This window comes from Terriglobales bacterium (genome assembly GCA_035764005.1).
GTDB lineage: Bacteria > Acidobacteriota > Terriglobia > Terriglobales > Acidobacteriaceae > Gp1-AA112.
The window spans coordinates 1-115,343 of record DASTZZ010000031.1; the positions used below are offsets into that span (position 1 = coordinate 1).

Annotated in this window: 106 protein-coding genes, 4 tRNA genes and 1 riboswitch (1 of these 111 running past the window's edge); of the genes, 47 read left to right on the forward strand and 63 right to left on the reverse strand. The window is 56.1% G+C overall.

What is annotated here, in order from left to right; translation table 11 throughout:
• Positions 1-43 precede the first annotated feature (43 nt).
• A complete protein-coding gene (locus VFU50_05265) occupies positions 44-469 on the forward strand; it encodes a transcriptional regulator (protein HEU5232248.1) in 426 nt (141 codons plus the stop codon).
• 65 nt (positions 470-534) lie between these two features.
• Here the strand turns inward: VFU50_05265 and VFU50_05270 are convergent.
• Positions 535-612, reverse strand: a tRNA-Glu gene (locus VFU50_05270).
• 253 nt (positions 613-865) lie between these two features.
• Here VFU50_05270 and VFU50_05275 point away from each other — a divergent pair.
• Together VFU50_05275 and VFU50_05280 are read left to right on the forward strand one after the other, a co-directional pair.
• The gene (locus tag VFU50_05275; protein ID HEU5232249.1) at positions 866-1,468 is read left to right on the forward strand and encodes a hypothetical protein; all 603 of its coding nucleotides are present in this window, start codon (positions 866-868) and stop codon (positions 1,466-1,468) included.
• Positions 1,469-1,535: 67 nt separating this feature from the next.
• Positions 1,536-1,700, forward strand: a complete 165-nt coding sequence (locus VFU50_05280; protein ID HEU5232250.1) for a hypothetical protein — start codon at positions 1,536-1,538, stop codon at positions 1,698-1,700.
• A 13-nt stretch (positions 1,701-1,713) separates the two neighbouring features.
• Here the strand turns inward: VFU50_05280 and glyS are convergent, their stop codons facing one another.
• The 5 genes from glyS to VFU50_05305 all read right to left on the reverse strand — a co-directional run bounded on the left by glyS (position 1,714) and on the right by VFU50_05305 (position 8,155).
• Positions 1,714-3,840 carry a glycine--tRNA ligase subunit beta gene (gene glyS / locus VFU50_05285; GenBank protein HEU5232251.1) on the reverse strand — a complete coding sequence of 709 codons (2,127 nt, stop codon included), beginning with the start codon at positions 3,838-3,840 and terminating at the stop codon, positions 1,714-1,716.
• Between the two features lie 114 nt (positions 3,841-3,954).
• Positions 3,955-4,932, reverse strand: a complete 978-nt coding sequence (locus tag VFU50_05290) for a glycine--tRNA ligase subunit alpha (protein HEU5232252.1) — start codon at positions 4,930-4,932, stop codon at positions 3,955-3,957.
• Positions 4,933-5,049: 117 nt separating this feature from the next.
• Positions 5,050-5,790 carry a DNA repair protein RecO gene (gene recO / locus VFU50_05295; GenBank protein HEU5232253.1) on the reverse strand — a complete coding sequence of 247 codons (741 nt, stop codon included), beginning with the start codon at positions 5,788-5,790 and terminating at the stop codon, positions 5,050-5,052.
• Between the two features lie 290 nt (positions 5,791-6,080).
• A complete protein-coding gene (locus VFU50_05300; protein ID HEU5232254.1) occupies positions 6,081-6,341 on the reverse strand; it encodes a ferredoxin family protein in 261 nt (86 codons plus the stop codon).
• Between the two features lie 749 nt (positions 6,342-7,090).
• Positions 7,091-8,155: an RDD family protein gene (locus VFU50_05305; protein HEU5232255.1), complete on the reverse strand. Its 1,065-nt coding sequence runs from the start codon at positions 8,153-8,155 to the stop codon at positions 7,091-7,093.
• Positions 8,156-8,190: 35 nt separating this feature from the next.
• Between VFU50_05305 and lptD the strand changes: the two genes are divergently transcribed.
• Positions 8,191-10,602, forward strand: coding sequence for an LPS assembly protein LptD (lptD, locus tag VFU50_05310; protein HEU5232256.1), 2,412 nt, complete (start codon positions 8,191-8,193; stop codon positions 10,600-10,602).
• A gap of 56 nt (positions 10,603-10,658) precedes the next feature.
• On the opposite strand, the gene VFU50_05315 is transcribed toward lptD, so the two are convergent.
• Both VFU50_05315 and VFU50_05320 read right to left on the reverse strand, forming a co-directional pair.
• Positions 10,659-11,762, reverse strand: a complete 1,104-nt coding sequence (locus tag VFU50_05315) for a VWA domain-containing protein (GenBank protein HEU5232257.1) — start codon at positions 11,760-11,762, stop codon at positions 10,659-10,661.
• A 56-nt stretch (positions 11,763-11,818) separates the two neighbouring features.
• Positions 11,819-14,914 carry a hypothetical protein gene (locus VFU50_05320; GenBank protein ID HEU5232258.1) on the reverse strand — a complete coding sequence of 1,032 codons (3,096 nt, stop codon included), beginning with the start codon at positions 14,912-14,914 and terminating at the stop codon, positions 11,819-11,821.
• Between the two features lie 348 nt (positions 14,915-15,262).
• Between VFU50_05320 and VFU50_05325 the strand changes: the two genes are divergently transcribed.
• Complete coding sequence (locus VFU50_05325) at positions 15,263-15,730, forward strand: TrmO family methyltransferase (protein ID HEU5232259.1); 468 nt, start codon at positions 15,263-15,265, stop codon at positions 15,728-15,730.
• 366 nt (positions 15,731-16,096) lie between these two features.
• Here VFU50_05325 and VFU50_05330 read toward each other — a convergent pair whose 3' ends face one another.
• Entirely contained in the window at positions 16,097-16,759 is a 663-nt protein-coding gene (locus VFU50_05330) for a hypothetical protein (GenBank protein HEU5232260.1), read from the reverse strand.
• A gap of 781 nt (positions 16,760-17,540) precedes the next feature.
• Positions 17,541-18,830 (reverse strand): acetylxylan esterase, encoded by a 1,290-nt coding sequence (locus VFU50_05335; GenBank protein HEU5232261.1) that lies wholly within the window; start codon positions 18,828-18,830, stop codon positions 17,541-17,543.
• A gap of 542 nt (positions 18,831-19,372) precedes the next feature.
• On the opposite strand from VFU50_05335, the gene VFU50_05340 reads away from it, so the two are divergent.
• Entirely contained in the window at positions 19,373-20,524 is a 1,152-nt protein-coding gene (locus tag VFU50_05340) for a glycosyltransferase (GenBank protein ID HEU5232262.1), read from the forward strand.
• 79 nt (positions 20,525-20,603) lie between these two features.
• The gene (locus VFU50_05345) at positions 20,604-21,071 is read left to right on the forward strand and encodes a nuclear transport factor 2 family protein (GenBank protein ID HEU5232263.1); all 468 of its coding nucleotides are present in this window, start codon (positions 20,604-20,606) and stop codon (positions 21,069-21,071) included.
• Between the two features lie 53 nt (positions 21,072-21,124).
• On the opposite strand, the gene VFU50_05350 is transcribed toward VFU50_05345, so the two are convergent.
• On the reverse strand, positions 21,125-21,556 hold the full coding sequence (locus VFU50_05350) for a type II toxin-antitoxin system VapC family toxin (protein HEU5232264.1): 432 nt from the start codon (positions 21,554-21,556) through the stop codon (positions 21,125-21,127).
• The gene (locus VFU50_05355) at positions 21,553-21,807 is read right to left on the reverse strand and encodes a hypothetical protein (protein ID HEU5232265.1); all 255 of its coding nucleotides are present in this window, start codon (positions 21,805-21,807) and stop codon (positions 21,553-21,555) included. Before VFU50_05355 ends, VFU50_05350 begins: the two co-directional genes overlap by 4 nt.
• A 268-nt stretch (positions 21,808-22,075) precedes the next feature.
• Between VFU50_05355 and VFU50_05360 the strand changes: the two genes are divergently transcribed.
• Positions 22,076-22,822: a DUF695 domain-containing protein gene (locus VFU50_05360; protein ID HEU5232266.1), complete on the forward strand. Its 747-nt coding sequence runs from the start codon at positions 22,076-22,078 to the stop codon at positions 22,820-22,822.
• Between the two features lie 66 nt (positions 22,823-22,888).
• Here the strand turns inward: VFU50_05360 and VFU50_05365 are convergent, their stop codons facing one another.
• Positions 22,889-23,353, reverse strand: a complete 465-nt coding sequence (locus VFU50_05365; protein HEU5232267.1) for a hypothetical protein — start codon at positions 23,351-23,353, stop codon at positions 22,889-22,891.
• 509 nt (positions 23,354-23,862) lie between these two features.
• Here VFU50_05365 and VFU50_05370 point away from each other — a divergent pair.
• From VFU50_05370 to VFU50_05385, 4 genes are all read left to right on the forward strand, one after another.
• Positions 23,863-24,210, forward strand: coding sequence for a cupin domain-containing protein (locus VFU50_05370; GenBank protein ID HEU5232268.1), 348 nt, complete (start codon positions 23,863-23,865; stop codon positions 24,208-24,210).
• Positions 24,211-24,326: 116 nt separating this feature from the next.
• Complete coding sequence (locus VFU50_05375) at positions 24,327-24,881, forward strand: cupin domain-containing protein (protein HEU5232269.1); 555 nt, start codon at positions 24,327-24,329, stop codon at positions 24,879-24,881.
• Between the two features lie 150 nt (positions 24,882-25,031).
• The gene (gene lepB, locus VFU50_05380; GenBank protein ID HEU5232270.1) at positions 25,032-25,583 is read left to right on the forward strand and encodes a signal peptidase I; all 552 of its coding nucleotides are present in this window, start codon (positions 25,032-25,034) and stop codon (positions 25,581-25,583) included.
• A 177-nt stretch (positions 25,584-25,760) separates the two neighbouring features.
• On the forward strand, positions 25,761-26,033 hold the full coding sequence (locus VFU50_05385; protein ID HEU5232271.1) for a hypothetical protein: 273 nt from the start codon (positions 25,761-25,763) through the stop codon (positions 26,031-26,033).
• Between the two features lie 73 nt (positions 26,034-26,106).
• Here the strand turns inward: VFU50_05385 and VFU50_05390 are convergent, their stop codons facing one another.
• Positions 26,107-26,511, reverse strand: coding sequence for a hypothetical protein (locus VFU50_05390; protein ID HEU5232272.1), 405 nt, complete (start codon positions 26,509-26,511; stop codon positions 26,107-26,109).
• A gap of 122 nt (positions 26,512-26,633) precedes the next feature.
• On the opposite strand from VFU50_05390, the gene VFU50_05395 reads away from it, so the two are divergent.
• Positions 26,634-27,278: a hypothetical protein gene (locus VFU50_05395; GenBank protein ID HEU5232273.1), complete on the forward strand. Its 645-nt coding sequence runs from the start codon at positions 26,634-26,636 to the stop codon at positions 27,276-27,278.
• Between the two features lie 78 nt (positions 27,279-27,356).
• On the forward strand, positions 27,357-27,728 hold the full coding sequence (locus VFU50_05400; GenBank protein ID HEU5232274.1) for a hypothetical protein: 372 nt from the start codon (positions 27,357-27,359) through the stop codon (positions 27,726-27,728).
• Between the two features lie 193 nt (positions 27,729-27,921).
• On the opposite strand, the gene VFU50_05405 is transcribed toward VFU50_05400, so the two are convergent.
• Complete coding sequence (locus VFU50_05405; GenBank protein HEU5232275.1) at positions 27,922-29,838, reverse strand: YCF48-related protein; 1,917 nt, start codon at positions 29,836-29,838, stop codon at positions 27,922-27,924.
• 249 nt (positions 29,839-30,087) lie between these two features.
• On the opposite strand from VFU50_05405, the gene VFU50_05410 reads away from it, so the two are divergent.
• Positions 30,088-30,384 carry a hypothetical protein gene (locus tag VFU50_05410; protein HEU5232276.1) on the forward strand — a complete coding sequence of 99 codons (297 nt, stop codon included), beginning with the start codon at positions 30,088-30,090 and terminating at the stop codon, positions 30,382-30,384.
• A gap of 73 nt (positions 30,385-30,457) precedes the next feature.
• Here the strand turns inward: VFU50_05410 and VFU50_05415 are convergent, their stop codons facing one another.
• From VFU50_05415 to VFU50_05430, 4 genes are all read right to left on the reverse strand, one after another.
• The gene (locus VFU50_05415; protein HEU5232277.1) at positions 30,458-30,673 is read right to left on the reverse strand and encodes a type II toxin-antitoxin system HicA family toxin; all 216 of its coding nucleotides are present in this window, start codon (positions 30,671-30,673) and stop codon (positions 30,458-30,460) included.
• Complete coding sequence (locus VFU50_05420; GenBank protein ID HEU5232278.1) at positions 30,670-30,897, reverse strand: type II toxin-antitoxin system HicB family antitoxin; 228 nt, start codon at positions 30,895-30,897, stop codon at positions 30,670-30,672. The genes VFU50_05415 and VFU50_05420 overlap by 4 nt, the downstream gene beginning before the upstream one ends.
• Positions 30,898-31,144: 247 nt before the next feature.
• A tRNA-Cys gene (locus VFU50_05425) sits at positions 31,145-31,219 on the reverse strand.
• Positions 31,220-31,284: 65 nt separating this feature from the next.
• Positions 31,285-31,359, reverse strand: a tRNA-Gly gene (locus VFU50_05430).
• Positions 31,360-31,504: 145 nt separating this feature from the next.
• Between VFU50_05430 and VFU50_05435 the strand changes: the two genes are divergently transcribed.
• Positions 31,505-33,085: a class I adenylate-forming enzyme family protein gene (locus VFU50_05435; protein HEU5232279.1), complete on the forward strand. Its 1,581-nt coding sequence runs from the start codon at positions 31,505-31,507 to the stop codon at positions 33,083-33,085.
• Positions 33,086-33,449: 364 nt separating this feature from the next.
• Positions 33,450-36,821, forward strand: a complete 3,372-nt coding sequence (locus tag VFU50_05440; GenBank protein HEU5232280.1) for an FG-GAP-like repeat-containing protein — start codon at positions 33,450-33,452, stop codon at positions 36,819-36,821.
• An 82-nt stretch (positions 36,822-36,903) separates the two neighbouring features.
• Here the strand turns inward: VFU50_05440 and VFU50_05445 are convergent, their stop codons facing one another.
• The 4 genes from VFU50_05445 to trpE all read right to left on the reverse strand — a co-directional run bounded on the left by VFU50_05445 (position 36,904) and on the right by trpE (position 41,129).
• On the reverse strand, positions 36,904-37,413 hold the full coding sequence (locus VFU50_05445; protein HEU5232281.1) for a hypothetical protein: 510 nt from the start codon (positions 37,411-37,413) through the stop codon (positions 36,904-36,906).
• An 85-nt stretch (positions 37,414-37,498) separates the two neighbouring features.
• Positions 37,499-38,869: an amidase gene (locus VFU50_05450; GenBank protein ID HEU5232282.1), complete on the reverse strand. Its 1,371-nt coding sequence runs from the start codon at positions 38,867-38,869 to the stop codon at positions 37,499-37,501.
• A 107-nt stretch (positions 38,870-38,976) separates the two neighbouring features.
• Positions 38,977-39,546, reverse strand: a complete 570-nt coding sequence (locus tag VFU50_05455) for an aminodeoxychorismate/anthranilate synthase component II (GenBank protein ID HEU5232283.1) — start codon at positions 39,544-39,546, stop codon at positions 38,977-38,979.
• Between the two features lie 110 nt (positions 39,547-39,656).
• Entirely contained in the window at positions 39,657-41,129 is a 1,473-nt protein-coding gene (gene trpE / locus VFU50_05460; protein ID HEU5232284.1) for an anthranilate synthase component I, read from the reverse strand.
• Between the two features lie 109 nt (positions 41,130-41,238).
• Between trpE and VFU50_05465 the strand changes: the two genes are divergently transcribed.
• The 3 genes from VFU50_05465 (at position 41,239) to VFU50_05475 (ending at position 44,355) form a co-directional block, all read left to right on the forward strand.
• Positions 41,239-41,448 carry a hypothetical protein gene (locus VFU50_05465; GenBank protein HEU5232285.1) on the forward strand — a complete coding sequence of 70 codons (210 nt, stop codon included), beginning with the start codon at positions 41,239-41,241 and terminating at the stop codon, positions 41,446-41,448.
• Between the two features lie 69 nt (positions 41,449-41,517).
• Positions 41,518-42,963 (forward strand): D-aminoacylase, encoded by a 1,446-nt coding sequence (locus tag VFU50_05470; protein ID HEU5232286.1) that lies wholly within the window; start codon positions 41,518-41,520, stop codon positions 42,961-42,963.
• 45 nt (positions 42,964-43,008) lie between these two features.
• Positions 43,009-44,355 carry a gluconate:H+ symporter gene (locus VFU50_05475; protein HEU5232287.1) on the forward strand — a complete coding sequence of 449 codons (1,347 nt, stop codon included), beginning with the start codon at positions 43,009-43,011 and terminating at the stop codon, positions 44,353-44,355.
• 51 nt (positions 44,356-44,406) lie between these two features.
• Here the strand turns inward: VFU50_05475 and VFU50_05480 are convergent, their stop codons facing one another.
• Positions 44,407-44,718 carry a hypothetical protein gene (locus tag VFU50_05480; protein HEU5232288.1) on the reverse strand — a complete coding sequence of 104 codons (312 nt, stop codon included), beginning with the start codon at positions 44,716-44,718 and terminating at the stop codon, positions 44,407-44,409.
• A gap of 415 nt (positions 44,719-45,133) precedes the next feature.
• Here VFU50_05480 and VFU50_05485 point away from each other — a divergent pair, with 415 nt between their 5' ends.
• Positions 45,134-46,684, forward strand: coding sequence for an amidase (locus VFU50_05485; GenBank protein HEU5232289.1), 1,551 nt, complete (start codon positions 45,134-45,136; stop codon positions 46,682-46,684).
• Between the two features lie 25 nt (positions 46,685-46,709).
• Here the strand turns inward: VFU50_05485 and VFU50_05490 are convergent, their stop codons facing one another.
• Entirely contained in the window at positions 46,710-47,423 is a 714-nt protein-coding gene (locus VFU50_05490; protein ID HEU5232290.1) for a S24 family peptidase, read from the reverse strand.
• 60 nt (positions 47,424-47,483) lie between these two features.
• Between VFU50_05490 and mutM the strand changes: the two genes are divergently transcribed.
• The 4 genes from mutM to VFU50_05510 all read left to right on the forward strand — a co-directional run bounded on the left by mutM (position 47,484) and on the right by VFU50_05510 (position 52,726).
• A complete protein-coding gene (gene mutM / locus VFU50_05495) occupies positions 47,484-48,308 on the forward strand; it encodes a bifunctional DNA-formamidopyrimidine glycosylase/DNA-(apurinic or apyrimidinic site) lyase (GenBank protein HEU5232291.1) in 825 nt (274 codons plus the stop codon).
• A 180-nt stretch (positions 48,309-48,488) separates the two neighbouring features.
• The gene (locus VFU50_05500; protein HEU5232292.1) at positions 48,489-49,481 is read left to right on the forward strand and encodes an ROK family protein; all 993 of its coding nucleotides are present in this window, start codon (positions 48,489-48,491) and stop codon (positions 49,479-49,481) included.
• A gap of 66 nt (positions 49,482-49,547) precedes the next feature.
• Positions 49,548-49,889, forward strand: coding sequence for a PadR family transcriptional regulator (locus VFU50_05505; protein ID HEU5232293.1), 342 nt, complete (start codon positions 49,548-49,550; stop codon positions 49,887-49,889).
• Complete coding sequence (locus tag VFU50_05510; protein ID HEU5232294.1) at positions 49,886-52,726, forward strand: ABC transporter permease; 2,841 nt, start codon at positions 49,886-49,888, stop codon at positions 52,724-52,726. Before VFU50_05505 ends, VFU50_05510 begins: the two co-directional genes overlap by 4 nt.
• 24 nt (positions 52,727-52,750) lie before the next feature.
• On the opposite strand, the gene VFU50_05515 is transcribed toward VFU50_05510, so the two are convergent.
• Complete coding sequence (locus tag VFU50_05515; protein ID HEU5232295.1) at positions 52,751-53,539, reverse strand: enoyl-CoA hydratase-related protein; 789 nt, start codon at positions 53,537-53,539, stop codon at positions 52,751-52,753.
• A gap of 185 nt (positions 53,540-53,724) precedes the next feature.
• On the opposite strand from VFU50_05515, the gene VFU50_05520 reads away from it, so the two are divergent.
• Positions 53,725-54,117 carry a response regulator gene (locus VFU50_05520; protein ID HEU5232296.1) on the forward strand — a complete coding sequence of 131 codons (393 nt, stop codon included), beginning with the start codon at positions 53,725-53,727 and terminating at the stop codon, positions 54,115-54,117.
• 409 nt (positions 54,118-54,526) lie between these two features.
• Here VFU50_05520 and VFU50_05525 read toward each other — a convergent pair whose 3' ends face one another.
• The 4 genes from VFU50_05525 to VFU50_05540 all read right to left on the reverse strand — a co-directional run bounded on the left by VFU50_05525 (position 54,527) and on the right by VFU50_05540 (position 60,319).
• Positions 54,527-55,189, reverse strand: a complete 663-nt coding sequence (locus tag VFU50_05525) for a response regulator transcription factor (protein ID HEU5232297.1) — start codon at positions 55,187-55,189, stop codon at positions 54,527-54,529.
• Positions 55,190-55,284: 95 nt separating this feature from the next.
• Positions 55,285-55,605, reverse strand: coding sequence for a PilZ domain-containing protein (locus tag VFU50_05530; GenBank protein HEU5232298.1), 321 nt, complete (start codon positions 55,603-55,605; stop codon positions 55,285-55,287).
• 319 nt (positions 55,606-55,924) lie between these two features.
• Positions 55,925-58,441 (reverse strand): glycoside hydrolase family 3 C-terminal domain-containing protein, encoded by a 2,517-nt coding sequence (locus VFU50_05535; GenBank protein ID HEU5232299.1) that lies wholly within the window; start codon positions 58,439-58,441, stop codon positions 55,925-55,927.
• 120 nt (positions 58,442-58,561) lie between these two features.
• Positions 58,562-60,319: an ATP-binding protein gene (locus tag VFU50_05540; protein ID HEU5232300.1), complete on the reverse strand. Its 1,758-nt coding sequence runs from the start codon at positions 60,317-60,319 to the stop codon at positions 58,562-58,564.
• A 168-nt stretch (positions 60,320-60,487) separates the two neighbouring features.
• Here VFU50_05540 and VFU50_05545 point away from each other — a divergent pair.
• Positions 60,488-60,564: transfer RNA gene (locus VFU50_05545), tRNA-Arg, on the forward strand.
• A gap of 488 nt (positions 60,565-61,052) precedes the next feature.
• On the opposite strand, the gene VFU50_05550 is transcribed toward VFU50_05545, so the two are convergent.
• From VFU50_05550 to VFU50_05575, 6 genes are all read right to left on the reverse strand, one after another.
• Positions 61,053-61,286: a hypothetical protein gene (locus VFU50_05550; protein HEU5232301.1), complete on the reverse strand. Its 234-nt coding sequence runs from the start codon at positions 61,284-61,286 to the stop codon at positions 61,053-61,055.
• 901 nt (positions 61,287-62,187) lie between these two features.
• Positions 62,188-62,463, reverse strand: a complete 276-nt coding sequence (locus VFU50_05555; GenBank protein ID HEU5232302.1) for a DUF2277 domain-containing protein — start codon at positions 62,461-62,463, stop codon at positions 62,188-62,190.
• Between the two features lie 198 nt (positions 62,464-62,661).
• Positions 62,662-62,997 (reverse strand): hypothetical protein, encoded by a 336-nt coding sequence (locus VFU50_05560; GenBank protein HEU5232303.1) that lies wholly within the window; start codon positions 62,995-62,997, stop codon positions 62,662-62,664.
• 80 nt (positions 62,998-63,077) lie between these two features.
• A complete protein-coding gene (gene dnaN, locus VFU50_05565) occupies positions 63,078-64,193 on the reverse strand; it encodes a DNA polymerase III subunit beta (GenBank protein ID HEU5232304.1) in 1,116 nt (371 codons plus the stop codon).
• 453 nt (positions 64,194-64,646) lie between these two features.
• On the reverse strand, positions 64,647-65,648 hold the full coding sequence (locus tag VFU50_05570; GenBank protein ID HEU5232305.1) for a type I phosphomannose isomerase catalytic subunit: 1,002 nt from the start codon (positions 65,646-65,648) through the stop codon (positions 64,647-64,649).
• Between the two features lie 237 nt (positions 65,649-65,885).
• Positions 65,886-66,410 carry a hypothetical protein gene (locus tag VFU50_05575; GenBank protein HEU5232306.1) on the reverse strand — a complete coding sequence of 175 codons (525 nt, stop codon included), beginning with the start codon at positions 66,408-66,410 and terminating at the stop codon, positions 65,886-65,888.
• 121 nt (positions 66,411-66,531) lie between these two features.
• Between VFU50_05575 and VFU50_05580 the strand changes: the two genes are divergently transcribed.
• Together VFU50_05580 and VFU50_05585 are read left to right on the forward strand one after the other, a co-directional pair.
• Positions 66,532-69,411, forward strand: a complete 2,880-nt coding sequence (locus VFU50_05580; GenBank protein ID HEU5232307.1) for a tetratricopeptide repeat protein — start codon at positions 66,532-66,534, stop codon at positions 69,409-69,411.
• Complete coding sequence (locus tag VFU50_05585) at positions 69,411-71,090, forward strand: CRTAC1 family protein (protein ID HEU5232308.1); 1,680 nt, start codon at positions 69,411-69,413, stop codon at positions 71,088-71,090. The genes VFU50_05580 and VFU50_05585 overlap by 1 nt, the downstream gene beginning before the upstream one ends.
• A gap of 43 nt (positions 71,091-71,133) precedes the next feature.
• On the opposite strand, the gene VFU50_05590 is transcribed toward VFU50_05585, so the two are convergent.
• The 3 genes from VFU50_05590 to VFU50_05600 form a co-directional block, all read right to left on the reverse strand.
• Positions 71,134-72,885: an MBL fold metallo-hydrolase gene (locus VFU50_05590; GenBank protein ID HEU5232309.1), complete on the reverse strand. Its 1,752-nt coding sequence runs from the start codon at positions 72,883-72,885 to the stop codon at positions 71,134-71,136.
• A 74-nt stretch (positions 72,886-72,959) separates the two neighbouring features.
• Complete coding sequence (locus VFU50_05595; GenBank protein HEU5232310.1) at positions 72,960-73,172, reverse strand: hypothetical protein; 213 nt, start codon at positions 73,170-73,172, stop codon at positions 72,960-72,962.
• A gap of 84 nt (positions 73,173-73,256) precedes the next feature.
• Positions 73,257-73,757 (reverse strand): hypothetical protein, encoded by a 501-nt coding sequence (locus VFU50_05600; protein ID HEU5232311.1) that lies wholly within the window; start codon positions 73,755-73,757, stop codon positions 73,257-73,259.
• Positions 73,758-74,000: 243 nt separating this feature from the next.
• On the opposite strand from VFU50_05600, the gene VFU50_05605 reads away from it, so the two are divergent.
• Positions 74,001-75,002 carry a hypothetical protein gene (locus VFU50_05605; GenBank protein HEU5232312.1) on the forward strand — a complete coding sequence of 334 codons (1,002 nt, stop codon included), beginning with the start codon at positions 74,001-74,003 and terminating at the stop codon, positions 75,000-75,002.
• A gap of 200 nt (positions 75,003-75,202) precedes the next feature.
• Here the strand turns inward: VFU50_05605 and VFU50_05610 are convergent, their stop codons facing one another.
• The 5 genes from VFU50_05610 to VFU50_05630 all read right to left on the reverse strand — a co-directional run bounded on the left by VFU50_05610 (position 75,203) and on the right by VFU50_05630 (position 78,429).
• On the reverse strand, positions 75,203-76,105 hold the full coding sequence (locus VFU50_05610) for an alpha/beta hydrolase (GenBank protein ID HEU5232313.1): 903 nt from the start codon (positions 76,103-76,105) through the stop codon (positions 75,203-75,205).
• A 218-nt stretch (positions 76,106-76,323) separates the two neighbouring features.
• A complete protein-coding gene (locus VFU50_05615; protein HEU5232314.1) occupies positions 76,324-76,788 on the reverse strand; it encodes an SRPBCC family protein in 465 nt (154 codons plus the stop codon).
• On the reverse strand, positions 76,781-77,116 hold the full coding sequence (locus VFU50_05620; GenBank protein ID HEU5232315.1) for a metalloregulator ArsR/SmtB family transcription factor: 336 nt from the start codon (positions 77,114-77,116) through the stop codon (positions 76,781-76,783). Before VFU50_05620 ends, VFU50_05615 begins: the two co-directional genes overlap by 8 nt.
• A 415-nt stretch (positions 77,117-77,531) precedes the next feature.
• Complete coding sequence (locus tag VFU50_05625) at positions 77,532-77,945, reverse strand: MerR family transcriptional regulator (protein HEU5232316.1); 414 nt, start codon at positions 77,943-77,945, stop codon at positions 77,532-77,534.
• 130 nt (positions 77,946-78,075) lie between these two features.
• The gene (locus tag VFU50_05630) at positions 78,076-78,429 is read right to left on the reverse strand and encodes a hypothetical protein (GenBank protein HEU5232317.1); all 354 of its coding nucleotides are present in this window, start codon (positions 78,427-78,429) and stop codon (positions 78,076-78,078) included.
• 269 nt (positions 78,430-78,698) lie between these two features.
• Between VFU50_05630 and VFU50_05635 the strand changes: the two genes are divergently transcribed.
• Positions 78,699-79,988 (forward strand): Glu/Leu/Phe/Val dehydrogenase, encoded by a 1,290-nt coding sequence (locus VFU50_05635; GenBank protein ID HEU5232318.1) that lies wholly within the window; start codon positions 78,699-78,701, stop codon positions 79,986-79,988.
• 112 nt (positions 79,989-80,100) lie between these two features.
• Here VFU50_05635 and VFU50_05640 read toward each other — a convergent pair whose 3' ends face one another.
• Together VFU50_05640 and greA are read right to left on the reverse strand one after the other, a co-directional pair.
• Complete coding sequence (locus VFU50_05640; GenBank protein ID HEU5232319.1) at positions 80,101-80,802, reverse strand: CDP-alcohol phosphatidyltransferase family protein; 702 nt, start codon at positions 80,800-80,802, stop codon at positions 80,101-80,103.
• A complete protein-coding gene (gene greA, locus VFU50_05645) occupies positions 80,802-81,305 on the reverse strand; it encodes a transcription elongation factor GreA (GenBank protein ID HEU5232320.1) in 504 nt (167 codons plus the stop codon). Before greA ends, VFU50_05640 begins: the two co-directional genes overlap by 1 nt.
• Positions 81,306-81,656: 351 nt before the next feature.
• Between greA and VFU50_05650 the strand changes: the two genes are divergently transcribed.
• Entirely contained in the window at positions 81,657-82,181 is a 525-nt protein-coding gene (locus VFU50_05650; GenBank protein HEU5232321.1) for a CarD family transcriptional regulator, read from the forward strand.
• Positions 82,182-82,625: 444 nt separating this feature from the next.
• Complete coding sequence (locus VFU50_05655; GenBank protein ID HEU5232322.1) at positions 82,626-83,345, forward strand: hypothetical protein; 720 nt, start codon at positions 82,626-82,628, stop codon at positions 83,343-83,345.
• A gap of 61 nt (positions 83,346-83,406) precedes the next feature.
• Here the strand turns inward: VFU50_05655 and VFU50_05660 are convergent, their stop codons facing one another.
• The 9 genes from VFU50_05660 to VFU50_05700 form a co-directional block, all read right to left on the reverse strand.
• Positions 83,407-84,447: an OB-fold nucleic acid binding domain-containing protein gene (locus VFU50_05660; GenBank protein ID HEU5232323.1), complete on the reverse strand. Its 1,041-nt coding sequence runs from the start codon at positions 84,445-84,447 to the stop codon at positions 83,407-83,409.
• Positions 84,448-84,673: 226 nt separating this feature from the next.
• The gene (locus VFU50_05665) at positions 84,674-85,783 is read right to left on the reverse strand and encodes a peptidylprolyl isomerase (protein ID HEU5232324.1); all 1,110 of its coding nucleotides are present in this window, start codon (positions 85,781-85,783) and stop codon (positions 84,674-84,676) included.
• 79 nt (positions 85,784-85,862) lie between these two features.
• Complete coding sequence (locus tag VFU50_05670; protein HEU5232325.1) at positions 85,863-86,840, reverse strand: matrixin family metalloprotease; 978 nt, start codon at positions 86,838-86,840, stop codon at positions 85,863-85,865.
• A gap of 11 nt (positions 86,841-86,851) precedes the next feature.
• Positions 86,852-87,418, reverse strand: coding sequence for a hypothetical protein (locus tag VFU50_05675; protein HEU5232326.1), 567 nt, complete (start codon positions 87,416-87,418; stop codon positions 86,852-86,854).
• Positions 87,415-87,888 carry a hypothetical protein gene (locus tag VFU50_05680; protein ID HEU5232327.1) on the reverse strand — a complete coding sequence of 158 codons (474 nt, stop codon included), beginning with the start codon at positions 87,886-87,888 and terminating at the stop codon, positions 87,415-87,417. Before VFU50_05680 ends, VFU50_05675 begins: the two co-directional genes overlap by 4 nt.
• 223 nt (positions 87,889-88,111) lie before the next feature.
• Complete coding sequence (locus VFU50_05685; GenBank protein HEU5232328.1) at positions 88,112-88,342, reverse strand: hypothetical protein; 231 nt, start codon at positions 88,340-88,342, stop codon at positions 88,112-88,114.
• Positions 88,343-88,430: 88 nt separating this feature from the next.
• Positions 88,431-89,423 (reverse strand): GTP 3',8-cyclase MoaA, encoded by a 993-nt coding sequence (gene moaA / locus VFU50_05690; GenBank protein HEU5232329.1) that lies wholly within the window; start codon positions 89,421-89,423, stop codon positions 88,431-88,433.
• Positions 89,424-89,496: 73 nt separating this feature from the next.
• Positions 89,497-89,638: riboswitch (molybdenum cofactor riboswitch) on the reverse strand.
• A 142-nt stretch (positions 89,639-89,780) separates the two neighbouring features.
• Positions 89,781-90,170, reverse strand: coding sequence for a helix-hairpin-helix domain-containing protein (locus VFU50_05695; GenBank protein ID HEU5232330.1), 390 nt, complete (start codon positions 90,168-90,170; stop codon positions 89,781-89,783).
• 151 nt (positions 90,171-90,321) lie between these two features.
• The gene (locus VFU50_05700; GenBank protein ID HEU5232331.1) at positions 90,322-90,903 is read right to left on the reverse strand and encodes an MXAN_5187 C-terminal domain-containing protein; all 582 of its coding nucleotides are present in this window, start codon (positions 90,901-90,903) and stop codon (positions 90,322-90,324) included.
• Positions 90,904-91,075: 172 nt separating this feature from the next.
• Here VFU50_05700 and VFU50_05705 point away from each other — a divergent pair, with 172 nt between their 5' ends.
• The 5 genes from VFU50_05705 (at position 91,076) to panC (ending at position 96,267) form a co-directional block, all read left to right on the forward strand.
• Complete coding sequence (locus VFU50_05705; GenBank protein ID HEU5232332.1) at positions 91,076-91,750, forward strand: response regulator transcription factor; 675 nt, start codon at positions 91,076-91,078, stop codon at positions 91,748-91,750.
• A gap of 482 nt (positions 91,751-92,232) precedes the next feature.
• Entirely contained in the window at positions 92,233-93,483 is a 1,251-nt protein-coding gene (locus tag VFU50_05710; GenBank protein ID HEU5232333.1) for a 2'-deoxycytidine 5'-triphosphate deaminase, read from the forward strand.
• Positions 93,484-93,631: 148 nt separating this feature from the next.
• The gene (gene panB / locus VFU50_05715; protein ID HEU5232334.1) at positions 93,632-94,525 is read left to right on the forward strand and encodes a 3-methyl-2-oxobutanoate hydroxymethyltransferase; all 894 of its coding nucleotides are present in this window, start codon (positions 93,632-93,634) and stop codon (positions 94,523-94,525) included.
• 81 nt (positions 94,526-94,606) lie between these two features.
• Positions 94,607-95,413, forward strand: coding sequence for a metallophosphoesterase (locus tag VFU50_05720; GenBank protein HEU5232335.1), 807 nt, complete (start codon positions 94,607-94,609; stop codon positions 95,411-95,413).
• Positions 95,410-96,267, forward strand: coding sequence for a pantoate--beta-alanine ligase (gene panC, locus VFU50_05725; protein ID HEU5232336.1), 858 nt, complete (start codon positions 95,410-95,412; stop codon positions 96,265-96,267). Before VFU50_05720 ends, panC begins: the two co-directional genes overlap by 4 nt.
• Before the next feature lie 132 nt (positions 96,268-96,399).
• Here panC and VFU50_05730 read toward each other — a convergent pair whose 3' ends face one another.
• Positions 96,400-97,665: a cupin domain-containing protein gene (locus tag VFU50_05730; protein HEU5232337.1), complete on the reverse strand. Its 1,266-nt coding sequence runs from the start codon at positions 97,663-97,665 to the stop codon at positions 96,400-96,402.
• A gap of 135 nt (positions 97,666-97,800) precedes the next feature.
• Positions 97,801-98,877: a phosphate ABC transporter substrate-binding protein PstS gene (gene pstS, locus VFU50_05735; protein HEU5232338.1), complete on the reverse strand. Its 1,077-nt coding sequence runs from the start codon at positions 98,875-98,877 to the stop codon at positions 97,801-97,803.
• Between the two features lie 234 nt (positions 98,878-99,111).
• On the opposite strand from pstS, the gene VFU50_05740 reads away from it, so the two are divergent.
• The 3 genes from VFU50_05740 (at position 99,112) to VFU50_05750 (ending at position 102,393) form a co-directional block, all read left to right on the forward strand.
• Positions 99,112-99,804 carry a hypothetical protein gene (locus VFU50_05740; protein ID HEU5232339.1) on the forward strand — a complete coding sequence of 231 codons (693 nt, stop codon included), beginning with the start codon at positions 99,112-99,114 and terminating at the stop codon, positions 99,802-99,804.
• 6 nt (positions 99,805-99,810) lie between these two features.
• Positions 99,811-101,091 (forward strand): 23S rRNA (uracil(1939)-C(5))-methyltransferase RlmD, encoded by a 1,281-nt coding sequence (rlmD, locus tag VFU50_05745; protein ID HEU5232340.1) that lies wholly within the window; start codon positions 99,811-99,813, stop codon positions 101,089-101,091.
• A 96-nt stretch (positions 101,092-101,187) separates the two neighbouring features.
• Positions 101,188-102,393, forward strand: a complete 1,206-nt coding sequence (locus tag VFU50_05750) for a cation:proton antiporter (protein HEU5232341.1) — start codon at positions 101,188-101,190, stop codon at positions 102,391-102,393.
• Positions 102,394-102,408: 15 nt separating this feature from the next.
• Here the strand turns inward: VFU50_05750 and VFU50_05755 are convergent, their stop codons facing one another.
• From VFU50_05755 to VFU50_05765, 3 genes are all read right to left on the reverse strand, one after another.
• Positions 102,409-102,825, reverse strand: a complete 417-nt coding sequence (locus VFU50_05755; GenBank protein HEU5232342.1) for a hypothetical protein — start codon at positions 102,823-102,825, stop codon at positions 102,409-102,411.
• Positions 102,826-102,874: 49 nt separating this feature from the next.
• Positions 102,875-104,317, reverse strand: coding sequence for an adenosine deaminase (locus tag VFU50_05760; protein HEU5232343.1), 1,443 nt, complete (start codon positions 104,315-104,317; stop codon positions 102,875-102,877).
• Positions 104,318-104,529: 212 nt separating this feature from the next.
• The gene (locus VFU50_05765) at positions 104,530-104,790 is read right to left on the reverse strand and encodes a hypothetical protein (protein HEU5232344.1); all 261 of its coding nucleotides are present in this window, start codon (positions 104,788-104,790) and stop codon (positions 104,530-104,532) included.
• 491 nt (positions 104,791-105,281) lie between these two features.
• Here VFU50_05765 and VFU50_05770 point away from each other — a divergent pair, with 491 nt between their 5' ends.
• On the forward strand, positions 105,282-105,530 hold the full coding sequence (locus tag VFU50_05770; GenBank protein HEU5232345.1) for a YtxH domain-containing protein: 249 nt from the start codon (positions 105,282-105,284) through the stop codon (positions 105,528-105,530).
• Between the two features lie 182 nt (positions 105,531-105,712).
• Here the strand turns inward: VFU50_05770 and galU are convergent, their stop codons facing one another.
• From galU to nadC, 3 genes are all read right to left on the reverse strand, one after another.
• A complete protein-coding gene (gene galU, locus VFU50_05775; GenBank protein ID HEU5232346.1) occupies positions 105,713-106,588 on the reverse strand; it encodes a UTP--glucose-1-phosphate uridylyltransferase GalU in 876 nt (291 codons plus the stop codon).
• Between the two features lie 134 nt (positions 106,589-106,722).
• Positions 106,723-108,357, reverse strand: a complete 1,635-nt coding sequence (locus tag VFU50_05780; GenBank protein ID HEU5232347.1) for a hydantoinase B/oxoprolinase family protein — start codon at positions 108,355-108,357, stop codon at positions 106,723-106,725.
• Between the two features lie 305 nt (positions 108,358-108,662).
• Positions 108,663-109,547, reverse strand: coding sequence for a carboxylating nicotinate-nucleotide diphosphorylase (gene nadC / locus VFU50_05785; GenBank protein ID HEU5232348.1), 885 nt, complete (start codon positions 109,545-109,547; stop codon positions 108,663-108,665).
• Positions 109,548-109,672: 125 nt separating this feature from the next.
• On the opposite strand from nadC, the gene zwf reads away from it, so the two are divergent.
• The 5 genes from zwf to VFU50_05810 form a co-directional block, all read left to right on the forward strand.
• Positions 109,673-111,205, forward strand: a complete 1,533-nt coding sequence (zwf, locus tag VFU50_05790; protein ID HEU5232349.1) for a glucose-6-phosphate dehydrogenase — start codon at positions 109,673-109,675, stop codon at positions 111,203-111,205.
• The gene (glk, locus tag VFU50_05795; GenBank protein HEU5232350.1) at positions 111,202-112,209 is read left to right on the forward strand and encodes a glucokinase; all 1,008 of its coding nucleotides are present in this window, start codon (positions 111,202-111,204) and stop codon (positions 112,207-112,209) included. Before zwf ends, glk begins: the two co-directional genes overlap by 4 nt.
• A gap of 60 nt (positions 112,210-112,269) precedes the next feature.
• Positions 112,270-113,067: a DUF3037 domain-containing protein gene (locus tag VFU50_05800; GenBank protein HEU5232351.1), complete on the forward strand. Its 798-nt coding sequence runs from the start codon at positions 112,270-112,272 to the stop codon at positions 113,065-113,067.
• A gap of 462 nt (positions 113,068-113,529) precedes the next feature.
• Entirely contained in the window at positions 113,530-114,153 is a 624-nt protein-coding gene (gene rsmG / locus VFU50_05805) for a 16S rRNA (guanine(527)-N(7))-methyltransferase RsmG (protein HEU5232352.1), read from the forward strand.
• Between the two features lie 584 nt (positions 114,154-114,737).
• A protein-coding gene (locus VFU50_05810) for a ParA family protein (GenBank protein ID HEU5232353.1) crosses the window boundary here: on the forward strand, positions 114,738-115,343 show its 5' portion. Its footprint extends 195 nt past the window's final position; the window shows 606 of its 801 coding nt (coding positions 1-606); its start codon is at positions 114,738-114,740; its stop codon lies off the right edge, out of view.

The following is a 115,343-nucleotide window of genomic DNA, read 5'->3' on the forward strand; positions in this document are numbered from 1 at the left end:
CTAGAAGCATCAATCACTACAATTGACGTCAAGACGGTGAAATATGGACATAAAACCGATCAAGAATGAAGAGAATTACAACGATGCTCTCCGCCGCATCGAAGAACTTTGGGGAGCCCCTATCGGCAGCAAAGAAGGCGAGGAACTCAAGATCCTCACAACTCTCATCGAAGCCTACGAACGGGAACTTTACCCTATACATCGCCCCAGCCCGATCGACGCTATCAAGTTTCGGTTGGAGCAGAGTGGAAAGGATTATCGTTCGCTGATTGGGGTCATCGGACAGCGGACGCGCGTTTACGAGGTGATGCGGGGAGATCGCCAGTTATCACTGAACATGATTCGAAAGCTTAACAGCCGTCTGAAGATTCCTGCAGAGGTACTTATCCAGCCAGGCCGAAAACCGACGCCAAAACGTCATCGCAGTGCCTTAAAAGCGAAGCGCGCGCGGAAACAGGCACATTCCTGACAATTGCCTCTGCAGAGCGTGGCGAACTGCTTAGCCCAGAAATGCCCGACGAATGCGGTGAAGTTTGGCGTCCCCGACGGGATTTGAACCCGTGTTACCGCCGTGAAAGGGCGATGTCCTAGGCCGGGCTAGACGACGGGGACGCTGGTGGCGGGGCTTTGGGCGAACGGCAGGCGGGCTGACGTTCGTGCTTTATCAGTATCGCATATGAGGCGGCACTCGGCTTAGGTCAACAGCAGAACGAAGAGCTCGCACGAATTCACAGCGCTATGGATTGGGCGGGTAATCAAAGCTCCGTGTTCTCCGTGGCTCCGTGGTGAAACTCGCAGGTGTTTTGGCCGACTACCGGATGCCGACCGCCGAGTGCCGACTGCCAAACCGCTAAAATAACCGTTCATGGCCGACCGTCTCTACCTCAGTCTCTGGTTTCCTAGTTTTGGCGAAGCAGAGATGATGCCGCGGGCTCTCTCCGTGCTGCGGCAGTTCCCGTTTTCGACCGGGCGGCCCGGTATCGGATATTTAGCCGTGCATGGCATCTCGTGGAACGAGCCTCCAGTGTTCGAGCAGACGTTCGATTATCGCGCTACGCCCGAGCAGGCGGTCGAGCTTGCTTCTGAGCATGTTCACTCCGATCATGCTTATGAATTCGAGGCCATGTGGGATTTGTGGAGTCCCGAAACGGGAGGTGGGCTCGACACCACCTGGCGACTCACGCCGCAGGCGGTGAAGTTCGAGGTCCACGGAACCGACTTCGAGGACGGGATTTATCAGGAGCACGGCCATATTGAGATCGACTTCGGACTCGATACTCCCTTCTTACACGAAGAGCTCGATCTCGATCAGCCGAGCGAAGACCGCGTGAAAGCGAATGTCCAGAAGTTGGTTGCGTTTACGTCAGCCGTCGAGAAGCACTGTGGAATCAGCGGGCGCGTGCTGTGGTCGGACTCGGAGGAGAACCTGGTGCAGAAGCTGATTGCGCGATTGCAGAAGGTGCAGTAAAACTCGGCAGTCGGCACTCGGCTTTCGGCTAAAAACAATAACAAGAATCCATCACTAATCGGGGACTATGCCAGTGCACCAGACTAGGTTCGAGAGCACACCGGGTTTGTGGGTCATCGCAGCCGCAATAGTTGGCTTGAATATCTGGTACGACGTTTATCACCCTCTCGGTCTCATCTTTGATGTGTTCGTGGCTGTTGTCGCGCTTTTTGCCTACCTGAAACGCGCTTAGTTCTGCGAGCCGACTACTTCTCCGCGACAATCTCGGAGAAGTCCGCGATCGTTGAAAAACTTCGTTGCATGGTCGCCAGCAGTGCGAGGCGGTTCGAGCGGAGCTTTTCGTCATCGACCATGACCATCACTTTGTCGAAGAACGTATCCACCACAGGACGCAGTTGAGCAATGTGCGCTAGTGCCTCCCGCTCCTGCTTCGATCGTCGTAAAGACTGAACACGAGTGCGGGCTTCCCCGACGCGGGCTGCCAGTTCTTTTTCTGCCTGATCCATGAGATCGGCGGGCTTGAATTCTTCTGGCCACTTCTTCCCACTCTCCTGCGCCTGGCGAAGGATGTTCTTGATGCGTTTGAATGCCATGGAAATGGCGATGAAGTCTTCGGTAGGACGGATGTTGGTTACTGCCTCCGCGCGCGCGATAGCGTCGACTACATCATCCGAACCGGCGGCGAGAACGGCGTTGACCACGTCGTAGCCAAAGCCGCGCAGATCGCGGAGATAGAACTCCAGGCGCTCGCGGAAGAATTCCGAAATCGTCTTGCCGGCGTTCTCTAAGTGCGAAAGCTTTCCTTTCAGTTCGGCCGAGGCGCGATACTGCTGAAGCGAAGCCGCGAAAATTTCACTGACACGCAGCGGCAGCTTGTGTTCAGCCAGGATGCGGACGATTCCATTTGCCTGTCGGCGTAGCGCGAATGGATCCTTCGACCCAGTGGGCTGCAGACCGAGAGCGAACATTCCCGCAATGCTGTCGGCTTTATCTGCAATCGAAACTAATGCGCCTTCCAGGGAACGCGGCACGGGATCATCCGATGATTCGGGACGATAGTGATCGTAAATGGCATCGCAGACTGCATGGCTGTGATGCTGCGCTTTGGCGTAGAGTCCGCCAACCACTCCTTGGAGTTCGGTGAATTCCTTCACCAGTTCGGTGGTTAGATCGGTTTTCGCGAGTTGGGCAGCTTGATCGGCAGCTTTTCGATCGAGCGAAGCGCCAGAAGCAGCCAGTCGCTCGGCAAGCGCAGCAACCACGGCGCGTATGCGTTCTGTTTTGGACCAGTAGCTGCCCAGGTCTTTTTGAAAGGTGACGCTGCGCAGCATCTCGACCCGCTGCGCGAGGGGAATCTCTTGATCGGCCTGCCAGAAGAATTGCGCGTCGTTAAAGCGGGCGCGCAGTACGCGCTCGTTGCCGTGGCGAATGATGCCGTCGTGATCACCATCGGTGTTGAGCACGGCCAGGAAGTGCGGTGCGAGTTTTCCGTTTGCGCTCTCAATCGCGAAATATTTCTGGTGATCGCGCATTACTGTCACCAGCACTTCTTCGGGAAGCGAAAGAAATGCCTGATCGAAATTTCCGAGGATTACGCCGGGAAATTCTGTGAGGTTGATGACCGTGTTGAGCAAAGCTGCATCTTCTCGCCAGCGCGCTCCGGAGACGGTGCGCGTCGCCGCATCGAGTGCTTTGCGAATCTGCTTCTCGCGCTCGGCGGGATCGACGATTACTTTGCTCGTCTTCAGTTCCCCGTCGTAGGCGGCTGGAGACGATATCGTGACTTCCGAAGCAGCGAGAATCCGATGTCCGCGAGATTTCTTTCCCGCACGCACACCGGCGTATTCGAGCGGCAATACTTCGCTGTCGAGAAGTCCGACGAGCCAGCGGACGGGACGCACGAAGCGCTCCGGCTTGCCGCCTCGCCAATACATATTCTTCGCCCAATAGAGAGCGTTCAGCTCTTTCGGTAACGCTTCGGCGAGAAGCTCGGCGGCACTTCGGCCTTTGCGGATCACCGTTGCGGCAACGTACTCGCCTTTCGGTTTGGTGATGCGCTCGAGCTTGCTGACCTCTACTCCAACTTTGCGAGCAAAGGCCTCAGCCGCGGGAGTGGGATTTCCATCTTTGTATGCGACTTTGGTTGCGGGACCCTCCATCAACTCCTTTACGTCCGCCTGTTTCGATTCGACGTTGCGTGCAACTACGGCAAGGCGACGCGGAGTGGAGAATGCAGTTAGAGCAGCTCGGCCTTGAACAAGGCGCTCGCGCTGCAGCAGATCGGAGACGCGCTTAGCGAGCTCTTCACGCGCCGCATCGATCATGCGCGCCGGAATTTCTTCGCAGCCTATTTCGAGCAATAGATCGGGCATTTTCGTTTCGACGGACCGGGGGTTAACACGGAGGTCACAAAGGTGAACGAAGTACACGAAGCTCCGTGACCTTGATTTTCTACTCCGTGACCTTCGTGTTAACCCAGCGGGCGATTAAACTGCGACTTCGCGTCGCGCTTCACTTCCTCGCACTGCTGCTTGCTGCTGGTCCAAATATGCTTTCGCCACTCCTACAGCAAGGGTTCGAATGCGGGCGATCACGCCGACTCGCTCGGTTACTGAGATCGCGCCTCGCGCATCGAGGATGTTGAACAGATGCGAACACTTGAGGCAAAGGTCAAAGGCTCCCAAAACGGGATAGCGACGAAGTGACTCTGTATCGCCACTATCTTCAGCCCGCTTCTTCGCCGAGGCGTATCCATCGATCAGCGCCTTGCACTCGGCCTCGAAGAGCTGCAGGTGTTGCCAGGCTTTCTGCACGTCGGCCGCTTCAAAGTTGTACACGGAAAGCTGCAGCTCTTCGGCCAGGCGTACATCGCCATAGGTGACTGGCTTGCCGTCTGCGCCGCGTGACCAGACGATGTCGTAAATGCTGTCCACATCCTGTAGAAACGCTGCGAGGCGTTCGAGCCCATAGGTCAGCTCCGCCGAGATCGGATCGAGGTCGATTCCGCCGCATTGCTGGAAATAAGTGAACTGCGTGATCTCAAGTCCGTCGAGCATCACCTGCCAGCCGATTCCCCACGCGCCAAGTGTAGGCGACTCCCAGTTATCTTCCTCGAACTTGATATCGTGCTGGCGCAGATCGATCCCGATGGCTTCGAGCGAGCGCAGATAAAGTTCCTGCACATCATTCGGTGGCGCCTTGAGGATCACCTGAAGCTGCGTGTGCTTATAAAGACGATTGGGATTCTCGCCGTAGCGTCCGTCGGCCGGACGTCGCGAGGGCTGCAGATAGGCAACACGGTACGGCTTCGGCCCAAGCACGCGCAGAAATGTTTCCGGCGACATGGTTCCGGCGCCCACTTCGAGATCGTAGGGCTGCTGCAGCACGCAACCGTACTCAGCCCAGAAGGTCTGGAGCTTGAGGATGAGGTCTTGAAAACTCAGCGCGGGCTTCGATTTCGCCATTGTTGATGGGACGTACAATTTTCGTTTTCAGCGTTTTGAATTTCGTGATTTCCTGATTTCGCGATTTCGCGATTTGCAAATCACGAAATCACACAATCACGAAATAACCCACAGGCTTCAGTCTAACTTGCCCAACGCTACGCTCGTTACCAGCTTACCTTCGATGTGGCGTTCGATGCACTGTGCCAGAAATTTTCTCAGATCGGCGCCGCGCTGACGCTTCCAGGGCTCGTTGGCGAAGACATCGACGGGAGCGCGGAACATCTCGGTGGCCATTTGGCGCGATGCCAGCGACATCTCTGAACTCGCCAAGCGTTTGTGCGTCGCGCACATCAAGCCATCGGCTAGCGCATGAAAGTACACACGTCCCGTCCCGTTCAGCTCGTCGCCGCACACGATGCAGGCTCCCAGATCGGGAAGCAGGCCCATAAGGCGCGTGATCCAGAGATCGAAGTACGTGAGCGGCATCCAGATTTCTCCGGCTTCGATTCGCGGCAGTATGGAAAGCGTAAGTCTGAAAACCGCGTCGTTGGCGTCGTGATCCGGGAGCAAGCCATCAAGCACTTCAGCAACGTAGGCCAGCGCCACGGAACGCTCGTAGTCGATGGCATGCATCAATGGCGACTCGAGCACGTCGCAGGAGTCGAGGCGGACCAGTTCCTGGCCGGCCTTTTGATCGTAGTAAGCGCGAACGCGCGTCAGCGGTTCGAGCGCTCCTCCGAATCTGCGCTTCGACTTCTTCGCCGAGCGGGCTACGCCGCGAATCTTGCCTTCTTCGCGGGTGAAGAGCGTCACCAGCAAGTCAGCTTCCCGCAGCGGATATGTCCGCAGCACGATGGCTTCTGACTGCTTTAGCACGGCGCTGACCTCGAGGGGGATTTTAAATTATCCCTAAGCGCCGACCAGGAACGCAGCAGTTGGCTAAGCCTGCATGGCGCTCTGTCATTCCGAACGCCTGATGTTGGCGGAGGAATCCCTATCGACTTCCAGAATCTCTCCCAAAGCTTGTATAAGTACGTAGGGATTCCTCACTCCTGCTCACGCAAAAAGATGCGTGAGCATCCGTTCGGAATGACAAAAAAGAGCGACCGCAAACACGAAACCCGACCTCACGGCCGGGTTTCTGCGGTGCAAATGCTGGGTAATCGTCAGCGACCGAAATACTGCGCGTTCTTGCCTTCGTATTCCTTCCACTTGTCGGGCAGATCATCGGCAGCGAAGATCGCAGACACCGGACAGACAGGAACGCATGCACCACAGTCGATACACTCGACCGGATCGATGAAAAGCTGTTGCGCTTCAGCGTGGGGACCTTCATCCTTCTTTGGATGGATGCAGTCCACCGGGCATGCATCGACGCACGCTGTGTCCTTGGTGCCTATGCAGGGTTCTGCGATTACGTATGCCATTTCTGTTTCTCTCCAATGAAAAGCGCCGCGATGAACAACAAGGGCGCGATTAGTTCTGACTGGAAATAAATATCTTATCAGCAGCCGCGCCGCTGGGGAAAGAAGCGCAGCGCTGTTCCGGCGAGCGAATGAACACCCAGTTCTTGCTCGAACTCTTGAACGTGAGCCCGGAGATGCCGTTAATTATGTCTTCCTGAAGGCCCGCTTTTGGCCGAAGGATCTCCAGCAATGCTTCAACCTGGAATGCTGTGGCTTGGCTCTCACCAGAAAACCTGCATTGATGGGCCAAGAGCCTGGAAACCGCAATTCAGTCCGCCACACTCCGGGAGATCCTTCGCGCAAAGGAAGCGCTTCAGGGTGACAGTAATTGAAGATGTGGTCGGAGGACTATCATTGCCCAATCCGAATCGCCGGTGTATACCAAGGCGGGAAATGCACGGATCAAAAGCCATCGATTGATCGTGCAGGTGCTGTGAAAATTTTGCGGACTTTTCTCCGCTGGAAGCATCTGTTAAGAGATGCGTCCGAGTCCCTGATGAGTTCCAATCTGGGACGACAGACCTTCGAGCCGCGCGGGCCGGCGGTTACGCTGTTATTACGCTGCTTTTCGCTGTTCCGAATGTAGGCAAAAAATGCAGGGCTCCGATAAGCAATTTCCCGTCAGCGATTTGCGAGAAATTATCCGCAGTTCAGTCCGAATCATCCGAAAATTACGCTGTTTTTTACGCTGTTTTCGCGAGCAGCTTGATTCAAGATTCAAGCGACTGCTTCGGCGTGAGATAGGTGTGGGTGATGCGATCGTGCCAGCAGAGACGGTCTTCATCGATCAGCGCCCAGGCGAATCCCATTCCTAGTGCCGCGAACGACAGCACAGTCGCGATCGCGCGGCAGCGTAGGCGCGCTCGCGACGGCGCTTGCCCGTCAAATGTCCGAAGCTGCAGTCCTGAGGCTTGCATTCCCGGAGTGCTGAGGCTGAAAGAAAGCGAGAGGAAGTAATAGATCCCCAACAGCAAGATAATGCAGATTGCAGCGCTGGCAATCAGCGGCTTGGTCATGGGCAGCGACGCGGCGAAGAACTGGGATGCGACGCCGAAGACGGCGATGGCCGCGAGCATGATTGCGCCGTCGACTGCCGAGGCATAAACGCGCTGCTCCATCGACGCGGTCTGCAAAGGTACTTCGAGTTCTGCGGTTAAGACGTGTACCGGCGCCTCGGGTGCAATCTCGATTGCGCTCAGCGGATTCGGCGGAGGCGGAAGAAGCTCTTCGTCGGCTTCGAAGATGCGCAGCTGATCCGAGACAGGTTCGGCGAGTTCGTGATAGTGCTGCGCTCGCGGAAATTCGATTACGTTCTTGACGCGTTCGTTAATCCGCGGAAATGGCGGTAACGGCGCGGGCTCGTGGAATTCAACTTCTGGTTCGGGAGCATATTCAATCGGATCATCGGCGATGGATTGCGCAAGTGAGTGCTCGAACTCCGCTCGCGTCGAAATTACAGGCTCGGGAAGCGGCTCTGCGATTGGACTCGGGGCCGCAGCGCTCTCTGGCTCCTGGTTCCACCATGAGGTTCGCGTCTTGGCTGGCTCGATCTCCCGTTCGGGTTCTGCCGGCTCTGCATCGAAATCCAGCAGCGGGGCGTCGGGATCGAGTCGGCGACGTTTGCGCGCGTTGTGGGCGCGGACCTGAAGAGAAACTTGCCGACGCCAATCCTGCGCAGGAAGAGGATCGCCAGAACAGGCGCAGGTGCAATCACTGCCACATCGCGGACAAGCCATATCGGTAGGGTCCCAGCGGAGCGGCTGCTGCTTTTGCACGCCTTCCAGCCCACGTGCTAAGTTCAGCGATTCGGATGATTTTCCGCCGCAATCTTGTTGTTAACACGACGCTCGCGGTTTGTCAGGTGCTACTGCTGGTTCCAATCCTCGGTCTCACTACTGCTAGTGCAACTACAGCGTCCGAAATGCAAACTCCGCAGGAGCCGCAGGCCAAAAAGCCGGAACCCAAAGGCCGCGCGTCGGCGATGTTGAAATATCGCGGCGAGCCGGTCTACATCGTCGCAAATCAATTTGAGCAAAAAGGCAACACGTACATGCTGCACGGCGAGGCGCAGATCGATTTTCGCGACTACGTCCTCTATGCCGATGAGATCAGCTACAACCAGGACACCGGTGAATCGACCGCTACTGGCCATGTGAGGCTCGTCGGAGGGGACTACAACATCAATATGCAGGCCACGCACGCGGAGTACAACGTGGTCGAGGGTACGGGCAAGTTTTACGACGTGCACGGCACGACCGGCCTAAAGCTGGGTTCGCGGAAAGCACTGCTCACTACCTCCAACCCATTTACGTTTAGTGGACGCGAAGTCGACAAAGTTGGACCGAACCGGTTCACGATTCAACATGGCAGCATTACCACCTGCGAACTTCCGCATCCGAAGTGGACCTTCAGCGCGGAGCGAGTGAACTTCGAGATCGGGGATCTCGCCAAGCTGCACAACTCCACTTTCCGCCTGATGCGAGTTCCCATTCTGTACTTTCCGTTTGTGGAACACCCGGTTGAGAATGTCGGCCGACAATCAGGCTTTCTGATTCCCAGCTTTGGGCAGTCTTCGGTAAAGGGCACCATCATCGGCGATTCCTATTTCTGGGCGATCAATCGCAGCACCGATGCGACGATTGGACTGGAATATCTCTCCAAGCGCGGATATGCACAGCACGGGAATTTTCGCGAGTTAACCGGTCCAGACTCCTTCATTGCCGCTACGTACTTCGGAGTCGTCGATCGCGGAGCTGGTCCGGCTCACGTGGATCAGGGTGGACAGGATGTCCATCTGCAGGCTGAGCAGAATCTTCCGCACAACATTCGCGGCGTTGCCAATATCGAGTACCTGAGCAGCTACTTATTCCGTCAGGCTTTTGCGGAAAACTTCACCGCCGCCGTCAACTCCGAGGTGAAGTCTGATGTGTTCGTCAACCGCGATTACAACGGTTACTTCATTGGCGCACTGGCGCAGCGCTACCAGAATTTTCAGAGCACGAACAAAGGTGACTTATTCAGCATCCTGCATGTACCCAGCATCGATGTGGATTCTGTCGATCGACAATTGTTCAACACTCCTTTCGTTGCCGGATTCGATGCTGAAGGCACCGGACTCTCTCGTCGCAGTCCGACATTCAGCTCGGCCAATCTCGTCGGGCGACTCGACGCGCACCCGCGTCTGGCTTTGCCCCTGTTCCTGCGTGGTTGGACGTTCCGCCCCTCGGTGGCCGTTCGCGATACTTATTACACCCAGCACAAAACTCCGGAGACTCCGTTCAGTATTGGGACCACGGTTAACGATCCGCTGAACAGGAAAGATTTTGAAGGCGAACTGGAAATCCGTCCGCCGCGTCTGGAAAAAATCTATGAGAAGGGCATTTTCGGCAAAGCGCTGAAACACACCATTGAGCCGCGGATCACGTACGACTACGTAAGCGGCATCAACAATTTCTTGAACGTCATTCGCTTCGACAGCTCCGATATTCTGAGCGACACGAATGAAGTCGAGTACGCGATTACCAATCGCATCTACCTCAAACCGCGAAACGAAAATTGCGATCCGACGAAGGCGGATGGTTCGTGCACACGCAATGCCACGGAGTTGCTCAGTTGGGAAGTCGCGCAGAAATACTTCATCGATCCGTACTTTGGCGGTGCGGTTGTGCCCGGCGTACGCAATGTGCTGCAAACGACGGCAGAATTTTCGGGAATCGCGTTTCTTACCGAACCGCGGGTATTTTCTCCCGTCACGTCACGCTTACGAATTCACACGAGTCAGCGGACGGACCTGCAATGGCTGCTCGATTACGACATCAAGAAAGGCCAGATCAACGCCAGCAATGTTTTCTTCGACTACCATGTTGGGGCTTTTTTTGTGGGGGGCAATCATGCGCTTCTGCACACACCGGGCGAAGTTTTTCTCTCCAGTCCTTTGCCCACAATACTGAAGTTCAATCAGTTCCGCGTGACCAGCGGATTCGGCAATCCGTCGCGCCGTGGATTTTCATTGGCCGGAAACGTCGGATATGACCTGAATCTCAGCTCAGTGCAGTACACGGCTGTTCAAAGTTCGTACAACTGGGATTGCTGCGGTTTGAACTTCGAATACCGGCGCTTCGTGCTGGGACCGGTGCGCAATGAGAGTCAATACAGGTTTGCTTTCAGCCTCGCCAACATCGGCACTTTTGGAAACCTGCGCCGACAGGAGCGCGTCTTTTAGAGACCTCGGGCAGAGATCTCGCGAAACATTTCAGACAGCAGTTCTTCAGGCGCTCGCTATCTGTCGCTCGAACTGTGGCTCGCCGAAACCTCCGCGACCGTTCCACCGTTGTAATGGCTGGGCTGTGGGCGATAGCCGTTTCTTGTGCGAACGTGCAGATTGTGACGCTCGCCGGTCAGCTTTACGGTGATGGTGCGCCATCCGTGATTTGGATTTGCCTTTGGGTAGTAACTCAGCGAATACAGATGTCCAAGATCATCGCGAATTGAATCAAACGCTTTGCGCTCGTCTCTCCAGTTCTTAGAGAAATAAGCCTTGCCGCCGGTTGCAGCGGTCATGCGCTCGAACACTGCCGTCGAGACCGGCTCGAGGCGAGCCTCGCGCGTGCTGATCATGTAAATCGGAATGCCGGCTGATTGTGCGAGTTCGGCGACGTCTTCCGGTGGAACTACACTGGAATTATCTGGGCCATTCGAGAAGACCACGACAACTTTTCTGCCCATCGTCTGCGCTGCATCTTTCACCGTGAGCAAGAGACAGTTGTAAAGTGCGGCGTCGTCGCCGGCGACGGTGGTGCGCACACCGCGAACGACGTCATTGCGGTCGGAGGTCAGCGCAGCCGCGCGGGAGAGGTCGCGGCTGTAGGAGTAGAAGGCGATCTTGTCAGCTTTTTGCAGCGAGCGCACGAAATCGGAGATGGCGTCCTGCGCGAAGACGAAGCCACGATACATGTAGTTGCTGGTATCGAACAGAATGTAAACGTTAGCGCCTGCGATTGCTGCGCTCAGGGCATCCGAGGACTGTCCGTTCCCGGTTTCGGGATGTGGGACATAGGAGGCATTGGCAGGCGGAGCTGGGGAATTCTCGGTTCCAGGCTTCGATGGATCTCCATCCTGCGCCACGTCGACCAGGCTGCGCGTGGGTCCATTTCCTTCACCAAAAAACGCGAGCTTCTCCTGGATGCCGTCTTCAGTAATGACAAAGTCCGACGGCTTGAGTCCGGTCACGTAGTTGCCTTTGTTGTCCGTGACGGCGACATTCAACTGGACCAGATCCACTGAGACCTGAAACTGGGCAGAGGATTGCGCCAGCGTGTGTCTATCCGCGCCGGCCGAGAAGAAGAATGTAAATCCAAGAAGTAATGCAATTCGCCTGTTCATACGGATACCCTTTTAAAACTCGCTTACGATCCACCGACGTACTGTACTCCGCCTGCCTAATTCTGAGCTGCAGCAATGCTCACCGGGGTTGCCCCGTACTTTCCTCGGCGGAATTCTTCGCCTGTTTCGCGGGCCGCACGCAACAACGCCGGCCAGTCTTCCAGATCGGTCGCAAAGATCTTCTCCACCATCCGCCGCGTCAGCTCGGGGACAAGGCGATTGAGCATTACCGGGGAGTAATCCTTCTCGTCCGCCAGCCTCGCCCAATACAAATTGTTCGAATCCCAGGATTCAGCGAGGAAGCGGCTTGAATAGCCCATAAACGCCGGGAAAGGCGGCAGGTTAAGCAATTCGCGACCATAATTCTGCGCCAAAACCGGATGTGGTACGCCGAAATCGTGCGAGATGCGCTGCCAACTGACCTCATCCGCGTGATCCTTCGCCAATGCCTCGAGCTCTTTGCCGGGACGCCCCAGCAGATCCGGCTGCTGAGGATATTCGCGCTGGAACTCCGCTGCTAAATAGAAAGTGTCCGCGGGCGTGAGATAGGTGTTTGGATCTTTCGCCCCGCTTGAGCGCAATGCCTGGCGCACCTCAAACAGCGTACGCGGCGAGACGCGGTCCGCAACCACGTTGAGTACTTTGATCCGCAGGTCGTCATTATCCGCGGACGATGTGAGCAAGTGCTCCCCAATCTCCTGATAGAGCGTGACCGCATGCAGTTCTTCACGGCTGACATCCCACCAGCGCGGAACGACCGAACTGGTAAGAATTCCCGGCACAACTGCTCCCCAAATCAGCGCCTGAACATTTTCCGGCGTGATGAAATCCTGTTCCGCCTGCGCAAGCACATAAGGAAGGTCGGCAAGCGAGCCCACCAGATGTGCGCCACCACCGGCCGGCGAACCTGCGCCAAACAACTGCGGCGCACGCCAGACCGCGCGCTGCATACCTACAACCGTGTCGCCAGAGAAATCGTGCGAGCGCACGAAGAGCGGATTGTGATGAAGAATCTGCGCTCCTGGCGGCTCGTAGTACGCATAGTTCAAACCGACGAGGGTGTCGCGCAAAAATGATGCGAGCTCTCCGCGAGCGTCAGCGACTTGTTGATCGGATGATGGAGACTTGATGACCTTAGAGATGTCGGTTTGCATCTCGAGATCGGTGTGGCGGTTGTTATAGACACCCGCGCCCCATTCCTCGCGCTCGCTCTTCTTGAAGATCGGCTGCGGCATCTGGAACTCGCGCAGATCGCCGGCAAGCATCAGGAGACCGGACGAGCGCTCTTTCACACGAGCGGCTCCGTGCAGGTTATCGCCAAGCTGAATTAGTGTGTCGAGCGAGACCAGGCGCTGGGCGTCGAGCACGGAGCGCATGCGGTTCGCGACTTCCTGATGCATCTGCTGGCCTTCAGGCGTAGTTTGAGGAGGACCAGCGAGGAGCGACACGATTCCGTCCTGTGACGCATCGGGTTTGCCGGTTGAAGCGATCAGTATTTGCTTCAACGATTCGCGTCCTGCATCGAAGACGTTGGTGGAATTCGCTACTTTCCCGAATTGGTAGACCACCTGCTGGAACGACCGGTTGAGATCATTTCTAGGAATCTGGTGTTGGCGAGCAAGGATCTGCCACAGGCCAACACTGGCGTCGAACATGCCGAGCGCATTGCCGCGCACATAGTGATTCGAAATTGAATCCAGATGTTCGGCGACAGAGAGGAATGAATTTATCGAGGCATCATCGAGCGTCGGAAATTCGGAGAAGATCAGATATTGATCGCCGAAGCGGTTGTACTTCGACGCCATCTGCTCAACCGTTGCGGCACCGAGCACGTGTCCGGTTCCTCGGCGCTCATCCAGTTCCGTGAGCATCAGATATGCCTGCAGCGGACCGGCCTCGGTGTCAACGCGCGAGATCGCGACCAAGGCCTCAAGCAATTGCTCCGGGCTATTCCACCCGTGCGCTTTTTTCCCCCAATCCCGCGTAACGTCTGAGTACGTCTTTTCATGGAAGACTGTTTTCCAACTTGCCAGACCACCGGGGATATGGGGCTCGTCATTGGCCTCAAACTCCATTCGCGTCAGCAGAAGAAGGAGCCCTGGAGCAGGACGGAAGACAGAGCGGGCAGCGTCGGCAGGTGGAGAATCCTGCTTGCGCAAGGCCTCGTAGAAAGGCTTGAGACGGCGCTCTTCGGTGAAATGCTTTTGCTGTTCAGGACTGACACGGCACAGAGCATCGAAGTACGCCGCCAGCCAGCCGTTATCTTTTTCCACCAAACGAAGGACGAAATCGCCTGAAGATTGCGGAGCGGCTCCAACCAACTCCTTCCAGAGCGGTTCAGCGGCAGCGCCGCCGGGCACGAGAACGTGTCCCTGCTGAATGCGCAAGCGGCTGCCGTAAAAATCAAGCACAGGAGCATATGCTGTGAGCCGCTTGAGACCCGGATTTTGACGCAGTGCGTTCTGCGTCTCCGGCTCCATCTGCGCAAAGGCCCAGTACATGCGAGAAAGATTGGAATCGCGCAGCAGCGAGTCGAGCAGGTTCTTGCCGCCGGTCCATTCGTTTTCGTCGAAGATCACTGGGACGCGGGTGCCGTGGAAGTCGTAAGCAAACGGAGCGCCGCCTTCGAGAGTCTTTTCCAATTCCGGCAATGGGAATCCGGAATCGACCGTGATGAACGCGCGCTGAGGATCGGAAGTCTCGAGATAGCTGCCCGGTTTGCCGCAGTCGAGGCGTGGACGATATCCGAGCACCTGCAATAAGGGGCGTGCCTGATCGCACGACGACACGCGCAGCACGCCTTCAGCTCCGGCCATCACTGTGAGTTCACGGGCCTGCTGGACGTATCGGCTCAACAGGATTAGGAATTCCGTCGGACGCACGCGGGACGACGGTCCTTCGTATCCCAGCAGAAACACGTTGCGAGAAAGCAGCGGAATTACTTCTTCCTGCGAGGCTTTTTGGCTGATTCCCGCCATACGCAGGAACGAGCGCAGGGGGCCGGGAATGGAGATCGTCGCTTCGGAAGCTTGCGATTTAACCTGCGGCGGAGCGGTAGTAGGCTGATCGCCCCAGGAGTAAGAGGCGAAGCCGAGGCACACGAAAAGAAACACGACTGCCCGAATGCCGGGCAAGCAACGTGGAGACTTCATGACTGGAGCCCTCTCCGAACCTGGAGGCACCTGGCAGCAGCTAAATCGCGCGACGCCAACGACTACCCTCCGCCGCTCGTTGGGGCGCTCCGTCCGGGAAGAGTGTGCGATCCGCTGGTTCGCTTGAATTAGGAGTTGTGGCCCTTACGTCGTTCGTGTCCCCCCGGTCCCTGTACTACAAACTTCAAATCGGCCCACACGATAAACCATCTCGCAGCGTAAGTCCACGCCCCTTTTAACGCCAGAGTTCCTGCTGGGACGAAGTGTCCGCAGCCTCAGAGTTCATTCAGCAAAACCCTGAGTAACTACAGCGAAAACGCTGCCCACGCCTGCGAAGGATAATTGCTCATGCAGCAAATCGTTTTAGGAGCGATTGGGCGAGTCACGTCGCCCATAACCAAGGGCAGAGATGAAAACTGGGGCGAGGTGGTTGCAGAGATTGTTCTGGACCATTCCCGGTTTGAACCTGCGTGTTTATCTGGACTCGAAGAGTTCTCTCATGTGGAGGTGATCTTCGTCTTCGATCAATTGATGGAGAGCGAGATCGAGAACACAGCTCGGCATCCCAGGGAAAATCCACGATGGCCCAGAGTGGGGATCTTCGCGCAGCGCGGCCGAAAACGCCCTAATCGCCTGGGTGCGACCATTTGCGAGCTTGTTGCGGTCGAAGGTCTTTCGCTCCGAGTCCGCGGACTCGATGCTTTTGACGGGTCTCCTGTCTTGGATCTCAAACCTGTAATGAAGGAATTTCTTCCCGCCTCAGGAAGCATCCAGCAACCACAATGGTCGCGCGAGTTGATGAGTACCTATTTCTAGACGATCTTCCAGTTGATGGAACCCGCCGTTCGCGGCGGAACACGACCTTAACTCTGGTTACTCTGGTTGTTGCGTAGGCATGCACTCGATGAATTGTCATCCTGAAGGCCTGCTTTTGGGCCGAAGGATCTCCCGCAATGTTTCAGCCGGAAATGCCTTTTCCCTGGCTCTCATCCAAACACCCAACGTCGTGCGCCAAGAGCCTGGAGAGTGCAATTCAACTGGAGCCATTCCGGGAGAACCCTTCGCGCAATGAGGCGCTTCAGGACGACAAAGCCTGAAGATCGTTCACTTCTGCTGTCGCGGTTGCATCCGAAAAAATCGCGGACTATGGCAGCCCGCGATTTGAAATTACGACATCAAACGTTACTTGCCTCGTTTGTCTCTCCGCAGGTCCCGACGATCATGCCTGACATCGCGCTTGTCGGAGCGGATGTCCTTGCGATCGTTGTGGACGTCGCGCCAGTCATGGCGTAGGTCTTTCCTGTCGCTGTGGATATCGGCACGATCGTGGTTGATGTCCGCTCGATCGTGGCGGATATCGGTCTTGTCTGCGCCGATAGTTTTGTTGTCGCCCCGGATGTCCGTGCGGTCGGATTTGATCGTCGCCCGGTCAGCCGCCAGATCATCCGTGTCGTGGTTCTTGAGGTCGTTGCGGTACTTGGCCTGAGCCTTGTCGAGTTGCCGCTCATCCTGATTGCGATCGCGGCGCTCGGTGTTCAGGTTCTTATAGTCCTGGCGTACATCGGTTTTATCGTTGGCCAGGTCTTTGTCGTCCTTGCGGACGTCGCGGCGATCCTGGCGGATATCTTGTTTGTCGTTGCCGACATCACGGCGATCCTGGCGCAGATCGCGGCGGTCATGCCGGATGTCGCGACGGTCGCTGTTGATGTCTGATTGATTTGCGGTTGGGGTGGTGGTGGTCGCAGTCGCGCTACCGCTAGTCGATTGCGCGCTCGCGCCGCTGCTGAATACGAGCAGGCCGACCAGCAAGCCCATGGCTGCCGCCTCTAATTTGTACTTACGCATGTCTCTCCTCGTGCGAGCTCAACGTCCGTTGAACTCTACGCTTCTCTGAAACGCAAAGGACTAACGAAAGTTTCGGAGTTCCTGAACGAATGTGCATGGCCTGCCGGAGCAAGACCTTGGGGCGGTTCCAGAATTGCTGTGTTCCCCTCCGGAAATCAGCGTCCTGAGCGGAGGAGGGTTCCCGCGCGCTTTCTCCAGCGCGGGAGACCGGAGTCGAAGGACCTTTTGTTTAGCCTTCTTCGCTGGGTCTGAAGGACGCAGAAATAGACATAAATTTCCGATGAAAGCAAAACACAGGATGTTTCGACTCCGGTCTCCCGCGCCCGACCCATCGATCGCAAACCCCGCGCTCGATGGGTACCCGGAAACGCGCGGGAAACCTCCTTCGCTCAACATGCAATCTTTCAAAGGACCGGATACATCAACTGTGAAACTGCAACAGCTCAATTTTCGGTTGCCTACTAGGCGGGCTTGGAAATTCTCACTCTAGGACGTTGTGCTAAGAATGACAGGCCTGAAAGGCCGCAAGATGCGCAGCCCAGCGGCGTAAGCCCTGGGGAATGCAATAAGAACGGGATCGAGCCCCGAAGGGGCGGCATTACGGCTATTTCCCATTCTGGGCACTTAGCGACCTCTGCTGCGGATGTTGTGCTGACGAATTCCTGTTTTCACAACAGGAGCTATGCCGCCCTTTCAGGGCTCATGCCACGCGTTCACTACTACCCAGGGCTTACGCCGCTGGGCTGCGCTTCTTGCGGCCCTTCGGGTCTCTTATTCTCTTTTACCGCCTCAAATGCACATCGGCAAATTTCAAAAACTGCTCCCAATCGAAATCCGTGACCTCATGCTTGCCAGTGCGGTAGTGAAAGGCGAGCGGGTGCTGAATGGGCTGATTGAGCCCCGGCATCTGGTCGGTTCCGAGTCCTTGCGCGCCTAAAAGTTTGTACACGGGTCCGGCAGCAACAAGCGCAAGAAACTCGCCTTTGGGATCGGCCCATTTGTCGTCTTCCGCTCCCGTTACGTACACCGGACGCGGGGCGCTGAGTGCGATCAGTTCGTGCATGTCCACGGGAAGCTGGTTGGGATCGTCCGCGTACTTCTTTAAATTCGCAGCGAACCAGAATGGGAACCGATCTACGAGATTGCGGATAGTCTCGCCATAATTGCGGCGCGCCAGCGATGCTCCGCCTTCTCCCGGACAACTGGCCAGCACCATGGCAAAGCGCTGATCTTGCGCGCCGGTCCAGAGCACGGTTTTGCCAAGACGCGAGTGGCCCATGACGGCTACTCTCCTGGAATCTACGTCCTTATCTCTTTCGAGATAGTCCATCGCGCGGCTGAGTCCATAGGACCAGGTGCCGATTGCACCCCAGTCGTCCGGCGCAGGTTCTGTCTGTGCAGATTTGTAGAACAGCGGCCGGATGCCATACGAGATTCCGCCGTCGAAGTCGGGCTCAATGTCCTGGTAATTGATCGTCGCGAAACCATAGCCACGATCAAGGACTTTCTCGACTTCGAAGTTCTTGTCCTTACCGCGAGAGCCTTCTTTCGCGGTTTTCGGCTGATGGGTCGTGCGATTCCACACGGTCGCGAGCTTCACTCCCGGATCGTCGATCACCGCTTGGTTGCCGGAGAAATTCAGACTAAGAATCAGCGGCACCGGCTTCTTTGCCGAATTGGGAATGTAGATGAGTACATCTTCCTTTGGGCCATCTTTCTTCGGCGAAAAGTAAATCGTGACTTGCTTGCGCGTTGCCTTTCCATTTAATGCATTCTTGTCGTTGTCGAATACGTTGTAGTTGATCGACGACGGCGCTTTCGGGCTGCGACCGAAGACGTTCTCTTCAAACAATCCGAGGAGTTCCGTCCGTCGTCGCTGCCAATCTTTGGCGCTGCGGACCTTGGTTCCGTTCTGAAAGGTGAGCGGATCGGGAAGCGAGTAGGAGCCGACTTTGGATTCGTCGTAGTTGGTGTTTGCAGGCGTCTGCGCGTGTGTGAGCAAACTCGAGGCCGAGATGAAGATCGGCACCAACGCCATCAGCCAACTAGCTTTTCGATTTCGTCCAGCCATTCTCAGTTCTCTCCTCTACAAGTTGGGTAGACGCAATGTGCGTCGCCGTACTACTAGAGCAGCTAAGTATTACCGCAGTTCGTTTTTGGGTGGAAGCCCCCGATGGGTGGAAGCCCCCGACTTCAGTCGGGGGCGCACGGCGAAGCCGTGCGTCTAGTGGGACGCGAACAAGAGCCGCGCTTTAGCGCTGGCTCACGCGCGAAGCGCGCTTCTCATGGATTGTTCCAGATGTAACCCGTGTACAACATAGCGGTTCTGTGTCTTAAATGCGAGGCTCTATGAATGATTTTTTGTGCCCAATTTCAAACCTCATACGAATTCTATTTGCCAAACATGAGAACAGGTTATGGGGCCGATTCTCATGAGCGCGCTTCGCGCGTGAACCGGCGCTAAAGCGCGGGTTTCCCTGCTCTCCATAGACGCACGGCTTCGCGGCGTGCGCCCCCGACTGAAGTCGGAGGCTTCCACCCAACCACATCCGCCGAACTACCTCACAGTGACCAAAAACCGATCTGGTTTCCACCAGACGATATGATTTCCGCTTGCTCTCTCTTTCCATCGTCGTCCTGATCATCTGGCTCTATCTGACGTTCTTCCACGGAAACTTCTGGCGAGTGGGTTCGTTCCAACTTCCGAATCAATCTCCCACTACGCGTCCTCTCGTGGCGGCAATCATTCCAGCGCGGAACGAAGCCGATGTAGTGGGTCGCGCGATCACATCGCTGCTCACACAACAATTCGAAGGCGACCTGCGCTTATTTGTAGTGGATGACAACAGCACTGACGGGACCGCCAATGCCGCGCGAGCCTCCGCCGGCATGATGGGTGCGAGCAATCGAGTTACGGTGGTTAACGGAGCTCCACTGCCTACTGGTTGGACAGGGAAACTTTGGGCGATGCAGCAAGGCTGGGAAGCAGCCACGCAAATTAAGCCCGATTATTTCCTCCTGACCGATGCCGACATCGAGCACGCGCCCGACAGCCTCGCGCGGATGTTGGCTCAAGCCGAGCACGGGAACTTTGATCTTGTTTCGCTCATGGTCAAGCTGTGCTCCGAGACGCTCGACGAGAAGTTCTTAATCCCGGCTTTCATTTATTTCTTTTTCCTGTTGTATCCACCTGCCCGCATCAGCAATCCGCGATCCCGCGTCGCCGGTGCCGCGGGAGGATGCATCCTCATTCGCTCTGACGCTCTCGATCGTGCAGGCGGATTCGCTGCGATTCTAAGTAACGTCATTGACGATTGCGCGTTGGCTGCGCGCGTGAAGCAAGCCGGTGGACGAATCTGGCTGGGAGTTTCGAACTCAACCCGCAGCATCCGTGGCTACAGGACCTTCGCAAACATTCGCAACATGATCGCGCGCAGCGCCTTTCATCAATTGCGACATTCGGCGCTGTTGCTCGTCCTCTGTTTCGCGGGAATGATGCTCACCTTTGTTGCGCCGCTGGTTTGCGTCTTCGCCGGGGAACGCGCAGCTGGGTGGATCGGTGTAGCCGCCTGCGTATTGATGTTCGGAACATACGTGCCGACGTTGCGTCTCTATCGTGTCAATCCATTGTCGGCATTGTCTTTGCCGTTGGCAGTGATCTTCTATTTGGAAGCGACCAGTATTTCCGCAATTCGGTTTTGGCGTGGGCGTGGAGGCGAGTGGAAGGGGAGATTTGCGGATCTGGAGCACGATGGGCCTCGGTGAGACTGCACATACAATGACCATGTCGTGTGTAAACGCCTGGTTTCAGCGGCCACCGTTCTGGCCACTATACTCAACTGCTATGATTCCCCGCTTTGCCGTAGCTTTCGCACTTCTTGTGCCCGTAGCCTTGGCTCAATCACAACCTACACCTGCGAATACGGATGTCAGAAAGGCGCTCGGCGATTTCATTCGGGCCTTCGATGACTTAGATTGGGAATCATTCCGGCTCGCGTTCGATGACAATGCCACTGTGTTCTATCCGCGTGCGGTGCCGCAACGTGCCAATGGCCGTGCCGAATTTGAGAAGGCTTTCAAGACAGTGTTCCAACACATACGCGGCGGCAAAACTACGCCTCCATACATGGACATTCAGCCAAAGGACTTGAGAATACAGTTGTTCGGAGACATAGCGATTACGACATTTCATCTCGACGATAGACCAGGATTCCTCAACCGGCGAACTATCGTCCTGGAGAAAACGGACAAAGGTTGGAAGATCGTGCATTTGCACGCGTCGGAAGTATCCCTAGTAGGTGTTGGACCCTAGCTAGGGAAAAATCGCCATTTCACTCACGATGCGATTTGGAGTGCTAGTACCAGCTACGGGATAACGTTCTTGCCTGCAATGTCGAATTGCTTTGCCGCTGCAAGCAAGTGCGTGTCGTTCGAATATATAACGTTGAATCCTGCTTCAGCTGCGGTCGCGAGGTGAATGGCGTCAGCCGCGCGGAGATACACAGTCGAGGGCAGCTTCGCATAAACCCCTGCGATCCGCGCATACATCTCGGGGCCCTGCGCCAGCCACTGAAAAGCTCCAGCCTCATCGTGAGCGCGGAGCTGGCCCAGCAGCGCGGCGTACGCGGCGGGCTTGATAGCTCCTTCGCGCAACTTGCGATGAAAGGCTGCAATCATCTCCACCTGGCCATGCGCAGCGCAGGCGATATTGTCGGTAGCCGCGAGTGCGCGAACGGCATCCGCTCCAGGATCTGCATAATAAAGACGAACGAGGTAGCTTGTGTCGAAGTAGATCACTTTACTTGACTGTCCCGCTCCTCGCCGATGATTCGAGTGGAGTCGGTCCCGCCCTGCAGATTCTTTCGTTGAGCGAGATAGGCGCGCGTGTATTTGGGATTGGCAAAAAAGACTTTTGCCGGCGCAGCCTTTGCGGGGAGAATCTTAGCAATCAGTCTCCCACGCTCTGTTACGTGAATCTCTCCTTCCGCCGCCCTACGAACCCAGCGTCCAGTGGCTTCGTGAAGCTGCCTAATGGTAATCGTTCTCATGTGACACATAGTGTCACATTTGCGCGCACGAGTCAATTCAAGGCTAACGTTCTTCCGTGCTTTTCCCGCATTGGGGCCCAGCCCGGTTTGGCTGATCGTCTCTGGGGCAACTACTGATCTGGAGCAGAATGGGTCTCGATGAGACTGCTCACGACACTGAGAGAAAGGTAACATCTTTGAAAAACTGTCACCCCTGTCAAGCGCATCACTGACTTGGCCTATCGGGAGTGTAAACGCCTGATTTCGACAGTTATGATATTCAACCGAGATGGCGGACAACTGGAAGTCCTACCTTTGCAATGTAAACAGCAAACTAGCGTCCATCCTCGTTAACCTCGGTCTTCGAGAATCCGCCCCGATGTCTTCCAAGCCTTGGCTCCTCTGGGTGTGGGTTTACTTTGAATCGCCCCGACCCGATGGCTTGTCCGACAGCAATGAAGCCCCCACACTTTACAAAATTGAAGACGCTCTAGCCCCTTCTCTCTCCCGCGAGTGCCAAGCCATCCTAACCGGAAGGATCACAACCGAGGGCCGCCGTGAGTTTTACTTCTATGCTGAAACCAAAGATGGATTCGGTAATGCGGTGAGGGAGGCAATGAAGGGTTTTGAAGGTTACGAGTTCGACTTGGGAGAGCAGGAAGACCCGCAGTGGGACCAGTTCTTCGACGTTTTGCATCCCTCTGAGGAAGACCTTCAACGCATTGCGAATATGGACTTACTCGATGTGTTGGAGAAAAAGGGAGACGTGCTGACTGTGGCGAGAGAAGTCCAGCATTGGATGTACTTTCGTACTGTGTCCTCTCGCGATCTATTTCGAGATGCTGCGGCGGCAGTCGGTTACACGATTGTTTCTGTATCGACCACGGAAGGAAATTTACCGTTCGGCATTGTTGTTGCTCGCACACAATCCATTGAGAAAGCGTCCATCGACAGTACAGTCGTTGAGCTTCTTCACCTGTCCAAGCAGTTTGAGGGTGAATATGACGGTTGGGAAACGCCAGTAGTGACGCAGTGACGCTCGGGCTGGCGAAAAATCGCCATAGCACTCACGACCGGTTTTGAGCGCTAATGCCTGATCTCATCAGTTAGTTTCGGCTCGGTTCGCCTGCCCAGATTTCTCAGCTACACAGTAGCTCGAAAGACCGAACAGGCCAGCGCTGAGCAAAGCGAATGAAAGCAACCAAAGGAAGTATCCTATGCTCAGAGCTTTATCGCTATGGAAAAGAACGTACCAGTACGAGTTAAAGATGAATGCAGATGCTGCAACGAAAGCACACGCGGTTTGCAGTCGCCGCGATCCGAACCACGCAACCCACGGCGACCCAAGCACAAACAGGAGGGTCGTCACTGCGCTGAGGGTTGAAAAGACAACGTGATACCACGTATCGACGTGAAGGTCTCCATACGGCAAAACTGGCGATAGGGCCGCACGAAAAGCGATCCAACCGCGAAGAGGTTCGTAAGCCGCGCCATGTTTGCCATCAAGCTTGATAACGGGCAGGAACCACGAAATAGAGTGGACGAGCCATGCGCAGACGACGATCAAATAGGCTCTTCGCGAATGGGCTAATCGCATCGGGGAAAAGCGTATCAATGCGGAAATAATGACGCAAGGAGTTGTCGTAACATCGCAATAGCACTCATTGATATATCGAAATTCCAAAGCAGCACCATCTGCAATCAGATCAACCAATGACGATCGTCCAGACCATTGAGAACTGGTACAGAGCAAATCTCGAACGCCTCAGACCTAATTGGCAGGAGATTTCGATCAGATCACACGAAGCTGCGGACCTGTTGATGGGAAAGTAGATTCGTGCAAACTCTAAGTGCCTTGCTGCAAGCGTCGCGTTCTGGAACAAGGGCGACGTGTGTGTTCTTTGCCTTGACCTGCCTTCAAAAACAGATTCAGTGATTGACGACAGAGTGATCTCAGCTTCTGAAAATCTCGATCTTCTTCTTGAGTCATATTTTGAACAGCTTGCTAAACGCAGCAGATGATTGGCGAAACATCGCCATTACGCTCATTGACGCTGAGACGATTAAAATCTGCTGATGAAAGCAAAGGCTTTCTCCGCTTCTGGGAATTCGTTCAGCGTCCATGAATGGCAGGGCAGTGGTCCTGCAACCCTGCACGTCCACTATTCCGATGACGAAGCTTGGCATGTACTCGAGGGCGAACTGACGTTCCGCTATACCGACCACACCGAAACCGTCGGCCCAGGAGAGACCGTCTTCGTACCAGCCGGCATGCCACACACCTACAGCGCCGCAGCAGGTGCCCGCTACCTAATTATTCTCACACCACGGATTGCGGGTCTGATTTCCGCTCTTCAGGCCGATCACGATCCAGCTCATCAGCACGACATCTACCGGCAATTCGATTCCGAATTGCTTGAGTAAAGGCGTGGGTAGACCTCAGTTCGCGCAAAGTTTTCCTGAGTATTTGAAATGCAACGCATCGAATTGTGCGCGGTACGTGCGTGCAGGTCTTGCGAGCAGGGAGTACCATTTCGGCCATGAGCAGCGTCGAACGCCGGAATTTCCTAAAGGTAGCGATGGCGCTGCCTTTTTTCGCGCCGAGGTCGTTTGCTGAAATTGCAAGCCCGTTGGGAAAGCCAGTGTTTGTCGCCGCGGGCGCGGACGCTACTGGGACAGAGCATCATGGCCCGCGCGCAGGCACGCACCTGGATTTTAAGGTCCTTACCAAAGACACGCAAGCCGGTTTCTTTCTGGTAGAGCATCGCAATATTCCGCAAGGCGGGCCGGTGCGCCATCTGCACTATGCACAAGAAGAATGGTTCTACCTCATTGAGGGCAACAAGTTCGTGATCGAAGTAGGCGACGAGCGCTTCACGCTTCGGCCCGGCGATTCCATACTCGCGCCACGAAATGTCCCGCATGTGTGGGCCTACGTCGGTGAGACGCCGGGACGGATGCTGATGGGGTTCACGCCGGCTGGCCAAATGGAAGACTTCTTTACGCTCTCCAGCAAGCAGCCAGTGGATGCGAAAACTGCAGAGGCCCACGGCATGAAGTGGTTGGGGCCACCTCTCGACGTAGCGAAGCTGTGAGCGAGCGGAGAAGTGCTGCGACGGCGGACCGCAACCAGAGGACCTGGGCCACTTGGTGATAGCTCGCCATATCACTCAAAATCCCACACGAGCGAAATCACCTCTTAGCAGCAGTTATGGCGTAAGCAGTCTCACAATGAGTGAAAACGCATGTTCTCGACGGTTACGATGGCATATACGGCTCAAATGAAACATTGCGTTTGCTTTATCCTTGTGATGCTTGTACTCAGCGAAGTCTCCTGTTCTAGCCAGACTGGGAGTTTCACCATTCCAAATAGCGCGATGGAGCCAACCATCCTCCAGGGAGAGAAAGTTGCTGCCGAGATGCGGCCCTTTCAGGTGTCACGCGGAGACTTAGTCATTTTTGCGCAGGAAGGTCAGCTATTCATTAAGCGTGTCATTGGAATCGGCGGCGACACCCTTGAGGGCCGTAATCTTCAGGTATTTGTCAATGGCAAGCTTCTGGACGAACCCTATATTGAGCACATCGGAAAACGGCCACTCGGCCTCAAGTCACTTGAAACGTTTGGTCCTGTCACGGTCCCGGCTGGAAAGTTGTTTGTCGCAGGTGATAACCGAGATTATTCGTTTGATAGTCGTGATACACGCTTCGGTCTTATCTCGACAGCCGATGTCAAAGGCAAACCACTCGAGATTGTCCAATCAGCGAGCCCCGACCGTGTGCATAAGCCAGTCAGGTAATGGTCCGGATAGTTGACGAAAAATCGCGATTGCACTCACCACTGAGAATGCCTGTTCTCGTCGGTTTAAGCCTTAGTCTGGACGTGAATGACAGAACTCTCGACTTTGTACCGACCTGTTGGGCTGGCCGAATTTGAGCTTGTTCGTGGTTCAGATTTTCGAAGCTTTCCGCCTCGTTTGTCGCACCAACCGATTTTCTATCCCGTGCTCGATGAGCAGTACGCAACCCAGATTGCCCGCGACTGGAACACAAAAGACGAAACATCGGGCTTCGTAGGATATGTTTTGCGGTTCAGCGTACGAACTGAGTTCCTGAGTCATTACGAGATTCACATCGTCGGGAGTTCAGAGCACCAGGAATACTGGATTCCCGCGGACGACTTACAGAAACTGAATGAAAACATCGTGGGACCCATCGAAGTCGTTTCAGAGTTCCACCTGCGAATGTGAGCGCCGACGAAAACGGGAACAGCTGAAGGATTCGTCAATGTCGTCAATGAGTGTAATCGCCTGTTGTAGCCGTTTATTCCAATTTGTCCACCACACGATCACGATAATCACGCCACGCATAAAAACTATCTAGTGCTGGTGGGCCAGCCTCGAAAAATTTTCCCGTCTGCGCATCCAATGCCCGAAGTCGTAGACATTGAAGAATAGCTGCAACCACGCCCACCGCAGTATCGCCGCCGCGCACATGGAAGGCGAAACCTTTACATTCTTCTTCTGGGATGCTTACTTCGATACTCCATCCTATTCCGTCGATAACACCATAGGCGGGATTAGAAAAGTCCGCGGACGGAACAATATCCTTGATCTTTTCGATGATTATTGTTCGGTTTCCAATAGAGGCGGGCTTGAAGTCACTCGGAATCTCGGCCACTGTCTTGGCGTTTGCAGGAAAGTCTTGCACAAAAATGTCCCAACTCATTCGGGTATTATGCAAGGCCGGAACGGAAATATTGAATAAGGAGTTGTTACATCGCCATAGCGCTCACAATGAGTGAGAACGCTTGTTATCTTTATCCATGTTGACAGTGACATCGAAATCCTATGGGTCTTGACCTAATTGTTGAAGGGTGTGCCAAGCCGGGGTACGAACAAGAATGGCGGCAGCTTTTGGAACGCTCTTTTTCGGAGGAGGAGCTATCGTCAGCCGATACCTCGCGATTCCAACAGATTTCAATTCCCGGTTATGAACGCATCGGAGCACCACGAGTCGGACACGACAGCGTAGCCAACGAATGGATATTGGAAGCACGCAAGCCAACATCGTCCGAGGAACGCGCCGCTGTCTTGAAGGAGTTCGAGGGCTATTACGTCGTGCGCCTCGTGAAATGCGATGGAGTTCCGGAATACTCAAATGGAGGGGCATACGATGGAGCGGATGAAACGAGTTTCCGAGGCTCATTTTTAAATGACTGCGAGGACGTACTTGGTAAGGCTTTGCTAGCAGATGCATGGAACCACAAGTTCCCGAACGAAGCAGTCGAGTACGGGAAGGCGCTGCTCGCGGCGGCGGACGCTGCCGAACGAGGAGATAGGAGGCCGAGACCCGTCTCTTTCTTATCGCGCTTCGGCTTGCGCAAGAAGCGTGAACCAGTCGTGCTCGCCGACCAGCTTGCCATAGTCCGAGCAGCCGGACGCTGGTACATGTTCTGGGGCGAGCGGGGACACGCTATTCGCGCGTGGTTCTGACGTAGGTCCGGATCTGTGTCGCAAATCGGGGTCGTCGGTGATGAAAAGACCTGTCGTGTTCGAGTAGAGTGCCTTGGCGTGGATCAACCCTTGCCGCCGAACAGTTTCCCCTCGGGATTCCCCTCTGAACTGGCGTCAGCCGCCTTTGTGTCCTGCAACGAAGCGGCATGGTCGCCTGCACTCGCCGCACGATCCGTCGAATGGCTCAGCGCACACGGCTATGCGGTCCTCGGAACCGAGGTTTGGCGTGCGAAGGGTAGCTCGATACAGAGCTTGCCTTACTTTCAGAACGTAGATCGGAAGGTCAATGAGGCATGGGATTCGTTTGTGACCCGAGCAGCGACGGAGACTTTGGCATATCTTCGAGCGTTTACCCCAAAGTTCATCGAGGAAGGCGATGTCTACGTTAACGTGATTTGGGTCAGCGAGAAGGAATTCAAAGGCACCTAAACGCTTGAGGCACTCGCCGTCAGCAGTTGCGAGTTTGGGGATGGTGTTGTAAGTGTTGCAGGCAGCCGCCCACTAGGTTCCGGAACCTCATCCGGGGCCGTGCGAAGTTCGCCGAACGCGGTTTGCACCAAAAAATTGGGCGGAACCCACAATGGGAATTCCGCCCTCTCCGGTCAGGGGTGAAGATCGAAACTTATTGGTTGCCTGTGGGCTGCTCCATGCGGGCGCTCATGCGGCTGCCGTTATCGAAGCTCACGATGCCTTCGTACTGGCTCAGCGCCAGGATGCCGCCGCGCATCGGGATTGCACGATGCAGAGCTAAACCGGCGTCTTCCATGCGGTGCCACTTGGCGCCATCGCTGCTGCCGAAGACTTCGCTTGAGCCATCGACGATCGCCAGCAGATGATGGCTGCGCTGGTCAAAGTCCAGCGACGTAATCTTGGCCTTGGGCAGGTCGGTCATCATCGGCTCCCAGCTTCCGCCTTTTTCCTGGCGGAAGAGGCCTTGTGCCGACGAGATCCAGATGTTCTGGCTGTCGTCGATCGCGATGCCTGTGATCAGCGTTACCGGCAGGCTCTGCTCCACATTGAAGTGCTTGCCGCCGTCAGACGAGACCAGCAGCGTGGTGTAGGTGGAAGCTACAACCATGCCGTTGCCGGCACGAACTCTCTGGAAGGGCTCTTTCTTGGCTGCGTGCTGCAGGTTCCAGGTTTTGCCCATGTCGCGCGAAACCAGCAGCGCGCCAGACGATGTGGGAACGAAGAGGCTGTTGCCCTCGATTGCCAAATCGGGAATGTTGGGCATCATGCCTGGCAGGCTTACGCGCATCCACTCGCGCGCGCCTGTCGCCAGCTTGAAGAGGCCGGCATTGGTTCCGGCGAACAGGTTGCCGCGCTCATCCTGCGCGAGCGTGAAAACGTCGCGTCCGTTCAGACCGCTGCTGAGCTGCGACCAGCGCTGTCCCGCATCGCGCGAGACGAAGACGCCGCCGAATTCTTTGTCATTGACCATGCCCGCATAGAGCACGTTCGGATTCTTGTTGTCGGCGAGCAGCGCGCGCACCTGACGATGAGCAAAGCCTTCGTTCGAGGCGCTGAACGACGCCGAGTTGTTGGTGCTCAGCAGAACGCCGCTGCGGTCGGTCGCGAGCAGAACGCGCGTCGAATCGCGCGGATCGATCATCACGTCGTTGACGATGATGTTCGGCGCAGTCACGCGATGCCACGTGGCACCGGCGTCTTCCGTCTTCCACAAGCCTTCTGTGGTTCCCGCGAAGACGACGTTGTCATGCTGCGGATCTTGCTTCAGAACGCGAGTGCGGCGAGCCGAAAAGGGAATCCCTTGTGCCTTCTTGAAGAGATCGGCCGCGTCGGTGCTCTTATAAATTCCTGAGCACGCGCTCAGATACACCGTCTGCGGCTGCTGCGGATCGACGATGATCGAGAACACATCGGAGTCGTCGATGACGCCATTCTTAATCTGACGCCAGTTCTGGCCGGCGTCTTCGGTCTTCCACGCGAGGTGCCAGGTTCCGGCGTAGATCACGTCAGGATTCTTCGGATCGATCGCCAGCGACTCGATGTTCTTGATGTCCTTGTGGCCTTCGGGCGAAATGCGGGTCCAGTGATCGCCGCCATCTTGCGAGCGGTACACGCCATCGAGCGCACCCGCGACCAGAATCTTGGAGTTGGATGGAGCCATCGCGAACGAGCGGATCGATTTGCCGCGCATGCCGCTCAACGACTCAAACGACTTGCCGCCATTATTGGAGCGGAACAGTTCGCCGGTTTCATGCTCGATGCTCCACGCGGCTACATAGAGCCGGCGGGAATTAGCGGGATCGAAAACGATGTGATCGAGAACGTAGTCAGGCCCGTCGCCGAGGTGAGCGTAGCGCGTCCATGAGGCGCCGCGATCGCGAGATTCGAAAATTTGCCCTGAGCTCGTGCCAAGCAAAATGCGGTCAGGATTCTGCGGGTCGTACGAGAGCGAACGAACGTCTCCCCCATCGGGGCCGATCATGCGTGGCTGCGCACCGTGCGCATATCCGACGCAGAACGAAAGAGCGCCGGCCAGCGCCGCAAGGTACAGCCATCGTTTGCGCAACATGGACACTTCCTCCGGTGACTTTGGTAACTCGTACTCTTCGGGGGCGTCTCAACAATGCCACCTGCGCCGGAAGCGTGGTAGATGACCAAAGTGCGGAAGGGCGCGGAGGGACCTTGGTCACTGGAGGAAGTCTTTGGATGAAAGAGGCTGGCTTTACAACGACTTACAAATAGCCAAACTTGAGATGATCTCAGCGCATTCCGTCGGGCGCAAAGTCGAACCGGCGGTATGGTATTTTGGGCGTGCTAAATGCGCTCCAGATTGAGTTCCGCCTATTCTCTTGTGTTTTTCGTCGTGTGCACGCTTAGTACGTCTCTATGGGCACAAACATACAGCACGCCAGAGGTTCAAATTCAGAACACGGGAATCTCAGGAATGTGGGTGCTTGCCAATATTAGTTTTGCTGGAATGCGCGCTCAGAATCATCAGAGCATCCTTTGGCGGAGCCTGGCATTCATCTTCGGCCTGCCGGGTACTATCGTGAGCTTCTTTGCGGTTGAGGAAGGTAGTAACCGAGCTTACGGAATCAACCTGCCTCGACGCTGACCGAACTCCCGATCAGGAGCGAGGTGCAAACGCCCAAATCACAGCAATCAGGAAAATAGAAGGAAGCGATGGCTCAGAGATCGTTCGGCGTGAGCCCGGTATGCTTTGCGATTCTGCTGAGCATCTTCGGCCCGATTTCGTCTTTGTCGTGAAATGCCCAAGTGAAATCTGGCCATCCTTCCCGTTCGAGCTGGACGTGAGAGCCGCCCTTTCTGTTCTTAACAGTCCACCCAATGCGCAAGAGAGCACTGAAGACCCGACTAGCTTTTCTGCTGGGCCACGAACTCACAGGAAGCGGATCGATTTGGGAGGCTTTTTTACCTGCTCGGTGCGATCGGCGAGAACGCGCAAGGCCAGCGCTGTAACCTTGACCTCTGCATCTTGCTTTGTTTCTCCATACGCCATCACTCCGGGGAGGTCGGGAATCTCCGCGATCCAGCGACCATCCTCCTCCTGGTCAAACTCAATTTTGAAGGATTCGCCGCCTTCGGGTATCCGGGGAACTGTTGCCACGGTCGTCACCGTTGTTTCCCAATTCTGGGAGATGGGATGCCCAAACTCGGTAGGAGTTGAATTTGGGAGCCGCAGAGATTGTGCTGGCCAGAGCAGGCCCAGGTCAATTGTATTTTTCTGAACGCTTTTCACACAAGTGTTATTGCAGCGTCATCGGCATAGACCGTTTCTGACCGTTTGGTCCATCAAGCAGGGACGAACAGATCAGTGGAAGCGTTTTATGGATTCAGCTGACTGCTAAGAGATATGGAGGCGCGGGTCGGAATCGAACCGACGCATAAAGGTTTTGCAGACCTCTCCCTTACCACTTGGGTACCGCGCCCCTGGGAAGGCAAACATCGAAAACCCCCGCCGACAGCGAGGGTGAATGGAGCCTTGGGCGAACACTGGAGCGGGAGACGGGATTTGAACCCGCGACTTCGACCTTGGCAAGGTCGCACTCTACCGCTGAGTTACTCCCGCTCAGAAACTTGTCTGATTATAACAAAAGGAGCAGCGGGAAAAGAGCGGGCGAAAGCGGCTCCAATCTTCCGATCAGGCGTTCGATCGCGCTTTTGCTATCCCGGATGAGACCCTGGACAAAATCGCATACAATCTGCAACGGCCCATGGAGAGCGCATCGATAACGAAATCGCGCCGCACGCAGCTGCACCGCGATCCATCTGGTCTATTTGTTCACACGCTCGTTCTTGAAGCGTGTGCGAAGTTCGGCCGCAAAGAAGCTGTTGTCGATTACTCGTGCGATCCGCCGCGGCGCATTTCCTACGCTGAGTACAGAGAACTCGTTGAGCGGCTCGCGGCTTCGTTCGCCCGGCTTTTTCATCCGGGCGATGTGATCGCCATTTTTCTCTACAACTGCTGGGAGTTTTGCGTTGCGTATCACGCAGCGACGTTTGCCGGTTGCGTCCCGACGTTGCTCAATCCGTCTTACCGCGAACGAGAGGTTCGGTATCAGCTCGAAAACTCTGAAGCGGTTGCACTGATCACCGATGGACCGCAGATTCGTGGAATGAATCTCAGCGGATCGCCACGACTGCGTGAAGTCATCGCAACGCGGACCTCGGCTGCAGGCGCGAGCGAGTTTTCTGAGCTACTGCAGCCCGCAACTGCCGGAATTCCGGCACTCAACGAAGGCCCACACGAAGTCCTTGCCGCGCTGCCTTACTCCAGCGGAACTACTGGATTGCCGAAAGGCGTGATGCTCTCTCACTCCAATCTCGTCACGAACATCTTTCAATTGCTTGCGCCCGGAGAAGAGGCGACGTACACGCAGAGCGACATCACACTGTGTTGTCTCCCGCTCTACCACATCTACGGCTTGAACGTAGTACTGAATCCCATTTTTGCCCTAGGCGGCACGTTGGTTCTGTTGCCGCGCTTCGATGAAGCAAGATTTTTGCGTCTGCTGATCGAGGAACACCCAACGTTCCTGCCGCTTGTGCCTCCACTGGTTAATTGCTTCTGTCAGGCCGCCGAAGAGGGCAGATTTCCTCGCGAACACCACGTCCGCTACGTGAAGTCCGGCGCGGCGCCGCTCGCGCCTGAGCTGGCGTCGCGCTTCACGAATCTGACCGGAATCAGAATTCGTCAGGGATACGGAATGACCGAGGCCTCTCCAGTCACGCATCTTGGCTACGTGGAGCCCGACTTGTACATGCCCGATTCGATCGGCCAGGCGGTCGCGCAAACTGAATGCCGTCTCGTGAACGGTCACGATCCGTGCCATGGCGAGCTGGTGATGCGCGGACCGCAGTTCATGCTCGGCTACTGGAAGGCTCCGGAGGCGACCGCATCAGCATTGCGCGATGGATGGTACTGGTCGGGAGATATTGCCAGCGTCGATGCGAATGGCTTCTATCGCATCGTCGATCGCGTGAAGGAGATGATCAAGTACAAAGGGTTCTCCATAGCGCCGGCCGAAGTCGAAGCCGTTCTGCTGGAACATCCTCTGGTTCGCGACTGCGGCATCGTAGGTCATGCCGACACGACGTCCGGCGAGATTCCGTGTGCATTTGTGGTATTGCGCGAAGGACACAACGGCAATGGCAAAATCGCTGACGAATTGTGCGGCTACGTCGGCGAGCGGCTCACGCATTACAAGCAGCCGCGCGAAGTGCGCTTCGTGAACTCAATTCCGAGAAATCCTTCAGGGAAGATCTTGCGACGGATCTTGCGTGATGAGCTTTGACTTGCCTTTGTCATTCCGAACCACCGGTGTTTGGTGGTGAGGAATCCCTACGAACTGTGATAATCGTCAGGTACCGACAGAGCCGGACTTCGCTCCCGCGAAGCCGGAATTCCCGAATTGCACTATCGCAATGGTAGGGATTCCTCAACGCCAAAATCGGGCGGTTCGGAATGACACGAGGACGGAAGGTACTCCGTGTCTCCGTGGTGAAAACGCCTTTCGGCCCTAGCTATACTGAGCTCACACCACGAGGTCTCGTTTGCGCCGAACTGTCCCTGCACTCGCTCTTCTTCTTATTACGGTCCTTTTATTAAGCGCATTCTTTTTCGAAACACAGCAAAAGCAATCGACACGGCAGCAGTTGATGCGCGCCAACAATCTCGGCGTCGCGTACCTGAACCAGCAGAAGCTCGATCAGGGCTTGAAGGAGTTTCAGGAAGCCGCCGCGCTCGACAAAAACAATGCTACCGTCCAACTCAATCTCGGCATTGCCCTGCTGAATCTTTCGCGCGTGGCCGCTGCGGAGGAAGCGCTACAACGGGCGGCGCAACTTGAGCCCAAGAATCCGGCTGTCTGGTTCAATTTCGGATTGCTGCATCGCAACAATGGCGAAGCAGAACGCGCACTCGCAGATTTTGCAAAAGCTGCCGAGTTCGCGCCCAACGATCCGAACACACATTACTTTCTCGGCGATCTTTACGCACAGCAGCAGAAGTACGCAGAGGCCGAGCGCGAGTTTCGCCGTGCAGTTGAGCTCGATCCATTCAGCGTCTCATCAGAGTTCGGACTCGCGCGCGCCTTGCAGCGCGAGGGCAAAACCGCGGAGGCAAAACCCCATTACGAACGCTTCCAGAAATTGACGCGCGAAAAGCTGGGCGCGCCTATCAGCCAGATTTATGGAGAGCAGGGTCCGCTGTCTCTGGCTCAAGTGATTCCTGGCGAGCCGGCCGTTCCTCCGGCAATTCCGGTCCGGTTTGTAGAACTCGGCAGTGACTCGGGGCTGCCGGTGCCTTCTCCGAAGGCACGTGCGAAAGCCCCGAGTTTTCCCCCTCCGGGAATTTGTGTTTATGACATCGACCAGGATGGGAAGCCGGACATTCTTCTAGCGAACGGAGTGCACCCCGTGGCTTTGTTTCTGAATCGTGAGAATGGGAAGTTCGAGGATGCGACGAAAGCTGCCGGGCTGGATGATATCGGCGGCATGCGGGGCGCCATCGGGTGCGCTGTTGGCGATTACGACAACGACGGCAAGCCGGATATCGCGCTAACTACATTAGAGAAAGGCGTTGTGTTGCTGCACAACGATGGCGGCAAATTTAGCGACAAGACCAAAATTGCGCACGTCGATGCGGCGCAAGAGACAACCCGAAAGACTCTCCTCTGGTCGCCAATGGCGGTTACCTTCGTCGACTACGATCACGACGGCGATCTTGATCTATATGTCACGCGGACACAGCTGGACAGCTCAAAGGGTTTGATAGTCACGGGTGCGACTTTGGGACCGCCGATTGATGAGAACATTTTGCTTCGCAATAACGGTGATGGCACTTTTACTGATGTGACAAAAGAAACAGCAATGCAGGGCGATGGTTTGGGTATGGCGCTGGCCAGCGATGTAAACAACGATCGTGCGATCGATCTGGTTCTTACCTCGTTGCGAAATTCTCCCAGCCTCCATCTAAACCAGCGCGAAGGTGCTTTCAAAAAGGAAACTCCATGGCCCTCAACCATGCCGCAAAATTCCTTAGGGGTTACTGCCCTCGACTTCAACAAAGATGGATGGATGGATCTTGCCTTCACCCATGACCACCCTCCGGGGCTGACGCTTTGGCGCAACGTTAGCGGCAGGGGGTTTGAGCAAGCTCAACTTCCTGATGTGAACTGGAAGGGAGCTACCGGACTCGCTGCGTTCGACTACGACAACGACGGCTGGATCGATTTAGCTGCCATTGGACGAACAGATCAGGGCTACGAGATTCGGCTTTTTCGCAACATTGGGCCCAAGGGATTCGAGGACGTTACTTCCGCCGTCGGTCTCGACAAAATCAAGCTCGATCAGCCGGGTGCGCTGGCAGCGGCCGACATAGATGGCGATGGAGCTACCGACCTGCTCATCACACAAGCTGAGGGATCCGTGATTGCGCTGCACAACGAAGGCGGAAACAAGAACCACTCCTTTCGCATCGATCTCAAAGGTCTGAACGACAATAAAAGCGCCTTCGGCACTAAGGTGACGGTTTTCGCCGGAGAGATGCAGCAGAAGTGGGAGCTTGCCGGCAGTAGCGGATATCTCGCGCAAGGACCGTCAGAGATCATCGCTGGACTCGGGCGAGAGACTCGCGCGGATGTCGTTCGCCTGTTGTGGCCATCCGGCGTTTATCAAGATGAAATCGATCTCGCAGCGAACGAGCCGCATGAATTGCTCGAAATTGATCGGCGCGGCAGTTCGTGTCCGGTGCTCTTTGCCTGGACTGGGAAAACTTACGAAATGATTAGCGACGTGATCGGGGCCGCGGTCTTCGGACATTGGGTTGCGCCGCACGAGCGCGATCTTCCCGATCCAGACGAATACATCAAGGTAGATGGCGATCGCGTGCAGCCACGCGACGGACGGTTGAGCTTTACTTTTGCTGAGCCGATGGAGGAGGTCAATTATCTGGATCAGGCGCGGCTCTTAGCTGTCGATCATCCTGCCGATGTTGACATCTATCCCAATGAGCGCTTCGTCGCGAATCCTCCCTTTCCTGATTTCAAGATCATCACAGCGCGACATCCGCATCTGCCCGTGGGCGCCTGGGACGATGGTGGACACGATGTTCTCCCTGCGCTGCTTACCCACGATCACCACTACGTGACCGGATTCAAGTTGCTGCATTTTGCCGGCTTCGCCGAGCCGCATGGACTCGTGCTCGACATCGGCGACTGGGATCCCGCGCATCCGTTGCATCTGCTGCTTGATGGATTCACCGAGTACTTCACCGCGAATTCAATGTATGCGGCGAGCCAGGCCAACATCAGCGTGCAGCCTCCGTATCTGGAAGCTCAACTGCCAGGCGGAAAGTGGCAGCGCGTCATCGACGACATGGGATTTCCCGCAGGTCTACCACGCACCATCACTGTCGACCTGACCGGAAAACTAAAGCCGGGCACGCGCAGGATTCGTATCGTCACCAATCTTCAGATTTACTGGGATCAGGTCCTGATCGATAATAGTGTTCCCGAAACGAACCTGCAGATTCACGAAGCTTCTCTCGCAGCGGCACGCCTGCATTTTCACGGTTATCCCCGCGCAGACGAAAGCCGGTTTCCCGGTGATCTGAACTACACGTATGACAACGTGAGTCTCACTGGGCCCTACGCGCGTCACATCGGCTCATACACGAAGTACGGGGATGTGCTGCCGCTGCTCAAAGCAGCCGACGACAAGTTCGTAATCTTTGGCTCGGGCGAGGAGGTCATGATGGACTTCGACGTCGCGAGCTTGCCGCCAGTACCCGCAGGCTGGAAACGCGATTATCTGTTCTATGCGAACGGGTTCGTGAAAGACATGGATTTCTACGCAGCCGATGCGTTCACCGTGGCTCCGCTGCCATTCCACAGCATGGGCACGTATCCGGCTCCGCCGCGATCGGAGTATCCATTGAACAAAGCTTCGCTTGACTATTTACTCGAATACAACTCGCGGTACCAATCTGGGAATGGCGTGAGCGAGTACAAGTACAGCTATCCGAGGTGAACGATGACGATTCCGCGATCCTGACGCGCAGAGCACATCGGCGAAATCGTCAACCGCGAGATCTATCGAAGGATTTGCTTTTCTACATGGCCATGCGCTGCGGCTGAGTACCGCGCCGACCAGACAAGCGCTCCAGCTCTTCCTGATGCACTTCGTGCACGCGCACGTCGCAGTCGCGCACTCCGCGCGTCTTCTGCAGGCGCTCACGAATTCTATGGGCTTCTCCTCGCAGGGCTGGGCCTTCGACCACTACACAGCCGTCCTCAACCCGAAAATCGAGCATGCGCAGGTGTCGGACATCGCGTCCCAGTTGCGCGCGAACACGGTCGAGGAGAATGTCGTCTGAGACTTCATGCGAACGATCGCGAATGGATGAACGCAGCTCGTAGAGGCGTCCAATCACATGATTGCCGGCGTTGCGAATTTGCTTGTTCCCTTCGCGGCGAAGCAGATGGAATGCTCGGACGGCTTTGTCGCGCAGGCGCACTCGGCGAGAGCGGCCGCGGTCTGGATCAAAGAGGTACATCAGTCTGGCGCCTACGATAGCGCCGCCCGCGAATAACCCTATGCTGCTCAGTTTTGGTGCACGCATTTCTTCTTCCTCCCATGCTTGGGTAGTGGGACGCGTGCGAGAGGTTGCCTTCAATTCTTGTAGTCAGGTATGAACACGTACAGAGTCATTCCAGGAGAGCGGGCGCCATTCGCGACGGCCCGACAGCTTTCTCCAGAGCACGCGCGACCTTCAGAATTAACTCCTCGCTGTTCGGCTGCCCGACAACTTGCACGCCGATAGGCAGTCCTTCGGGAGAGACTCCAACGGGCACCACCACTGCCGGATTGCCAAGCAGATTGAACCACTGCGTGTAGCTCATTGCGTCCATGTAAGAGACACTCCGGCCGCCGATCCGCCACTCGCGCTCTCCATGACGGAACGCCGGAACCGAACACACCGGGCAAATCAGAACAGGAATGTCATTCATCTCACGCATCAGACGGAGCCGCAGTTCGTCGCGTCGGAACCATGCTGATAGCAAATCTTCTTTCGTCGGCGGACGATCAGAGTAGGTGAGGATGGTGCTGATTTCGTCTTCGCGACCTTTGAACTGCGGGGTGAGCAGCTCGGCAGCGAGTCGAACGAACAGTGTCCACCAATGCTCGCGAGCGTCGTCGAGGATATCGGGCAAAAAGGGCTTCACCCGAAATCCTGAGTTCTGCAGGAACGCGATGGCGGTGTGAACAGCGGCCTTGGTTTCCGGCGTAACAGGAGCGGATGGATGCTCCTCGAAATATCCAATCGTGATTCGCGGCAGTTCCTCCTGGGAAACTTCAGCTAAAGGGACGGGGGAAGCCATAGGATCGCCGGCGTCAAATCCGGCGATCACGCGAAAGATGATTTCCAGATCTTCGACCCTGCGTGCCATCGGACCTACGACGCCGAGCAAAGCAAATGGCCCGCGGCTCTCGGGCCAGTGTCCCGTAATGGGAATGCGGCCCGGAGTAGGTTTCAGTCCGCAGATTCCGCTGAAATGCGCTGGGACGCGGATGGAGCCGCCACCATCGCTACCAATGCCCGCAGCTGATAATCCTGCAGAAATCGCTGCGGCTTCCCCACCGCTGGACCCGCCGGGAGTGCGCGAGAGCTCCCACGCGCTGTTCGTTCGTCCATACAGCGGATTATTCGTTTCATAAGCCATGAGCATTTCAGGAACATTCGTATTTCCCAAAATGATGGCTCCGGCCTGCTTGAGCCGCTGCACCAGAACAGCGTCTTCGCTCGCAATGATGCGGGTGCGCGTTGGGCTGCCGCATTCGAATTTCAATCCGGCAACAGCAATCGAACTCTTAATGCTGATTGGGATTCCGTGCAATGGACGTAATTTCGCGTTACGCGCCACCGCCTTTTCCGCAGCCCGCGCCTCGGCGAGAGCAGCTTCTTGCCGGAGTTCAATGAATGCATTCAGCTTCGGGTTCAGCCGCTCAATTCGCGCATAATGCGCGCGCAGAAGTTCAACGGGCGAGAGCTTCTGCTCGCCTATGAACTGACTCATTTGCGTAATCGACAGTTGATGGAGCGAGGAAGTATCTAAAGAAGGAGAGCTCATGAAACTTGAAGGCTGAGTAGCTTTCATCTGATCGGGAGCTGCGCCAGATCGCGTCACTGGAGAAAGTTTCGGATAAGCTGCGGCCCATGCGGCGTCAGCACGCTTTCCGGGTGGAACTGCACCCCTTCGACAGCTAGCTTTCGGTGGCGCAAACCCATGATCACCGTCCTGCCGTTCTCTTCACTGCGCGCCGAAATCTCGAGTTCATCGGGAAGGCTCTTCTCTTCCACGATCAGTGAGTGATAGCGATTCGCGACCATCGGAGAGTCCAGCCCTTTGAATATCGTGCGCCCATCGTGCTCCACCAAGCTAGTTTTGCCGTGCATGATGCGCTCGGAGCGAATCACGCGTCCGCCAAACGCTGCGCCGATGGCCTGATGCCCGAGACATACTCCCAAAATAGGAACTTGTCCGGCGAGTTTCTGAATCAGTTCAACCGTGATGCCCGCCTCGTTCGGCGTGCAGGGGCCAGGAGAGATGACGATCTTGCGAGGCTGCAGTTCCCGTATTTCCTCGACCGTAACCTGATCGTTTCGGCGAACCTGCACCTCTTCTCCCGTCTCACCGATGTACTGCACGAGATTGAAGGTGAAGGAATCGTAATTGTCGAGAACGAAAATCATAAAGAGGCTGCTAAGCTCCTCAGCTTCTAAGCTGCTGAGCCATATCGTCCCAGGACCGGAGCGTTGTTTTTTAGCTTAGCAGCTCAGAAGCTCAGGAGCTTAGAAGCTAGTTATTCGTAATTCCTGGCCATCCCGACTGCGCGCAGCAGCGCTTTGGCTTTGTTCAGGCATTCCTGGTATTCCGTTTCGGGAATGGAATCGGCGACGATGCCAGCGCCTGCCTGGAGATAGGCCCGCCTGCCTTGCACCCACATCGTGCGGATGGCGATGCAGGAATCGAGATTGCCGGCGAAATCGGCGTACAGCACGGCTCCGCCATATATGCCTCGTCGCACTGGCTCGAGTTCCTCGATGATCTCCATCGCGCGAACTTTTGGAGCGCCACTCAGCGTTCCAGCCGGAAAGGCGGCTGCAAAAGCGTCGATCGCGTGATAATCGGGTCGCAGCTTCCCTTCAATGGCTGAGACCAGATGCATCACGTGCGAATAGCGCTCCACGAACATGAAATCCTTCACCTGCACGCTGCCGTATTCGCTCACGCGCCCCAGGTCATTGCGTCCGAGATCGACCAGCATTACGTGTTCTGCACGCTCTTTCTCGTCTTCGCGCAGCTCCTGCTGCCAACGACGATCCTCTTCCGGATCGGAACTGCGAGGACGCGTTCCCGCAATGGGACGATATTCCAACTTGCGTCCGGTGACACGTACCAGCATCTCCGGCGACGACCCGAGCACCTGGAACTTTCGACTCTGCAGAAAATAGAGATATGGGGATGGGTTGATCATGCGCAGCGCGCGATAGATCTCGAACGGAGGTACTCCAGGCTCGAGCTCCATGCGCTGTGAAAGTACGATCTGAAAAGCGTCGCCGGCGCGAATGTAGTCCTTGGCTTTGAGAATGCTTTTCAGAAACGCGCTACGACCGGTGGTTTCCTTGAGCTTGTAATCTTCCTTGCGCGGCCGAGCACGGTTTGCCGCACTAATCCCGCGCACAAGCTTTCGTTCGAGCGCTGCAATATCGCGCTGCGCCCTCTCGTATGCCTGCTTCGGTGATCCGCTTCGAACTTCGGCAACCGCGATGATGTGAATCTGTTTCCGGAGATGATCGAACGCCAGTACGCGATCGAAAAACATCAGGAAGCAGTCTGGAGCCTTCAGATCATCACGCGCTTTTTCCGGCAACTTCTCGAGCTGTCGAACGGCGTCATAGGCGATGAACCCGACGGCTCCGCAGCTAAATGGAGGCAAATCCGGAAGCGTAGCGACACGGTGTTCCTGCAGAAGTCTCGAAATGGTTTCGAAGACCTTGCCTCTGCTGCGTTCGACGTTTCGACCCTTGCGGATACTGATCTGCTCCCCGCGCGCCTCAAGCACCATATAAGGACGCACTCCAAGAAACGTGTAGCGTCCGATGCGCTCGCCTCCCTCCACCGATTCCAAAAGGAAAGCCTCTGGCTCACCCCGCGCGATGCTCAGGAAAGCGGAAACCGGCGTGAGCAGATCGGCCATGATCGTCTTGACGACGGGAACCAGGGTCGAAGTGCGTGAGAGCTCTTCAAATTCTTTGAGTTGGGGACGAAGCATGAAGATGGGGAAAAGAGCAGATTATACGCGGTGGGTCGAAGATGTGACCGAGGTAATCTTGCGTGCCATGCCGCAGCGCATAGAATCCTGTCGGTCGGTTTTTAACCCCATGAAAGCCTATCTTGAAGAACAAGTTGGTCCTTTGATCTCCGCCGCAGGCGTCGGCTGGGCCGTGTATCACGGGACCTACGTCGCCCACGATATTGCTCAAGGATTCACGGCGGTATACCTGAAATCTGGTCCACTCGAGGTGGCTGCGATAGGCATTCTCATCTGGCTGCACGGAAAATATCGCCGCGCAACCAACATGAATCGCTGACTTCTAACCGCCCGCTTCCCAGAAGTTCTCCTCTCTTCACCACAGTGATATCGTTGCAGTTCAACACTCATGAACTGCGATCTGCTGATCGAAAACGTCAGCATTGTTGGCGGTACTGGCTCAGAGCCGTACCGCGGCAGTGTTGCCGTCTGCGGTGACAGGATCGGAGCAGTCGGCCGGAATTCATGCACAGCAACAAAAGTCATCGACGGTCGGGGGCACGCGCTGGCACCGGGCTTTATCGACGTGCACACGCACGATGATCTCTATCTCCTCCGCAGCCCGCAGATGTTTCCGAAACTGTCGCAAGGCGTGACTACCGTCGTAACCGGCAACTGCGGAATCAGTGCCGGACCAGCCACGCTCAAGCATGGTTTTCCGGACCCAATGAACCTGCTCGGGCAGGCAAGTGAGTTTCGGTATCACAAATTCTCCGACTACGTGAGAGCGCTTGAATTGGCGAGACCGGCTCTGAACGTCGCCTCGCTGGTCGGTCACACCACGCTTCGCAACAACCATCTTGACCGTCTCGATCGAGTCGCCAGTGCTCACGAAATCGAGAAGATGAAGCAGGAATTGCGCGACGCTCTCGAAAACGGAGCTCTTGGTCTGAGCACTGGATTGGCTTATCTCTCGGCAAATTCGGCTTCCACGGAGGAAGTAATAGGTCTCGCGCAGACTCTCACCGCCGCAGCCGCCATCTACGCCACGCATCTGCGCAGCGAAACTGACGCGGTGCTCTCGGCATTTGATGAAGCTTGCCGCATTGGCAAAAAAGTCGGAGCACCCGTCGTGGTCTCTCATCTCAAATGCGCGGGCGTCGATAACTGGAACCGCAGCCCGGAACTGCTTGCTGCACTTGATCGTGCGCGATCGGAGCAGCCGATCGGCTGCGATTGTTATCCCTATGCGGCCAGTTCGAGCACGCTCGATCTTCGCCAGGTCGATGAACGCGTGAAGATCACAATCACATGGTCCGATCCGCATCCCGAGATGGCTGGAAGGAATCTCGACGCGATTGCGCAGGAGTGGAAAATCGCTCAACTGGACGCGGCGCGTCGTCTGCAGCCCGCTGGAGCGGTGTATCACTGTATTGCAGAAAGCGATATGCGCAGCATCCTGCGACACCCCGCAACCATGATCGGCTCAGATGGCCTGCCCAGCGACCCGCGTCCGCATCCGCGATTGTGGGGAACCTTCCCTCGCGTGTTGGGAAAGTATGCCCGCGAAGAGAAGCTGTTCGCGCTGAGCGAAGCGGTCCGCAAAATGACCAGCCTGCCTGCTGAGCGCTTCGGATTCAATGACCGCGGGCGCATTCGCGAGGGCTTCTGCGCTGACCTTGTATTGTTCGATCCTGACACGGTGCGGGATACTGCGACCTTTTCCGATCCCGTGAGGGCTGCCGTTGGCATAGAAGCCGTCTGGGTCAACGGCATCTTGTCGTACCAGAATGGGAATGCCACAGGGAGCCGCGCAGGTCGATTCTTAAAGCGCAGTAGCCCAGGCAAGAGCTGAACCGCCAGTAAGACTTGAGCGAAACATGAAGCTTCGCCATTTTCTATGACCGACCATCACGGTGCCTATCTGCTAGTTTTGGCGCTCGCCGCGATCATCGCGCTCATAGTTCTGATCGCGCGGTTCAAAATTAATCCCTTCATCGCGCTCATGACGATCTCGCTGGTGCTCGCAGGTGCGAGCGGAATGCCGCTGCAGACGATTGTGAAGTCATTCGAGAACGGGGTGGGGGGAATTCTCGGACACATCGCCATCATCGTCGCTCTGGGAACAATGATTGGAAAGATGATGGCAGAATCTGGTGGCGCGGACCAAATCGCGCAAACCATGATTCGCGTCTTTGGCGAGAAACGCGTGCCATGGGCGATGGTCATCATTGGATTGATCGTCGGCTTGCCTGTGTTTTTCGAAGTGGGATTCGTGCTGCTCGTTCCCATCGCATTCAACGTGGCTCGTCGGACCGGAACTTCGCTCATCATGATCGGCCTGCCGATGGTCACCGGGCTCTCCGTTGTACATGGCCTTGTTCCACCGCATCCGGCAGCAATGCTCGCCGTTACAACGTACAACGCCGACATCGGTCGCACGATCTTCTATGCGATGTTGATCGGTATTCCCACCGCAATAATCGCTGGCCCACTGTACGCAAAGGTGATCGCTCCGCGCATTCACCTAGACGAGTACAACCCGATCGCCGAGCAGTTCCTGGAGGAGAATCCCAGAACGGATCTTCCCAGTTTCGGAATTACCGTCGGGACGATTTTGCTTCCGATAGTGCTGATGCTCATCGGAAGCTGGGCAGATATCCTGTCCACTCCGCGTACCAAATTCAATGAAGTTCTGCACATGCTCGGCGGAGCCGACATGGCTCTGCTCATCGCCACCGTCGTGAGCTTCGTCACCTTGGGAACAATGCGTGGTTTCTCGCGGCAAGCAATTTTGAAATTTACCGATCAGTGCCTGGCGCCGACTGCCACGATCACTCTTCTGGTTGGTGCGGGCGGAGGCCTCGGGCGCATACTTCAGGACAGCGGAACCTCGCAGGCGATCGTCGAGCTCGCTCTGCGCGCACATATCTCAATCCTCTTCTCTGCATGGCTGGTGGCTGCGTTAGTGCGGCTCGCAACCGGATCGGCAACGGTTGCAATGTCGATGGCCGCCGCGATCATTGCACCGATCGCCGTCCACACTGGAGTGCGGCCCGAACTGCTCACCATCGCCACCGGAGCAGGCTCGCTGATCTTCTCTCACGTAAATGACGGCGGCTTCTGGCTGGTGAAGGAGTACTTCAACATGAGCGTCGCGCAGACGATCAAGAGCTGGTCCGTATGCGAGACCATCATCTCCGTGGTCGCTCTTATATTGACGTTAGGACTCGCGTCTGTGATTTAGCTGAAAGGGAAGAACATGATCAAGCCCGAAGGGTTGAGCGTTTACTTCTGATTAGTCCAGACGATGTAGAGAAGCGAGTGATCGACCGGCTTTACTCTCAAACCGTTCCTGCAGGGAGGGAATTTCGCCGTTTCTTGCATCGCTCTCGATGCGTTCGATACGGTGCATCGGGAAGAACACAAGATTAGCGTGCACTTCGTCGCCTGCACGAATTTGCCGGGCGAAATCGTCGAGTGAGTTCAGATCGATCCCGCGCAGGCTTGCGCCCGCAGGAGTAAGGGCGAGAATACTCCCCCAGAATTTTTCCCGCGGCATATTCAGGGTGACAATCACGACATTTCCGGGGCTGAACGGATCGAGCATGGCTGTCCTGCGCAGGCGATTATCTCACGGTCCGGCAGCTATGAAATGCTCCTTCAAAGCTCGCGACATTCCCGTAAAAATACCAACCTTTGGTCTATGTCCTGAGGGAAAACAGCTCTGCTGCCACATTCGTCCCGATGTGCTACAAACGTGCGTTCGAGAAAAAGGAGCGCGCGTGGATCGAAGACGATTTATATCGCGAACGTCACTTGGCATTTTGGCTGCGACCGTGGGAGCGCAGGCGCAATCGCAGCAAACAGCCGATCAGCCGCCGGGAGCGCCGCCGGCCTTCGGTACCGCGCCAGCGGTAGGACCGGAGGTCACGCCGGAGACATTCGCAGAAGCCGAAAAGCTGGTACAAGTGCAGATGACTTCTGCCGAGCGCGCCGAAGCAGCAGGCAATTGGCGCAGCGCGATGGCGCCGATCTATGAACGTAGGACCGGACCGCGCAAGGTCGAACTGGAACCGACGCTCGCTCCATACTCAAATTGGAATCCGGTGCTGCCGGGAGAGCACCACGGACCGGAGCAGAACCGGTTCACATGGAGTCGTCCCGATCCGGGACCGCTGCCGGCAAACGATGAAGACATTGCATTCTCGCCAGTCACGCATCTGGCGCGGTGGATTGAAACGCGTCGCCTCACGTCGGAGCGGCTAACCCAGCTCTACCTCGATCGGCTGAAGAAATTTGACCCTAAGCTGCGCTGCGTAATCACGCTCACTCCCGATCTGGCACTTGAGCAGGCGCGCAAAGCCGACGCGGAAATCGCCGGCGGCAAATATCGAGGGCCGCTGCATGGAATTCCATGGGGAGCGAAGGACCTGGTCGATACCGCAGGTATCCGCACTACCTACGGGGCAGAACCATTTCGGGACCGCGTTCCGCAAGCCAATGCGGCGGTCGTAAAACGACTCAACGATGCGGGAGCGGTGCTGGTTGCAAAGCTGAGCCTCGGCGCACTTGCGCTGAACGACATCTGGTTCGGCGGCCAGACGATGAATCCGTGGTTGCTCGAAGAAGGCTCCTCCGGATCGAGCGCGGGTCCTGGAGCTGCTACCTCAGCGGGGCTGGTGGCATTCGCCATTGGCAGTGAGACTGGCGGCAGCATTGTCTCGCCCAGCATGCGCTGCGGAATTACGGGACTGCGTCCTACTTACGGCCGCGTGCCGAGGACGGGCGCAATGACGCTCTGCTGGTCGCTCGACAAACTCGGTCCCATGGCCCGATATGTGGAAGATACGATGCTGGTGCTGCACGCGATCTCGGGTCCCGACCCGGGAGACCTCTCCAGCGTTCCCAGCAAGCTCGATTTCGAGGCCGGTGCGCCGGTGAAAGGCCTGCGCGTCGGCTACTTCCCAAAATGGATGAGTGAGACGCCTGCGACTGAAGTAGACCGCGCAGCCCTGGAAACGGTAAAGAAAGTCGGAATGGTACCTGTCGAAGTCTCGATTCCCGACTGGCCCTACGATTCGCTCGATCTCGTCTTATTCGCCGAAGCAGCTGCCTCGTTCGAAGACCTTACGTTGAGCCATAAGGTCGACGAACTCAAAATGCAGGTGCCCGATGCCTGGCCGAATCTCTTCCGCCAGTCACGCTTCTTGTCTGCCGTCGATTTCGTTCAGACCGACCGCTTTCGCCGCAAGGTTGCGCGCGAGATGGAGCGGGTGATGGCGCAAGTCGATCTGCTTCTCGTGCCATCACTGCGGGATGAGATGCTCACGATCACGAACTTCACTGGACACCCTTCGCTTACATTCCGCGCAGGATTCGTCGAGGTGTCGGAAGCACGCAGCGATTGGGCTCCCGATCCCGCGCATCCGCTGCCAAAGTTCTCGCCTCCACGACGCGTGCCTCATGGTGTCACGCTCATCGGGCGCCTGTTTGATGAGGGCACGATGGTGCGCGCAGGTATGGCGCTTGAACGCAGCTTTGGCGTGGCCGCAGAGAAGCCGCCGGGATTCTGAGGGCCAGGACAGTGATCCCTCTCGGTCACGTCTCGATGGCTACATGGCACACGCGCCCGACGATCATTTCCGCAGGATCGTGTCCTTCGAGCGGCAGAACGCTTACCGGATGTAGCTGGTTGTGCGGCCGCAGCACGAGATGATCGCCGTCGCGCTCGACATACTTGATCGTGCAGCCTCGATTTTTCCGCACGGCGTAGATGTTCGCCTCGTTACGCCGGTACGGCTGCAGCAGGTTGTAATGACGGTCGATGAGCACAGTCGCTCCGGGCAGAAGACGCGGATACATGCTGCTGGCTTCATGCGCGTCGATTTTCGTCAGCACGAAACGCTGCCAGCTCTCACGGCCTTTGGACGGCGCAGGACGTAACCGCTTCAGGAACGATTTCTTGAATTTAAGGATGTCGCGGATGACGTCGCGTTGGATCGTCGGCTGACTTGCCGCGACAGCCGCATCCGTCAGCACCACGTTTTCAAAATTACCCTCACCGGCAGGAATGCTGCTCGCCCGACGATTCAGTTCATCGCGACTCAGAAGATCAAAGACTGAAAGATTCTGGGCTGCAAGTATTCGGTCCATTCCCTCCAAGCTAAGTGAGCGTTTGCGATTCAGAAAGTTCGAGATGTATGCCTGTTCAAACGCAGTCTGTTTCGCGAGCCCCAATCCGGTCAGCTTCTTCTCGCGAATTCTTTCCCACAAGACGCGGCGAAGCTCGTCTTGTAGGGCAGTGGCATTCACACGCAGAGTATATCATTTGGATATACGTACTGAAGTATTTATATCCAGTAAACTTGGATTATGCCGGAACTCCCTGAGGTCGAAACCATTGCGCGCGGACTTGATAGACGAGTTCGCGGAGATGTGATCGAGTCGGTGTGGTTGGGTACACATCCAGAGCCCTTGAAGTCGACGGCGAAAGAGATTGCATCGGTGCTGACTCGTTCCCGCATCGCGCACGTGCGACGCGTGGGCAAGCACATCGTGTTCGATCTCGAATCAGCGCAATCCCATAATGGGAATGCGAAGCGGCAGTGGATCGTGCATCTCGGGATGACCGGACGAATGCTGGTGGCTTCTCCCGAAGAAGCCACACCGAAGCACACGCATGCCATCGCATCGCTCGCCTCCGGGCGCGAACTGCGCTTCGTCGATCCCCGCCGCTTCGGACGGCTGAGCGTCGTATCGGAATCGGGATTCACGGGACCGGGAACCGAACCACTAACCATCAGCGCAGAAGAATTCGCAAAGCTATTTCGCGGACGCAAGACTCCCATCAAAGCAGCGCTGCTAAATCAGAAACTGCTGCACGGCGTCGGCAACATCTATGCGGACGAGTCGCTCTTTCGCGCCCGCATTCGTCCGCGCCGCCAGGCTGGACGGCTCACACGCGCGGATCTGGCCCGCCTCCATGTCGCTGTCAAGGCAGTGTTGAAAGAAGCCATCAAGCTCGGCGGATCGTCGGTGTCTGATTATGTAAATGCCGAGGGAGAAGAGGGCTTCTTCCAGCTTCGGCACAGGGTGTACATGCGCACCGGCCAGCCGTGTTTCGTGTGCCGCACGCCCATAAAGCGCATCGTCCTCGGCGGACGCGGCACGCACTACTGTCCCAAGTGTCAAGGCTGATCAGCTCTGTTCACCACGGAGTCACGGAGAACACGGAGGTCAGTACCGTCCGCGGTAGCGGATGGGTTTGCCTCAACTGCTACTCTCACCCATTCGCTACCGCGAACGGTACTGACTTGCACACCTCGGTGGTGAAAAACCGCTTTCCCTTACAATTGCAGTTCGTCCCCAAGGCCAAAGATGACCGATAACTCACAAGGCTTTGCCATTGGAGTCGATCTGGGCGGCACCAACATGCGGATCGCTGCGCTCGACGCCAACGGTAAGCAACTCGAACTCATCACCACCAGCACCGAAGTGAAGCGCGGACGCGATCTGGTAGTCGGCGACATTTGTGACGCGATCCGCGCGCTGCGCAAGAAGTTCGATGGGCAGCTCCACTTCGCCGGCACAGGCATCGGCGTGCCTGGAATTATCGATATGGCAACGGGCACGGTGATGCAATCTCCTAATCTGCCCGACTGGACGAACTATCCGGTACGCGATGAAATCCAACGCCGCGTGGAAGGCAGTGTCACGCTGGAAAACGATGCCAACGTCGCCGCACTCGGCGAAAAGTGGATGGGTGCGGGACGCGATGTCGATTCCATGTGCATGTTCACGCTTGGCACCGGCGTCGGCGCGGGCATCGTCCTCGAAGGCAAGATCTGGCACGGTCTGATGGGCATGGCCGGCGAGTGCGGCCATATCACCGTCGTTCCCGACGGCGTGCAGTGCGGCTGCGGCAATCGCGGATGCGTCGAGCAGTACGCCTCGGCGACTGCTGTCAAGCGCATGGCAATAGAAGCAATCGCGACAGGCCGAGCTCCCGAACTGGCGCGCGCGATGAGCGAGAACCCGGAGTTCAGTTCCAAAGTGGTATTTCAATATGCAATGCAGGGCGACGAAGCAGCAAAGCAAATCTTCGAAGTAGTCGGTCGTACCATGGGCATGGTTTTAGGCGCAATGGTCAACGCGTTGAATTTGCCTATGTACGTCCTCGGAGGTGGATTAGCGAGCGGCTGGGAAGCGTTTGCACCAACAATGTTCGCCGACCTGCGCAAGCGCTCTTATGTCTATGCTGCGACCGAGCCCGACCCGCGCCTGCCCGCGCGCAAACACACGCTCATCACGCGCGCGCTACTAGGAAGCGACGCAGGTTTGGTTGGGGCCGCGCGTCTCGCGCTAATGTGACAAGATCCGCTCTCCTTGACAACCTAGGAGTCGCGGCGTACATTCCTAGAACATCTAGGAGAGTTCGTGGACAGGCAACCAGAACTCCTGCAAGGCACGCTCGACATGCTGATCCTTAAGGCCATCTCTCTTGGCCCACTGCACGGATACGGAATTCTGCTTCGTATCCAGCAAATCTCAAAAGATCGGCTCGAGATTCAGCAGGGCTCTCTCTATCCCGCGCTCTACCGGCTTGAACATCAAGGCTGGATCACAAGCGAGTGGGGCACGTCGGACAACAATCGCAAAGCCAAGTATTACCGCCTAACGGCACAGGGTAGGCGCGGGCTGGAGTCTGAAACCGCAAAGTGGAATCAGATGACCGAGATCATTGCGGGAATTCTCAAAGCGTCATCGGAGCGCGCATGACCATCTGGCCGCGGTTACGATCGTCGTCGCGAGCAATCTTTCAGCGTTCACGTATCGAGTCAGAGATGGAAGACGAACTGCGCTTCCATATCGAGAGCTATGCCGAAGACCTTTACCGCACTGGAGTGCCAAAGCAGGAAGCCCTTCGTCGCGCTCGAGCCGAATTCGGCGGAATGGATCGCACGAAAGAGCAGTGTCGCGAAGCGCGCGGTGTCGGCATTCTCGAATCGTTCATCTGGGACGCACGTTATGGCTTGCGCATGCTGCGCAAAAGTCCCGGATTCACCACTGTCGCAATCATCACGCTTGCCGTTGGCATTGGCGCAAACACTGCAATCTTCAGTCTGATCAATGCAGTCCTGTTTCGACCGCTACCAGTGCGCGACCCAAGCGGCCTCGTGGTCTTGCGATGGAGCGCACATAAATCACCGAAGTATCACAGCTATTCAAGCTACGGCGATACCGCGCCCAGCCGAGATCGCTCGAACCCTGAAGGCGATTCTTTTCCGCATGCCTTCTTTGAGCAAGTCGAAAACGCTCACATCTTCAGCAGTCTTGGAGGTTTCGCCGGCGTTGGCCCGATGGCTCTGAGCGGGAATGGCCCAGCCACGAGTGCGCGCGGTCAGGCGGTTTCTGGGGACTTCTTCTCCACGTTGGGAGTTCAACCTGCCCTCGGCCGCTTGTTACAACCCAGCGATGATCGCCCGTCATCAGCGCCAGCCGCAGTGCTGAATTATGCGTACTGGCAGAAGGAATTTGGAGCTTCGCCCGCCGTCGTCGGAAGAGTTGTGCAGCTGAATGGAGTGCCGTTCACGATTGTCGGCGTGGCCGAACCGAAGTTTCTCAGCCTGAGTTTTGGCGCGAGTTACGACGTGTGGGTTCCGATCAGCTTTCGACCTGCTCTTAATCGGAACTTCAAGCGCGAGTACGAAGATTCAACTTCATGGTGGCTCTTGATGGTGGCGCGTCTCAAGCGAGGTGTTCCGGCTTCGCAGGCCCAGGCTGCTGTCGATCTGCTCTTCCGTGATCAGGTTTTACATGGCGCGAAGCCGCTGCTTGAGCAAAAAGACGCCCCTAAAATCACGCTCGTATCGGCGCAGGATGCTTTGGTGGGGCAGAGCGGACAATTCAAAGATCCACTTCGCGTGCTGATGGTTGGCGTAGCCATCGTGTTGCTGATCGCGTGCGCAAATGTCGCGGGACTCGTACTCGGGCGCGCAACCGCGCGGCGGCACGAGATTGCTGTGCGCCTCGCCCTCGGTGCGACGCGCCGCCGGCTGCTACGGCAGTTGGTAACCGAAAGCGTGATTCTTGCGCTTGCCGGCGGCTTGCTGGGCATTTTGCTGGCATGGTGGGGAGCTCATGCGATAGCCGCCCAGATCGCCAGCGGACAGGATCGCCCGGTGTGGTTCACGTCTGCACTCAACATTCGCGTGCTGATGTTCACGATCGCAGTTTCTCTTCTGACTGGAATTCTGTCGGGACTAGCTCCGGCGTTGCGTTCCCTGCGGCTTGACCTCACGCCGGCGCTGAAGCAGGATTCACGGTCGTCGCGGTCGGCTCAGCAGGGACGCAGCCGGCTGTTGCATATCGGGAATCTGCTGGTCGCGCTTCAAGCAGCTCTTGCAATCGTGGTGCTCATGGGCGCTGGCTTGCTCGTGAACACATTGCGCAATTTGAAGAATCTCGATCCTGGCTTCGACACGCGCAACGTGCTGACGTTCGAATTGAATCCGCGTCTCGCAGGATACAAGCCCGACCAGATTGACCAGCTCTATCGCGATCTTCACGATCAGATCTCCGGATTGCCGGGAGTGCAATCCGTGAGCTACAGCCAGGCGCCGCTGCTGGCCGGCAGTTGGATGCGGACTGATTTCAACTTCATTCCGCCGGGAGAATCAAAGCCGGTTCGAAAAGAAGCAGATTGGATGCCGGTAAGCACGGATTTCTTCAACACCATGAAGATTCCTTTGCTCGCAGGCCGAATATTCACGCCGGGCGAATATGCAGATGCCGAGCGCAACAGCAATCTCGAGATGGCCATGATTCCCGGTCAGAAAGGCGGACCTCCGGATACACGTGTGCCATACGCGGCGGTGGTGAATGAGGAATTCGCGAAACGGTACTATCCGGGGCTGAACCCATTAGGCCAGCACTTCGGCGCGGACGATGGCCGCGGAGATCCCGATCGTCCGAACGTAGAACCAGGGTGGATCATTGTCGGCATCGCAGGCAATGCGAAGTACAACAGCCTTCGGCGCGACATCTTTCCGACGATTTATGTTCCGCTCACGCATTCCCAGGCTGCTTTCGAGGTGCGGACAGCCAACAATCCGACAGCGCTGATTGTGCCAATTCGGGAATTGATCTACAAGCGTGACGCGAACCTGCCAATGATGCGCGTTAAGACACAGTCCGAACACATTGACATGCTGCTCGGACAGGAGCGCATGGTGGCGCAGCTCTCCAGCTACTTCGGAGCTGTCGCGCTGCTTCTCGCGTGCATCGGCCTGTACGGTCTGATGTCTTATGAGGTAACGCGGCGCACGCGAGAGATCGGTATTCGCATGGCTCTTGGCGCGCGCCGCGCAAACCTCATTCGTCTGGTGGTCGTGCAGGGCATCGCGGTTGCGCTCCTTGGGGTGGCCGTGGGAGTAGGGGCGGCGCTAGCAGTCAACCGATTGCTTACAAAGCTTTTGTTTGGCGTTAAGCCTGGCGATCCTGCAACGCTGATTGCAGTCATGCTTCTGCTGGTAGCAGTGGCTCTCCTGGCAGCGTTCTTGCCAGCACGACGTGCCACGCGAGTTGATCCTATAGTTGCGTTGCGTTGCGAATAGAGCAGAGAAGATTGTTCTAGGCTCTTACTTGTTCTTCCAGACCGGCTTTCGTTTCTCCAGCACTGCGCGTAGACCTTCCTGCACGTCTTGTAGGTTCATCAGCTCGTTCAGGTAGATGTTCTGCGACTTCTTCATGGCTTCATCGAGCGGCAGGCCGATGGAGCTGCCGATCACTTTCTTTGTGACTTCAAGGACCGGGCCGCTGAATTCGGCGATTTTGGCGAGAATGGCCTTGACTGCGCTGTCAAGTTCCGATTCGGGAACTACTTTGTTTACGAATCCCAGGCGTAGCGCCTCTTCTGCGCTAAGAGCTTCACCGGTCAGGATCAGTTCGTAGGTTTTCTTTGGGCCGATTAGTTGGGGCAGCATGACTGCCGCGAATGGCGGGAAGACTCCGAGCTTCACTTCCGGCTGAGCAAACTTCGCGCTGGAAGTGGCTATAACCATGTCGCCGAACGCTACCAGTTCCGAGCCGGCTCCGATGGCGGGGCCATTCACAACCATAATCAGCGGCTTCGAGATCTCTCGAATGGCGGAGAAGACGCGGTTGAAAGCTTCGAGCGTCTGGAAGACACGATCGGGCTTGGAGTCTTCGAGCGAGATCCCGGCGGAAAACGTCTTTTGCGAGGAGCCTACGACGATGGCTTTGATGTCATTGCGGCCGTTCAGGCTCTCGATGCACTGCGCCATCTCCGTCATCATGGGGACGGTGAGGACGTTGTATGGCGCATGATTCAGCGTGATGCGGGCGATTGTGTCGGAGATATCGAATTGGATGAACTTAAGCTGTTCGCTTACCAGAGCGATGGACATTTACACCTCGGGGATATGGGCGAATTATGGCACATGCCGGAGGTTACCTGGAGCACCGAATGGAGGTGTCCGGCTGGGTTCCTGCGGCCCGAATTGACACATTCGTTACGGTGCCTGAGAATAGCTGCAGTCGGCGCTATACGGCGCTTTTTGCCTCCTGGCCGATACGCGGATTAAGGACCCGTATGGCAAACATCCTCTGCGTGGATGATGAGCCCCACGTTGTAACTCTGAAGTGCGCCATCCTCGAATCGGCAGGACACTCCGTGACCGCCTGCACCTCGGCGCGCGATGCCATCGATAAGCTCCGCCACAACGCCTACGACGCCGTCGTGACCGATTGGCGGCTTGGTGATGCCAATGGACGGGCGGTTGTCCAGGCGGCGAAAGACCATTCCAGCATGCCGGTTGTTGTTGTTTCCGGATACGTGGCCGAGGCGTTTCAAGCTGCTGAGCCTCTCGCCGATCTCTACCTCGAAAAGCCAGTCAATCCCGAAGAGTTGGTCACCATCGTTAACGAGCTGCTGAAGAACCAGGAGCGCGATGGGGAGGCGAAGAAGACCAGTAGTAAGCAGTAGAAAGGCAGTCGGCATTCGGCACTCGGCATTCGGCAAAACATCCTCACAGCAATTATTAGGACTTTCTTTGGACCAAGGCCGGTCGCATTCATGGTCTACATCCCTTATTTACTGTCATCCCTCGTGCCGCCAAGAGCCTGATCCGAACTTAGACACGTTGCTTTGCGGCACGGGGGGCCTGCTGTTGAGAAGTCGAAAAGCAGGTCCCCCGCGCCGCAAAACGAAGTATGAGGTGCCGAAAACAGCTCGGCGGCGGCGCGAGGGAAGACAGTGATTATTTGCTGTTATTAGTTTGTCCGGATGGACAGCAGTGGATTCGTAGAGAGCAGAACAAAACCCAGCCAAAGGCTGGGTTTTTGATTTTGGGTTTAGCCGACTGCTGAATGCCGAGTGCCGACTGCCGGCTTTCTCAATTGCTCATCTGATTCGTTGCACTGCCCACCAACGCGGCAGCAGCTTCGTTCAGGATGCGGTGATGAATCGTGAAGAGCGCGAGCTCAAGGCGGTCGGAAACACCGATCTTGTCATAGACGTTTCGAAGATAGTTCTTAATCACCTGTTCGGTGGTACCGAGCTGCGTGGCGATCTCTTTGTTCTTGAATCCCTGAACGATCAACGCAACGATGCGCAGCTCTTTAGGCGTGAGGCGGTCGCGAACGCGCGCTCCGACGATGTCGTTCTCCGTCGCTTCGGCGGCGGCTCCGGCGTCCTGAACCCAGGTTTCGCCGCGAGAGACTTTGCGCACACACTCGACCAGCGATGCTCCGCTCACGTTGCGGAAGACCACGCCGCTGATGCCGAGCTGCAAGTACTGCGCGCTGTTGTCGGCGCTTTCGATGACGATGATGAGGCGCGTCTTGATCTTCTTCGCGGCTTCGACGAGCTGGCGAATGTCCACGCGCATCGCGGTGGAAAAGATGAGGACGTTGGCGCGGAAGCTCTCCAGCGCGACCATCATGCGGTCGGTGTTTTCGCATTGCGCGACGATGCGGAAATCGTCTTCGACGGCCAGCACCTTGGCGGCGCCGGCGCGGAATATGGCTTGGCTATCGGCCAGAATAATCTTAAGCATTGGTAATGCGGCGACTCGTCGCCGACCTCGTTCTTCTTTCCAGTCTCACGACTGGGCAAAATAAATCGCGCAGGCGTTTTGCCCGCGCGAAAAAATCACTGCTGCGCGCCACGCACGAATTTATAGTTATCGATCACGCAGGCCACGCCGCCCTTGTCTCCCTGCGGACGCTCTCTGCGCACCACGCGTCCCTGGCAACGCACGCGCACATCGTTGTTGCCTCCGATGATGTCGGACGGAAGCGTAATCTCGAATTCAATCTGAGAGCCGACCTGCAGCTCCGCGTCAGCGTGAATGTACACGCCGGCGGCACTCACGTTCTGTGTGGTGCCCGAGGTCTGATCGGCGGACTCTCCCTCCCGGATGGTAATCGGCAGATTCAGAGGGAACCTTCTGCCTGTTCTAGCGTCGGACAAACTGCATCTCCTTATTCGCGCCCTCGATTTCAGGGTTAATTTACCGAGGTACTGGGGTAGGGCAATTCGGTTTATACCACGAACTACTCTGATTGCTGCACGATTAGGGGATATTAGCCTTGATTCTCGGTATTACGCTTAGGTCTTTTTTGGTTACTAAAGTACCGTTCGCGTTTGATGAGTGACAGAACGGCCGACGCGGTCGGTGGGGCAGCGGCATCTGTTGCGGCTGCGTTCTCCACAATCGAGGACAGTATCGTTGCACTCGGAGCTCGCCATTCGGCGATCTCCGACCCATCGGCTACCGCCGACGGTTCTGTTATTGATTCACCTTGCCTTGCAGCTTGATATCCGCATCCGAGCTTCCGACGTAGATGTTGTAAGTTCCGGGATCGATCTTCCATCCGTGCGTCTTCACGTCGTAGTACGAGAACGCTCGCGAATCGAGCGAGACGGAAACGTGCTTCGTTTCGCCGGGACGAAGCAGCACTTTGGAAAATCCCTTCAATTCCTTGGGCGGACGCGGAACCGAACTCTGCGCGGCTCCCACATATACCTGGGCGACTTCAGCTCCTGCACGCCCACCTGTGTTGGTGACGTCGAAGCTCACAGTCACCGGACCTCGATTCGCTGGAGAGATGTTCAGGTTCTTGAAACCGAAGCTTGTATAGGAAAGCCCAAATCCAAATGGGAAGAGTGGCTTGATGTTGTCATGATCGAAATGACGATAGCCGACAAAGACGCCTTCGGTGTACTTGATCCGTTTTGGTCCATCGTTCGGATAGTAGCTGTTGAAAGTCGCGTTATCTTCCCAGCGGCGTTCGAGCGAGATCGGCAGATGTCCTGACGGGCTGTAATCGCCAAAGACGAGTTGCGCGAGAGCGGTGCCGCCCTGCTCGCCGGAATACCAGCCGTGCATGAGTGCAGGCACCTGATCGACCCAGGGCGCCATATCGACGTTGCCTCCGGCGGTGAGTATGACAATTGTCTTCTTATTCGCCGCCGTGATTTCTTTTATGAGTTCATCCTGACCCGGAGGCAGGCGGAATGTACGATCGCCGCCTTCAGTCTCAATTGTGTTGTCGAATCCAGGAAACAGAAAAACGACATCAGCGCTCGATGCGATCTGCTTCGCCTCGGCATCGACAGCTTCGGATGCAGGCAGCACTCCAAGCAGCACGCGCTTCGGTCCCCATGCGTTGTGGCGGTAGTACTCGAGGCGAATTTTGTGTTTGCTGCCTGGCTCCAGCGTCAGCGTTCCGAAGTTCAGGATCGCGGTCGCGCGCTCCCAGTTATCGGCAATGATTTTGTCGTCGACATATAAGCGATATCCGCCGTTCTCGCCGGGCCCGAGTACGAAGAAGTCATGTGGGCCGCCGGTGTGCGCGGTGTAGTAGCCGCTCCAGCGAATCGAGCCGACTCCAGTGGGAGCCTCGTAGCTGTCGGAGCCGAAATTCACGTGACGATCCACGTGCGTGCGCACCGGCGATCCGCTCAGCGTCATGTTGTCAAATTCTTCGGCACGTAATCCGGCTTCCCCATTGTTCTCGTCTGTGGTGAAGTCGGTCGCTTCGGCCATTTCCCGAAATGACTTCAGCCCAGCGCTGTAGAGAATCTTCGGAGCATTCGCCTGGCCGGAGAAATAGCTTGTGAGTCCTTCGAGATAGCTCACGGCATGGAAGGGCACTACGTGCGCGCTGCCACCGCCGTCCGGCTGTGCCGGATAGGCATCGGGACCAATGACTGCAATGGTACGAATGCTGCTTTTATTCAGAGGCAGGATATCGCCTTCGTTCTTCAGCAAGACGAAACTCTCGCGCGCGGCTTCGAGCGCGACTTCGCGGCCTTCCGGGTTGAGCTTGGGAATGCTTGCCTCGGTCTGATCGCGATCAAAGAAGCCGAAGCGAATCGCCGTGCGCAGGATTCGGCGCACGTGATCGTCGATGGTCTGCTGCGATACTTTCCCGGATTGCAGCGCAGGCAGGAGCGTGTCGCGATTCATGAACTTGCCTGATGGCATTTCCAGATCGAGTCCGCCATTCGCTGCAGCGACGCCGTCATACGTCGCGCCCCAATCGGACATGATGATGCCGTCAAATCCCCAATCCTTCTTGGCAATATCGGTGTTGATGAACGAATTCTGCGTAGCGTGCTCGCCGTTGATGAAGTTGTAGGAATCCATGATCGCGCCGACGTGAGCTTCTTTCACCGCTGCCTCAAATGCCGGAAAATAAATCTCGCGCATGGTGCGCTCATCGATCTCGGAGTCGCTGTTGTGGCGGTCGTACTCCGAGTTGTTGCCCATGTAGTGCTTGATGGTTGCGATCACGCCCTGGCTCTGCAGTCCTTCGATGTACGCAACGGTGGTGCGCGCCGCGAGGAATGGATCTTCGCCGAAGTACTCAAAGTTGCGGCCATTCATTGGAGCGCGATGAATGTTTACGCCCGGCCCAAGCAGGAAGTGCACTCCGCGCGCGCGCGCATCTTCGCCGAGCACTTTGCCCATGCGCTCAACCAGTGCCGGATCCCACGAGGCGGCTAGTCCGATTCCGCCCATGGTCGTCGATGGTCCATAATTGCGGACACCCACCGGTCCATCCGACATTTTCAATTCGGGAATGCCGAGTTCTTTATATCCGCGGATATAGAAACCTCTGACTCCGCCTAGATAGTCGATCTTCTGCTCGGTCGACATGCGGCTCAGGATGGAATCGACCCGCCGTTCGACTGCAGGATCCAGCGACTGCGCACCGGTACTGCTCGGCGCATTGGTTTGCGCGAAGAGGGTGGCAAGCAGAAACAGCACAGAGCACAACCGCACGATCGGTCGAATCAAAATAAGCCTCCTGGTAAATCGATTTGCCATTGTAAAGGTGAGAGTCAAGGCACATTGAATCGTTTCGCGTCGGCCATGCTCTGGCGATGCGGTTGGGAATTATATCTGCGGCTTTGCTGACTAGGAGACGGTTGCGACTTCTGGAGGAGTTGGTTTTGGAACCGCTTTGAAAGTGATGCGAAACAGCGCACCGTGCGGCTGCAAGTTTTCGCACTCGATGGTCGCTTCGTGCTGCTGGACGATGCCGTAGCAAGCGCTAAGTCCGAGCCCGGTGCCCTGTCCAAGAGGTTTAGTCGTGTAAAAGGGATCGAAGACGCGCGCAGGTTCGGTGATTCCCGGGCCAGTGTCGGAGATTTCTACGACGACTCGATCATCGTTGGCACGGGTTCGGACGGTAATTTGGCCGCCACCGACTTCTTCGACAGCGTCCACGGCATTGTTGAGTACGTGAAGGAAGACCTGCAACAAATGGTTGTCGTCGCCTACCACCGGTGGAAGATCGGCGTTTAGATCGCGGACCAATGAAATCTTTCCCGACAAGCTGCCGATCCTGAGCTGGCACGCGTTGTTGACGAGCGCATTGATGTCCGTTAGCCGCATTTGCGGTGGAGTCTGCCGGGCAAACGAGAGCAGATTTGAAACCAGATTCTTGGTGCGACGGGCTTGCTGAGAGATCTTTTCCGCAAATCCGCGCTGCGCCGCGGGCACGCTTTGGTCGTCGGCGATCAATTCTGAATAGCCCAAGATGGCGGTAAGAGGATTATTCAGCTCATGGGCTGCACCGGATACCAGCCGTCCAATCGAGGCGAGCTTTTCGGAGAGCATCACCTGCGTTTGCAGTCTTTCGAGGTTGTCGTAGGCGTGCTTAGAGTCGTCCAGAAGATGCGCGAGCCTGCGATTGAGAAGCTGCTGGCGCGTGAAGATGAGAATTGCTATCACCAGCATGGCTACAAAGCTGAGCGCAATGCGAAAGCGACGCACCTCCGGCGGATCCTGCAGCCGCTCAAACGAAAACAGGGCAATGGCCGGTATGCTGGCTGCCGCAAAGCTTGCGACCCATTCTGGAACTGCAAGCCCGGTATAGCGCTCTTGCCGTTTTCCGTCCGGTTGCGGATTCAGCTTGCGCGCGTGGAATCCAATCCAGGCTATGTAAGCGATGGAGATGGTGAGCGGAAGATCCCATAACCCGCCGCTGGTGTAGCTCCCCTGCTGAATAAGGATGTTGATGATTGCGGAGGTGGGAGCGTAGATCAGGAATCCGATCAGGTAATGGTTGTAAATTTCCTGCCATGCTCCGGAACTGTGCTGCGCAAGGTAAAACAAGCCGACGATGGCGGTCGCGAGCTCCGCGTGATAAAGCAAGTTGAAATTACGATGAAATGGGCCTGCTTCGTAGTGCAGCATTTGCCAGACGAACGTGAACTGGAAGTACAGATAAATCCACCAGCACGCGATAAGGGCGAATTCAAGCCGGCTTGCGATCGAAGACCCATCTTTGGTGAGGCGATGCGGCAGCATCGCCAATGCCATCATGATGGGGACCACGTGGAGGATAAGAAGTATGTCCCCGGGCTGCGGAGTTGGCATATGCGCGCGGCGGATGACTTCGTAGTACACCCACATCCAATAATCGAAGGCCCACATCGCCGCGCTGACGGTCATCAGCGTCCAAAATCCACGAACCGCGCCCTCGGATCGCGGAATATTCACCGCCGTGCCGACAACCATCAGCAGCATGATGGTGAACTGAAGCACGTCGGCAAATGCCGCAAGGGTCGCCCCCTGCAGAATCCCGGAGCTGGCCAGTTGCACCGCCCCAAGGGCTACGAGCGCGACGAGCCAGGGATGTCGATTTACGAATTGTGTGCGCGACGACACAAACGGCCGGACGGGACCAGATGGCCCCAATTGCGCGGATTGTACAACGAAAGCGTTCTTAGCCTAGTGATTACCGAGGTGATGCGAAGTCCGCAAAAGTCCATCCGGGTGAGCCGACGAAGCATGCCAGGTTGACCTTGAGTGGAACCAAGCTAGAATGAGAGCAGCGCGCCCTTAGCTCAGGTGGATAGAGCGACTGACTTCGAATCAGTAGGTCGGGAGTTCGAATCTCTCAGGGCGCGCCAGCGTTTTTCACTGCTACTTCCACAGTCCTTCTTCCTCGGGTTCGATCCAAGGCGCTCTGCTTTCTTCATCGATTGACCAAGCTCCGAGCTTACCGTCGTATGTGAACAGCCATCTGGATAGAATGTCTCTTCCAATCAGGCACTGAACGGGTTGTTCGGGCAGGGCACAGCAGAGCACCTGCATAACCTCAATCGTTGCCAGTTTGGAATTTGGAAATCGGACAGAAGCAACGTGTACTCCGACCTCATTTGTGCCACCTACTCGAGTGACGATTCTGCGATCCACAAGCGGTAAGGACAATTTCGCAACTGCTTCCGGACTCAGGACGGTACGAGCTGCACCGGTGTCAATCAGCCCCGGCATTTTGGAGGTAACGTGGCTTTTTCTACTGGTGCCTACGATTGGAAGACCGACTTCAATCTCAAGACGAGGGCCATAGTTCTGCAGGTCGGGAGGATCGCGACGTGGCGACGAGTACGTCGGCACGTCAAAACACGGAAAAGACTGGCTCTTGGGCCACCACACGCTTTACCAGGAAGTCTGCATCCATGCCGTATTTCTCAACCCCAGCGCGGTATGCCGCTTGAAACTCTGCGAAAAAGCCGAGCGGGCTTTTGCCTTTAATTACCACAAATTCGCCACGGTGATTGTTGAGCCACTCGGCTTTGTGCGTTTCGTACAGGTCCAATTCAACGCTGAGACGAACTGAAGCAGTTGCCATGGGTTGCTACGGTTGAGATGCGATTAACACCAACTCGAGACGTCGAAAATCATAACAAATATATTTGCAAGCGGAACAAATATATTTGTTACTCTTCCAAATACATTTGCTATGCCGAGATCAGCGTCGGATCCCGAATTGAAACGCGAGTTTTCGAAACACATCAAGAACCTTCTTGGTCGTCAAAGTGCTCAGAAGATCGCGTCGATATTGGGCGTAAAACCGCAAATGATCTACAACTATCGTGATTCGAAGTGCGCTCCGTCCGCAGAAGTGATCCGCAGAGCAATGGAAGGGTTCCCTGGACTTTCGCTCAGCTATCGTGGCAAAACCCTGAGGCTACAAGATTTCTCAACCACCCCCAAGAGGCCATTGCCGCGCCGTGAGGACTTGCAGTATGAACTGTGGGACGCAATCAGGACGTTGAGGCCTGACGCTATTCACATAGAGATCTTGAAGAAGGAAATCGCGTCAGTACAGCTCGGCGTCAAAATCTCCTTTGGAAATCGTTAGGAAGGCGTCCACGTCCTTCACTAGGACGGCGATACGAAGTCGTACATGAGTCGCAGGAGCTCACGCGATAACTCCGCCTCGTCCAGCTCGGGGTGCCGGCTGCGTAGTCCAGCAAGCGCTACGTTCCGCATCGATTCGCTCATCTCAAGCGCCAAGCGAACGCGCTGTTCCGGAGTCATGCGGCGAAAGATTTCGTCTTGAATCGCAGCCGCTTCGGGATTGGTGTCTTAGAGCATTGGTGGTTTTCCACTATAGCTCAGCGCAGAGTGCGCGACTAATTCCGCTTGGGTTTGTCCTCATCAACGTCTGCAAGAGAAACGACTCTCCAGTCAAACGGGAGCGAAACAGCGGACCCGTCGCCGATCAGACCGCCGCCGTCGTCGTAAGCTTAGCCGACGATTCCAAATCTTTCTTGAGCGCGTGCGCGGGCCTTGGCAGCTTCTTCTTCGCGGTTCCTGGCTGGCGCGGAGGTCTGGAGCGACTGGAGCAGTCGCTCCGCGCTGGCGGAAATTTCATCGATCGCTGCATAGAACGCGGCTTCGTTCGCGCGCGATGGCTTGTTGAATCCGGAGATCTTTCTCACGAACTGGAGCGATGCATCCCGGACTTCATCGGATGTGACCGGCGGGTCGAAGTTGAACAGGTTCTTTATATTTCGGCACATCTTGCAATTTTAATGCTCCGCACTGATGATCGGCGCTGCTGGTTCCACCCGAGACTCTTGAAAAGAGCACGCGGAATCGCCAAAGCAGTCGATTGCGCAGATTGCGGGAGCTCTGGAGTTGTGTCCGACGGTATGGATTGCAAGCTAGATCGGCTTCCATTGCTTACCCCGCAGTAATTCTGTGCTGCGGAGCTTCAATCACTTCCGGTTGAAGGGAATCAGCGAGTTCGTAGCGCCTTCTCTCGTTGCAGGCGATACCGGGCTACTTTCTGCCAGGCGCAAGAAACGAGGAGGTATATTCCAGCGATGTCCCTCGTCGGTGATAACAGTGACCGACCTCTTGTTATAGCGCGTCAGTATTCCGAAAACAGGAGCTCTGCCCTCCGGTTCGAATGTGACGCGATCACCGATGCGAAACTCCAGCATGGCAGTGTGCGCGCGTACTTGGCTGATCAGCCTCAGGCGCTGGACGATGCGGTGATTCAAATCGACGAGTTCAGCTTCGGTTAGATGATCTATCTCTATGCGATTCATGTTGCTCTCACACTTCTTTTTCACCCAGACATCATAAAAAAGGCCCGAATGAACGGGCCTTTTTCATTCCATTCTCACGCTCAAATCCGCATGGGCATGATGATGTAACGATACTTGTACTCGTCGCCACTGCCCTCCGGACGTAATTGCCCGGCTGACTGCGAGTCTTTGAACTCCAGCCGCACTTCGCCGGAATTGGTGACCTTCAGGAAGTCGAGCAGGTACTGCGAGTTGAATCCGACGATGAGCGGATCCGATTTGTAGCTGGTTTCGATCGTGTCTTCCGATTCGCCGGCATCAGTTGAGGATGACGAGAGTCGAAGTTCATCTTTATCGAGTTTTATGCGGATCGCGCCCGAGCGCTCGTCAGCGAATTGCGCTACGCGCTGGATGGCGCCGAGCAGATCGGCGCAGCTTACGACTACGGCTTTGTTGTTGTCGCGCGGGAGGACAGCTTCGTAGTTAGGGAATTGTCCGGTGAGCTGACGGGAGGTAAGCAACCGTCCGCCGATACGGAAGAAGAGCGTCGAATCGTCTTTCGCGAATTCAATGAACTCTTCATCGGTCTGATCGATCAGCGAGCGCAGCTCGTTCATTGCCTTGCGCGGGATGAGCGTCTTCATCTCACCGTTCACGCCGGGGAAGTCGGCCTTGGTTTCAATGTGAGCAAGACGATGCCCGTCGGTTGCGACCATCGCGATCGACTCTGCCTTGATCACCATCAGCGCGCCATTGAGCGTGTAACGCGATTCTTCGTTCGAGATCGCGAAAACAGTCTTTGCGATCAGATTGCGCAGAACGGCAACCGGAAGTTTTGTTGCCGAGCCGGAAGGGAACGTCGGCAACGCGGGGAAATTCGCGCGCGCCATGCCGACCATTTTCGTATTCGATCGTCCCGCACGAATCTGCACCCAGTGGTTTTCCATCTGCTTGATGGTGACCTGGCCCTCGGGCAACAGCTTCACGTAGTCGTACAGCTTGCGCGCTGGGATCGTGCATGAGCCTTCTTTCTTCACTGTCGCAGGACAGGATGTGCGCAAACTCAGATCAAGATCAGTGGCCGTAATCGTGAGGCGATCGCCCGCGGCTTCAAACAAAAAATTCGAGAGAATCGGAATTGTCGTCTTGCGCTCGACCACTCCCTGAGTCGCGGTCAATTCCTTCAGCAACTCAGTCTGCGTGAGGACAATCTCCATGGCTGCACTTGCAGTGGTGCTAGTGGTCATAGTGGTTTTCTCGACGTTCTCGACGCTTGCTCCGGCGACGGGCATGATGGCGGGACCCCCTGCGAATGTATGCGTTCAAACTTATATCAGCTACTGCTGTGACTTCAATCAAAGAAAAGAACCTATAAAGACAGAAGCAGTAGTAAATGCTCTGGAAAAGTGGACATTTTTCTCTAAACCTCATTTGGCGGACTCAGAACCTGTGTCGCGATTTAGAAATGTGAGGCTGATATCCCGTCCAGGTTTGCATTCTTGGATCGCAGTCATGCGAGCAAGACGGATTCTCCGAATCTCCAACATTGCATCCACAGGCAGTGGTGTGGAAGGAATGTCGCGACGGTGGAAAGATTCGTCCAGAGCAGGATTCATCGCGCAATCCAGAGTCTCTGATTTCCAGAAGCGGCCAAGGTTGTTGCGAAGGCGCTACACAGATCCGGCCAATGCCGCCACGCGATCGGTTTCCGGTTCACTCACGCCGCCAGGCAAAGACGCGCGGACAAACTCGAACTCCCACTGAGGACGAATACTGTATTTGCCCAACTCGGCCGGAACAACCGCTGCCTCGCCGCGGCCAACGCTGATCGCTGGTTTCCCTTCGCTCTCGATGATTCCACAACCGCGGAGGCCGACGATGCAGTGAACAGAAGAATTTCCCGACGCATCGGCCGTGCTCAGTTCTTTCCGATCGTTTAGCAACATCTTGTCCACTTCGAAGGAAGGCGACGAAACCAGGACGATTCTTCCGTCTCCACCGCGGCTCTTCACCTTGCCGGCACGTGTTACTTCCTTCATCGCTTCCAAGCCGCGATCGATGTGCAGCTCGCGCGGACGGCCGTAGTCGTAGAGGCGATAGGTCGTGTCGGAATTCTGCTGCGTTTCGAGGAGGACGGAGCCTGGACCGATCGCATGTACGGTGCCGGCATCGACGTAGATCATGTCGCCGACTTTGACGGGAATCCAGTTGAGAAGCTGCTCCATGTTCTTGGCGTGGATAGAGTCTTCAACTTGTCGGCGATTGATCCCTGGCTTCAGTCCGAGTCCAACGGTGGCTTCTGGAGTAGCAGTGAGCACGTACCAGCACTCCGTTTTCCCGCACGTCTGGCCTATTTTCTTCGCGCCCTGGTCGTCGGGATGAACCTGCACCGATAGGCGCTCTTTCGGGAATAGAAGCTTCATCAATAACGGGAAGCGTCTGTCGCGAGCGCGACTTCCATTCAACGCTTCTCCATGCTCAGCAGCGAGTTCGCCCAGCGTGCGTCCCTGAAGTGCGCCGTTGGCAACACGGCAGCCTTCGCCGGTAAGCCACACTTCGCCGATGGGTTCAGATCCGACTTTGTGTGACGGATAAAACGCGCTCAGGTCCTTCGTGCCCCAGACGCGTTCGTGAAATTCCGGCAGGAGAAGTAATGGATAAAGTTCAGACATGCAAGAACAACAAGTGTATCCGAGTGGCAGGCGGACGATGTTGAGAAGCAGCTCGGATCAGAGAGTTGCTATTCAGACTCTTTGGTGTGTTCTTCCTGCGGAACAGAAGGCAGGTCTTCAGTAGTTTCAGGTTGGTATTCCCTCAAACCTGCCGCAGCGATGGCTATGCTGCGTGCACGAAGCTTATCGAGAATCCTCAGCTTCTCGGCAAACGGAAGCGCAGCTAATTGTTCTCGTCTAGTGTCTCCCACGAAGATACTGAGCCTCAAACTTATGCCATTTTGCGATGAGCGCATGCCTCTCGAGAACGTCTCGGAGCTTACCTTGATCGACCTTCTTGAACTCGAGAAACTGCAGGATTCGATTGTAATCTTTGATTCTGCCTGTTTGCAGTGCGATTGCCACCAAATGCTCCGCACTCATCACCCACGTGGATGTTCCCTCTACTTCGACACGAATCGCTCTTGCAACCGCCTCCAGTTCGAGTGGACTCGCTGGCACCAGGAACTGCACTGGCCATTCGGCAACGATGATGTACTCACCGTTGCTCCTGCAGCCTTGCCCTTCCAGGTACTCGTAGATCGGCTTCAAACTTACGAGAGCACCCTTAACCGCGGTTGGAAGCTCGACGAAGATGTCGAGGTCAACGGTTGCAGCAGGTTCAAGGTAGAACGTTGCGGCAACCGCTCCGCCTATGGCGTACCTGCCGATCACGCCGGCGGCCTGCATCGCGTTGATCACTTCCAAGGCAGCTTTGATCACGCCGACATGGTAAATGCACCCTCAAACAGCTCATTCACAATCCATCCCTGACGCCTAATAGAAAAGCACTATCGAGAGAACCTCCAATCTCGTGTAGTTTTCCTTGGGATTTCTCCATCTAATGGCTCGCGTTTCCCCAGGCAGTCTGGCGAAGTACTTTCTTTGGTTTGGCGCGCTCTCCGGCATCTATCTGTACGCATTTCCTGCGCCGAACCTGTTCTACATCGGGCTCTCGTTGGCACACGTCGGGCTTGGGGTGGTGGCCATTGCGGCGGCTCCATTCATTCTGCGCAAACTGCGCGGTCTTGATCGGCTGGCGAAGAGTGGAATCGCGCTGCTCGTGCTCGGAGTTCTCGCCGGCGTTGTGATCATGATTGTGGGCGGAACGCGCCCGCATCTTGTGTACGTCTTCCTGCATGCCGTCCTCTCGTTTGCGGGCGTTCTGTTGCTCCTGGTCAGCTGGTTGCGCGGGAAGAATTGGATTTCTGCAGTGCCGGCGAAACTGGCGGCGCAATGTGCAGCGGTGTTTGCTATTGCCGCACTCATCGGATGGGGAGCGCACTATGCCCGCGTGAATCGCTGGGCCGCATCGACGCCCATCAAGAATCCTGAGATCGCCCCCGGCACCATGGACGGCGAAGGCGACGGTCCGAAAGGCTCATTCTTTCCCAGTTCGGCACAGACTACCGACGGCAAGCTGATTCCGGCCAAATACTTCATGGAGTCGCAGGCTTGCGAGCGCTGCCACAAAGACGTCTACGATCAGTGGAACAGCTCGGCGCATCACTTTTCGTCATTCAACAATCAGTGGTACCGCAAGAGCATCGAGTACATGCAAGGCGTAGTCGGCACCCATCCGTCGAAGTGGTGCGGCGGATGCCACGATCCATCTGTGCTCTACAGCGGCATGATGGATCGGCCGATTAAGGAGATCGTCCACACGCCGGAAGCTAATGCCGGACTTGGCTGTCTGATGTGCCACTCCATCGTGAAGGTGAAGAGCACGATGGGGCAGGCTGACTTCGTTCTGAAATATCCCAAACTGCACGAACTCGCCGCGAGCAAGAATCCTGTCATCCGTTGGCTGCATGACTACTCGGTCTATCTAAATCCCGAGCCGCATCGGCGAGCGTTCTTCAAGCCATTTATGCACGATCAGCACTCGGCGGAGTTCTGCTCGAGCTGCCACAAAGTGCACCTGGACATTCCGGTGAATCATTACCGGTGGATTCGCGGATTCAACGACTATGACAATTGGCAGGCGAGCGGTATCTCCGGACTGGGCGCGCGATCGTTCTACTACCCGCCCAAGCCGCAGCGCTGCCTCGATTGCCATATGCCGCTGGTTGAGTCGACGGACTACGGAACCACCGATGGCAAGCTGCACTCGCATCGCTTCCCTGCGGCTAACACCGCGCTTCCGACCGCGAATCAGGACGAGAAGCAGATGGCGGCCGTTCTCAACTTCTTGAAGAATGGAGTCATCAGCGTCGATATTTTCGCTGTCTCTCCCGAAACGGGAACAGCAAAGAGTGTGGCCAATGTTCCCGGAGGAGAGCTCTCAACCACGTTTGCCGTTGGCGAAGAAGCGGAGCAGAACACAGCTCCAGGCACAGCAACGAACAACGCCGAGCCGTTTGAAGTTACAGCACCTTTGAATAAAGTTCAGCCTGCCTTGCGTCGCGGCGACACCGAGCGCGTCGATGTGGTCGTGCGCACGCGCAAGGTCGGACACTTCTTCCCAGGCGGCACGGTCGATGCCTTCGATGTCTGGCTTGAACTCAAGGCCACCGACGACAAAGGCCAGGTCCTGTTCTGGAGCGGGAAAGTCGAGGACGACGGCAAAGGTCCGGTGGAGAAGAGCGCGCATTTCTACCGCTCGCAGAGCATCGACGACCATGGCAATCCCATCAACAAGCGCAATGCCTGGTCGGCGCGCGCGCTGGTTTACGTAAAGCTGATCCCGCCGGGGGCCGCTGACACAGTCCATTACCGCTTACGAATACCCGAGAACGCCGGCAGCAAGATCAAGCTCGAAGCCAAGCTGAACTATCGCAAGTTCTCCTGGTACTACACGCAGTTTTCGTACGCGGGCGAGAGCACGGGAGGGGCGAGCCAGATGTCGCCCTCGTATGACGATCGCAAAGTATCGTTCGATGGCAGCACAGCTCAAGTCTCGGGCAAGCTGAAGTACATTCCCACTCTCCCAATCACCACAATTGCGGAAGACGAAGTCACGCTGCCGGTGGTCGCGAAGAATGTTCCCAAATCGGAGCCAAAGCGCGTCTACGAGGCACAGGATTGGGAGCGCTGGAACGATTACGGAATCGGTCTTCTATTGCAAGGCGATCTCAAAGGCGCACTCGATGCCTTCCAGGCAGCATCGCAAGCAGATCCCAACAAGGCCGACAGCTTCGTCAACATGGGCCGCGTCTTTGTGCAGGAGGGCGACGACCAGCATGCGGAGCAGGTTCTGGAAAAAGCGCTGGCAATGGACAACAGCCTCGCGCGCACGCACTACTTCTACGCACGCGCTCTGCGCAACGAAGGACGATACGACGAAGCTCTGCAGCATCTGCGTTTCGCCGCGCAGCAATACCCGCAGGATCGGGTAGTGATCGACGACATCGGCCGGATCCTTTTCCTGCAGCACAAATATCAAGACGCCGTCGATGAGCTGAAGAAGACGATCGCCATTGATCCCGAGGACCTGCAGGCGAATTACAATCTCATGCTCTGCTATCGCGGGCTCGGCAACAATCAGCAGGCAGCCGAGTTCGAAAAGCGCTATCTGCGATTCAAGGCCAATGAGGCTGCGCAGGCGCTCACTGGTCCGTATCGGCTTTCGCATCCCGAGGACAACAACGAGCGGCAGGCGATTCACGAGCACGAGAGCGCCCCGCTGGCTCCTCCAACTCGGCAGGTCAAAACCGCGCAAGTGCCCGCACGACCGCGTGTGGCACAATCGCGCTTTCCATCATTTCTTCCTACTGGTCATTGATGAACAGATTTGTCTCCTGCTGTATCGGTATTAGTTTCGCTTTGGGAAGCACCGCCGCTCTGGCCCAACAGGGCGGGTTTACCAATATTACCCAGTCGAGTGGAGTCCACTTCGTCCACAACAGCGGCGCCACTGGCAAGCGCTATCTGCCGGAAACTCTTGGTGCGGGCGTCGCCTTCATCGACTACGACAACGATGGCTACCAGGACATTCTCTTTGCCAACGGAGAAGATTGGCCGGGCGCGCCGAAGCGGCCATCAACGCTGAAGCTGTATCACAACAATCACAACGGCACTTTCACAGATGTGACGCAGAGGTCAGGCCTTGCCGTGAGCATGTACGGCATGGGCATAGCGGTCGGTGATTTCGACAACGACGGATTCGACGATGTTTTCATCAGCGCCGTAGGCCAGAGCCGCTTGTTCCACAACAACGGCAATGGAACGTTTACCGATGTGACGCAAAAGTCCGGACTCGCCGGCGTACAGGAGTTCAGCACCAGCGCGGCGTGGATCGACTACGACCGCGACGGCAAGCTCGATCTAATCGTCGCTAACTACGTGCAATGGTCGCCGAAGCAGGACATCTATTGCAGCATCGACGGCAAGCGCAAGTCGTACTGCACTCCGGAGTCGTACAAAGGCGCCTCGATTCGCGTTTGGCACAACCTGGGCGGTGGCAAATTTGAAGATGCTACCGCGAAGCTAGGATTACTGGACGCAACTTCGAAAACTCTCGGCATAGCCATTCTCGACTACAACAGCGACGGCTGGCCTGATTTTGTTATTTCGAACGACACCCAACCCAACAAGCTCTACGTGAATGAGAAAGGCCAACACTTCTCTGAAGCCGCCGTTACCGCCGGCATTGCCTACAGCGAAGAAGGACTCGCGCGCGCCGGAATGGGAATCGATGCTGCCGACTACGACCACAGCGGAAATCCCAGCATCCTGATTTCAAACTTTTCGAATCAAATGCTGTCGTTGTTCCACAACGAGGGTCACGGACTCTTTGTCGACGCGGCGCCTACTTCCGAGATTGGCCGCGACAGTCTGCTTACGCTCGGCTTCGGCTGCTTCTTCTTCGATTACGACCTCGATGGCTGGCTCGACATTTTCGTCGCAAATGGCCACATCGAAGACCAGATCGAAAACATTCAGAAGCGCGTGCGCTATGCCGAGCCTCCGCATCTGTTTCGCAACGTAGGCAATGGCAAGTTCACCGAAGTTACGCAACAGATGGGAAGCGATTTTGCGCGCCCTCGCGTCGGCCGCGGCGCTGCTTATGCCGATATCGATAACGATGGCGATCTCGATCTGGCGTTTACGACCAACGGTGGTCCGGCGCAACTTTTCCGCAATGAGTCAAAAGGCAGCCACAGCTTGCGCGTGAAGCTGCAGGGCACGAAATCGAATCGCGACGGCATCGGAGCGATTGTGCGCGTGCAGTCCGGCGGCAACAATCAGTGGCTCATGATGCGCAGCGGCTCAAGCTACCTTTCCCAAAGTGAACTCGTGCTTACGTTCGGCCTGGGCAATTCAACGAAAGCTGATGGCGTAGAAATCGAATGGCCGAGTGGCCAACGCGATAGTCTCAGCAACATTGCTGCCGATCAGATCATTACCGTTCAAGAAGCCGCGGGCATAAAGGCGAGTCAGAGGCTAAAGCCGAGGATCTGATGGAAGGCGTGGGGCCGCCTTTTTATTCAGAGGCTGCTTTCGATTACTGCGGGCATTGGCTCTGAGGTTTCCACACTTCAGTTTTAGTCCTCCAAGGTTGCGCAGCATCGTGCAAAACCAGAACGATGGAGTGGCGAGGTTCGGTTCCGCTGGGCTTCAAAATCATCGGTTCGCCACCAGGAACGAAGCCTGTCTCACCAGCGTGAATTACGAATGTTCTATTCGGTGTCCGCAGGCATTGAGCGCCGTGTAGTAGATACCAGGCCTCAGGGCCCGGATGAGTGTGAACCGGAGTGCCCGTCACGGTCGGCGCCTCGATGCTTTCCATATAGCGGGCAAAATATTTCTTCGCAGGTGTAACTGGCAGCGGCCCGATGACGGCAACCCGTTCTCCGCTGGGAGGTTTCCACTCAGCGGGAGCTAGCTCGAATAGCCAAATTTTCCCGAACGACTCAACGACACTTCCAGAGGACGTTCCTTTCGCCTGTGAAGCGGCCGCAGTAGTGGGATAAGTATACAAATGCCAGAACAGAGGGCTGGGCGGCAAACTCTCCAGCGCTTCATTAGCTAGCACATAGCAACCTTCCTCTTGTTTGCGCTCGCTCACCGGTATTGTGCAAGAGCTTGGGCTAGAATTCCCGGTCGAGATCGGATGACCAGAGGGTGTTTCGGAAGGATGTAACTTTGTACCGGACTCACCTGAATTTTGGAGTTCTGTCGTGTTTCCACAGAGGCTCAGAACGTTGCTTGTATGCGAGTCTCCATTGGGTGCGAGGCAGTACCGATCCAGGTCGGCGGGAGCGAACACGGTGCCAGCAAAGTATTTCTTCACGCCGCTCACGTAGGCTGCTTCGTCTGTTTTGTCTGTCGGGTTGTAATGGTATAGCAGGACCGATTTGACTTGCGCCTTGGAGGCAAGCTCTCCAACCCCCTGGGAATCGAGATGTTCGAACTGGAAGTGTGCGCGGAATGTCTTGGTGCGATCAGGTGTTGCATGGGTTCTGGCGGCCATGACATTCACGGTTTGATCCAGATCTTCAGGATCGCGATAGGAGACTTCCGCCAGGAGCACATCAGCGCCTTTTGCCAGCCGAGCCACCGCATCGCTCGGAGCCGTATCTCCGGTGAAAACAATTACACCGTGCGGGGTTTCGACTCGATAGGAAAAAGATTTCAGATGCTTGCGATCTTCCTCCGGCATTAGCGCGTAGTGGGTGTTTTCGGCAGCGATGACGCGAATCTTGTCGTCCTGAAAAATAACGCCTTCATGCTCAATCTCGTGCGCAACAAACGGACTGGTGAATTCTCCGTTCACCACCTGAAAGTCCGAACGATTTTCAGAGGCGAAAGGCCGAACTGTGATGGTGAGATAGCGAAACGCCGCGTCAACAAGCTCTTTCGTTTGTGGCGGGCCATAAATATGAATAGATGGTGTTGAACGGGGCGAACGCAGCCGAAAGTAATCGTTGGCCATTACATCAGCTAGCCCGAGGTCGTGATCGGAATGAAGATGCGTGAAGAAGATTGTCTTGATTTGTTCTGATTGAATGCCCGCCTGCAGCATTCGTCGCATCGTGCCAATTCCGCAATCGATCAGATACTGGCGGCCATCCACCATGAGCAACGTAGAAGGCTCCGAGCGATCGAGGCGCAAGGGAGGGCCACCGGCAGTGCCGAGAAAAAGTATCCGAGTATCGTTCGGCGTTTCGGTAGAGGAGCCAGTCTGACCTGTCGCTAATCCAGCTGCGAACGCTATGACCAAGCCGAATGCGAGAATGCCGAGCCTGCGTCGCATCGCGGGGATTTCGGATGTAGATGCCAGAATTCGGTCAACCTTCTTAATTCGTTTCCCAACGGGTTCCGCCATGTTCATCCATCCAGCAGCGCCTGCTGCCAGCCTGGGTCCGGCGCGCGGCGGCTGAAATAGAACGGTGGTGCGCGCCGTTGATCTTTTTCGTAAGGAGCAACACCCGTCGTGTTGATATACCAATGCAGCAGGCGACGTTCCAACTGATCTTGAAGAGTAGCGGCGCTGCGCTCCCCGTAGATGTTCTCCCGTTCTGTCGGATCCGAATTGCTCATGTCGCTCCCGTAAACTCTTCGTTGCTTCTACAAAACAGGTCTTTCGAATTGCAATTTTCTGTCTCCTCGGTTCTCTTTGACTTCCTAAATCGGTGTGGCCGAAAACGTGCCAGTAGCCGTAAACAACGCGTTTCCTGAAGGGTCCTTCACAGTGCTCTCGAACATCCCTGAAAGGAGTGTGCCGGCGGAATCAAGCGAAACCTGCAAGTGCACGTTGTCGGTTCCGATGTCCTTCCCGTCGGTTGCGCCTTGAAGCAAAAACGTGAAATGGATGTCGAACTGCGCTTCGCCTGTGCGCCTCCAGGCGCCGTGGCCGGGAGTTTCGAGCAAAGCGCCAAAGGGGGTTGCCGGCACAAACAGCCGCCGACTTTCGATCACCGAGCCATCTGGGGTGAACGTAAGCAAATCGGTAAACGGGTCCAGCCCAGGTGGGCTGATCGGCGTAACCGAAGCCTTCCATGAGCCCGCGAGGCGGCCCGGAGTCGATTCCTGACTGAAGCTCGGCCTTGAGATAAGAGAACTAACGACAAAGCCGCAAATCGCGAGTACAACCACACATAGTGTGAAACGTGTTGCTCGTTTCATGTGTCTCTCCTAAATCGAAAAAATTGCGCGAATCCAAAACACGAGTTGCTGATCGCTGAAAGCGACTGCTGATTACTACAGCAGCGATAGAACCACAAGTTTCTCGCGACCATTGATCAGTCACGTCGTGCTCCCGCCCTGGCAATCGATTGATGAGGTGACATTGTAGAAAATCTCGTGCTACAAACAAGGGATTTAAAAGACCCTAAAGTTCCGTTGTGGCAAACTTCCGCGGGCAATCCGATGACGTTGCGCTATCGTCAAATGCGGCCGAACGACGTAGGCAGATGCGTGGACATCCTGGCTGTTCATCCTGTTAACCGCCCGCGCTATGGGTCTGCGATTTCCGAGTTGGGGAAAACCTGGCTCCGACTGCTTGGGAGCGAAGCCTTTACAGCCGTTGTATTTGAGGAATTGCACGGTGATAAATTCGATTTTCTGGGAGCCGGCGTCAGCGTTTTCGTTTCAGACGCTTTCCTGCGCGAAATCAAAACACCGCCATTCTTCTGGATCGGCCCCGAAATAGTTCGCAGGATCTCTCGCGGTGATTCTCCGGTTCTGAGTGACAGGCAATTGCGCGAGGCAAACACGCGCGGGGAACTAAATCTCATCGGCTGGCATGCCGTCACCAGCGTTGAGAATGCGAGGCGGGTGGAGGTCCTCAATTTTGTATTTGGCAGCTTTATCGAACTGCATCGCGGATTTTTCATCAAAGAGCTTATCGGTCAGGCGGACTCTCCGATGGGAGTGGAAGGAATTGCAAACAGCGGCGGCGGCTTCTTCGATGCTGCACTCGGCCGTTTCGTAGATTCCCTTCCGGCCTGCCCGGAACAAATCGTCAACACTCTGCACGTGATGGGCGAGACGCGTGAGATGGCGTTCGCGAAGCCGTGGCTCCTGGGAACTTCACTTTTTTCCTACCAGCGGCCGGTTTTTGCTTTCAGACGAAGCGAGCAGCGACTGTTAGCTGCGGCTTTGCAAGGTGGAACCGATGAAGACTTGGCGAAAGAACTTGGCGTTTCACTCTCTTTTGTGAGGAGGACTTGGCTTTCGATCTATGACCGCGTTGGGGCATGCCTGCCGGAGTTCTTCGCCGAAGACCCAAATGAGAACGGAAGGTCAGGTCGTGGAAAGAGGAAGAAATACCGCCTTCTTGCATACGTTCGTGACCACCCACAAGAGTTGCGTCCGTTATCAAGGAAGCTCCTGTTGACTGGCGGCATGGCTGCCGGCATTGACGGTTAACGAACCGTTGAGCCAGAGAGGAGGAAATATCGCGCCGGGCGGTGCGCAACTGTCCGCATGAGCGAGAAGACGATCAGCTTATGACGGGCAGGAACGTGGGAGAAGTAGTCCTGTCATCGCCAGGAACCGACCGCCGAATGTCGCAGGCTGCGTCCACGATTGCTGTCAAATACGCTGGGCACATCGCGATGATTTGTCATTTATCTGGTTTCACCCGGGTGATAGCCAACGTTGGCAGTAGCCAACGGTAGTTGGTTTTCAGACTTTTCTAGGAAATGTTTAATGACTGGAATCACCCTCTCTGGTTCTGAAGATAAGGCGAAGTGGCTTGCGCTCGGGATCACCGCAAGCTCGGCGTGCGGAATGAGTTTGACGGTTTCAACGGAGTGCTCGATGCGAACAAAATCGTGATCTCCTTGAACAACCAGAAACGGCACTTTAACGGAAGCCAATTCTTCTTTCGAAAAGCCTTTCCACTGAATCTTGCCAACCTTTTCGTAAATCTTGGGCCAATAGTTCGGATCAGGCGCGACTTTCATGTAGCTCTCTCTCTGAAATTGGACGTCTCTAGTCTCAGCAGTTGGAGAATGATCATAGTGCGTCGTCTCAGGATTCAGGGTGGTCGGAGGAGGGGCAAAAGTTGCTGCGTAAGTCACCACACGACGGACAAGTTCGGGATAGCGAATTGCGATCACAGCTGCTGCGTCGCCACCGTAGCTTGCACCAATAAAGTCGGCCTTTGAGATCCCAAGGTATTTCACGAGGCTAACCACGTCTTCGGCGTACTGCTCGATCGAAATGGGACGCTCGGGAATATCTGCCGTGCGACCATTTCCCTGGAGATCGACCGTTATCACGGAATGGTTTTGAACCAGCTCAGGAAAAGATTCCCGCCCAGCAAATCCGAAAGCGGGCGGGATAAAAAGAATCGGATCGCCGCTCCCCTCGATTTGGTAATAAATCTTCAGGCCGTTGACAGGCGCATATCCACGGGTCTTCGTTGTCCTTCCAGCGCGTGAGTCGTTAATAGTTTTCTTTGGTTCCTGGTACATCATTTGTTCCTTGCCCCAATCTATCGGCCCTTCGGTGAAGCCGCGCTCCAATCGTTTTATTAGATCGCTCCATCCGCGAACGAATGCTCATAAGCCTGGACTGCACGGGTTGTGTGTCTGTTCGACGCCATCTTGCTGGGCTTCTCCTGAGCTACAGGGGCGCTTACCGCCACGGACAAAGCAAAGATTGCTGTTCCTAAGAGATAGTTCATGTGCCTCCCTTCTCAACTTGGGTCAACAGATTTTTGCCCGGCTCGTTCAGGTAGCGATCAGCGGGTGCCCTGAGCTGGGTAGGGCTCCTGCAGAGCAATCGAACCGGTCTCCAACAGCGACTTGAGATTCGAGATGATCTTCGGCCAGCCTCCAGACACTGCCTCAATAAATTTCGATGGTTCGCGCTCGATGGCATGGGTGATGGAGAGCTTGACAGCCCCAGCCGTGGGTTCCAGTTCTATGGTGCAGAGCGAGTGGCCTTCGGCCTTGAGTTCGGGCCTTTTTTGGTGCTGCCACCGGATTACTAAGCGTCGTGGCGGCTCGGCCTCTACGATTTCGCCCTCGTCGAAGATCGTCCCGTCCGCGGATACCAACTTCCATGAGGATCCGCGCGTCCAACTGCTTTCACACTGCATGCCGAACCAGTACTGCTTCATGAATTCCACGTCGGTCAGCGCTGACCACAGCTTGTCGGGCGTGGTGCGGATGTAAGTCACGTACAAAAACGTCGATCTAGACATCGGTTTTCTCCAGTCGGTGTTTAAGTTGCGAGAGCGCTCTAAGGCGCGGCTTTTCGAATTTCGCAATCCAGCGCTCGTAGATCTCTTGCAGCGGCACCGGATTGAGGAAGTGCAGCTTTTCGCGACCACGTCGCACGGTCGCGACCAAGTTCGCCGCCTCCAGCACGTCCAAGTGCTGCGTCACGCCCTGCCTCGTCATGTTCAGGTGTTCGCATAACTCGTTAAGGGTGCGGCCGTCGTGCGCGTGCAGCACGTCTAGCAGCTTGCGCCGACTGGGGTCAGCCAGGGCTTTGAACAGCAGATCCGTATCGCGCCGATGGGCAACCATAGGCAAGTAGTTACTTGCATTAAGTATAGGCAAGGAATTACTTGCATGTCAACCCTGCCCTTTGCTCGAGGCAATCTCGTGCCGAAGTCATCTCAGGCCATGAAAGATCAAGCCCGTGAGGATCTGGCGTTGTTGAACCAGCGGTTCGCCCGGCACTGCTCGGATGACCTTTCAACTGATCATTTAAGGATCAGTGAGCGACGTTCGTCCGCGAAATCCCTGATCGGGTTGGAGATGCGTCTGCGACCTTGACGACTTGTTCCCTAATTTATGCCCTGAATCGGGAATGCTAACGAGGAAATCCGCATAACAGCGGGTTGGGTGAGTGCGCCGGGAGTCGAAACCAGAACCTACTGTTTATAGTTCAGGAGTTAGTACGATGAAACCCGGCCGAGGGCGGCCGGCTCCGCGTCTTTTAGCGTCTGGCCGCGAGAATCGCCAGCACTTCCTGCAATCCCTGCTTGAGGGGAAGCAGATCGGAAGGATTGGTGCTCCTGGGTTGAGCAAAGGGCAGGGCGGTTTGCGAGCGATCGCGCTTCGCTTCCGTTTTGAGGAACTGCCGGGCGCCGTTGATGGTGTAGCCCTCTTCGTACAGAAGCTTCTTCACGCGCACGACATTCTCGACATCTTTGCGTCGATACAGTCGTTGGCCGGTATTGCTTTTGGCGGGTTTGAGCTGCGGAAATTCTGTTTCCCAAAAGCGGAGAACGTAGGCTGGCAGCGAGCAAAGCTTCGCGACTTCGCCGATGCGAAAGAAGAGCTTGTCGGGAATCACGATCTCGGTTCCCGATTTCATCGCGCGCGTAGCTGCGGCTCGCTTTGCTCCCACGTGCGCATAGTATGTCGGTTGCGAACGAAGGTCAACTACAAGTAGAGCTATCGGAGCTGTTCCTGTCGAACGGCGAAGCAGAAAAAGAAGCAAATGCAGCTGGACTTCAACGCAGCTATGCGTTTGAGCGCTACTTCTCGACCTCTTCACCGCGGAGTATCTGATTAACCGTATTGTCCAGATCTTCTGGCTCGGGGCTATACAGGTGATGCTCCGCGTCGTGGACCTCGGGACTTATGCGGCACAGTTCGAGAATCTGTGCGCTATCGCAATGCTTGCGCGTAAGGGTTGCCATCTCGCGTTTTGCTTCGCCATCGAGTGAGACACCGAGAATCACAAGGTCGAAATCACCAGACTTGAGAGCGTTGCGGGTCTCGCGGAGGTTTGCAGCAGAGACTACGTCGAAGCTGCGGTTCCGCAACATAATGTGGCGGGTGACACGAAGAGCGTCATTGTCTGAGACAGACAAAATCTTCTTAACCATGGGTCGTGCAGTTGTGACTTGCAGAGTTGTTCGTAATCGTAGCAAAGAATTTCGAAGTTTCAGCCCACTTAAGTGCAAATAATTGTTCGGAGTGACTAGTGGGAAGAACTTAGTTGGGACTCGGAGATGATCGTCTGGTGAATTGGCCGGCGGCGGTGCGATCGATTGAGCAAACGAATTGAGGCGATAATCTATACTGATAGGTTTGCTCAAGCGGCCCAACCGCGCCGCTTGTTCATGTTCTTCAATCCGACCTGACGAGATCATCGATGACGACTGAAACGAAAGAGCACGTGGGGGCGTTTACCGCCGAGCAGGAGTTCAATCCGTGGGAGGCGCAGGCTGCCCGATTCGATTTGGCGGCGCAGAAGCTGAAGCTCGATCCCGGTATCTGGAAGGTGCTGCGCTATCCGAATCGCGAGATCATCGTGCACATTCCGGTGCAGATGGACAACGGCAGCATCGAGGTCTTCACCGGATTCCGGGTACAGCACTCGATCGCGCGCGGTCCCGCGAAAGGCGGCATTCGCTACAGCCCAGACGTGACGCTCGACGAAGTTCGTGCTCTCGCCAGCTGGATGACCTGGAAGTGCGCGGTCGTGAACATTCCGTTCGGCGGCGCCAAAGGCGGAATTATTTGCGATCCCAAGCGCCTTTCCCAAACTGAACTCGAGAAAATCACTCGCCGTTACACCGCGGAGCTCGTGGAATTCATCGGTCCTGAAAAAGATGTTCCTGCTCCGGACATGAACACCAACGAGCAGACCATGGCGTGGATCATGGATACGTACTCCATGCACATGCGGCAGACGGTCACAGCCGTGGTGACGGGCAAGCCGCTGAACATCGGCGGCTCACGCGGCCGGCGAGAGGCGACAGGCCGTGGCCTGATGATCGTGTGCAACGAAGCTCTGCGTAAGTTCGGAATGCAGCCAGAGACAACGCGCATCATCATCCAGGGCTTCGGCAATGTCGGATCCAATGCCGCGAAGCTGATGCACGATGCCGGCTACAAGATCATCGGCATCGGTGAGTACGACGGTGGTCTTTATAACAAGAATGGAATCGACATCGACGCACTGATCACGCATCGCCAGCGGAACGGAACCATTACCGGTTTCAAAGGAGCAGAGGCTGCGAACACGGCCGAACTGCTGATTACCGAGTGCGACATTCTCATTCCTGCAGCAACTGAAAACGTGATCACCAGCCGGAATGCCGGCAAGATGCGAGCGAAGATCATTGCTGAAGGTGCGAATGGTCCAACTACGGCTGTTGCCGACGATATTCTTGCTGACAAAAACATCTTCGTAATTCCCGACATTCTCGCCAATGCCGGCGGCGTCACCGCTTCATACTTCGAGTGGGTTCAGGATCGTCAGGGATTCTTCTGGAAGGAATCAGTTGTTAACGAACAACTGGAAGACATCCTGCGGGAGTCGTTCGAAGAGGTAGTGCGCTATTCGGAGACGCACAACGTGAACAACCGCATCGCCGCGTATATGCTCGCAGTGGATCGCGTGCAGTTCACGATTCGCCAGCGGGGAATCTACGCGTAGTTCTCTAGTGTGTGTGTGTCATTCCGAACGAAGTGAGGAATCCCTACTGTACCCATGCATTCTCGGTTCAGTAGGGATTCCTCGCTTCGCTCGGAATGACAAAGGGAACAGCTTAGAATGCCGGATCTAACGGCGTGGGCCGATTCAGCTTGGCTGCCGGTTCTGCCTTTGATTCCGCAGCTTCTGCCTGGGTCTTGAGTTCCTTTTCGGTAATCGGCTTCATCTGCTGGTAGGTGTACCACATGCGATGAATGACCGTGACAGTAGAGAGCACGGCGATAACCCACAGCACCGGAGCCATGCGATTGAAAAGCGCGCCGATAATGACGAGCACAATGCGCTCGGGGCGCTCGAGGAATCCCACCTTGCAGCTCGGGATCAGCGACTCGGCCCGCGCTCGCGTATAGCTCACCATGACCGAAGTCGTCATGACGATTCCGACGAGGACAACATAGAAGAAGTGATTGGCGCGAGCGTAATAGACGAGCAATCCGAAAAAGAGAGCGATGTCGCTATAGCGGTCGATAACGGAATCGAAGAAAGCTCCGAAGGTCGTGACTTGATGCGTAGCTCGCGCGACGCGACCATCGACCATGTCGAAGATGCCGGCGCCGAGGATGACCAGGCCAGCATAAAGAAAGAAGCGCGGTTGATTGCCGCCGCTTGCATACCCAAATAAGACGGCGGCGATGATATTGATCACGAGCCCAGTAAACGTGAGGATATTCGGAGAGATGTGCGTGAGCGAGAGTCCGCGCACGATCGCATAGAGTAGCTTGCCGCATGCGCGCCCGAACGCTCCCGTCCAAGTCATCAGCGACCACCTGAGGCGCCGTTGCTTTCCGCCGCTTCCTGATCGTGGATCGTCATAAGCTTGAGAATCTCCAGCTCCCGTTTTCCGGTAGGCGTAACCACCTCAACAACATCACCTGGCTTCTTACCCATGAGGCTCTTGCCGATCGGCGACGTGGTCGAAATCTTTCCGCGCGAGACATCTGATTCTTCGCTGGTCACCAGCGTGTATTCGATTTTCTCGTCTTTGGTGGTGTCGTAGACCTCGATTATGGAACCGAAGGCGACACGATCTTTGGGAATATTGCTCAAGTTCACCAACGCCAAGTCGCCCATGCGCTTCTTGAGCTGGCCAAGGCGGGCATTCACGAATTCCTGACGCTGCTTGGCCATGTGGTACTCGGCGTTTTCACTCAGATCGCCGAGGGAAGCAGCCTTCTTGATCTCTTTGGGCAGCTCGTGAGCCAGTTCATGCTCAAGAGCTTTGATTTCTTCCAGGATCTTTCTCTTAACGTGTTCTGGCATGGACCTCGCCGTACCCGTTTTCTCGCGCCAGGAAGGCGCTTCGGGTTTCTCGGATGATATGGGTGCGACCTGGCAATAAATCACCCTCCGCGCGGGAGGGGTGCGCAGCTCGACAGGTTCGAACCGAATTATACTCTCTCGGCTGCGGGTTGCAGCGTAAGCGTCTGCAGCCTGGGATTCAAGGCAAAGGACTTAGCTGGAGTGACACAAGTCGGCAGAGAACTTCGCCGATTGGCGTTCCAAATTGAAACAGAGATCACTGCTCAGTAACGCGGAAAACATTGACTTTATTGCATTTGTGAGCTATCATGGGTTGTAAGTTCGTTCCCCACCTCCCCACCAGGGTCTTTCATGAACCATGATTTCCACATCGGTGACAAGGTCGTATATCCCAACCACGGAGTAGGCGTCGTCGAGCAGATAGGCAGCCGCATGGTCGGCTCGATGATGCAAAAGTATTACGAGCTCCATATAAAGGCCAGCAACCTCAAAGTCACGATTCCTTTCAGCAACGTCGAAGCCGTTGGACTTCGGAAAGTAATCAAGAACGCGGATATCGAAGCCATCCTGGACATCCTGGTCAACAGCAAATGCGAAAACCACCAGGATTGGAAATTCCGGTTTAAAGAAAACTCAGAGAAGATGCGCACCGGCTCTCTGCTGGAGGTCGCATACGTCCTCAAAAGCCTGCTTGTGCTGAACCAGACTAAGGCTCTTTCCTTCCGCGAAAAGAAGATGCTCGAACGGGCGAAGTATCTACTTGTAAGCGAAATGGCTATGGCGAGGAATGTAGAAGAAATCGAGATGGAAAACGTACTTAGCCGGGCATTGGCGAAAGTGAAGCTGAAATTCCCGGAAGTGACTGCTGACGCTTAGCTGACGGTATCCGGTCCTTTAGATATTCCGTTCCTTGCACTTTACTGGGTATCATCCTCGTTAGCGCACCCAATCGCTGCTTATGGGCGTCCCCTTTTTCGCTGTTATTACGCTGTTTTTCGCTGTTCTGTTCGAGAAAATCGCGAAAAATGGGCAATAAACAGCAAAGTCCAAAACGCTACGCTGTTTTTTACGCTGATAATACTCAAACCGACGAGAGTGGCCGCTGACCAAGTCGGCGGGCCTGCTTCGTTGAAAAGCTAGTCCGGCCAGGTCTGGGCGTTGCTGGCCGGAACTCGTTATTCAGCTCTCCCCTGCCAACGCCAGGTCTTCAAGGGCCATCCCACTTTTTAAAGATTCCCAAGTAAGAGAACTGAAGGCTGGCAGATCTGACTACAGCCGGACAGAGTAGGAGAGGTTGTCTCTCCAGGAGGAGCGGAGCTTATGAGAAAAATGCTTAACTTTGCCGTCGCAGGCCTGTTGATTGGCGCACCGGCAATTTACGCGCAGCAGGCGCAACCGCCAGCGCCCCAGCAGGACCAGTCGGTCTATCAACAGCAAAATCAGCAAGACCAGCAGAACAGTCAGAATCCAGACCGCAACTGGAGCAACAATCAGGATCAGGACTGGAACCGCAACCAGCAAGTCCATCGCGATCGAGACCAGAATCGCAACAATAGCCAGGCGGATCAGGATCGCGATCGGGTGAACGACTACAACCAGTACAACAACGGGCAAAACGGAACTTACACCGATCAACAGCGCGACCGAGACCGTACCTACAACAACGGTCAGTACAGTGGACAAAACAACAGCCAATACGACCGTTCGGATCGCGACCGGCAGTATGGAACCGATCAGGATCGCGATCGTGACCGCAATCAATCGGGCGACCGCGAACGCACATATTCGATGCCCCAGAACGATCAATATGGCGCAGAAATGAGCCCAGCGCAGCGCACTGGATGGCGAGATGGAATCGCTGCTGGACGCTCGGACCGCGAAGCGGGGCGGAACTTTTCACCGCGTGCGTCGAGCAGCCAGTTTGAAGGGTCAGGTCAGGATCGCCAGCTCTATCGCCAAGCCTTTCAGCAGGGATATCGCCGCGGCTACTACGGAAATAATGGCAACAGCGCGCCCAGTATCCTCGTTGACCGAAATTGATTAGATCAAAAAGGGGCACGCATTTTTGCGTGCCCCTTTATTGTTGCGATTTCGAAAGCTGCTATTCCGATTCGCCCGCGACCGCCTTCATCACTATCTGCTCCGGCTCGGCTTCCGGAGTTGGCGGGCATGGATTCGCGATTTGGGCGAGAACTCTTTCCGAATTCAGCAGCGTGCGTCCTAAAGAGCCGTTGTAACCGGTCCATTCTGCTTCTGGATCCCGCTCGAAGTGCGCGCGCATGCTTTCCATTTTGGAATCGAGATCGTCAAGGTAGTGAAGCATGAGTGCTTCAGGAAACATCGGCAGCTTCGGCGATCCGAATTCGTACTTGCCATGATGGCTAATGATCAGGTGCTCGATTAACACTTTGAGCTCTGCTGGGAAGTCCGAAACTAACGCGATCTTTTCATGAAGCATTTCCAGCTCAATGATCATGTGTCCAAGGAGCTGGCCTCTGGTCGTGTAGGAGAAAGAGCGCTGATAGTTCAGCTCATAAATCTTGCCGATGTCGTGGAGGAAAGCGCCGGTGAGCAGCAGATCTCGGTTGATCTGCGGATACAGTGACGCGACCGTGTCGCACAGCTTCATGAGGGAAACTACGTGCTCCAGCAATCCGCCTATGAAAGCATGATGCAGTGACTTAGCCGCCGGAGCTTGACGGTAAGCCTCCGCAATTTGTGGATCGCCCATGAAGGCTTCGAGTAGAAGCTTCAACTGCGCATTCTGGAAGCTTGCGACATAACCGCCGACTGTACGCCACAGTTCGTCTATGTCTTTGGTGGTCTTGGGAAGATAGTCGCAGTAATCGACTTCGTTGTCGTCCATCCGGCGCAGCTTGTGGATGGTGAGCTGAAAACGATTCGAATACTTATTGATCAGCCCTTTGATTTTGACGAAGTCATCCTGCTCAAACGCATCAACTGCATCGGCGACGTTGTCCCACATCTTGGCGTCGATCTGGCCGCTGCGGTCGCAGAGAGTCAGCGAAAGATAAATTTCCCCGCTCTTCTTTGGCTTGATTTGTTTTGAAGAGACGAGAAAGTAAGAGGTGATGACCTGATTTTCGTGGGCTGCAGCGTCTTTAACGAAGAACTGCTTCATGGGCCGGGTACCAGAGAACCGATTCTACTGCAGGTGGGGTGACAGGCCATAGAAGTAAAACAGGCAATCAGCAGTCGGCACTCGGCATTCGGTCAAGACACATTGTTCAACTAACAACAGCTGCATGGAGCCAGGTCTCAGGACATTAAAACGATTTCGAATTTTCAGAAAGGCGGAAGCATCCACGGATGAGCCGATTGCTGAATGCCGAGTGCCGACCGCCGTTTTACAGTATCCCCATCTTCTTTTTCTTCTTCAGCTTCTTACCGGTGTTCGTGTCGGCAGCGGTGGTGAAGATTGGTTTGGTCTGATTTGGACTTGCACCGGTGTCGGTATATCCGGCTTTGATGTCAATGTAGGCATCTTCGCGCAGCTTCGTCAGGTAGTTTCGTAGAGCAGGCTGAAGCTTCTCGTAATAGATTGCTTCCTGAATGCGGTTTTCGACCTGCTTCAGCGGCGCGATTCCCGCCTGCGTATGCTCGTTGACTTTCAGGATTACGAAACCTTGTCTCGTGCGGATGACGTCAGACACAGAACCCGGCTTCATGCCGAATGTCAGATCTTCGAGTTCTTTGGCCAGCATGCCGCGCTTGAACATTCCCAGTTCGCCGCCCTGGTCGGCGGTCGGTCCGTCTGAGGATTTTTTCGCTACATCTTCAAACTTTGCTCCGCCTTTGATGCTCGCGAGCAACTGCTTGGCTTTGTCTTCGGCAGCCGTTACCTTCGCCGGATCCTCCGGTGGAGGTGGGACATTCGGATCGATGTTCACGTTCGATGAACCAGTCGAGACAAGAATTTCGGAAAGATCCACCGCTTCGGGCTGCTCCAGCTCAGACTTGTGCTGGTTGTAATAATCCTGAACTTCCTTCTCAGTGATCTGGATCTTCTGCCCGACCTCGTGCTGGATTACCTGTTGCGTGATGATCTGGTTGCGGATGCTTTGTTTGTAGTCTTCGAAGGAGACGCCCTGCTTTTGCGCTTCCTTCTCCAAATCTTCCAGCGTCTCCAGCTTGAGCTGTTTGCGCAGATCATCAAGGCGCTTCACCAGTTCGGTATCGCCGGTAATTCCAAGATCTTTGCCCTTCTGCAGGAGCAGTTGTTGGTCGATCAGGTCGCGAAGGGTATCCTTCTCCTTCTCCTTGGCTCGCGAATCGGTTGCAGGGATGTTCTGCTGCTGCAATTCCTGCTGCAGTTCTTCACGGCTCTTGGCCATATCGGAGCGAGTGATGATCGAATCGTTTACACGAGCAATGATCTCCTCGATTACGGTGTCGGCAGCGAGAGAGACAGAGAGACTGAGGACAGCGATAACACTAAGCAGAGTACGACGGCTCATAGAGGGCTCTCGCCTGATTTTACCGCGAGCTGCCGAGCGTTTCTGCGGGATGGGCTGTTTTCTTTCAGTTCCAAGCCGGCTAGTGCCAGCGTGTAGTGAAGTTGGTCTGGAGAGTCGCCTTGCCCATTGCGGACGAGAAATTCGCCACATCTGCATTGGTCACAGGTCCATCCAACGGTTCGGCTGCAATGGTGTAGCGATCTGGAGGAACTCCGTCGATTTCATAAGTCCCGTCGGGCATAGACAGTGTGCCGATTGGGGTCTTGCGGACGGCGCCTGGATAGCCCGGGCTGTTGGTCGCAGAATCCGCGAAGACATGTGCTCCGAACACTGCCGATCCATCGGTCATCGTTACCTGGCCGGAAATGCTCCCCGTTTCTATGTCGGCGCCTAGTTTTGGATAGAGCATGGAGATTGCGGCCACGTCGTCGGACCCGAGGGTTCTCTCCATCGGCGGAGCGTAAGGAAACATCATCGCTTTCACCACCGCTGAATGATCCAGTCCCAGAAAGTGGCCGATTTCGTGAGTCAAAACCGTCTGTAGATCGCTTCCGCTACTTCCGTCCATGGTGAACGTGACCGCAGGATTGAAGAGGATATCAGCGTCCAGAATCTGACCAGCGAATCGAGATTTACCGCCATGCTTGTCATCAGCTCCGGCTCCGTTTGCTGTGGTCGTAAACGTAACCGCGAGTGTGCCATCGGAGCTGAAGTCAGTGGAGCAGGTGAAACAGATTAGGTTGATCCCGTCGAATGCCGGAGATAAGACTTCCGAATCCGCACCGCGAGTCAGCGCTAGCGCTGTATTGGGAGCCGTGCTCCACGTAGCAAAGGCTGCGGTCACAGTGTCCTGAAGACTGCCTCCGCTTACATTGGCCGCAGTGGCGGGATTGAGGTTCCACTGCACGGGAAAATCGCCGAAATCCCAGCGAGCACGCGTGGTACTGCCCTTTGGTCCTGCATACTGCGACAGGTACGACTTCGCGGACCGCGGTAGCAACAATATTGCTGCGACGGCGAATGCAAGAGCGAATGGAGCCAAACGAAGACACTTCATAGAATCGAACATCACTCCGTAGCCAGATGGCTGCGCACACGGTTCTGCAGCTCGCTGAGACTCATGCGATGTCCCAAATAGGGACGGATGGATTTAGTGGATGGATTGAATTCCTGAACACCTCGGCTGGCGGTCACCGAGCCGTCTTCCAGTCCGTTGTCGGCGACCACCGTTCCCGATGCGCTGCGGCGAATGCGAAAGTCTCCTTGTATGAGCCCGGAGACCACCAGGCCATCGCCGCTCTGAGAGGGGCGCAAGAACAACACCGAGCTTTCGCCTGCACTCCACGGCCGCACTCCAGCAACGTGCTGCGTGTATCCTTCTGCGCTGCCGCCGGGTGTCTTTACCGTGACGGTAGTCCCGGCATTGCCTTTCAGACGGTTATCGACTGCGAACTGTGTGTACGTAACAAGGATGGTGTGCTGCGCGTTCCAGACGGACCAACTCTTAACCGCATGCGCCACGACCACGTCGCTGGAAATATCGGTCAGGCGCTCCACGGACATCGGAAACACAGTCGTTGCATTCAGTGAACTGAAGGAAGCTATGACCGAGAGCAGAACGATCATGCGCATCATGGCTGCACCTCCAGGCCGCCGGCAAATGCCGAAATGTCGTTATTAGTGGCTTTCAAGTAAACAGTCCTTGCGCCCGGGGTTGAAGTGGCGCCGACCACCGCATCAAAGGCGATGCCCGAAGTCCCATCTTTTGCCTGAATGCTGCGGATGTTGCTTACTCCAATGTCCTGCGGCCCTGAAATGCTTACGCCCATTGCCCCCGACAAACCTGGCCCGAAGAGAACAATGGTGTCAGTACTTGCCTGATGAACGACTGCTCCAGTATTGGCAGCAAATCCATCGGCCAGGGTTCCCAGGGCAATGGCATTCTCAGCGCCTGCAGCGGGGGCAACGACGATGTCAATTCCGGAGCTCTTGGCACCGGCGCTCACCGTCACCAAGTTGGCGGTGCTCAAGTCGGAAGGCGACGACCCGCTCGGTGCAGCGGAGGAGGCAGATGGATTGGAAAGTGGGGCAGTGGGAGAGGTCAACGAGCTGCTTGTGAGACCGCGCCCGGCACATCCCTCAAAAATGAGGAGCCCAAGGTAAATCAGAGAGCACCACAGCAGCCGCACCAGCTTACCTCCGAATCATGAAAGATGCTGCTGCTCAGCTACTCCGTTGTATAGAAAGTAACCCTAGCCGGAGCGGCTCTGAGAAGAGTAAGGCGGCGCTTGGTCCGAATTGTTCGGTATTCAGAACAGCAGCTTTTGCTCAGGCCGCTTTTGGGTTGTGAATCTCCAGCCAGCTTTGATCGTTCGCTTCTTCACGCATAGACTGACCGTTGTCTAAGGCCTTGGAAGCCAGGCGAAGGTAACGCCGAATCGTGCCCGTAGGATCCTCGTCCACATCCCGCCGAATGCTCTGTAAGTGGCGGCGCTTTTCGTCGGAAAGTGGTCTATCAGTCTTCCGCCTTCCATATGGTTTGTCGGCACGATAACTCATTAGTAAACAGGGGTACCTTCTTGAGATGGAGCGCAGGTGAGGAATGTTGCACTAGGCCTAGCAGGTGAAGAGGTGCAAGGAACTGCAACTACCCGCCGATATGAACCATGCTGCGAGACGGCTGCATGAACCCCGCTTCTCCGATGTGGTGGCGCGCCTCTTTCTTCTGAATTACCGCTTCAATGTACTCAGCCATGTCATTGTCTGTTCCTCCTCGCTGCATAACCGCGTAGAGATCGTGATCGAAAAGCGAGAAAAGGCATGTGCGAAGCTTGCCGTCAGAGGTGATCCGGATGCGGGAACAATGGCCACAGAAAGGATGGGAAACAGGAGCAATGATGCCGATTTCACCCACACCATCGTCAAACGTATATCGGCGTGCCGTTTCACTCGCAGTATTCGGAGCAAGAGGACGCAGAGATTTCCAGACCGAGATGGTGCGCACAATCTCGTCGAGAGTGACCACGACTTCCGGACTCCACACACGATCCTCTTCCAGCGGCATGAATTCGATGAATCTGACAATCACACCTTCATTGCGGGAGAATTTCGCGAACTCCAGGATCTGATCCTCATTAAATCCGCGCAACAACACACAATTCACTTTCACCGGATCCAGTCCAGCGCGGCGCGAGGCTCGAATGCCGGCCAGTACGCGCTCGTATCCGTCTTTCACGCGCGTGATGCGCGCAAATTTCTCGGGATCAACAGCGTCCATGCTGACCGTGATTCGGTTCAGCCCAGCATCTTTCAGGGGCTGTGCCATTGCGGGAAGCAGGTGGCCATTCGTTGTGATCGCAATGTCGAGTTTGTGGCCGGAAATGGATCGGAGTTCCGAAAGCTGGTGCACGAAATCAACTACACCGCGACGGAGCAGTGGCTCTCCGCCGGTAATGCGAACCTTCTCGATTCCCAGCGATACCAGCACGCGCACCATTCGCAGGTATTCGTCTAGTTTCAAATCGGGATACTGCGCTCCCTCATTACCAGTTCGACAATAGACGCAGCGATAATTGCAGCGATCGGTGATGGAGATGCGGAGGTCCGTAATGGCTCGCCCGAATTTGTCGCGCAGCGGCATGCGAATACAGATGAAAATCGGCAACCGAGGATTCGATTTCGGAGGGAAATAGCGAACGACAACGCCGAGAGTAGACCTGGCGGAGTGGTTTCCTTTCCAAAACGGGAGGCGCAAACGTTTCCCCTTGCACCCTCGACTGGAACGCTGTTCAGCTCCAGCACCGTCGCGTCAGCCAGGTATCCCACAGGTCAGCGCGATCGAAAACCTCTGTGATTAGGGTACATGGAACAGGGGACAGGGTACAGGGTGAAATTCAGAGCCAGTCTTCCTTTGGTCTATTGCTGCCGCAAAAAGCAAAAGGGACGGGAAACACGAGGTGTTCCCAGTCCCCTACAACCTGTTCCCTGTACCCTGTTTTCAGTTCGAAGCGCCGCTGCTCCCTTTCTTGCTTGCTTTCGAAGTGCCGGGGTGATGGGCAATGATTTGGTCCTTGATGCCGTCATAGGTTGACTGCGGAATGATCTTGCGGCGAACCAGATCGTTTTTCGCATTGTATGGACGGCCATCAATGATCTTCTGCGACAGAGCATCGCCGATGCCCGGCAGCTGACTGAGCTCTTCCTTGCTGGCAGTGTTGATATCGAGCCTTGCACTCTTGCTGGTGGAGGCGCTGGTGCTCTTCTTGGACTTCGAGCTGGTGGTTGAGGTCTTGCTTGAGTCACTGGCCGTGCCTGCTGCTTGCGCATAGCCAAAGCTGGCGATCATGAGTAACGCAACGATTAATGTGAGATGTCTTGTAAATTTCATGCGTGTCTCCTCTCCAACGGCGCGCCAGTGTAACAAAATCAGGGCAGCGGGACAAACGCAGGTTAGCGGGACGTCGCGAGAAACAATAGGGCATGCAGATCGCTGTTATCGGATCCGAGCGGGTATTGGCTAATTGCTTATTTGCTGCTGGTTATTTGGCTTTGGCTTTTAGCCGGACCTTGCCATCTTCGACTTCCACAGCGAATTCCACTGCGGAGGAACCGTACTCCTGGCGGAGCTGCTCGGTCTTTTTCTTTACGAATTTCTGGAATGACTCGAAGTTCCCGGCCGGCCCTTTAGATTTCGACGCCTGGCTGGCATGAAGCATTGCATCGTAGAGAGCTTTGATGGTCGACTTCTCTGCTTCCGCGTCAGCGATTCTGAACGCTGCGGCATCCGCATCGATGACTTCGTGCTGGTCTCCTTCAGCCTCGCGTACACCTTGAATCGCGAGCAGCGCGTCCTGCGGTCGGCGATAGCCTTCTTCTTTAATCCTGAGCTTCTGTTGCCAAAGGCTGTTGTAGATAGCGAACTTCTGCTGGATAGTGCTGAATTTAAAGCGTTGGCCGTAACTCATGCGCCGACCGTCGCTGAACTTCTTAAGGGTAGATTGGACGCGCCACTCCAAGTCCGTAGGAGGCTTCTTGGCGCCCCCGCCAAAGAACACGTCGTACTCGATCTTCAGCCGCCGGACGTTGTCATCGAGTTGGGAGAGTTCTTCGTCGACCGTCACAACGGCACCCAGAGAAGCCCCGGAACCGCAGCTTCGACCCCGGACTATAGCATAGGAAAACTACTCTGAAGCAGGGTGAGCTGCACCTTCGTAACAGCACCTTGGCCGCTCAGAAATCGGCTAATTCTGTGTTCCCACCCACCTTAGTCCCTCTGCATCTAAGCGATTACCTATGGCAGACTTCGACGTGCAAAAGATCCGGATCGTAATCGCGGATGACCACGCCATCCTGCGCGAGTCACTGTCCCTCTTGCTTTCGACCCAAAAGGACTTCGAAGTTGAGGGTTCGGCGACCAATGGCCAAGAGGCCCTGCAAATGGTGCAGCAGCACCACCCAGATGTCCTCGTCCTCGACCTTTTCATGCCTGACTTTGATGGTTTCGAGGTTCTCCGAACTCTGGATCGCAACGGCACGCGGGTAGCCACCGTGGTGCTAACCGCGTCAGAATCAGAGACCGACTACGCCCAGGTGGTCCGCCTCGGGGCACGAGGTCTAGTCATGAAAGGCGACGGCCCGCAGAGCCTGTTCGAAGCCATTCGCGTGGTTGCCGCAGGCGAGCTGGCCTTCTCTGACGAGCTCGCACGTCAAGTCGTAAGCAGCCTCGCGAACGACACTCGCGAGACCCAGCGCGCTCCTCAAGCCTCGCTACATCGTCTTTCTGACCGAGAGCGGCAGATCGCCTACTCGGTGGCTCGTGGCATGAAGAACCGCGATATCGCAACTCAGCTGAACATCAGCGAGAACACCGTCAAGCGACATCTGCAGAGCATCTTCGGCAAGACCGGAGCACGTGATCGGCTGGAGCTAGCCGTTCTTGCCCTGAATGAGGCTGGGAAGGCCGCCTAGTTCGCGGTTGACTGCGCCGAAGAGCGATTCACTACAGATTCCCTGCGCAGGGAATTTAGCAGGGAAAATTTTCCCGCAAGAGAAATTTTGAACGCCAGACCCGCATCAACACAGGTGATTCGCAATCAACGAGGGAATCTGCAGGGAATACGCAATAAATTGCTTCCGGAAGCCCGGCTTTTTGGACAACTCCGCCGAGAAGCTGCGTAGCCAGCAGGGAAAAGAGCAGAGAGTTCCAGTCCTCACCTGCGGAGTCCGACTCTTTCTCTGGCAGCATGCGGTCAGAACACCTGGCCTAAGGTCAGCCTCCACCCAAACCGCTCTAGCAATCGAGGAGATCCACAGGAAACAAAGCATCTCTAACCGATCCTGCATCCTCTACCCCGAATTCCACGTTATGCACCCGGTTTTGCTCGCAGAATGTCTATTGCCCTGAGTTGCTCTGGCAAGTAATCTGCCCAAAGGACCCTTCCCACTCACCCATGAGCACTCCCAGCCAGACCCGCTCTTCCGACTCTGAACTCGAACGCAGCAACGGAATTCTCCCGTCACAGTCTATTCGCTCCTTGGTCGCAAACGGCACGATAGGCGCGCCTGCCAATACGCAAATCACCGACGCACAAATCCAGCCGGCGAGCATCGACCTCCGTCTCGGCGAGCAGGCATTTCACATTCGCGCCAGCTTTTTGCCGGGCAAATCGGCGACGCTCGAAGGCAAGATCGGAGACGGGCTCCTCATCGACACCGTCGATCTGCGTGAACCTGCGCTGCTTACGCCGAACTCGGTTTACGTGATCAAGCTCAAGGAGACACTCCGGCTGCCCGCCGACATCAGCGGTATCGCCAATCCCAAGAGCACCACTGGACGTCTCGACATTTTCACACGGCTCATCACCGAGCATGCCGAAGAGTTCGAGCGCGTCCCGCGCGGATATACCGGCGAACTTTATGTCGAAGTCGTCACGCGCAGCTTCCCCGTGTATGTGCGCGAGGGACTCAAGCTGAACCAGCTCCGCTTCATTCGGGGCAAGGCCGAAGCCCGTGGTGACAGCGCTCTCCGCGAACTTGCGAAAGACGACCTGCTCGTCCGGTACGAGAGCGAAGGTCGCCTGGTGAGCGCGATCAACCGTGGACTGTCGGTCACCGTGAATCTCGAAGCAACCGATCGCTCCGATATCGTGGCGTATAAGGCCAAGAAGTTTGCCACACCGGTTGACCTCAGCAAAGTCCGCCATTACGAAATGTCAGACTTCTGGGAGTTTATTCGCGCTCCGCGCAGCCGCCGTCTCATTCTGGAACCACACGAGTTCTACCTCCTCGCTTCAAAAGAAAAGGTCCGCGTTCCTCCCGATCATGCGGCAGAGATGGTCGCCTACGATCCCACTATGGGAGAGTTCCACGTGCACTACGCGGGCTTCTTCGATCCCGGGTTCGGCTATGGATCCAAAGGCGAAATCCCCGGAACAAAGGCGGTCCTCGAGGTTCGTGCTCACGACATGCCAATTCTCCTCGAAGACGGGCAGTTCGTCGGCAAACTGCTGTACTACCGCATGGCCGCCACGCCGCAAGTGGTCTACGGCCAGGACATCGGCTCCTCCTACCAGCGCCAGGAGCTAACGCCCAGCAAGCAATTCAAGCTCCCTGAGGAACAACACGAGACCTCAACCGAACGTAACATCTCCGACTGGGGCACACGTTCTAGGCGGGAGATGGTCATGCTTGAGCAGCATTGAAGCCTAGCTGCTGTACGGAGTTCATGCGCGCCGCACGGGTTTCCCAGGTAACTTGGTTTCCCAGAGATTTGCGGCTACAATGACCGCGTCTGCATCTGAATAGCAGCACAGGCGCTATCCGCTACGCGGAGGTGCACTGGAGGACTCAATGAGCATCACCACCTCTCGTCCGGGTGACGATTCCAAGGTCACCATCACCTCCATACAAGAGAAGAAGCAGCAAGGCAGGCCGATTACCTGTCTCACTGCGTATGACTATGCGACTTCGCGCCTAGTCGATCAAGTGGGCATCGACATGATCCTGGTCGGCGACTCGCTCGCCATGGTCGTCCTCGGCTACGAGAACACGCTGCCGATCACCGTCGAAGAAATGTTGCATCACACGCGCGCCGTTCGTCGCGGAGTAAAGCGCGCGCTGGTGATCGCGGACATGCCGTTCGCTTCGTACCAGGTGGACGAAAAGCAGGCGGTCAAGAACGCCGCACGATTCCTGAAAGATGGTGGGGCCGAAGCAGTAAAGATCGAAGGCGGCGAAAAACGCGTGAGCCTCATTCATCGCCTGCTCGACGCCGAGGTTCCCATTATGGGACACATTGGCCTTACGCCTCAGTCCGTCCACATGATGGGCGGCTACCGCGTGCAGGGCAAGACTCTGAATGCTATTGAGTGCCTGGTCAAAGACGCCGTAGCTCTCGACCGCGCAGGCGTATTCTCGATCGTGCTCGAAGGCATTCCGCGCGAAGTAGCCCGCATCATCACCGAAGAAGTCGAGTGCCCGACCATCGGCATCGGCGCTGGTCCGGACTGCGACGGCCAAGTACTGGTTATTCACGACATCCTGAACTTGAGCGACCGCCAACCGGCAAAATTCGTCCGACAATATGCCGATGCAGCCGCGCTAATCAACAAAGCCGTGTCAGAATTCAAAGCGGATGTAGAAGCAAAAACATTCCCCTCAGATAGCGAGTCGTATCACCTGCCCAAGGAAACGCAAGCAGCCCTCGAAACAATCAGGGTCCGCAAAAGAGCAATGGTGCGATAAAACAACTCCGTGACCTTGCTCTCCAGACTTCGTGACCTTCGTGTTCGCTCCTGGTTTTGGTTTCTGCTGTCAATAGCGCAAGTGTCGTCGGCCCAGACAATCACGATCGCACACCTCTCGGATCTACATCTAGGCCTCAAGTCTCATCGCGGCACCGAAGAACGCCTCCAGCAGGCGATCAACCTGATTCGTTCGCGCCATGTGGACGCAGTCATCGTCAGCGGCGACATCGGAGACAAGTACGAGCAATCCTGGAATAAAGCCCGCCAGATGCTCGCCGCGCTCAAAGTTCCGGTCTACTACGTCCCCGGCAACCACGATGACAGCGCATCAACCGCCGAGCGTTACAACGAAGTTTTCGGGAAGGACTACTACACCTTCGACGTAAAAAGCATTCACTTCATCGCGCTCGACTCGCAGTTACTCGGCAACTTCAGCAACTTCCATTCCCCAGTTCCGCTGCAAGTTCCAAAAGAGGACGAGCCCGCCGCGGAGAAGATGCTGGCTTGGCTGAATGGCTTGCATATTCATGGAACGGTAATCCCCTTCCAGCACGTCCCGCCGGACCGTCCATCGCCGCAAAGCTCTCCGGACGACAAGCCCTATTGGATTCTCCACGACCCCTGGCGCACGCGCGAGCTCGATGCGCTACGCAAGCTCGGGGTGAAAAACATACTTGCCGGCCACTGGCATCAAGGTACGATCTACAACGTAGATGGATTCACGATTCACGTTGCTCCAGCCACAAGCTGGTCGCCAAAGAGCCCGCTCGGCTTTGCCATCCATCGCATTTCGAAGGATGGAAAAGTAAACACAGAGTTCGTTTACTTCGAGCACCAACCATTTGTCAGTACCGTCCCGGCACGCCGGGACGGCTCCCTGAAATGAAACTAGTTACAACCGTAAACGAGGCGCGCGCGGCCGTTCAGTCGGCGAAAGCCGACGGCAAACGCGTTGCTCTCGTTCCAACCATGGGCGCTCTCCACGCCGGACACATCTCCCTCGTGCGCGCAACCAAAGCGCGTTGCGATTTTGTCACAGCATCGATCTTCGTGAATCCGACGCAGTTTGGACCAAAAGAGGACTACTCGAAGTATCCGCGCAGCCTCGACGCCGACCGCAAAAATCTCGAAGCCGAGGGCGTGGACCTTGTCTTCGCGCCTGCAGTCGAAGAGATGTATCCGCAGGGTGCCACTACGTTTGTGAACGTCGATGAAATAAGCGAACGTCTCGATGGTCGCTCTCGTCCAGGACACTTCCGCGGGGTCGCGACAGTCGTAGCCAAGCTCTTCCACATACTCGAACCTGATGTTGCGTTCTTTGGCCAAAAAGACGCAGCTCAGGTAGCAATCATCCGCCGGATGGTTCGCGATCTGATGTTCCCGATTGAGATCGTCGTCGCGCCGATCATCCGCGAAGCCGATGGTCTCGCGCTCTCATCGCGCAACGTGTATCTCTCTCCTGACGAGCGCAGGCAAGCGCTCGTGCTCTCGCGCGCTCTGCGCGAGATCGAATCGCAATATCGCGAAGGTGAGCGGGATTCGAAGAAACTCATCGAAGCAGCGCTCGCAGTTTTCGCCAGCGAGCCTGCGGTGCGAGTCGATTACATCGAGCTGGTTGATCCCGACACGCTGGAGGATGTGGCCACGGTTTCGGCACGTACGCTAGCCGCAGTGGCGGCATTTGTGGGCACGACGAGGCTGATCGATAACGTAACACTGGATCAGAACCGGCGGCGGTAGCCGGGTGGGGCAGCCGTTGGGGTCGCGGCTGCGCTTTGCGAGAATGTCTGCAGAATGGATGCGCCCGGAGCTGGCCATTCGGCAATCTCCGGCCCACCGGCTACCGCCGCCGGTTCTGTTGTTACGCCGCAATCATTCCGGCAAAATCACCGCCTTCGTCTTTGGGATCATCTCGTAGGTGTTCTTATCGATGTTGAGGTGGGCCATCACCAGCTCCGGCGGGGTGTGCGCCAGCCACTCTGACAGCGAGAGGTCCTGGTAACGACCGGTCTTGAACATCTCGAGGAATTTCAAATCGGTATTCCCGGTGTTCTCGATGTAATGCGGCAGGCTTTGCTGCACATATCCCACATCGCCGGCTGTGAAGTTCATGGTGCGCGCCCGATGGCCGGGAGCAAGGATCGTCATCCGTCCGGTGCCGCTCATGTAGTACTGCCATTCGTCGGCATGCTGATGCCAGTGCAACTCGCGCAGCCCTCCGGGATGGACGGTTACGATGGCAGCAGCGACCGTTGTCGATGCTTTGAAAGTGCTTGAATCGACGATCAGCACCTCACCGCCCTTAGTCTTCTTTGTTGGCGCCAGATCGCGCGTTCGAAAAGAAAAATCGTAAGAAGAAGATCCGAGATTTCCTGCAGCGAGCTTCTGATCTTGCGTGACTGGCCCGGGTACCGGCGCCTGGAAGATGAACAGCTCGCCTTCACGCATGCTCTGCGCCGCCTGCTGCGACATTCCGAAGTTCTTCAGCAGAACTTCTTTGGGCGTGTGAGTCACGATATCCGACAACAATACCGTTGCGTATTCGGAGAAGTCGCCGTCATCGAAGACCAGAAGAAACTCGGCGCCGTCGGGGGCGAGCCCTTGGATGGAATGCGGTATTCCTGTGGGGAAATACCAGAGGTCGCCTTCGCTGGTATCGCGCACGAAGCTGCGGCCGTCGTTGTCGATCGCCGTGATTCTGGCCGAGCCGTAGAGCATGATCGCCCACTCGGCAGCGGTGTGCCAGTGCAGCTCGCGGATTCCGCCAGCGGTCAGCCGCATGTTCACTCCGGCCATCGATTTCGACACCGGTAGCTCGCGGACGGTGACCTCGCGCGACCATCCGCCTTCGAAGGTGCGCCGGTTCGAGAGCGAGAATGGATATTTGAATGTCGGAACGCCCCCTGAGTCGGTGAGCGGCGGCACGCTGACATCAGGATTTGCGCTGTCGAGCGATTTGTCCGTGGGGCCGGGATCAGTAATGCGCGTGGTTCGGCCGGTGGAGATCTTTTCCGGCGACTGCGCTGAGGCTCCCTCCGCAACTGAAAGAATGCCAGCGACGCCGGCAACCGCCGCAGAGCCTAGCTCGAGAAAGCCGCGACGTGAGATTTCTTTGGAGTCCTTGTCGTGTTTGGTCATTGATGTCCCGTAGGAGTTTGTCTTTGTTGCTCGGTGAGTGTAACGCGCTGCATATATCGGCCGAACCCACTCGGGAACTTTCATCCCGATGAAAATAAGTATGAGAAAGCAGTGCTTCTATAAGTCCGAAGAGGTTCAGTTCCCAATATGAGACAATCCATCCTCGCTCCGGAGATGAGCTGTTTCTTTTTGCTTCATGTTCCGCAACCGTGCGCTGATCTTCGCGCGAAGCGGAACGGGCAAATCGGCATAACCGGCGTCGGCCGCGATTCGCTGTCCATCGGAAAAGACCCAATCCAGAAATTCCTCCAGCGCCGCCATGCGTTTGGCATCGTCCGCATCGCTGCGGAGGTAGAACCAATCAAAGCTGGCGATGGGGAACGAATGCTCTCCGGGAGCGTTGGTAAGTGAGGCCGAGAACTTATCGAACTGCGGCGTTTCCACCGCTCGACATGCATGGGCCAGGCTCTCGGACGAGGCTTTCACAAACCGCCCGGAAGGATTGAGCACAAGACCAAACGGAATTCTGGATTGAATGGCATACTGCGCCTCGACATAGCCAATGGCTCCCATCTGAGACATTACCGTTTCCACCATTTCGGAGCTGCGTGCCGCAGGTTTGCCCACTGGCCATTTAGGAGAGGCGCTGACTCCCACTTCGCTCCGGAATTTTGGGCTTACCTTGGAGAGATACTCAGTGAAGATGTAGTTCGATCCCTTGCCTGGCGGGCGATTGATGACACGGATGGCCAAATCCGGGAACTTGATTCCCGGATTGAGCTTTTTCAGAATCGGAGAGTTCCAGTTTTTGATTCTGCCAAGGAAAATCTCGGCCAGGACCTCACCGGAAAATCGCAGATCAGCCGGATTGCCGGGCAGGTTATAGATCGGCACGATGCCGATCACGACGGCAGGAATGGGAATCAGTCCGGACTTAGCGTGTTGCTGGCTGGTAAGTGGAACCTCGCCCATGGCGAAGTCTCCGCTGCCATGCGACATCGCGGTGATACCTTCGTCGGTCCCGCTGGTGACGTATCGTATCTGTACGTTTGCAGCGCGCCGATTGTAGGCTTCCGTCCATTTCGCAACCAGCGGCGCTGGGACAGTAGATCCTGAGCCCACCAGAACCAAAGCTCCCTGAGCGGCTGCGGTGGGAACTGGATTGCAAAATAGAAGAGCTGTTCCGGCAAGAACCAGCAAACGTCTTCTCATTTGCCAGCAAGCTTACGTTGCCCTGAGTGTGCGTCAAGTATCAAATAAGCGGCATGTGTTCGGAGGCGCGGACGAGCAGGACGGAACCGCCGACGGTGGGCCGCCGCGTGTTTGCGGAGGCTGGTTCTGATGTTCGCAACATCTCCCACCGGCGCCAGCACCCCACAAAGCGCCAAGCCAGCGTTGCGGATTCTGTCCTGTCTCCCTGCTCTACCCTCGTGTTGAAATAGAGAGTTGAACTACTTCAACTACTTCACCGAAATCGAAGAGCATTTTCAGCGGCGGCGGGGCACGCTGCTTCTTCTATCTACGCTGGATTGGGCGTTGATCGAGACCTGGAAGGAAGCTGGCGTGCCGCTCGAGGCCGTGTTGCGCGGCATTGACGCTGCGTTTGATACTTACGATCGCAAGCCCAGGACGACGCGCAAAGTGAACAGCCTTGCTTTCTGCTCACAGGAAGTTCTCGCCGCAGCCGAGGATATGAAGGAAGCCGCAGTCGGTTCCAAGCGCGCCACAACCGACCACGATAGCGGCCTCGCTGCCGACGATGTGGGAGCTTATCTCACAAAGAACGCTGCTTCATTGCGCGTTGCGAACCTACAGGGATTGCCGCAGGAAGTCGTGCGCGAAGCCAGCGACTCTTTGCTCATGATCGCTGACGATCTGAAGCACAGTACAAACAAGCGGCTACATCTTGAGGATGTCGAACGTCGACTCACGGTTCTCGAGGAGAAGATCCAGGCCGCATTGATGACCTCAACAAAAGAAGATGAGCTCGTCGCCATTCGCGCCGAAGCCGATCGCCAGATCGCCACCTACCGCGGCAAGATGAATGCCGCACAGATCGATCAACTGCAGAAGCAGTTCCTGTACAAAAGACTCCTGGAACGCTATTCGCTGCCACGCCTTAGTTTGTTTTATATGTGATCGCGCGTGGAACTCACCATTGAAAAACTAATCTACGGCGGCGATGGACTGGCGCGTGGCGTGTCGGGAGAGCGCGCGAAAGCTGTTTTTGTTCCCTACGTTCTTCCGGGAGAACGCGTCCAGGCGACGATCGTCGAAGATAAGCCGGGCTTTTCTCACGCGGCGCTGGATCAGGTTCTCGAGCCTTCTAAGCTGCGCAGTTCTCCGCCCTGTCCATATTTTGGCCGGTGTGGCGGCTGCCACTATCAGCACATCGGCTATGAAGACCAGCTTCGTTTCAAAGCGGAGATTCTGAAAGAAACGCTGCGGCGTGTTGCCAAACTGGAGCTTGCGGTCGAAATCCAGAGTCATGCTTCTCCTCCGCTCAACTATCGCAACCGCACTCGCTTCCATGTGCGTACAAGCCCTGACTTCGCCATCGGCTATTTTCGCCACCGCTCTCATGAGCTTCTCCCGATCCGGGAATGCCCCATCAGTTCTCCGCTTATCAATCAAGTGCTGACCGAACTGTGGAAGCTTGCAGAGAAGCAGGGAATTCCTCCCGAAATTGAGGAGATTGAACTATTCGCGAACCATTCCGACGACTCATGCTTAATTGAGCTCTACGTTGACGAATCTGCCGAAGAGATCTCGCTGCGGTCATTCGCAGAAGTGTTTTCGAGAACGGTTCCCGAGGCGGTCGGACTCGTCTGTTTTCGGAATTCGCGGAATTTCGACAGCAAAGCCGATTTGCTCTGGGGCGAGCCAAGAATGAATTACGCAGCAGCGGGCGAGACGTATCTCGTTTCAGCGGGTGCTTTCTTCCAAACCAACCGCCACCTTCTCGAGCAGATGGTGGAACTCGCGGTAAATCAGCGCAAAGGAAAGCTCGCATTAGATCTCTATTCCGGTGTGGGACTGTTTACGCTTGCGCTGGCGCGACGCTTTGAACGGGTGATTGCGGTCGAGTCGTCGACGATCTCAGCCCAAGACCTCCGCGCAAATGCACATGCAAATGTGAAGGTTTCAATTCAAAGCACCGAGAAATACCTGACGAGTACGTCAGGCAAACTGCGCCCAGACTTGGTGATCGTCGATCCTCCGCGCAGCGGCCTCGGGAGCGTCGTATGTCAAGAGCTCTTGAAGCTCTCGACAAAAGAATTGGTGTATGTTTCCTGCGATCCAGCAACTCTGGCTCGCGACTTAAAACAGCTTACAGCGGGCGGATTCAAGATCGCCGAGATGCATTTGATCGATCTTTTCCCGCAGACATTCCACATTGAAACCTGCATAGTGTTAACCGGCTGAGTTCCCGTAAGCCATTGGCAGTTCAGCAGCTGGAATCCAGCTACTCTGGATTTCACTGGCGCGCAGCTTCGTTCCCTTAGACAATGAGTAATCGGCATGACGCACGGCGCCGACCCATTTCTGCTGCAGCTCCTGGTGATCTTCCTTTGGGCGAAGATCTTCGGCGAACTGTTTGAGCAGCTCTCATTGCCCGCGGTGCTGGGAGAGATACTCTCCGGCGTCGTGCTCGGTCCTTACCTTACGGCGTTCGTCATTCCCACCGACGCCACGACCTCCATCGGCGAGTTAGGCGCGATCTTCCTGCTTTTCACGGTAGGACTCGAGACGCGTCCGAAGGAGCTCATAAAAATCGGGGCCTCGGCTTTGGGAGTGGCAACGGCCGGCATGGCTTTGCCCTTCCTGATGGGATTTGTTTACCTGATGCTCCGGCATCACCCCACACATGAAGCGGCGTTCATCGCTGCAGCTATGGTCGCGACCAGCGTCGGAATCACCGCCAGGGTGCTCGAAGACCTCGGCGTGATGCAGACGCGGCCGGCAAAAATCATTCTTGGCGCCGCCGTGTTCGACGACATTCTCGGCATGGTGCTGCTCGCTGTCGTCGTGGGGCTGGTTTCTTCAGGTGAGATCGCGTGGATTCAATTGTCGCTGCTGCTGGTGGAAGCGGTGGGCTTTGCACTGGCCATGATCTTCTTCGCTCCCCGAGTGATTCAGCATATGCGTCCCGGATTGGAACGCATGGAAACGCACAACGCTCCGCTCGTTCTCGCGCTGGCAATCTGCCTGGCGCTTTCTGTTGGCGCCGAAAAGATCGGCATGGCGGCAATTATTGGCGCGTTCTTCGCTGGGCTCGCATTCGCCGAATACGCTCCAGAATGGAATTTGACGCCACGCGTCGCGGGCATTAATGAATTTCTCGCTCCGTTTTTCTTTTTCATCATGGGAGCGAAGCTGAACCTGAGTGTGTTCAACGGATCACTGCTCATCGCTGCCGGCGTGGTTTCCGTGCTTGCGATTATTTCCAAGCTAATCGGTTGCGGACTGCCCGTCTTACGCGAAGGATGGGACACGGTAATGAAGGTAGGCGTTGGCATGACGCCTCGCGGCGAAGTAGGACTGATCGTCGCCCTGCTAGGACTGCAGATGAAGATGATCTCTGACGCAGCCTATGCCATCGTCGTCTTCATGACTGCCGCGACAACTATCTTTGCGCCAATTACCCTTCGCATTCTTTATCGGAAACAGGAGCACACCGATAAAGCTCCCGAGTACGATACCGGCGAAACGGTGGAGCGGGTTTAGCGCGCATGTGCGGCTTTACTTTGCTGGTGCACCAGAGGGCTGAGGCGATGGACTTGAGGACTGGTGAAGGTACATGGCCCCGCGAACGCCGTTTATGAAGTAGAGGATGAAAAGAATGGTGACCACAGAACCCGCGGTTGCTGAAGATCCCGCGCTGCTGACGAATCGCTGCCCGGCCTCGAGTAAGTAGAGCAGCAACCCGAGAATTGCAGCGATACGAGAGTGTTTGCGGAGGCGCCATCCAATCAACGCGAATAGGCCGGCGTCGACCAGAGCCGAACCGCCAATGCCCAAAATAGCGTGGCCAAGCATGATCGCCAGAACGGCCACCGTTCCCGTAACCGCAACAATGATGAACGAAGCGGATGCCGCATTCTTCATCGCGGATTTAGCCGCCTCGGGGCTCTCGATTTTCGGCCAAAGGGAGTTCATGGCGGCGTATGTTCCTATTCTGGGATAACGCCGTCAAATTACGTTGGTCCTATTTGGGAATGGCACTCAAGGTGTGCCGCTCAAATTTGGCAAATCTCGCGTCTAGATTCGACGTGAGTTCCTTCTTAACCGCCGCCTCGGCAAAGCTGTACTTCAGCGAGTCGCGCACGATCTGCTTCAAGTCGGCATAGCTCAATCGATAATCCTCGACCGCGCGCAGATACTCGTGCGTCATGTCGGAGCGGGAGACACCTTCGTCGTCGGTGGCGATCACGACTGGAACTCCGTATTTTCGGTAGACGGGAAAGGGATGGCGATCGCCTTTTACTCCGAGAATCAGGTCATTGCTCGTCAGGCAGATTTCGACAGCGATTTTCTTGCGCGCCATCTCTTGCAGCAACTCGATCGGACGATCTTCGTGCATTACATCCACGCCGTGCCCGATGCGTTCTGCGTCTCCAATCTCCACGGCATCGCGAATGTGCGAACGTAGCCCGGCGGGCGGCACGAGCCCGGCGGCCAGTTCACCTGCATGTTCGGTGAGATGGACGTCCGGGTACAGCTTGTGAAAGTACGCGAACATGCGCATGTGCAGATCGTAGTCGTGCATCGACGTGTAGCCGTCTTCCGGCATCACGGGATTCACTGCCACGTAGCGATGGTCGGCCTTCGCAAGGGCGAACCCTGACATGATCTCGGCAAACACCTGCTCTTTCGGCGTACCGCGGTAGACCTCGTAGATGTAGCGAATGGTGACCTTACAGCCTGGATCGGCATGAGCAGAGTCATTGCAGGAAAGCAGGCGATCTTTCTCCGCTTCCGCCTCGTCTAATTGTTTTCGTACCTCGCCGACAACTTCGGCGACTCCAGCGTCTGTGAGTTTCTTACGCATTTGATCGAAGTCTTCGGTCCATCCCACCTGGGAAGCGAGCTGCGCTGATGTCCGATCGAGCCCCAGCGTAAGTTCCAGGTAGGACTCGTTCTGTCGTCCGGCACGCGACGCGACCTCTGCGAGCATTTCGCCGGTGTGTGCGCGAGACACCAGTCCGAAGCGCCCGAATGTGGCGAAGAAGTGGTCTTCTCCCGATTCTGAAATGCCAGGTTGGGAATATGGATGGAAGTCGCGCATCGACAGCGCATCGATCAGCACGCGATACAGGAACGGATTCGTGAGTGCCGTTTCGGCGGGTACGCTATCGCGCGCTGCGTCGCATGGCGAGGCGGCAAATGCCAGCGCTTTGCGATCGATGCACAAGCCGTCATGAATCGCGAACCGAAGATAGCTTTCGGCATAAACCGCTCCACTCAGATGATTGTGGAGATCACCGCCTTTCGGCATTTCGCGAAGAAAAGCCTCAAGCAATGGAGGACTGTTGCGAATCGACTCGAAATAGCGCGCAGTTTGCTGCTCGGCGTTCTGAGCCGCAGCGAAGTATCCAAACTGGAAAAGTAGAACGGTAAGGAAAACGGTGTGAAGTTTCCGGTGCGCCATTGAGCGCAAAGGATAACAGAGGCAATCCGAATTGAGCAGTGTGCCTTCGGCTCGCCTTTGACTACTCGACTGCGGCTCCTTCGAGACAGCAGGTGTTCTATTCGGGAGGGTTTACATCACAGCTTTTCCCCGAATGCCGATTGCCGAATGCTGACTGCCAAAAAGCAAAGCCTCCCAAAATGGGAGGCTCGTTGGTTCCGGAATGGAACTTGCTATTTCGGGTTGCTGGTTGAGCCGCTCGAGTCGCTGGGATTGCTCGTGCTGTCGGTCGAGGTCCCTTTGGCCTTTTTGTGCTTTTTGTGATGCTTCTTGGTTGTTGTGGTGGTTGTGCTGCTGCTCTGATCGCCCGATGTGCTGTTCTGTCCAGAAGTCGCGGTCTGGCTGCTGCTGGATTGATCACCGCTGCTCGACTGCGCAAAGCTCATCGAACCCATCAACGCGAGTGCAAATACCATCGTTAGTAGCTTCTTCACTGTGTTCTTCTCCTCTGGGGGTTATAGAGATAAAACCGAGTGACGCATGGAACAGCAACAATTGTAGTGAAATTCAGGTACTTGCATTCGTAATGGCGCGGAATGGCGGAGTGGGTAGTTGGACGAAGTCAGGCCAGCAGCTCTGAATGCAGTCGTTTGGCCATTCGATTCAAGCATTTAGGCCCCGACTTCGGACGTGCAGTATTGCAGTTGACCCACGAACGGTGGCATGCGCCAAAGTGCGCCATCTGGTAAAGTGCTTCGCTTGCAACAACAAAGAGCACGTCCGCAGCAGTTCCTTCCTTCGGCCGGGATGGAACCAGTCCGAAGCAAAGTTGAATTCATCGCGTTCCGCGGGTGCTCGAAATTTTCATCGGCAGCGAAGTTGCACCACTTCTGTGCGGCAAACTCTCTGAGGAAAGCGGCATCTCTAAGGAGGCGGCCGGTGGTTAGGACTGGAACCCCGTAAAATTTAGCTGGAGGACTTTTGCATGAAAGGTTTTCTGATTGGACTCGGAATTGGAGTTGGCTTGGGAGTGCTGTTCGCCCCGATGAGCGGCGAAGAGACTCGTAACAATCTTGTGGATCGCGCCAGCGATCTTTCTGACAGTGCGCGCGAAATGATCGACCAGGGCAAAGAACGCGTACGCTCGGGTATCAGCACCATTCGCAGCCAGGCTGAAAACGTCATGGGACGTGCGCAGTCGCAGCAGGCTACGGGCACCGAAGGCAACGTGTAGAGATTCGAATCTCCGAGATAGCAAAGGCGGCTCACGAGCCGCCTTTTCTGCTTTCCACTGAGTTTAGAACCAGAGAGGACACAGAGGCGCGCGGAGGACTGATGAGAGCAAGTTGCCACCTCGTGATGTGTAGTTCCTCTGTGCTCTCTGTGTCGTCTGTGGTGACGTTTTAAGATTGCACCTCAAAGCTGCAGCTTTTTTAGATATTCGCGGAACTGCGGCCCTAGTTCCTGACGCTTGAGCGCGAACTCGACTGTGGCTTTGAGGAAGCCGAGTTTGTCTCCTGCGTCGTGGCGCTTGCCTTCGTAGCGATAGCCGTAGATCTTTTCTTCTTTCAGCAGTAGGCGCATTCCGTCGGTAAGCTGTAGTTCTCCACCTGTGCCCAAAGGAGTGCGATCGAGCACCTCGAAAATTCGAGGCGTCAGAATGTAGCGACCGATAATTGCAAGATTCGATGGCGCTTCGTCAAGCCGCGGCTTTTCCACCATGTTGCGGACTTGATACAGGCGATCATTCCCTGCGACCGCAGTCGCGTCCAGAACGCCATAGGCTGAAATCCCTGGTCCATCCACTTCCTGTGTGGCGATGATGCTCGACTGCGTGTTATCGAACTGATCGATCATCTGCTTCAGGCACGGCGGGTTCGCGTCGATGACGTCGTCCGCAAGCAGGACTGCAAATGGTTCATTGCCGACCAGCTCACGCGCCATCAGCACGGCGTGTCCGAGGCCCATCGCCTCTTTCTGACGAACGTAGGCGACGTGGATCATGTCTGAGATCTGCCGCACTATCGTGAGCAGCTCAGTCTTCTTGCGCTCCTCGAGCATCTTCTCGAGCTCGTAGCTCACGTCGAAGTGATCTTCAATCGCGCTCTTGCCTCGGCCAGTAACGATAATGATTTGATCGCACCCGGCGGCGAGCGCCTCTTCCACGCCGTATTGAATGATGGGCTTGTCGACAATCGGCAGCATTTCCTTGGGCTGAGCCTTCGTGGCGGGAAGGAAACGAGTGCCGAGTCCCGCTGCCGGGAAGACTGCCTTTCTTACTCTCATGGCCATGAACGATGATCCTGCGCGACGCCAGCGCAACAAATGAAGGCTACGGAATCTTCGCCGAACTCACGGGCAGAGGCCGCAAGGGCGAACCGCGAATTATAGATGAACGCAAAGCGTCAGGAATGGCCGCAGCACTCTTAAGAAGCTCTACCCCAACCTCCGCCGCCTGGGGATTCAATCCTGACGCGCTCGCCGCGTTTCAGCCGAACAGTTCCCTTTTCGGGAATCGGATGTTCAGAGCCGTCCCCCCGGATTACGACATTGCGACCCGGAGCGCCATCGCTGCCGCCTTCCAGCCCATAGGGGCCACGCTTTCGGCGATCCGCCAATAACGTTACGTCGGCATCGCACAGCAGCTCCAGCTCGCGCACAATACCGTCACCCCCGACGTGCTTTCCTACTCCACCGCTGTTGGAGCGCAGCGAGTAGCGAGTCACGCGAAACGGATACGCGTACTCCAAAGCCTCGGCCGGAGTGTTCAGCGAATTTGTCATGTGGGTGTGGACGCCCGAGATGCCATTTTGCGTTGGACGTGCGCCCATTCCGCCCGCGATCGTCTCGTAATAGGCAAATGGCTCGCCGGCACGCACGTGGTCTTTCGCGAAGAGCCCGCCAATCGTGAGATTGTTCATCGTGCCTGACGAGGCGGCGGGAATGCGATCAGGAGCTGCTTTGGCCAGCGCGCGCAAGAGCGTGTCCACGATGCGCTGCGACATCTCGACATTGCCGCCTGCGACTGCCGCGGGTGGGCGGGCGTTCACAACGGTTCCTGGCGGAGCAATTACCCGAACCGGGCGCATAATGCCTGCTGCAGCCGGAACATCCTCTGCGAGCAGGCAACGAAATACATAGAAGCAGGCAGAGTAAGTAATTGCCTCGACCGCGTTTACGCTGCCCTCGACCTGCGGACCGGAGCCGCTGAAGTCGATCGTCACCATCGGCTCTGTGCCGCGCTTCTTCGCATCGACACGCATTTTCACTGCCACTCGAACCGGCCGGTGTGAGATGCCATCGCTGTCGAGGAAATCTTCAGCGTCGTACTCCCCGTTGGGAAGACTGGCGAGGAGAGCACGCATCATGTGCTCGGCATATTCCTGCAGTTCATCTGCTGCGCGTTGAACGCGCACGATACCGTAGCGTTGGCATAATTCCGCGAGCCGATGCGCGCCAGTGTTGCAGGAAGCAATCTGCGCGCCGAGATCGCCCTCGCGCTCCGCCGGCGTACGCACGTTCGCAAGCACCATGTTGAGCATGTCGCCTTGGGTGATCCCTGCACGCACAAGGAGCACAGGAGGAATGCGCAAACCTTCCTGGTATATGTCGCGCGAGAGTCCCATCGATCCCGCTGCCGCACCGCCGACATCGGCATGATGAGCGCGCGAAGCTACATAGAAATCAGGTTGCTGCTTGTTGCTCTTCCTCTTGCGGCCTCTGCCCGCCTTCCTCTGTTGAATAAAGACGGGAGCAACCAGCGTGATGTCTGGCAGATGCGTGCCGCCAGCGAACGGATCGTTGAGCATTGCGACATCACCTGGCCCAAGCTGCAATCGAGCAATTGCGGCCTGCACTGACATTGGCATCGAGCCGAGATGCACGGGCATGTGATCACCCATGGCAATCACTTGTGCGTCACCGTCGAAAACTGCGCAAGAGTAGTCGCGACGCTCGCGGATGTTCGGCGAAAACGCGCTACGACGCAGAGATGCGCCCATCTCTTCCGCTATGGAATGGAAGAGTTCGCGGAAAATTTCGAGTTCAACTGGATCGGCCATCGGGGAGAAGCGCCGATTATAGAGGCGCAGGAACTCACAAAATTCTTGACACTGAACGAAACAGGGCCCAATATCTTGGGGTAGTAGTGCAGTAAGCGCAATAAGCGGAGTAGCTCTTGCAGCTCTCCAAACCTAAGGGAGAACGTTCCACAAGGAGGAACTTAACGATGCCAATGAAAAAGAAGGCCACAAAGAAGAAAGCAGCGAAGAAGAAATAACTGCTGCTTTAGGCAAACTGATTTGCGGCCTTCGTGCCTAACGAAGGCCTTTTTCATTTTGGGAATACAGAACCGCCGCCGGTTTCCTTAAAAGAGGGCAGGGGTGATCTTCATGCTCAGGTCCACGGCTTGCGGGGAATGCGTGAGCGCGCCGACGGAGATGTAATCGACTCCCGTCTCAGCATAACTACGAACGTTCTCCAGATTCATTCCACCTGAAGCTTCCAGCGGAATACGGCGCGTGTGATTCGCCACCCGCTCCACAGCTTTGCGGACCGCAGCGGGATCCATGTTGTCGAGCAGGACAGCTTCAGCACCATTCGCCAACGCCTCTTCGAGATCTTCCATTGTCCGGACTTCGATTTCAATCGGCTGAGTTCCCACGCGCGCTTCATGGGCCTTTTTCAGGACCTGCGCGATCCCGCCGCCAAGGGAAATGTGATTGTTCTTGATCAGCACACCGTCGGAGAGATCGAGGCGATGATTATGTCCGCCGCCGCAGCGTACGGCATATTTATCGAGCAGACGCATTCCCGGAACGGTCTTGCGGGTATCGAGAATACGCGCCTTCGTCCCTCCGATTACGTCCACGTACCGCCGCGTGATGGTCGCGATGCCGCTCATGCGCTGCAGCAGATTCAGGATCACGCGCTCGCAGGAAAGAATCACGCGTGCATTGTGGCGAATTACCGCAACTGCCTGGCGATCGTGGAGACGAACGCCGTCGAACACTTCAGGATGGCTGATGACCTCATGATGCCCAATGACAGACTTGTCGAGATTGCTGTAGATCTCGAGAATGCGATTCACGGCTCCAAGGCCAGACAGGATGCATGCCTGCTTAGCGTGAATGGTCGCGGTAGCGCGCATGCGCGGATCGATGCAGGCTTGAGTCGTAGCGTCGCGCGTGGCGCGGTCTTCGAGAAGAGCGCGCTCGAGGATCTCTGAGATGCGACGGCTGTGCCAGTCCAATGCCTGAACTCGTCTGCAAAGTGTGGGACGACTGCAGTCGGGACAATTCTACCGTAGCTGTTCGGCAGTAGTCAGACGTAGGTGCCGCATCCTACAATGCTCTCCCCCTGTTGTAACGAGGTCACATGGCAAGCGCGGCAGCAGTTAACCTCGAAGAGGAGTTCAATCCGACCGACAAGCCCGCTGGTCCATGCGTGATGGTCGTCTTCGGAGCTGCCGGCGATCTCACCAGACGGAAGCTCGTTCCTGCACTCTTCAATCTCGCTAAAGACAAGCTGCTGCAGGACAACTTTGCCGTGGTCGGCGTATCGGTGGACGATCTAAGCGGCGATTCGTTTCGTAAGGAAGTCACGCAATTCGTGGAGCAGGAGAACCATGATAGCGATGCCTGGCGGTGGTTTTGCGAGCGGCTGTATTACGAACGCGGTGATTTCGGCGATGAAGCCACGTACGCCTGCCTGACCGAAAGGCTGCGTCAGATCGATTCCCAATATGGAACGGAAGGCAACTACTTATTTTACCTTGCGACTGCGCCGAAGTTTTTCGCGCAGATCGTGGAGCAATTAGGTCGACACGCCCTCGCGTGTGAAGAGACCGGACACTGGCGTCGGGTGATCATCGAGAAACCATTTGGTCACGACCTCGAATCCGCCAAAACTCTGAACGCGCGGATTCAGTCTGTTCTCGCAGAAGATCAGATTTATCGCATTGATCATTACCTTGGCAAAGAGACAGTTCAGAACCTGCTCGTCTTTCGCTTCAGTAACAGCATCTTCGAGCCACTGTGGAATGATCGTTACATCGATCACGTGCAGATCACGAATGCCGAAACGGTGGGCGTCGAGCGGCGCGGCGGATACTTCGACAACGTCGGCACGATGCGCGACATGGTCCCGAACCACATCATGCAGCTCATCAGCCTCACGGCGATGGAGCCGCCGGCATCGTTCAGATCCGAAGCTGTGCGCGACGAGCAGGCAAAGGTGCTGCATGCAATGAAGGCTTTCAATCCAGATGACGTCCTGCACGACTCGGTTCGCGGACAATATGGAGAAGGACAGATCGACGGCGCGACCGTGCCCGGCTATCGCAAGGAACCAGGCGTAGCTCCCGAGTCGCGCACAGAAACCTTCGTTGCCATGAAGCTCGAAATCGACAACTGGCGCTGGGCCGGCGTTCCGTTTTACGTGCGCACAGGCAAGCGCCTCGCGCGCCGGCATACGGAGATCACCATCCAGTTCAAACGCACGCCGCTGCAGATCTTCCAGCACACCGCCGGGCATCAGTTGCGCACCAATCAACTCGTGATCCAGATTCAGCCGGAAGAGGGAATGATGCTCAGCTTCGGCGCGAAGATCCCTGGCTCGACGGTTCGCGTCGGATCGGTCGACATGAGCTGCGAATACGCCAAGTACTTCAAAACCGAACCCAAAACGGGATACGAAGTCCTGCTTTACGACTGCATGATCGGCGATCCCACGCTCTTCCAGCGCGCCGACATGGTCGAAGCCGGGTGGAGCGTCGTCGATCCCGTGCTCGACGTCTGGCGCGCCGTGCCCTCTCGCAAATTTCCCAACTATGCCGCGGGCACCTGGGGACCGAAGGAATCCGACGACCTGCTCGCGCGCGACGGCCGCAAATGGAGGGACATACCATGATGATTCTCGCCGGGGACATTGGAGCCACGCACAGCCGTGTCGCCGCCTTTCAGGCCGAAGGCAACAAGTTTCCGCTGGTTGTCGAAAAAATCTATGAGAGCCAAGAATACAGCGGTCTCGCACAGATCGCCGGCGAATTTATTCGCAGCGAAGGCATTCCTGCACAAAGCGCCTGCTTTGCCGTAGCTGGCCCGGTACGTGGAGGCAAGAGCAAGATATCGAATCTGCCCTGGACCATCGATTCGCGCGAGCTGATGCGCCAGCTGAATCTCAGAAACGTTGGGTTGATCAATGATCTAGAAGCCTACGCCTACGGACTCGATTCGCTCGAATCGAAGGACTTCATCACTCTCCATCCGGGATCCGAGGACGCGGAAGGAAACACTGCCGTGATCTCCGCCAGCACCGGACTGGGTGAGGCTGGCCTGTTATGGGACGGATTCCGCCAGCATCCGTTTGCCTGCGAAGGAGGGCACTCCGACTTTGCACCGCGTAACGAACTACAGATCGAACTGCTGAAGTATCTGCTTAGCCGATACAAAACCGTCAGCTATGAGCGCGTACTCTCCGGCGGCGGTATCAACAATGTCTATGACTTCCTGCGCCACACAAAGCGAGCCGAAGAGCCTCCCTGGCTGCGAGAACAAATGGCGGCTACCAAAGATCCGCCGGCACTGATCTCGCAATTGGCGCTGGAAAAGAAGGCTCCGATTTGCGAGCAGACGATGTCAATTTTTGTAAGTGTTTATGGTGCCGAGGCAGGAAACTGCGCGCTGAAATTCATGTCGCTGGGAGGCATTTATATCGGCGGAAGCATCGCTGCCAAGAATATTCCGCTTATGAAGAGCCCGGAATTCCTGGACGCCTTCTTCGATAAAGGTCGCATGCGTTCTTTGCTTCAAGACATGCCGATAAGAATTGTGCTGAACGACGATGCTGGCCTCTTGGGCGCGGCGCGCTATGCCTGCATACAAAAAGCATTCGGCGCCGCACAGTGGGCGTAAGCTAATATCCGACGTGGAGCCGGGCGCCACCGCCCGGGCTTTTCTCTGGTGGTATCGAAGATGCCCAAGCCTTGCGACTTCCTGCTGATGCGCTACGTTCCTGACCCGTTCAAGGACGAGTTCGTCAACATCGGCGTCCTGCTCCTCGGACGCGAGGACGACTACGCCGGCGTGCAGTTCACGCGCGACTGGAGCCGCGTGCGCTGCCTCGATCCGCAGGCGGATATCGATGTTCTCGAAACCCTTGAAAGAGATCTCCGCGATCAGGTACGCACACCGGAGTTGCGCAAGCAGACGATGCATCGTCTGCAGGAAACACTTTCTACAGGACTGCAATTGTCCAACTCGCACGCACTGTTATCGGATTCTCCGGAGCAGGACCTGGAGCGGCTGGCAAGAACCTATCTCGAGCACCCTGTACCAAAACGGGAATCACGACTCGGGGCTCGCCAGCGCATCGTTTCGCAAATGCGCGAAGCCTTCGAAGCGGCAGGCGTATGGGAGTCGCTCACGAAGAATATTCGCGCCTCGAAATACACGCATCCCGGCGACTCACTGCGCATCGACTGTTGCTACCAACCGAACGGCGTGATTCGTTTGTTCCAAGGAGTCTCGCTGCGTAGCGATCCAAACAGCGCCAAGGTCCTCGCTTTCAGCTATCCCGCGTTGACGGAAGGCATCGCTCGCGTCGAGAGGGCGAAGGCCGATCTGACTGCCATCGTCGATGAGTCGCTCGATCGCCAAGACGACGCCGTGCAATTCGCCATTGCGAGTTTGAGGCGCAGCAACATTCATGTAGCGCCGCTCGCCGAGATGGGTGCCATCGCCGAGCGTGCGCGTCAGGAAATGCGCCTGTAGCTTATAAAACAGCGAAAGGACCGGCGGCCGCCCCGACCGGGTGTTTCCGCATATTTCTGCAAAAGCTTGGGTTCTAGAGCATCTTGATCGTTGCTGTATTGTGCAGTCGCGTTGAGGTGGAGGTCAGTTACCGTCCGCGGTAGCGGATGGGTCGATCTTGTCTCAAGGGTACCCATTCGCTCCCGCGCAACGCGTCCGGTAACAGGCTACGGATTTATCCGTAGGCGAGGCTTTAGCCTCGTTTAGACGTGCGCATTCGAATTGCGGCTTTAGCCGCGGCCCGTTTTGGAAGTTTCCGTGATCGTGTGAAACTACAAAACTCCGCGGCTAAAGCCGAAAATCTCTTCGTAGGTGTATGGACGAGGCTGAAGCCTCGCCCACGCATAAATGCGTGGGCTGTCACCAATGTTGGTGCCCGGAGTGATCCACGCATCCAACGTCGCTCCTTGTACCATCTGAGTGATGATCGCGCTCGGGCCTCTCCTCGCACCATTCATACAAGAGCCGCTTTCGCCCGAGCAGTTCCAACAACTGCAAGCGCATTTGGAATTGCTGCTGAAATGGAATGCCAAGATCAGCCTCACCGCCATACGCGATCCGCAGGAGATCGTGCGCCGACACTTCGGCGAATCACTGTTCGCGGGCGCTCAGCTCGATCCAAAACCTCATACGCGATTGGCGGACTTGGGCTCTGGCGCCGGATTTCCAGGTTTACCGATTGCAGTTTTGCGGCCGGAGATCAAGGTCACGCTCATCGAGTCCAAGCAAAAGAAAGTCGCATTCCTGCGCGAAGTGATCCGCAACGCGCAGATCGGCAACGCCAGTATTTATGCAGGACGCGCGGAAGACGTGTCGAACAGGTCACAAATTGTGACACTGCGAGCAGTAGAGAAGTTCGAGTCTGTTCTGCCTATTGCTGCATCGCTGCTCGAAGCTCATGGCGAGCTCGCCCTTCTGATCGGAGCCGCGCAAGCGCAGATCGCGACAACAAAGTTGCTGCACTTTGAGTGGAAGGAACCTGTGAGCATTCCCGAATCGCGCGAACGCGTGCTGTTCATGGGCAGCAAATCAACCACAGTCCCTTAATTTCCCGAGTTGGGAATGAGGACAGAGAGCCACTGGGCTGCTCAGGTCCCGGGCTGCAGAGAGGGCGGCTTGGCAGACCACGGACCGAACCGGCGCCGGTAGCCGGTGGGGCAGCTGCTTGTTTTGCGGCTGCGCTACTCGTGACTGCGTGCGCGCGGTCACTCTCGGAGCTGGCCGCTCGGCCATCTCCGCCCCGACCGGCTCCGCCGGCGGTTCTGTTTTGCGCTCTCCGGCATCCACCATTCGGTTGCTATTTGGCAGCTACCCACGGCCTACCCCGGCGGTTCTGTCCGATCATCGCGAGCGGGGAATCAAGGTGGTAAACATAGTTTGGTCGCCGATTCGACCGATCAATTTCCGATAATGTTCCACGTGGAACATCCCATCCCTCAAAAGTGCCTCCCCGAACGAACCCTTTTATCCACATGGATTTCCACGCTATCGTGTCCCGCACTGCCCGCTGATAATCGGCGGCTTAGCGGAATTGTTCCACGTGGAACAACCTACTTATCCACGCGAGTGCACCAAAATCAGGCGTTGTCCTTCGAAAAGACGAGCAGTTAGCTTCAGAGTTGAGGACTAACGTGGCGAGAATCATCGCGATCGCAAATCAGAAAGGCGGAGTCGGTAAGACCACTACGGCCATCAACTTGGCTGCCTCGCTGGCCGCAGCCGAGGTGAGGGTACTGCTTGTCGATTGCGATCCGCAATCGAACTCGACCAGCGGGCTCGGACTGCAGCGCGACCCAAATCGTATCAGCGCCTATCACGTGCTCATGGGGGACTCAGGAGCCCGAGAAGCTGTTGTACCAACCGAACTAGAAGGTTTGAGCGTGCTTCCGGCGCACAAACACCTTATCGGAGCCAACATCGAGCTTGTGAATGCGGAGCGACGGGAGTTTCGCCTTCGAAATGCTCTCGAGCAAGTTCGAGACGCGTTTGACTTTATGGTCCTCGACTGTCCGCCAGCCCTCGATCTGCTTACATTGAACGCCTTGGTTGCGGCCGATTCCGTGTTGATTCCGATGCAAGCCGAGTACTTCGCCCTCGAGGGTATCAGCGAACTGCTCGATACCATGGAACGCATCCGGCAAAGCTTCAATCCCGGCCTGGAGCTCGAAGGCGTGGTTTTGACCATGTGGGACGAACGTACGAATTTAGCGCAGCAGGTCGCTGGCAATCTGCGCCAG

Bases quoted from the DNA above. Each gene is read 5' to 3' on its own strand.
- VFU50_05635 (HEU5232318.1), top strand. From the start codon at position 78,699: ATGACGACTGAAACGAAAGAGCACGTGGGGGCGTTTACCGCCGAGCAG.
- VFU50_05760 (HEU5232343.1), bottom strand. From the start codon at position 104,317: ATGGCGCACCGGAAACTTCACACCGTTTTCCTTACCGTTCTACTTTTC.
- VFU50_05685 (HEU5232328.1), bottom strand. From the start codon at position 88,342: ATGAGTTATCGTGCCGACAAACCATATGGAAGGCGGAAGACTGATAGA.
- VFU50_05325 (HEU5232259.1), top strand. From the start codon at position 15,263: ATGCAGCAAATCGTTTTAGGAGCGATTGGGCGAGTCACGTCGCCCATA.
- VFU50_05320 (HEU5232258.1), bottom strand. From the start codon at position 14,914: ATGAAGTCTCCACGTTGCTTGCCCGGCATTCGGGCAGTCGTGTTTCTT.
- VFU50_05730 (HEU5232337.1), bottom strand. From the start codon at position 97,665: ATGACCAAACACGACAAGGACTCCAAAGAAATCTCACGTCGCGGCTTT.
- VFU50_05375 (HEU5232269.1), top strand. From the start codon at position 24,327: ATGAGCAGCGTCGAACGCCGGAATTTCCTAAAGGTAGCGATGGCGCTG.
- VFU50_05510 (HEU5232294.1), top strand. From the start codon at position 49,886: ATGACCATCTGGCCGCGGTTACGATCGTCGTCGCGAGCAATCTTTCAG.
- VFU50_05275 (HEU5232249.1), top strand. From the start codon at position 866: ATGGCCGACCGTCTCTACCTCAGTCTCTGGTTTCCTAGTTTTGGCGAA.
- VFU50_05345 (HEU5232263.1), top strand. From the start codon at position 20,604: ATGATTCCCCGCTTTGCCGTAGCTTTCGCACTTCTTGTGCCCGTAGCC.
- rsmG (HEU5232352.1), top strand. From the start codon at position 113,530: ATGATCGCGCTCGGGCCTCTCCTCGCACCATTCATACAAGAGCCGCTT.
- VFU50_05300 (HEU5232254.1), bottom strand. From the start codon at position 6,341: ATGGCATACGTAATCGCAGAACCCTGCATAGGCACCAAGGACACAGCG.
- VFU50_05405 (HEU5232275.1), bottom strand. From the start codon at position 29,838: ATGTTGCGCAAACGATGGCTGTACCTTGCGGCGCTGGCCGGCGCTCTT.
- VFU50_05290 (HEU5232252.1), bottom strand. From the start codon at position 4,932: ATGGCGAAATCGAAGCCCGCGCTGAGTTTTCAAGACCTCATCCTCAAG.
- trpE (HEU5232284.1), bottom strand. From the start codon at position 41,129: ATGCTTCGTCCCCAACTCAAAGAATTTGAAGAGCTCTCACGCACTTCG.
- VFU50_05525 (HEU5232297.1), bottom strand. From the start codon at position 55,189: ATGCTTAAGATTATTCTGGCCGATAGCCAAGCCATATTCCGCGCCGGC.
- VFU50_05470 (HEU5232286.1), top strand. From the start codon at position 41,518: ATGAACTGCGATCTGCTGATCGAAAACGTCAGCATTGTTGGCGGTACT.
- panB (HEU5232334.1), top strand. From the start codon at position 93,632: ATGAGCATCACCACCTCTCGTCCGGGTGACGATTCCAAGGTCACCATC.
- VFU50_05800 (HEU5232351.1), top strand. From the start codon at position 112,270: ATGCCCAAGCCTTGCGACTTCCTGCTGATGCGCTACGTTCCTGACCCG.
- VFU50_05570 (HEU5232305.1), bottom strand. From the start codon at position 65,648: ATGTCTGAACTTTATCCATTACTTCTCCTGCCGGAATTTCACGAACGC.
- lptD (HEU5232256.1), top strand. From the start codon at position 8,191: ATGATTTTCCGCCGCAATCTTGTTGTTAACACGACGCTCGCGGTTTGT.
- VFU50_05770 (HEU5232345.1), top strand. From the start codon at position 105,282: ATGAAAGGTTTTCTGATTGGACTCGGAATTGGAGTTGGCTTGGGAGTG.
- VFU50_05710 (HEU5232333.1), top strand. From the start codon at position 92,233: ATGAGCACTCCCAGCCAGACCCGCTCTTCCGACTCTGAACTCGAACGC.
- VFU50_05360 (HEU5232266.1), top strand. From the start codon at position 22,076: ATGGCGGACAACTGGAAGTCCTACCTTTGCAATGTAAACAGCAAACTA.
- VFU50_05520 (HEU5232296.1), top strand. From the start codon at position 53,725: ATGGCAAACATCCTCTGCGTGGATGATGAGCCCCACGTTGTAACTCTG.
- VFU50_05600 (HEU5232311.1), bottom strand. From the start codon at position 73,757: ATGAAACGAGCAACACGTTTCACACTATGTGTGGTTGTACTCGCGATT.
- VFU50_05465 (HEU5232285.1), top strand. From the start codon at position 41,239: ATGAAAGCCTATCTTGAAGAACAAGTTGGTCCTTTGATCTCCGCCGCA.
- VFU50_05480 (HEU5232288.1), bottom strand. From the start codon at position 44,718: ATGCTCGATCCGTTCAGCCCCGGAAATGTCGTGATTGTCACCCTGAAT.
- zwf (HEU5232349.1), top strand. From the start codon at position 109,673: ATGGCAAGCGCGGCAGCAGTTAACCTCGAAGAGGAGTTCAATCCGACC.
- VFU50_05675 (HEU5232326.1), bottom strand. From the start codon at position 87,418: ATGATGCGCATGATCGTTCTGCTCTCGGTCATAGCTTCCTTCAGTTCA.
- VFU50_05515 (HEU5232295.1), bottom strand. From the start codon at position 53,539: ATGTCCATCGCTCTGGTAAGCGAACAGCTTAAGTTCATCCAATTCGAT.
- VFU50_05265 (HEU5232248.1), top strand. From the start codon at position 44: ATGGACATAAAACCGATCAAGAATGAAGAGAATTACAACGATGCTCTC.
- VFU50_05355 (HEU5232265.1), bottom strand. From the start codon at position 21,807: ATGAGAACGATTACCATTAGGCAGCTTCACGAAGCCACTGGACGCTGG.
- VFU50_05590 (HEU5232309.1), bottom strand. From the start codon at position 72,885: ATGCGACGCAGGCTCGGCATTCTCGCATTCGGCTTGGTCATAGCGTTC.
- VFU50_05780 (HEU5232347.1), bottom strand. From the start codon at position 108,357: ATGGCCGATCCAGTTGAACTCGAAATTTTCCGCGAACTCTTCCATTCC.
- VFU50_05650 (HEU5232321.1), top strand. From the start codon at position 81,657: ATGAACCATGATTTCCACATCGGTGACAAGGTCGTATATCCCAACCAC.
- VFU50_05475 (HEU5232287.1), top strand. From the start codon at position 43,009: ATGACCGACCATCACGGTGCCTATCTGCTAGTTTTGGCGCTCGCCGCG.
- glyS (HEU5232251.1), bottom strand. From the start codon at position 3,840: ATGCCCGATCTATTGCTCGAAATAGGCTGCGAAGAAATTCCGGCGCGC.
- VFU50_05410 (HEU5232276.1), top strand. From the start codon at position 30,088: ATGCGCTCCAGATTGAGTTCCGCCTATTCTCTTGTGTTTTTCGTCGTG.
- VFU50_05500 (HEU5232292.1), top strand. From the start codon at position 48,489: ATGACCGATAACTCACAAGGCTTTGCCATTGGAGTCGATCTGGGCGGC.
- VFU50_05585 (HEU5232308.1), top strand. From the start codon at position 69,411: ATGAACAGATTTGTCTCCTGCTGTATCGGTATTAGTTTCGCTTTGGGA.
- VFU50_05330 (HEU5232260.1), bottom strand. From the start codon at position 16,759: ATGCGTAAGTACAAATTAGAGGCGGCAGCCATGGGCTTGCTGGTCGGC.
- VFU50_05395 (HEU5232273.1), top strand. From the start codon at position 26,634: ATGGGTCTTGACCTAATTGTTGAAGGGTGTGCCAAGCCGGGGTACGAA.
- moaA (HEU5232329.1), bottom strand. From the start codon at position 89,423: ATGCCGCTGCGCGACAAATTCGGGCGAGCCATTACGGACCTCCGCATC.
- VFU50_05630 (HEU5232317.1), bottom strand. From the start codon at position 78,429: ATGGTTAAGAAGATTTTGTCTGTCTCAGACAATGACGCTCTTCGTGTC.
- VFU50_05440 (HEU5232280.1), top strand. From the start codon at position 33,450: ATGCGCGCCAACAATCTCGGCGTCGCGTACCTGAACCAGCAGAAGCTC.
- VFU50_05640 (HEU5232319.1), bottom strand. From the start codon at position 80,802: ATGACTTGGACGGGAGCGTTCGGGCGCGCATGCGGCAAGCTACTCTAT.
- glk (HEU5232350.1), top strand. From the start codon at position 111,202: ATGATGATTCTCGCCGGGGACATTGGAGCCACGCACAGCCGTGTCGCC.
- VFU50_05620 (HEU5232315.1), bottom strand. From the start codon at position 77,116: ATGGTTGCCCATCGGCGCGATACGGATCTGCTGTTCAAAGCCCTGGCT.
- VFU50_05705 (HEU5232332.1), top strand. From the start codon at position 91,076: ATGGCAGACTTCGACGTGCAAAAGATCCGGATCGTAATCGCGGATGAC.
- VFU50_05485 (HEU5232289.1), top strand. From the start codon at position 45,134: ATGGCGCCGATCTATGAACGTAGGACCGGACCGCGCAAGGTCGAACTG.
- lepB (HEU5232270.1), top strand. From the start codon at position 25,032: ATGTTCTCGACGGTTACGATGGCATATACGGCTCAAATGAAACATTGC.
- pstS (HEU5232338.1), bottom strand. From the start codon at position 98,877: ATGAGAAGACGTTTGCTGGTTCTTGCCGGAACAGCTCTTCTATTTTGC.
- VFU50_05450 (HEU5232282.1), bottom strand. From the start codon at position 38,869: ATGAGTCAGTTCATAGGCGAGCAGAAGCTCTCGCCCGTTGAACTTCTG.
- VFU50_05750 (HEU5232341.1), top strand. From the start codon at position 101,188: ATGACGCACGGCGCCGACCCATTTCTGCTGCAGCTCCTGGTGATCTTC.
- VFU50_05665 (HEU5232324.1), bottom strand. From the start codon at position 85,783: ATGAGCCGTCGTACTCTGCTTAGTGTTATCGCTGTCCTCAGTCTCTCT.
- VFU50_05615 (HEU5232314.1), bottom strand. From the start codon at position 76,788: ATGTCTAGATCGACGTTTTTGTACGTGACTTACATCCGCACCACGCCC.
- VFU50_05660 (HEU5232323.1), bottom strand. From the start codon at position 84,447: ATGAAGCAGTTCTTCGTTAAAGACGCTGCAGCCCACGAAAATCAGGTC.
- VFU50_05670 (HEU5232325.1), bottom strand. From the start codon at position 86,840: ATGAAGTGTCTTCGTTTGGCTCCATTCGCTCTTGCATTCGCCGTCGCA.
- VFU50_05370 (HEU5232268.1), top strand. From the start codon at position 23,863: ATGAAAGCAAAGGCTTTCTCCGCTTCTGGGAATTCGTTCAGCGTCCAT.
- VFU50_05280 (HEU5232250.1), top strand. From the start codon at position 1,536: ATGCCAGTGCACCAGACTAGGTTCGAGAGCACACCGGGTTTGTGGGTC.
- VFU50_05555 (HEU5232302.1), bottom strand. From the start codon at position 62,463: ATGTGCCGAAATATAAAGAACCTGTTCAACTTCGACCCGCCGGTCACA.
- VFU50_05335 (HEU5232261.1), bottom strand. From the start codon at position 18,830: ATGGCTGGACGAAATCGAAAAGCTAGTTGGCTGATGGCGTTGGTGCCG.
- dnaN (HEU5232304.1), bottom strand. From the start codon at position 64,193: ATGGAGATTGTCCTCACGCAGACTGAGTTGCTGAAGGAATTGACCGCG.
- VFU50_05390 (HEU5232272.1), bottom strand. From the start codon at position 26,511: ATGAGTTGGGACATTTTTGTGCAAGACTTTCCTGCAAACGCCAAGACA.
- VFU50_05550 (HEU5232301.1), bottom strand. From the start codon at position 61,286: ATGGCAACTGCTTCAGTTCGTCTCAGCGTTGAATTGGACCTGTACGAA.
- VFU50_05655 (HEU5232322.1), top strand. From the start codon at position 82,626: ATGAGAAAAATGCTTAACTTTGCCGTCGCAGGCCTGTTGATTGGCGCA.
- VFU50_05445 (HEU5232281.1), bottom strand. From the start codon at position 37,413: ATGCGTGCACCAAAACTGAGCAGCATAGGGTTATTCGCGGGCGGCGCT.
- VFU50_05315 (HEU5232257.1), bottom strand. From the start codon at position 11,762: ATGAACAGGCGAATTGCATTACTTCTTGGATTTACATTCTTCTTCTCG.
- mutM (HEU5232291.1), top strand. From the start codon at position 47,484: ATGCCGGAACTCCCTGAGGTCGAAACCATTGCGCGCGGACTTGATAGA.
- galU (HEU5232346.1), bottom strand. From the start codon at position 106,588: ATGGCCATGAGAGTAAGAAAGGCAGTCTTCCCGGCAGCGGGACTCGGC.
- VFU50_05755 (HEU5232342.1), bottom strand. From the start codon at position 102,825: ATGAACTCCCTTTGGCCGAAAATCGAGAGCCCCGAGGCGGCTAAATCC.
- greA (HEU5232320.1), bottom strand. From the start codon at position 81,305: ATGCCAGAACACGTTAAGAGAAAGATCCTGGAAGAAATCAAAGCTCTT.
- VFU50_05455 (HEU5232283.1), bottom strand. From the start codon at position 39,546: ATGATTTTCGTTCTCGACAATTACGATTCCTTCACCTTCAATCTCGTG.
- VFU50_05595 (HEU5232310.1), bottom strand. From the start codon at position 73,172: ATGAGCAATTCGGATCCGACAGAACGGGAGAACATCTACGGGGAGCGC.
- VFU50_05605 (HEU5232312.1), top strand. From the start codon at position 74,001: ATGACGTTGCGCTATCGTCAAATGCGGCCGAACGACGTAGGCAGATGC.
- panC (HEU5232336.1), top strand. From the start codon at position 95,410: ATGAAACTAGTTACAACCGTAAACGAGGCGCGCGCGGCCGTTCAGTCG.
- VFU50_05695 (HEU5232330.1), bottom strand. From the start codon at position 90,170: ATGAAATTTACAAGACATCTCACATTAATCGTTGCGTTACTCATGATC.
- VFU50_05580 (HEU5232307.1), top strand. From the start codon at position 66,532: ATGGCTCGCGTTTCCCCAGGCAGTCTGGCGAAGTACTTTCTTTGGTTT.
- VFU50_05435 (HEU5232279.1), top strand. From the start codon at position 31,505: ATGGAGAGCGCATCGATAACGAAATCGCGCCGCACGCAGCTGCACCGC.
- VFU50_05560 (HEU5232303.1), bottom strand. From the start codon at position 62,997: ATGAATCGCATAGAGATAGATCATCTAACCGAAGCTGAACTCGTCGAT.